Genomic DNA, 111,494 nt, shown 5'->3' on the forward strand with positions numbered 1-111,494 from the left:
GCATGATGTCGGGCTCGTGGTTCCGGATCGCGCCGGAGGACAGCTCGACGCCGTTGCAGACGATGTCGTACTGCCAGCCCAGGATGTCCAGCGGGTCCTGGGTCTCCAGGGCCTCCAGACCACCCTGCGGCATCGAGAACGGGTTGTGCGAGAAGTCGATCTTCCCGGTCTCCTCGTCCTTCTCGTACATCGGGAAGTCGACGATCCAGCAGAAGCGGAAGACGTTCTCTTCGAAGTGACCGGCGCGCTTGGCGGCCTCGACCCGCACCGCGCCCATGATCTTCGAGACCTCTTCGAACTCGCCCGCGCCGAAGAACACCGCGTGGCCGGGGGCCAGCGACAGGCGCTTCGTGAGCTCCGCGACGTTCTCCTCCGTGAGGAACTTCGCGATCGGGCCCGTCAGCGAGCCCTCCTCGGTCACGCGGACCCAGGCCAGGCCCTTCGCGCCGAGCGTGACCGCGAAGTCGCCGAGCTGGTCGAAGAACTTGCGGGGCTGCGCCGATACGTCCGGCACGGGCAGCGCGCGCACGTGCTTGCCGGCGAAGGCCTTGAACTCCGAGCCCTCGAACACGTCGGTGATGTCGGTGAGTTCGAGCTTGGCGCGCAGGTCCGGCTTGTCGGAGCCGTACTTCAGCATCGACTCGCGGAACGGGATGCGCGGGAAGGGGGAGGTGACCTCCTGGCCGCCGCCGAACTCCGTGAACAGCTCCGTCATGAGCTTCTCGATCGGCTGGAAGACGTCTTCCTGCTCTACGAAGCTCATCTCCACGTCGAGCTGGTAGAACTCGCCCGGCGAGCGGTCCGCGCGGGCGTCCTCGTCGCGGAAACAGGGCGCGATCTGGAAGTAGCGGTCGAAGCCGGAGATCATCAGCAGCTGCTTGAACTGCTGCGGCGCCTGCGGCAGGGCGTAGAACTTGCCCGGGTTCAGCCGGGACGGGACCACGAAGTCACGCGCGCCCTCGGGGGAGGTCGCGGAGAGGATCGGGGTGGCCATCTCGTTGAAGCCGAGGGCGACCATCTTCGAGCGGATCGAGGCGATCACGGACGACCGCAGCATGATGTTGCGGTGCATGCGCTCGCGGCGCAGGTCCAGGAAGCGGTACTCCAGGCGCCGCTCCTCGTTGACCCCGTCCTCGGTGTTGATCGTGAAGGGGAGCGGGGCGGCGGCGCCGAGCAGCTCGACCTCGCCGACCTCGACCTCGATCTCACCGGTCGGCAGATCCGGGTTCACGTTGTCCGTGCCCCGGGAGACGACCTTGCCGTCGACGCGGACCGTCGACTCCTTGGTCACCTTGTCGAGAGCCTCGTACGCGGGCGTGCCGGGGCGGGCGACGAGCTGCGTGATGCCGTAGTGATCGCGCAGATCGATGAAGAGGATGCCGCCCAGGTCGCGCCGATTGTGCAGCCAGCCACTCAGCCGGACGTCGGTGCCGACGTCAGAGGCGCGGAGCTCGCCGCAGGTGTGGGACCTGTACCGATGCATCGTCGTTCATCCAGCCTTCGCGGATCGGGGAGTGTTTCACGTGAAACGTCCGGGGCCGGAGCCCGGACGTCCCAAGGGTACCGGCCACCCATTGATCGCCTCCCCACCATTAACTCGGGACTCCATCGGTGGCACTTATCGATCTCCTCTTCTTAGAGTGGGGCAATGCGCACTGGTGAGCCCCTGCCCGCCGTGGGGGAGGTACTCGCCGCCCTCGCGACCGGTCTGTGGCACTGGGACACCGCCTCGGAGCTGGTCACGGTGGACGCCGAGGCCGCACGGCTGCTCGGGCTGCCCCCCGAACAGACCACCCTCACGGAGGCCCAGACCCGGGCCCGACTCCACCCCGTGGACTGGAACGAGATCACGGGGGTCGTCGGGCTGGCCGTCGCCGAGGGCACCCTCGCCGAGGTCCGCATCCGGATCATGGACGAGCGCGGCCGGGTGATCCGCGTCGTCCGCAGCCGCTCCAAGCCGTCGTACGACCCCGAGAAGCGGTCGTTCGAGCTGATCGGCACCCTCCAGGAGGTCACCGAACCCACGCCGGGCACACCGGCCGGGCGAACGGCGGTCACCGGTGACTGGCGGCGATCCCGGGAGGCGTTCCTGCTGGACGCGGGCCGGGCGCTCGCGGAGGCGCGGTCCACGGCGGAGGTGCTGCGGGTCGCGGCGGGCCTGTCGATGCCGGGCTTCTCACCGGACGGCCTCGCGGTGTTCGGCGTATCGGGCGACCGCCTGACGATCGTCGGCCACCACGGGCATCAGCCGGGCGACGAGGACCCGTTCTCGCACATGTCGATGGTGACGGACTACCCGGCCGCCGAGGTCGTACGGACGGGCCGTGCCGTCTATCTGTCCACGCCCGAGCAGTACAAGGAGCGCTACCCGGTCACCTGGCCGCTCGCCCAGCACTTCCACCGGCAGTCCTGGGCGTTCCTGCCGCTGACGGTCGCCGGGCGGACGATGGGCGCCTGGATGGCCGCCTTCACCTACCCGGTCGCCTTCACGCCCGACGAGCGGTCCGTGCTCACCACGGTCGCCCGGATGCTCGCGCAGGCCCTGTCCCGCGCCGGTGTCGCCGAGTCCGAGCGCGAGCTGACCGACGGGCTCCAGCGCTCGATGCTGCCCACGCTGGGCCCGGAGATCCCGGGCATGAGCGTCGCCGCCCGCTACATACCGACCGGCGGCGGGCTCCAGGTCGGCGGCGACTGGTACGACATGATCCCGCTGCCTGGGGGCACCCCCTCCGGGGGAGGACGCATCGCCCTCGTCATCGGCGACGTACAGGGCCATGACGTGCGGGCCGCCGGGCTGATGGGCCAGCTCCGTATCGCCCTGCGTGCCTACGCCTCCGAGGGGCACCGGCCCGACGCGGTGCTGTCCCGCGCCTCCCGCTTCCTGCACGGCATCACCAACGGCGACGCGGAGAAGGCCGACCCTCGCTTCGCGACCTGCCTGTACGTCGAGGCCGACCCGGCGACCGGCGTCCTGGAGATCGCCCGCGCCGGCCATCCCGACCCGGCGATACGCATGGCGGACGGCACGGTGCTGGCGCGGCCCACGGCGGGCGGACTGCCGCTCGGCATCGACCCGGACGCCGACTATCCGACGACCACGCTCGCCCTGGAGCCCGGCGAGACGATGATGATCTGCACCGACGGGCTGATCGAGACCGGCGGCCACGACCTGGAGACGGGCTGGCAGCGCATCCGGACGATCCTGGAGGCGCACAAGGGCGACCTGGAGGAACTCGCCGACGCGCTCGTCCAGGCCGTCCACGGACCCTCCTCGCACCACACCACCGGCCCGCTCGCGGACCGCCGCGAGGACGACATCGCCGTCCTCCTGCTGTCCCGGGAGGGCGAGGCCTGCGGCTGCGGCGACACGGTCACCGACCCGCCGAAGATCCGCCGTACGGTGCTCACGGTCGCGCAGGCCGAGCCCGAGCGGATCGCGGTGGCCCGGCAGCAGCTGCGCGAACTCCTCCACGACTGGACCGGCGCCGACCAGGTCGACTCGGCGGTCCTGCTGGTCTCCGAGATGCTCACCAACGTCCTCGTGCACACCGACGCCGACGCCCTGCTGACCGCCGAGGTGACCGGCGAGGTGGGTGAGCGGCGGATGCGGGTCGAGGTCACGGACGCCGGCGACGACCTCCCGCACAAGCGGCACCCCGGTGAACTGGCTTCCTCCGGGCGGGGGTTGCTCCTCATCGAGCTCCTCGCGGAGACCTGGGGCGTGGATCCGAGGGGCGAGGGCAAGAGCATCTGGTTCGAGCTCTACGAGTCCGACGGCTCGGGCGACGGCGCGGTCACCGGCGACATCTCGGAGTTCGGTTCCTGGGACGCGTAACGCTCCCGCAGTTCGTGGAAGACCCCGAAGACGGCCGCGGTCAGCGGCACCGCGAGCAGCATGCCGAGGATTCCGGCGACGGACGCGCCCGCGGTGATCGCGATCATCACGACCGCCGGGTGCATCTGCACGGTCCGGCTCTGGATCATCGGCTGGAGCACATGCCCCTCCAGCACCTGCACGGCGAGGACGACGCCGAGGGCCCACAGCGCGATGACGAAACCCCGGTCGGCGAGCGCGACCAGCACGGCGACGGCGCCGGAGAGGAACGCGCCGAGGTAGGGGATGTAGGCGCCGACGAAGACGAGCGCGGCCAGGCCGAAGGCCCCCGGCACGTCCAGGACGAGCAGCCCGACGCCGATGCAGAGGGCGTCGATGAGGGCGATGACGGTGGTCCCCCGCATGAAGCCCTCGACGCCCTCGAAGGCACGGCGGGCCATGGCCTCGACGAGGTCGGCGTTGCCGTGCGGGGAGAGCGAGCGCAGCAGCCCGGCGGCCTTGTCGGAGTCACGGAGGAAGAAGAAGACGAGCAGCAGCGCCAGTACGGCCATGGCGATGGTCTCGCCGACGACGCTGACCCCGCTGATGACGTTCGAGGCGGCCGTCCCGCCGAACTTGGTGAGCAGTTCCCTCGCGTTGGAGGCGAGGTCGTCCACCGAGGTGCCCGCGGCCCCGAAGTGGTCGGCGAGGGAGTTCCCCGCGTCCTTGAGCGACGACACGATCTGGTCCCCGGTGTCGATCAGCGCGGCCACCACGATGTACACGGCTCCGCCGACGACGGCGACGACCGCGACACAGGTGATCATGGCGGCGACCGACCGGTTCACGTGCGCCTTCACCAGCCGCCGGTACAACGGCCCGAGCAGCGCGGTGCCGAGCAGCGCGAGCAGCACGGGCGTGACGGCGGTCCTCAACTCGGCGCAGAGCCGGATCCCGACGTAGCCGACCCCGGAGACGAGCAGCAGGACGGCACACCAGGCGGCGAGCCGCCGTACGGGAACGGGGAGTAGCTGCACGCTCCCACCCGATCACGCACCGGGCGGGCCGTCCTGCCAGGACGGCCCGCCCGGGTGACGGGGGAAACACCCCTAGGGAATCAGCAGGTGGGACCCACCGCGTCGATCCTCCTGCCGAAGTTGGTGTCGTAGGCCTGGGCGTAGTCGCCGGAGACGACGGGTCGCTTCTCCTGGGGGTCCCAGTCGATGAAGCACGCGTTGGCGTTGGCCTTGAAGGAGTACACGTGGTCGTGCAGGTTCGACGGCATGTCGCGGTACCCGGAGGCGGGACTCCACCGCCAGGGGGTGCCCGAGTAGTTCCTGTCGTGCCAGAAGCAGATCTCCCCCGCCCCGCAGTTCTCGTCCGCGCGCTGGAGCGCGGCGCTCGCCGCCTGTCCGGTGGAGGCGGAGGGGGTACGGGCCTGGGAGGTGCTTGCCGCGCCCGTCAGGGCGCGACAGGTGGCCGCCATGGCGACGGCCAGACTCATGCGGATACGCACGCGTGACTTCCTTGCACTCGGTGTCCACTTTCAGCCGGACCATTTCCGTGCGCGGCACCTTCATGCCCCGGCCGGCTCCGGGTCACCCGAACGGAGGACCCGCACCGGCGTGGACACCCGACGCCTGAGCAGGCCGAGCCGCGAGCCGAGCCACACGTGCCCGAAGCCCCGTCCGGACAAGGACGGGGCTTCGGGTATTTCCGTTCCGCGAGGGTCTGCTACGAGGGCTTACAGGCCGCCCTCGCCCATCCCGTGGACGGCGGGGATGGTGCCCAGCCGGCCCTTCTGGAAGTCCTCGAACGCCTGCTGGAGTTCCTCGCGGGTGTTCATGACGAACGGGCCGTAGTGCGCCATCGGCTCGCGGATCGGCTGGCCGCCGAGGATCGCGACCTCCAGGTCGGGGGTGTTCCCGTCCTGCTGCTCGTCCGCGCGGACGGTCAGGGACGAACCCGCGCCGAAGACCGCGGTCTGGCCCATGTGGATCGCGCGCCGCTCGGCACCGACCGAGCCCTTGCCCGCCAGGACGTACGCGACGCCGTTGAAGTCCTCGCGCCAGGGCAGGGTGACCTCCGCACCCGGCGCCACCGTCGCGTGGATCATCGTGATCGGCGTGTGCGTGATACCGGGACCCTGGTGACCGTCCAGCTCACCGGCGATGACCCGCAGCAGCGCGCCGCCGTCGGGGGTGGTGAGCAGCTGGACCTGACCGCCGCGGATGTCCTGGTAGCGCGGGGGCATCATCTTGTCCTTGGCCGGCAGGTTGACCCAGAGCTGGAGCCCGTGGAACAGCCCGCCCGACACCACGAGCGACTCCGGCGGCGCCTCGATGTGCAGCAGGCCCGCGCCCGCCGTCATCCACTGCGTGTCTCCGTTGGTGATGGTGCCGCCACCGCCGTTGGAGTCCTGGTGGTCGAAGACGCCGTCGATGATGTAGGTGACGGTCTCGAAGCCGCGGTGCGGGTGCCAGGGGGTGCCCTTGAGTAAATCCAGTTGGGTGCGTAGCCAATGCGACGTACCTTCGGAAACCAAGGGGTGATGACCGTCATGGCAACAGCGATTGCGGAACCTATAGTCACCGAGATTTATGCAGGCGTGTACGGGCGCCAGTCCGAACGCCGACAGAACAAGTCCGAGGCTTCAACCGCCACCCAACACACAGCCGGCATCGCCGAAGCCAAGAGGCGGGGCGCAGTTCGGATCGAGCTGTACGAAGATCTCGGAATCTCTGCCTTCACGGGTGTCGAACGGCCTGACTTCGAGCGCCTGTTGAGCGACTGCCGAGCCGGAAAAATAAATCTCCTGATCGTTTACTACATCAGCCGCCTGTCCCGCATGGACCCGTTGGACGCGATCCCGATCGTAACCGAGTTGCTGAATCTCGGCGTGACAATCGTGAGCGTGACGGAGGGAACCTTCCGTAAGGGCAACCTTATGGATCTCATCCACATGTTTATGCGTCTGGACGCGGCACACAACGACAGCAAAAACAAGAGTGACGCCGTACTCGACGCCAAGAAGACTGCCCGCGAATTGGGCGGTTACCTAGGCGGTAAGCCACCGTACGGATTCAAGCTGGTACCAGAAGCCCGGACAGTGGTCGGAGATGACGGGAAAGAACGCATCATCGTCATTCAGCTTCTTGAGCACGAGATCACCGAGATCACCGTAATCCAAGCCGTATGGGCAACCATCAAACTGTATAGGGACCTTCCCTACACTCCGGGCCCCGGCAAACACCATCCGGGCTCGAAGACTGGAATATGCGTTCAATTGAACGTGGACAGGGTTGCCACGCGAGGGCAGACAGTCGGGAAAGAAGAAGCAGATAGCGAATGGGACCCAAAGACCCTGGACCGCATCCTGAGAGACCCTCGCATTGCCGGGTATGCAGTCGACATCATCTACAAGATCGGGAAGGACGGTAGAAAGACAAGCACAATCGATGAGTACCGAATTAAGCGTGATCCGGAGACGATGGAACCCATTATTATGTGGGAGCCCATCATCCCTCCGGCAGAGTGGCACGAACTTCAGGAATGGCTTAATAGTCGCGGCCGAGGCAAGGGCCTTTCTCGCGGTAAAGCGTTGCTCACCTCACAAGGAATTCTCTTCTGTGAGTGCGGTAAGCCGAAGAAGTCTCATCGAGACGCGAAGCCGTACAAGAGCGCCTATCGGTGTTCTCGTACTCGGGGGCTGCGGAAGCCGGAGCACCACGAAGGCGACTGCACCATTAGCCAGCAGGCCCTAGACGACTACGTGGCACGTCGGATCTTCGCCATTATCCAGACCGCCGAGCACGATCCGGAAACTGCCGACGTGATTGCCGAGGCAACACGACGCTTCGGCAAACGCTCAGAGTCGCCGGAACGAGCGGGCGAGCGTAACGCATTGGTAGCCAGGCGCAACGACGCCGAACAAGCCCTAGAGACCCTGTACGACGACCGCCAGGCCGGAGGTTACAGCGGCGATGTAGGACGCCGTCGATTCCTGCGGGAGGAGCAGTCATTGAACAGCCAGGTTGAGACCACACAGGAGCGCCTAACCGAGCTGGAGGCGGCAGAGACGCCAGCACTTCCTATAGGCCAGTGGCTACCCAAGGACCCGAAATCCGACCCTATTGGAGAAGGTTCCTGGTGGGATAAATCTTCCGTGGCCGAACGACAGGAGTTCGTAACCCTCTTCATTGAAAAGATCACAGTCTTCAAGAGTGAGTCCAAGCGGCGCAACCAGTGGACCGGATCAGAGGTTGCCGAACGCGTAACACTAGAATTCGTCCAACCCAAAAATGTAGCTTCAGAGGTGACCCCGACCTGACACCAAGGAAACAAAAAAAGGACGAGAGCCCCGGACACTATCGCCGGGGCTCTCAAATTTCTTTTAACGAAACGACCTCACAGCAGGTCTAATATAGGTGACCATAAGCCCGCTATTGGCCGGAAAATGCACCACCTCCAGGCACAACCCCAAGAGTTTCCCATTACTTTCCATCATCATGCTAGACCTTGCCGCCCCAGCACTTTCAGCCATATCCCACGAATTAGAATGGAAACTGAACATCCCCAGTTCAGGGCATTCATCCAAGCGGAAATTGATTGATGTACTAGGTTGTGGGCCGACTCCATTTTTGGCATTCACCTTGCGCTCTTCCATACGCGAGGGGCAGCGACAAGAGGAACCGAACATCTCCACCGGAGAGAGGAAGTTCTCGCCGTCACAGTGATGCTGCACCCCACCACGACCCCACAAAATCATTTCCATGATTATCGATTCCGGCCCGTCCACCTGAATCTGAAATCGAGAGACACCCGTGACTAGCTCTACTCCGGCGAAGTCATCCGAATTAATGTCCCGAATCCTGCCGCCAAATATCCCCCTAAGTTCGTCGGCAACACCCACCTTCTCTGCATTAATCCGCCAGAATTGACTAGTTTCGGGACGTTCATTTTGCCGACTGCCGAAGTGAAACCATCCCGCGCAATCGTCACGCAGCATATTTCCACCCCTCGGCGATCAGGTCCCTTCTGGTCTCGCGCAGGTTCGCCAGATCTTCGGCTATGCCGTATGCAATGTCTGTTTCGGCCGGAGAGTGCCCAGAGCCCACATAGCGCCAGGCTGATTCAGTGGCCGTCTCTCGGTCCTCCAGGGCAAGCAGGGCGCCCCTGCCCCGATGCTCGGCCCGGACAGAACGCAATGCCCCGTACGTGGTGGAGTACTGGCGGGATTTGGTGAGGACGTGTCCCCGGAATCCGAGTGTGTGAGCCCAGGAGCGGAGGTTGAGCGCCTCCAGTTCCGGCAGTGCGCCCAGGCGCCAGCAGACGGCCATAAGGGCGCGCAGGTGGGCATTCACGGGGGCTAGACGGATGCTCTCGAAGTCAGTGATGCGGTAGTCGATACCGCCCGCGTCACCAACGCTCTTTGAGACGTATTTCGCGACGTAGGCAGCAACGGCACTGTCGGTGACCGCCGAGGATTCCGTGAATGCGTCGCTGCGAATGGGGTGTACGTCGATCTGTTCACCCCACCTAATAACCCGCTCACCGGTCGCCAGAGAATACGGCGTGTGAACCTCCACCGATTCCGCAGCAGAGAGCACCACACCCGAGAGCAGTTCGGTGGTGGCCCACAAAGGTGGAGGCGAAGAAGGGCCCTGCGGACCGTCGACCCTGATCACCGCATGAAAATGCACGGCACCCCGTCGCTGGTATTCAGAAACTTTCGCGAACGAGACTTTCAGATGTTCACCGAGGCGGGTTTGTGTGATTCCTGCGGCAGTTGCCAGATGCCGCCTGAGCATGTGGCAATAGCGGTTCCACAGTGCGCCGGCACTTGCATGCCACAGGGCGTGTCCGGGGTAGTCGTAGCAGTCCCGGCACAGCGGCTGACCCACGGCAGAATCGTCGTCGGCATGCTTCTGACCGCAGCCGACAGGCCGCCCGTGTTCGCAGACTCCGCCGCCTCGTCGAGGACGGCACACATTCCCGTCAGGGCCGCCCGCACGGTGCACGGGGCCGAACGAGGGGGCGGTGAGGGTGACGAAGAGCCGGGGGTGGTGCCGAACGCCGTCCGTGACCCCTTTGCCGCCGAGCAGGCCGGAGCGGACGAGGTGGAACGTGTCTCCCGCGTGAAGGTAGGAGCACGGCTCACAGCGCGTTTCACGGCGGTTGCGGCAGCGCACCGGCATACGGCCGCCAGGTTCCTCGGTTGTGTCGTAGTGCCGCAGTACTTCACCGGTGAGAGCGTCACGGGTTGTGGTGTGTCCGGCGAGATAGATGGGGTGCGCGCATCCGCCAGTGGATTTGATCTGATCGAGCCAGCGCGAGAATCCTGGTTCGTGTACGAGCCGGATAAGGTCGCGCTCGGTAGAAGAAAGAAGGCGCAGACGCTCAGCCTCATTGAGGACCGAGCGCCGCGCCTTATCCGAAATCGGGAACATGGGGAGGGCCCCTTTCGCGAGGGATGGGCGCGGCGTTCATAAGTCAGCTCCTGATTTGTCTCTGCTTGGCTATAAATTCGACTTGGCTTCGCTTAGCTATGAGAATGCAGTTTGTGTTTAAAGTTGAGGGATGATCTCTTGCGGCCTTAGCATTTATTCCTGCTTCAGCCGAAAAAGATTCCGCCGATTTTCTGCACCATGAACCACACGGGATAAGCGAACGGGGTTCCGGCCAGCAGGAATCCGAACATTGAAATAAGGGTTGCCTGGTACCAGCGGATTTCCCGCGAGCGGGCGACCATGACGACGTACAGGAACAGGAACGAGTCGACAACCCACATGTCCGTCTGATTCATGACCCAGTCCCTCCTTTCTGGAATGTCGCGGAGTCGGGCTGAGTAAGGAACGGATTCACCGGGGGATCAGTCCGGGCGATCTCGGCCGTATCGGCAGGGGTGAGCAGGCGGGACCGGGCGCGCATCCACCGGCCACTCATGGCGACCACGGCAACGCCCTGTTCGTCCTCCGTGATGTTCTGCGCGGTGACCACGGCGTCCGGGTTGATATCCCCGAGGGTCATCTCCGCTGACGCTTCGTCATGTGCTCGGTGGGCAACGCGTCCTCCGAGCTGGGCACGCAGCGCGGTCACGCGGGGGCCGATATCGGAGCCGACCCGCTGGCCGGCCACCACCAGGTGGACGCCGAGGGCCGCGCCGAGTTGGGCGACGCGCAGGAGGAGCGTTCCGCACTGCTCTGCCTCGTCACGCGACTCCCGCGAGCCGTCCGTGAGATACAGCTCTGCCAGCTCGTCGACAATGACGACCAGGGGCACCGGCCGGTCGTAGTCGGGCAGTGCCCAGATGGACCGCTTGCCTGCCGCCCGGCATACCCGCATGCGTGCCTGGACCTCGTCGACCACGCCGGACAACAGACCGAGTGCCTGTGTGCGGTCGATCGCCAGCGCGGACAGGCGCCCGCCGAACAGGCCGAGTTCCATGCCGCCCTTGCAGTCGATGCCCACCAAGGCGACCGGCTGAGGCGCCAGCGCGAGCACCAGGGAGGCCAGCAAGGACGACTTGCCGGACTGCGTGGCCCCCGTGATCAGCCAGTGAGGAACGCGCCGCAGGTCGATCAGCCAGCGCTCGCCGTCCTCGATGCGGCCCACGTCGGCGGACAGGAGCACCGGCAACGGCCCACGGGCAGAAGGGACTTCACCGGTCAGCGGATCAAGGGCCGTGACATGGATGAGGACCTGACCCCGGCGAGGCGAGGTGACCCGCACGCCGTAGACGCGCCAGGCGTGTTCCATGGCTTGGGCCGCCTGGTAGTACGGCGCCGGAGTCTGCCCCGGATGCAGCAACACTCTCAGCCGCAGCCCGGTTTTCGTCGGCACCGGCCAGACCAGCCGAGGCGGCCTAGGCCGCAGAGCCGTCCCCTGCACCACCAGATCGCGGCCGATCACGCGACGGTCTGGCCGCATGCTCACCGACAGCCCGTTCAGGTAGGCCAGCCGCCGCCAGGTCGTGAGGACCCGCAGCGCGGTTTCCGGATAGCCGGTCAGCCACCAGCGCCACGGCCCCCGCCGAAACAGCCCGCCCCGAGCCTCAAGACGCGGTACCCACGACTTCCGAGTCACCACGCCGAGCAGGACGAGCGCGAACAGCACCCACGCGATCACGGAGCCGAGCATCACTCCGCCTCCCCTTCCTGGGTCTGGGCCAGCACGAGCCGGGCGCGCATCATGGCCGCTTCGGCGTGACGGGCCGCCAGGGACAGCAGGAAGCGGATCGTGGGTATGTCGTCGGATGTGGTGAGCAGTGCTTCGGTACCGGCCAGCGTCCGCAGGTCCCGCAGCAGCGAGCCGAAGGGGCCGTCGACACCGAACGGCGAGTCGTCCCCCTGGGGCATGTCCAGGGCCGTTGTGCCCGTCGCCGTCCGCATCTCGCGCGCCATGCGCTCCGCCTCTTCGGCGATGCGTCCAGCGCACGGCTCTTTGCATGCAAAAACCTGAGACTCGTCCGCAGGCGACCGACCGACCGCAATGGACGTGATCCTCTGCATCAGGAAATTCGCGGCGCACACCACGCAGGCCAGGCCGTCAGCCTGCGGGCCGCTCAGGTGCCAGAAGTAGCGCTCCATCACGAATCACCGCCCGCCGACTTGCCACGCAGACCGGCCGGAGCAGGAGCCGGCCCCGCCCCGCCACCCGAGGCCGACACGGGGATGATTGCATCGGCCCGGTAGGTCGTACCGGTCCGGCCGTCGACCGCCCATTCATTGGCCCACAGGTTCGTGACCTGTATTTCACTGCCTTCCGTGACGCCCTGCGGCTGACCGCTGGTGACCACGTGGACGACGTCCGTACGCCGCCCCGCCGCCTGCCTGATGGACAGACCCGTGATCCACAACGGGTTGCCCTCACGGTCGCGGCGCTGGTCACCTTCCAGCGTGGTGCGCGGTTCCGGAGCTATCACACAGCGGATGGCACCCAGCCGCGCTACATCGATCGGCTTGTTATCCATGGAAGTTCACCTCTCCCCTCACTAGGCACCAGGCCCGAACATCCGTCCGGGCGAGGTGGAGCGATCATTTTCACTCGCAAACACTATCGAGGTCAACCACTTATCCGGATGAGTTGGGTCAGGTGTACGGAGGACGGACAACCACTTATCCTCATGAGTGGCGTGGTACGCGCTACCACGCACCACTGACAACCGACCCACGCACCGGCCCGACCACCAACCGCCCGGCACCCGTTGAACGAGTTACCGGCGACCGACAAGGACACCAGACATGGCAGCAGCCCGAGAGCACATCGAACGTGCCCCCTCCATGTACATGCAGGTTGCCCAGCGTGTAGCCGGCGACATCCGGCGAGGCCGCTACCAGTCCGGCGAACTCCTCCCGTCCGAGACCGAGATGGTCAAGATGTACGGGGTCGGCAAGCACACCGTGCGGGCCGCCATTGCTGAGCTGCGCACCATGGGGCTGGTCGAGTCGCAGCAGGGCAAGGGCAGCATCGTTCTTCCCTCCGGCGGAGTCCTGCCAGCGACCCGCGTTGAACGCTCCATCCAGCGCACCACGAAGGGGAGTTGGCGCCTGCCGGAGATGACGCAGACGGAGCCGCCCGCCGTCAGCCGGACCACGCTGGAGGGGCCCCCGGCACTCCTGTTGAACCAGCAGGACCAAGACGCCATCAGTGTTGACCGCATGATCCACGACCCGGTGACCGGCGCCCGCATGGCCCACCGTGTCCTGATCCCCCTGTCCACCGCGGCCGACGTTCCCTCGATCGCCGAGCAGCCCGACGCCGAGATCAGCAACCTGTACCAGCAGCTTGCCGACGCCGGACTCAATCTGACGTTCACCGAGCACGTCACCGCCCGCACCCCCTACCCGGACGAGCGGACAGCACTGGGCATCAGCGACGCCAGCCCCCTCCTGATCACCTACCGCATCACCGGCGACGCCGACCAGGAACACCCGCTGCTGTGCGAGGAGTTGAAGGCGCCCGCTGCCACGTGCCAGCTCACCTTCGCCATGACGCCGGCCAAGACCTCTACCCAGCGCGCCACTCGCCGACGATCAAGTTAAAAGTCCGTACATTTCGCAATTGGAATCAAGGGTGATTTCTCGCCACTTCAGAGATTTCGGTCTAAAGGGGTGGTCAAGGACAAGTTTTCTTCATAAGATCCACAAGGAAGTCACAGGCGATATGCCGCCGTGGCTGAACGACGGGGGTTCTTTGGGGAGGGAACGCACTCAGTGCTGTCTTGCGGTGATTGCAATCCGATAGCAGCAGTTCCCTTTGCTTTGTTTTCCTCACACGGTGCCCTTTCTTCGGTCACGGATGGCGAACCGACCACGAAGGATGACGCATGCGAATCAAGTACGTCTTGCCGGTGATAGCCCTCGCAGCAGGGACCGCATTCACCACGGCCACTCCCGCGAGCGCGGACACAAATTGCAGTATCGGCAACTTCTGTCTCTTCTACAATTCCGGCATGGCCGGGACCCACCTCCACTTCAACAACAGCGTTGCCGACCTCGCCGGCTACACCTTCGACTGCTGCGGTGCTGGCGCTGGCCAGTCAGTAAAGAACAATGCCGCATCGGCCAGGAACGATTTCACCAACTACAACGTTCGGGTCTACTACAACTCGAACTACTCTGGTCCGTCTGACCTCTTTGCACCGGGGACCGCGAAGAACCTGGTGAACACGTACAACGAAGACGCTTCGCTTCGGACGTTCTCCTAAGAATCATAAAGCATCGATTTCGATGCGAACCCTAAAAGGGATCAAGGGAAGGCATCCTGCAACTGCAGGGTGCCTTCCCTTGCAACCCGTCACTTGAAAGTACACCGATGAAATCATTCTCTTCCATTAAAACTGGCTCGGCTGTAGCCATGGCATGTAGCTTCCTACTTCTTTCCGCATGCTCAGAGAGCAGCACCAAGGAAGGAGATAAGGGCTCGGATGAAATGCCTCGTAATGCGTCGACACAGAAGTCTGAGGACAGCACCGACCTGAGGCTTCCCCTAGATAAGTATCTTCTAACAGCAGACGAGCAGAAAATCATCTCTCAAGCGCGTGAAGCTCTAATCAAAAAATGCATGACTAGGCTTGGGGCTCAGTATGAACCTACCGAGCAAGAGGCGTCGCCTGAAATCGGCAACAATGAACGGCGCTACGGATTGAACGATATAGAGCTAGCCAAAGAATCCGGATATCACTTGCCGGGCCTCGATCAGCAGCCGAGCGAGAATTACTCGAAGACAATCTTGAAACTGCTGAGAGGCGGAATTGACACTTACAAAGGGGTGTCGGTGCCAGCGAAAGGCTGCCTAGGGGAGGCGCAAGGCGAGCTAAACGAAGTCAAAACACAAGAGAGCCTACAGGGGGCACAAGATCTAAACGTAAAAAGCTACCAGGAGTCACAAAAAGATCCTGCGGTAATAGCGGCGTTTAAAGAGTGGTCGAAATGCATGAACGCGGCAGGCCATAAATACACTGATCCAATTGCCGCCATAAATGACAAGGAATTCTCAACCTCAAAACCTGGAGAGCATGAAAGAAAAGTTGCGGTCGCCGATGTGTTGTGCAAGGAGAAGGTGAATATCATCAGCATATGGTCATCTGTCGAGAGTACTTATCAGATGTCTCTGATAAAGGAGAATTCTCGCGGGCTAGAGGAGGGCGAAAACGCTAAATTGCGGACGATAGGAGTTGCAAATTTGGCCATCTCAAAGTAAGGCAGTTAAGCGGCAGCCTGGTCAGGCGCGATGCGATCCGGCTTGGGAATCCCGCCGATCTTACGGCCTCCGCTACCATCCTACGTGGCCACAGGTTTTCCATACCGGGACAAAGTGGCTCACTATGCAAGCGATCAAAGACTTGGGTGGCATGGCGCTTGTAGTCTCGGAAGAAGCCACCATATGGCGTCATGTTGTATTAATCCTCCGAGCATGAAGCGGGTACGATTGTGGCTCATACTGACAAAAATTTCGAGGCAAACCTCAGAGATTCCCTGCATGCGACCTCCCAGAACTTCAGAGCGGATTTTTCAGCTCTCCAAGAGGCCGGAAAAGCGCGAGGGCGACACCTTCAGAGGAAACGCCTAATTTTCGTATATGCATCTTTGGCAATCGCGGTCACAATAGTCGCGCTGCTCATCGTCGGAACGCGATGAGCCTCCCAACCTGAGGTGGCAGAGGCGCATTGAGTCATTCCGTGTCCACCATCGCTGCTGACATACAGGGCACACGAATGTCCCCCTAACCGCCCGCCGCCCCGATCGAGCGCACCACGCTGCATCGGCAACGCCGACCAGGAACGCCCGCTATTGTGCGAGGAGTTGAAGGCGCCCGACGTCACATGCCAGCTCACCTACACCATGACGCCGACCAAGGCCCCCGCCGCCAAGCGCCTCGCCCGTCGCCGCTCCGCATCGGAGTAACTTCTCTTTACTTGCTCAAGGGCGCGCCCTGCGGGCGCGCCGGGCGGTCCTGCCGCCCCGGCCGGGCGTGCGGCCTTCGGCCGGTCCCGTCCGGTCGGCAACCGCCCGACACCCCACACGCCCCGACCCAGCAGAAGGCCCCCCGCGTAGTCAGCGCGAGGGGCTTCTGTCGTCTGTCCAATCCGTCCCCAGGGAGGCGAGCCTCACGAGATCGAGGCCCGCCCCCGCCCCCTCATGGGACCCAACTCCGCCCACTCCGCCGTTGGATGCCCTCTGGTCCTACTGTGGCCGGGAACTGGCGCGGAGTCGTGAGATGGCGTGCTGCAAATTGGTGAAGGCACGCTCTTCCTCCCGTGGACTCACGCGGGAGGCGGCAAGAACGCTGTCCCGCGCCCTGCGGATACGGGCGTACGCGTCGAAGCAGTTGAGTACCTCCTGAATCAGGAGCTCAGGCGTGGAGGGAGGCGGAGCGGAGGAAGCGTTGGGGGATGGCATCGCAGACTCTTGTCTCGTTGCAGAACTACGGGTCAGGAAGAAGTGGTGCGTCCATGAGGCGCTGCATACCCAGCTCCCCCAGCACACGCAGACTGCGGGCCGAAGCATGGGTGATCATGAAACGCGTACCGGATCGGTGCGCGACGGCTGCGGCGGCTAGGAGCAACGCGCGGGTCTCCGGGGCGAGATAGGTGACCTTGCCTAGGTCTACTTCCAGGACGCTCGGAGCCCGAGCGAAGGCTCTCAGGAGTTGCCTCCGGACCCGAGGCGCCTTGCCGGAGTTCAGCTCTCCCCGCAGCCGGACCACGGTCCGAGCGTGAAAGCGGAGAAAGAGCGTGAGAGGCACGGGAAGCCTTCCGGGCGCGACGGATGCGTCGCCGACCAGACTTCCCGGCACACCACCCACCCCGTGAAAGCGAGCTGAGCTGTCCTCACAGTACGCGTCACCACGGTCACCAGCACAGTGTGACCAGAGTCAGCTAGAAACCACTTAGAGCGACTACCACGGCCGCTTCTCCGGTTCACCAAGGACGCCAACGCTGCTCAGCGTGGCGCCCAGCGCCGTGACGAGAGTGGTTGCGGGCGGTGGTACCAGGGGTGCTACAGCACACCCCTGGACCCCGCCCACGCGTGACAACCTCAATCGCAGATGCCGGTTTCGTCATGGCCAAGATCCGTGTGCGATTGAGGTCATCCCGCACGTTGACCAGTCACTTTCCCTAGGCATCGGGTCCTCAGAAGACTTCCAGCCATGCGCCGGCCCAGCCTGCCCGAACAGCCGTTTCGCCCTACCGGGTGCAGCTCGCCGTGTGCTGCCGAACGGCGAAGATCGCAGGACCCGCACCCGTGATCTTGATCCGCTTCCGGCACCCCGCGCAGACGATGAACTCTCCGTGCCGATCAGTCTCGACCGTCACCCGAGAGCCCTTCGCAGTCCTCCAGTCATCGCGCGCCATCCCCGCTCCCCTCCCTCTCATCTCCCAGCATGTGTCATCGGGCCCGCCGTAACACCCGAGCTATCAGCCGTGCATCCTCCGGTCTCAGCCACACCACCGGTTCACCGTGCGCCCCCGAGTGAGGCACCGCCCGCACTGCCCCCTCGTCAACGCCCATGTCCCGTAGCGCGCCGTTGACTTCGTCGGCCGCCTCCGCCGCCATGCGCCAGCCCGACACGTAGTCGACGCCCGGCACATACGCGGCGTCCTCAGGTTCGGAGTAATCCCCCGCCGAGCTGTTCACCATCGCACACTCTCCCCTATCCCCTTCGTTGCCGCCCACACCCCCAATGAAGCCCACCACGCCACGAGGAGTAGAGCATTGCTTAGCACGAGCAAATAGATCAACAGAATATGCTCACGCGTCACACGAGGGTCCAGGCACCGGCAGCGCGGTCACGGAACTGAGCCAATCACCACATTCCCTACATGCTTTCTTCACGAACTCTCCACACTTTCGGATTGTGATCACACGGGAACGGCCCTCCCCCGCCGTAGCGGAGAAGGGCCGTCGACCTACAGACTTCCGGCAGTCGATCAGTACAGATACATCTCGGTCACCCAGCCCGTGAAGCCCCGAGGAAGGCCACCCCGCGAAGCCTTCACGAGCCGGACCTTGTCCCAGCGCTGCCCACGACGGTCACGCGCCGACGCGATGGCCTTCACGCGCTGCCCCCGATAGATCAGGCCGAGGATCATCCGGTTCGTGCCCGGACCCGTGCGCACCCGCAACCCGTTCACCGTGGCCGTCTTGTACGGGCCGTCGTTCGCGCTGTTGATCGTCGCCGCCTGACTGGACTGAACGCCCGACCGCTCCAGGTCCGGGCTCAGCGCCGACGCACCCGAGACACCCACCAGGCCGACGCTGGCCACCAACGCAGTCGACACGGCCAGCGACCGCAGTGCATTACGTCCCATGATCAAAACCCCTTCGATTCGGAAGAGGACGAGCAGCCGCCAACCTGCCACCAGGCAGCCACTCATCCGGATGAGTGGCCAGCATCCGCCAGTCGACCTCAAGAGGTCAACCACTTATCCGGATGAGTTGCCTAACCGTCGGGAGCCCCTCGAACCCGCAGGGGTACGCTCGCGCCCATGACTGACTACCTTCAGGTGTCCACGGCGACAGAGACCCGCGAGGCAGCCGTCAAGCTGGCTCAGTCCGCAGTGTCATCGCGGCTGGCCGCAGGCGCCCAGGTCATCGGCCCCGTCATCTCCGCCTTTTGGCATCTCAGCGAGTTCGGGACCGGAGAGGAATGGCAACTATTGCTGAAGACGCGAGCGGACCACTACGACCGCTTGGAGGCTCATCTCCTAAGGAATCATCCGTGGGACAACCCTGAAATCGTAGCCGTGTCGATCATCGCTGGATCAGCCGCTTATCTGCGTTGGCTCGGCAGCAGCCTTTCAGATACATCAACGGACTAAAATTTAGGCGCGTGCCATTTCCAAGACTTCGGCAACAGCAGGAAGATCACGGTGGGCACTCAGCTTCTGAATTATCGACGCCATACGCTCACGCGGTCGAACCGAGGCAACACCGGACAATAGCTCAAAGGCTCGGCCGGTTACACTGGCAGCCTGTTCGACTTCTCCAGAAGTCAAGTAAGAGTCAGCCAACCATGACAAATACAGGCTCTTATCTCGTGCATGCGTGTCGCCATATTTACTCAGCGCATTTTCCAGAACAGGAACTGCGCGTAGAGGGCGCCTTAGCTCCGCCCAACAACGGCCAGCCATAATCTCAAGCTCATTGCTGTCTACCCATGCTACCCAGTCGGGTTGCGGATTCGCCCCTTTCTCACCGAGCGCAGTCTCAGCCGCTTTGAGCGCCCGCTCCATCTCGGTAGCATTTCCTGCCACGGCGTAGGCCCATGCAAGACGTTCGTTTAGCAGCGCACGTACGCCGGCAGGTGCATCCGGACCAGCCGTCCGGCAAGACTGTTCAGCTATTTTAACGCCCGCCAGTCGATCCCCGTTGCTCTCCTGATAGGCAAGAAACGCCAACGCGTTTCCAGCAAGCGCCGAATCCGCCGCTTCCGATGCTGCCGCATAGCTATCTTCGTAGAGGCCACGCGCTACAGCGTGTTTACCACCATCGAAGGCGGCCCATCCCGCTTGCTGCGCTTGTTCGGCGAGAACGGATAGCAACCCCGTTCGGGTCTCTTGCGAGTAACTGCGATCATGGAACAGGCTCTTGGTCGCTTGAAACTCACCGATGTAAACACGGTAAGTGTCACCGCCGCCAAGGACGTCATCCAAGCGACGCAAACGCGCCGTCCTCCGTCGAAGTTGTTCAGGTACCTTCTCACCGATTCGTTGCCCTATTTCTACGGGTTCGAGATCGGGCAGGCCTACAGCCAATCCGACACCCACAGATGACTTAACGAAATTCCTGCGCCGCACTAAATCTCCATCTCTCTGTGTGGAATTGACGCGTGCGGACGCCTTATCAGTAGTAGGTTCCACCGTCTCCCAATAACGCGGGACAATACCAAGCATGCGCCCGGGGATACGTAAGGCATCTGCGATTTGCGTGATCTTGCTGAAGGTACTAACTCTGCCTTCTCCGCGCGCGAGGGCTCCCACCCGCTCCGGTTTCATGTCGCACTCGGCGGCGATCTTCGAATAACTGATGCCCGCCTCGCTCCGTGCGATCCGGAAAACGGCGCCAAAGTCATGGGCCTCGATCGCAGAACGCATGTCTTCTCGGCGCAGCAGGTCACGTGGTAGCGCCGTTGGCGGTTGGTATGCAGTCATCTGGGCCCCGTCGCACCTACTGGTCACAGTGTGTAGCACCGGCTCAACCATCAGCCTACCCATCATGGGGATACCCATGATGGGGAAGTCAGGTCCCTTACTCCGTACGAAGGTTGGGAACCGGAGAGACCCCCTCCCCGGAAAGGCCGGGGCAACACATACGGAGTGGCCATGGCGCAACAGGCCGAGGGACAGACAGCAGCCCCGGAGCGCGGGGCGCTTGTCTACGACCCGGAGACCAGAAAGGTAGGTGAGTACCAAGGCAAAGCAGGGCCCTACGCCATGCTGCGTCCCGTAGGCGGAGGCCGCGAGTGGGAAGCCGATCCCACCTTGATCCACGAACCCACCCAAGAGGAGCGACTGAGCGCCGGACTCAAAGCCGCCAACTCCCGTTCCAAAGGCGCGCTATGACCACACGCGTCTTTCGCTTCGTCCCCTTCACCATCGTGCAGGACCAGGCCGCAGAGCCCGAGTACTTCGCACGCTGCGTATCCGGGGATGAAGCCGAGTGCGGCGCAGAGTCCGGAGCCCTGCCGACCCCGCGCGACGTCGAAGAGTGGCAGCGCCAACACACGCAAGACACCCTCCATGTGCGCTACCGGCGCGTGTTCGCCGACTACGCCGTATTGGAGGCGCCCCCTGAGCTTTCGCCCGCCGATACAGCAGGCCGGCGAGTACAGAACCCCAGTTCAGAGCGCGACCACACCATGGCCAGATTCAGCCCGAAGACAGCCGAGGCACCAGGCCAGTTCTAGACCCCCGCCCCTGCCGGACGAGCCAGTCAAGTGCTCCCCCGCACCACGACGAGCCCCGGCAGGGGCGGGCCCTGCCCTTGTAGCTCAGTCAGGAAGAGCCTGGTAGCACGGCGCCTTTCGCATTCACGCTGCGCGTACCAGTAACCCCGGTTCGAGTCCGGGCGAGGGCACTTCCGCTTGGTTGCCTCACGTCGGTGAGAGGCAACCAAGCGGGCATCAGGGAACGATCCGAGAGAGGAGCGTCACCGTGCTTGAGACCGTGGACACCGCAGATGAAGGCGACGGAGGAGGCAACGGCGACCGACGGCAGCCCCCGCTGATGGACTCTGAGAACCACAGGGTGCGATCCGAGTTGGGCCGTGCCCTTCTCAAGTCGGGGGCGCTGGACTCCGATTGGCTTCCCTCGTTCGCCCTCGTCCAGCGAAGCGCGTTCCTGCCGGACCTCATGTGGCCGTTCGACATGGCCACCGCCCGGACCGTGACCGTGGACAGGACCAAAGACCCGGAACTGTGGCACCGATACGCGGAAGACAACGTCCCGATCGTCACCCAGTGGGACGACGGCAAGCATCAAGGGTCGGAGCCCGGCGAAGTCTCAACTAGCTCCATCTCGATGCCGTCCGTCGTGTTCCCGATGCTGCGGGACCTCGAAGTCCGCCTAGGGGACCGGGTGTTGGAGATCGGCACCGGAACGGGCTACAACGCCGCGTTGCTTGGGGTACGGCTCGGACTTTCCCAAGTCGTGTCGGTGGAGGTCGATCCCGCCATTGCAGCGGCGGCCCGGACAGCGCTCGAACGAGCCCGGTTGCCCGTTACCGTCATCACGGCAGACGGGTTCGAGGGGTACGCGGCAGGCGCCCCCTACGACCGCGTGATCGCCACTGTGGGTGTGCGCGAGGTCCCCTTCGCCTGGGTGGAGCAGACCTCACCGGGCGGGGTGATCGTGGCGCCCTGGGGAACGCACTTCAGCAACCAGGATGCCGTAGCCCGACTGATCGTGTCCGATGACGGTGCCAGTGCCTCAGGGCACTTCACGGACCCCGCCGAGTTCATGAATCTCCGCTCGCAGCGTCTCCCTTTCGCCGGGCACAACGCCTATGCGCCGGCCGGGGTGCAGGGCGCGGAGACGTCGTCGACGACCCTGCCGGAGGAAGTATTCACCGGGGGCGAGTTCGGTGCCCCCGCGTTCGCGATCGGTCTTCGTGTTCCGCAGTGCACCCACACCGTTGCCTTGAAACGCGAGGGCACCCGACGTGTCTGGTTCTACGGACTCGACGACATGTCATGGGCATGCGCGTTCTTCCGCAACGATCACCCCGAAACGACTGTCTACCAATCGGGTCCGCGCCGACTGTGGGACGAAGTGGAGTCGGCCTACGGATGGTGGGAAAGGGCAGGCAGGCCGGGGCATGAGCGGTTCGGGCTCACTGTCGACGCAGAAGGGCAAACCGCATGGCTGGATGAGCCGGGGGCATCCTGGTTCGTCTAGTGCCTGAGAGCCGCCCCAGTTGCCTCCGTAGAAGGTGACGGGGTCGGCCAGGACAACTCAGCAGAGACGAACTGAGCACCGGCCGAACGCCCTGACCTGAGCCACCAAGTCCGAAGCCCCGTCCAGACAAGGACGGGGCTTCGGGCATTTCCGCTCTACAGGCGTCTACAGACCGCCCTCGCCCATCCCGTGGACGGCGGGGATGGTGCCCAGCCGCCCCTTCTGGAAGTCCTCGAAGGCCTGCTGAAGTTCCTCACGGGTGTTCATGACGAACGGGCCGTAGTGCGCCATCGGCTCACGGATCGGCTGACCGCCGAGGATGACGACCTCCAGGTCCGGGGTGTTCCCGTCCTGCTGCTCGTCCGCGCGAACAGTCAGCGAGGAGCCTGCACCGAACACGGCCGTCTGGCCCAGGTGGATCGGACGACGCTCCGCGCCCACCGACCCCTTGCCCGCCATGACGTACACCAGGCCGTTGAAGTCCTCCCGCCAAGGCAGGGTGAGTTCCGCACCCGGCGCAACCGTCGCGTGAACCATCGTGATCGGGGTGTGCGTGATGCCGGGGCCCTGGTGACCGTCCAGCTCACCGGCGATGACCCGCAGCAGCGCGCCGCCGTCCGGAGTCGTCAGCAACTGCACCTGACCACCACGAATGTCCTGGTAGCGCGGGGCCATCATCTTGTCCTTGGCAGGCAGGTTCACCCAGAGCTGGAGCCCGTGGAAGAGACCGCCGGACACGACCAGCGACTCCGGCGGCGCCTCGATGTGCAGCAGGCCCGCACCCGCCGTCATCCACTGCGTGTCGCCGTTGGTGATGGTGCCGCCACCGCCGTTGGAGTCCTGGTGATCAAAGACGCCGTCGATGATGTACGTGACGGTCTCGAAGCCACGGTGCGGATGCCACGGGGTCCCTTTTGGCTCTCCAGGCTGATATTCCACCTCGCCCATCTGGTCCATCATGATGAACGGGTCGAGGTGGCGGTAGTTGATCCCGGCGAACGCGCGGCGCACCGGGAACCCTTCGCCCTCGAAGCCACTCGGCGCCGTCGTGACAGTGAGCACGGGACGAGCGACAGCGTCAGCCGAGGCGGCCACGCGCGGGAGCGTCAGGGGGTTGTCGACAGTTACAGCAGGCATGGTGACTCTCCTTCAGGTGGAAGTATCCGCAGCTCAGCGACCGTGTACCGATGTACGCACCCAACTGGTAGAGTCCTTGGGCTCGCCCGGCGCGTACTCCACCTCGCCCATCTGGTCCATCATGATGAACGGGTCGAGGTGGCGGTAGTTGATCCCGGCGAACGCGCGGCGCACCGGGAAGCCCTCACCCTCGAAACCGCTGGGCGCGGTCGAGACGGCGAGCACGGGACGTGCCACGGCGTCGGCCGGCGCGGCCACGCGGGGCAGGGTCAGCGGGTTCTCTACGGTCACTGCAGGCATGTCGGGACCTCCTTGTGCGTCGAGTTTAGTTGAGCGTTGAACTTTCTGCTACCCCACAACAGAAGAAGCCCGGAGGGCATTCCCTCCGGGCTCACACCGGCATGAAGCGATCGAGATCGAGATCGAGCGATCGACAGGGCTCGCGATCAGCCGTACATCCTCCGCATCGCGAACTCCACCATCTGCTCGACCGCCTTCGCGTCGAACACCATCCGGTGCTCGCCCTCCATGTCGACGACGAAGCCGTAGCCCGTCGGCAGCAGGTCGATGACCTCGGCGCCGGTGATCACGAAGTACTTGGACTCCTTGCCGGCGTAGCGGCGCAGTTCCTTGAGCGAGGTGAACATCGGGATCACCGGCTGCTGGGTGTTGTGGAGTGCGAGGAAGCCCGGGTTGTCGCCGCGCGGGCAGTACACCTTGGAGGTCGCGAAGACCTGCTGGAAGTCCTCGGCCGCCATCTGCCCGGTGGTGAACGCGCGCACCGCGTCCGCGAGCGAAGGCGGGGACGGCTCGGGGTAGAGCGGCGGCTGCTGGCCGTAGCCGGCCGCGCCACCGGCCATCTGCTGCTGGGGCGGGACGTACCCCTGCTGAGCGCCCACGTTCTGGTCGTAGCCGTACATGCCCGCAAGAGTACTGAGTCACAGATGGACGGCTTGGGGTTGCGTCTTATTACCGACGGGTAGCATCATCGTAGCTACTGCTTAGTACAAGTCTCGTCGTACATATCTTTCTACGGAGTCGTCGCCATGGGGCACTACAAGTCGAATCTCCGCGACATCGAGTTCAACCTCTTCGAGGTCCTCGGGCGCGACAAGCTGTACGGGACGGGTCCGTTCGCGGAGATGGACACGGACACCGCGAAGAGCGTCCTGGAGGAGCTGACCCGGCTCGCGGAGAACGAGCTGGCGGAGTCCTTCGCCGACGCCGACCGCAACCCGCCGGTCTTCGACCCGGAGACCAACACCGCGCCCGTACCGGCGTCCTTCAAGAAGAGCTACAAATCCTTCATGGAGGCCGAGTACTGGCGGCTGGGCCTCCCCGAGGCCATCGGCGGTACGACGGCTCCGCCCTCCCTGATCTGGTCGTACGCGGAGCTGATCCTCGGCGCGAACCCGGCCGTGTGGATGTACTGCTCCGGGCCGGCCTTCGCCGGGATCCTCTACGACGAGGGCAACGACGTACAGAAGAAGATCGCGCAGCTGGCCGTGGAGCGGACCTGGGGGTCCACCATGGTGCTGACCGAGCCCGACGCGGGTTCCGATGTCGGCGCGGGCCGTACCAAGGCGGTTCAGCAGGACGACGGGTCCTGGCACATCGAGGGCGTCAAGCGCTTCATCACGTCCGGTGAGCACGACATGGAGGAGAACATCCTCCACTACGTGCTCGCGCGGCCCGAGGGCCACGGGCCGGGCACCAAGGGGCTCTCCCTCTTCCTCGTGCCGAAGTTCCTCTTCGACGTCGAGACCGGCGAGCTGGGCGAGCGCAACGGCGTGTACGCGACGAACGTCGAGCACAAGATGGGCCTCAAGGCGTCCAACACCTGCGAGATGACCTTCGGCGACCGGCACCCGGCCAAGGGCTGGCTGATCGGCGACAAGCACGACGGCATCCGCCAGATGTTCCGGATCATCGAGTTCGCCCGCATGATGGTCGGCACGAAGGCCATCTCGACACTGTCGACCGGCTACCTCAACGCCCTGGAGTACGCCAAGGAGCGCGTCCAGGGCTCCGACCTCGCGGCCTTCGGCGACAAGGCCGCGCCCAAGGTCACCATCACGCACCACCCGGACGTGCGCCGCTCGCTGATCACGCAGAAGGCGTACGCCGAGGGCATGCGCGCCCTGGTGCTGTACACCGCGTCGATCCAGGACGCGATCGCCGTCAAGGAGGCCGAGGGCGAGGACGCGTCCACCGAGCACGCGCTCAACGACCTCCTCCTGCCGATCGTCAAGGGCTACGGCTCCGAGAAGGGCTACGAGCAGCTCGCCCAGTCGCTCCAGACCTTCGGCGGCTCCGGGTTCCTCCAGGAGTACCCGATCGAGCAGTACATCCGGGACGCCAAGATCGACACCCTGTACGAGGGCACCACCGCGATCCAGGGCCAGGACTTCTTCTTCCGGAAGATCGTCCGCAACCAGGGCGCGGCCCTCAACTCCCTCGCCGAGGACATCAAGAAGTTCCTCGCGCTGGGCACGGGCGGCGAGGACCTGGCGGGCGCCCGCGAGCACCTCGCCAAGGCGGCCGTCGAGCTGGAGGCCATCGTCGGCCTGATGCTCACCGACCTCGCGGCGACCGAGCAGGACGTCAAGAACATCTACAAGGTGGGCCTCAACACCACCCGCCTGCTGCTCGCCTCCGGCGACGTCGTCGTCGGCTACCTGCTCCTCAAGGGCGCCGCGATCGCCACGGAGAAGCTGGAGGCCGCCTCCACCAAGGCCGTGTCCGCCAAGGACGTGGCGTTCTACACCGGCAAGATCGCGGCCGCGAAGTTCTTCGCCGCGAACGTTCTGCCCGGCGTGACCCTCGCCCGCAAGGTGGCCGAGGGCGTAGAACTGGACCTGATGGAGCTGGACGAGGCAGCCTTCTAGGCGACCGCGGAACACGTTCCAGGACAACACCGGTACAGCTTCGCGAATCCCCACATCGCCCTTGTGAGGGCCCGTTCCCAGCCCCGGGAGCGGGCCCTCGTACGTCGTTAAGGTGAACCCCATGAGCGCACCCTCCCGCTTCGACCGCGGCCACACCGACGACCTGTTGTCCTTCCTGGCGGCGAGTCCCACGCCGTACCACGCCGTGGCGAACACCGCCGAGCGGCTGGAGAAGGCGGGCTTCAGGCAGGTCGCCGAGACGGACGCCTGGGAGGGGACGACCGGCGGCAAGTACGTGCTGCGCGGTGGCGCGATCGTGGCCTGGTTCGTCCCCGAGGGCGCGGCTCCCCACACCCCCTTCCGCATCGTCGGCGCGCACACCGACTCCCCGAACCTGCGGGTCAAGCCGCGTCCCGACACCGGCGCGCACGGCTTTCGCCAGGTCGCCGTCGAGATCTACGGCGGGCCGCTGCTCAACTCCTGGCTCGACCGCGACCTCGGCCTCGCCGGCCGGCTGACCCTGCGGGACGGTTCGACGCGGCTGGTGAACGTGGACCGGCCGCTGCTCAGGGTGCCCCAACTCGCCATCCACCTGGACCGTTCCGTGTCGGCGGACGGCCTCAAGCTCGACAAGCAGCGCCACCTCCAGCCGATCTGGGGCCTGGGCGACGACGTCCGCGACGGCGACCTGATCGCCTTCCTGGAGGAGGAGTCGGGGCTCGCGCCGGGCGAGGTCACCGGCTGGGACCTGATGACGCACTCGGTGGAAGCACCCTCCTACCTGGGCCGCGACGAGGAGCTGGTCGCCGGTCCGCGCATGGACAACCTGCTGTCCCTGCACGCCGGCGCCGCCGCGCTCGCCTCCGCCGCCGCCCGCGAGAACCTGCCGTACATCCCCGTGCTCGCCGGTTTCGACCACGAGGAGAACGGCTCGCAGTCCGACACGGGCGCGGACGGGCCGCTGCTCGGCGGGGTCCTGGAGCGCTCGGTGTTCGCGCGCGGCGGGTCGTACGAGGACCGGGCGCGGGCCTTCGCCGGCACCGTCTGCCTGTCCTCCGACACAGGTCACGCGGTGCACCCGAACTACGCGGAGCGCCACGACCCGACGCACCACCCGCGGGTCAACGGCGGTCCGATCCTCAAGGTCAACGTCAACAACCGCTACGCCACGGACGGTTCGGGCCGCGCGGTGTTCGCCGCCGCCTGCGAGAAGGCGGGCGTGCCCTTCCAGACCTTCGTCTCCAACAACTCCATGCCGTGCGGCACGACCATCGGCCCGATCACCGCGGCCCGGCACGGCATCAAGACCGTCGACATCGGCGTGGCCATCCTCTCGATGCACAGCGCCCGCGAACTCTGCGGCGACCAGGACCCGTTCCTGCTGGCCAACGCGCTGACGTCGTTCCTGAAGGGTTAGTCAACTCCCGCCCGGCGCATGGGTGTTGCCTTCCCGGGTACCCGGAGGCGGACCGGGCCGACCGGACCGGACAGGGAGGCGACACTCATGGGCCTGGGCGGATGCATCATCCTCATCGCCGTCGGCGCGATCCTCACGTTCGCGACCGACTGGCAGATGCAGGGGGTCAATCTCGACCTGGTCGGCGTCATTCTCATGGTCGTCGGGCTGATCGGGGTCGTGACGTTCAGCAGCATGGCCCGGCGCCGACGCGTGGTGATACCGGGTCAGACGACCGTCGTCGAGGACGACGAGTCGCGCGGCTACCGCGGCGGCTACGGCGCCTGATCACGGGCGGGCAAGGGCGGACACGGGCGAACAGGAGCCTGATCCACGCCAGTTGGGATCTTTCCACGGTGGATACGTGGGCGTAGTCCGCACTCGGGCCGAATCGCCCGCACAGGACATCCACAGACAACCGTGAGCATTCCGTGACGCGGTGCGCATTGTGCGATTGTGTGAACCTCGTGAAGACTCTGTGCAGTTGAGGGCCCGGGGAGAGGCAGCCCCGGGCCCGTCTCACGATCTTCATGGGGGGCCGCTGCCGTGCTCGAACCACGGCTGGTGGTCCTGATCCCGGCCCACAACGAAGCGGACCGCATCGGTGCCGCGATCGAGGGCCTGTGGCGCCAGACCCACAAACCCGACCTCATCGTCGTCGTCACCGACAACTGCACCGACGACACCGCCGCCGTGGCCGCCTCGCACGGCGCCGAGGTCTTCGCCACCCACGGCAACACCCACAAGAAGGCCGGCGCCCTCAACCAGGCCATCGACTGGGTCCTGCCCCACCTCGACGAACGCGACCTCCTCCTCGTCCAGGACGCGGACACCGTCCTCAACCCCTGGTTCAGCGAGACCGCGATGGCCACCTTCAACCGCAAGGTCGGCGCCGTCGGCGGAGTCTTCTACGGCGAACAGGGCGGCGGATTCCTCGGCCTGCTCCAGCGCATGGAGTTCCAGCGCTACGCCTGGGAGCTGGACCGCACCGGCGGCAAGGCCCAGGTCCTCACCGGAACCGGCACGATGTTCCGCGCCCGCGTCCTGCGGGAGGTCCGGGACGCCCGCCACTCCGGACTGATCGGCGGCGGCACCGGCTACTACAGCCTCGCCTCCCTCACCGAGGACGACGAGATGACCAAGGCGGTCAAGACCCTCGGCTACCGCGCCATGTCCCCGGCGGGCTGCGCGGTCACCACCGAGGTCATGACCAGCCTCCCCAAGCTCTGGCACCAACGCCTCCGCTGGCAGCGCGGCGCCCTGGAGAACCTCCGCGACTACGGCTGGACCAAGGTCACCGTCCGCTACTTCCTCCAGCAGTTCCTGATGGGCTTCGGCGCGCTGTCCTTCCTGGTCTACCTGACCTTCATGGCGACCTACACGACGCTCTACGGCTTCCCGGGCATCTCCCCGTTCTGGACCGCCATCGGCCTGATCTTCGTCGTCGAGAAAACCGTCTCGGTCCGCCGCGCAGGACCCCTCGCGGTCCTGGTCGCCGCGCTGATGATCCCCGAGATGCTCTACGACCTCTTCCAGCACGCCGTCTACTTCACCTCGCTGTGGGGACTGGCCCGCCGCAGCGAGGAGAAGTGGGTGGCCACCTAGCCCACCCCTCACACCCTCACGTCCCTCGCACCCCTCAAGGAGAAACGTCTATGTACGGAAGAGTTGTCGGCGCCGGCACGACCGGCGCCGGTGGGGCCACCCTGGCCGCGACGGGCCTGTGGCTGAACAGCATGGCGATGATGGTGGCGGCGACGACGCTGGTGGCGGCCGGGATGGCGCTGTACAAGCTGGCACCGCGGGCGCGGCGCCGCTGATGACTGCGGCTGCTCGCCTGCGGCTCCGCTGATTCCCCGCTACCGGTCCGCTGATCCCCCGTCTCAGGCGTCCTGGTCGTCCTGGTCGTCCCGGTCGTCCATGCCGGCCAGCACGAGGGGGAGACGGTCCGCCCCGCCTTCGGTGAGGCGGACCGGGACGCCCCAGTCCTGCTGGTGGACACGGCAGGCGGGGTACTCGTTGGCTGGGTCGTCATCGCAGGAGGCGGCCATCGCGGAGACGTGCAACACGCCTTCCGCCACGGCCGGGTCGAGGGCCAGGGTGCGGTTCAGGTCCGTACCCGCGCCCTCACCGGCGAGGAGCAGCCCGGGCGGGGTGGCGGAGACGAGCAGCCGGGTCGAGGGGCCGTAGCGCGTGTCGAGTTTCTGCCCGGCCGGGGCCTGGAAGATGACGTCCAACGTCAGCTCGCCGGAGGCGACTTCGGTGGCCGCGCGCTGGGTGCGATGGGCCACGGACTCGACGCGCACCGCCTCCTCCGGCAGCCGCAGCCGGGTCAGCCGGTGCCGGGCCGACTCGACGACCAGGATGTCGTCGCCGACGAGCACGGCGTCGCTGGGCTCCCGCAAGTCCGTTGCCAGCGTGGTGACTTGGCCGGTCGCCGGGTCGTAGCGGCGCAGGGCGTGGTTGTACGTGTCGCTGATCGCGACCGAGCCGTCCGGGAGCGCGGTGACGCCCAACGGGTGCTGGAGCAGCGCCTGTTCGGCGGATCCGTCGCGATGCCCGAAGTCGAAGAGGCCGGTGCCGACTGCGGTGTGCACGGCCCCGTCGAGGTCCACCCAGCGCAGGGCGGACGTCTCGGAGTCGGCCACCCACAGCCGGTCGGCGGTCGCGGCGAGCCCTGAGGGCTGCGCGAGCCAGGCCTCGGCGCCGGGTCCGTCGACGAGACCCTCGTTGGTGGTGCCGGCGGTGACGAAGACGGTGTTGTCCGCCGGGTCGTAGGCCCAGAGCTGGTGGACTCCGGCCATCGCGATCCACACCTTGCCCTGCCACCAGGCCACGTCCCAGGGCGACGAGAGGCTGACCTCGCGGGCGGGGCCCGACGTGGGCTCGCCCTGCATCCACTGACGGCCCGTACCGGCGAGGGTCGTGACGGTGCCGGTGGCGAGATCGAGCCGTCGTAGCGCGTGGTTCACGGTGTCGGCGACGACGACGGAACCGTCGTCGAGGAGGGCGAGGCCCTGCGGCTCGTTGAAGCTCGCCGAGTCGGCCGTACCGTCACCGAACCCGCGCGCGCCGGAACCGATCCGCCGTACGACGCTCTCCCCGTCCGCCGCCACCTCGACCAGTTGGTGCCGGGTGGTGTCGCTGACCAGGAAGGTGCCGGACGGCAGGGCCAGCGCCTTGCCCGGGAAACGCAGGACCGTCGGCTCCGGCTCCGGCGCCACGTACGGCCCGTCCCCGCGCCGGAGCGTGCCCTTCGCCGTGTGCTCGGTCTCCAGCTCCGTGACCAGGCGCTCGATGGCGTGCGCGTGGCCCTCGCCCGCGTGCTGTGCGACGACGTACCCCTCCGGGTCGATGACGACGAGCGTCGGCCACGCGCGCACGGCGTACTGCTTCCAGGTCGCCAACTCCGGGTCGTCGAGCACCGGATGCTCGACGCCGTACCGCTCGACCGCGTCCACGACCGCCTGGTGCTCGGCCTCGTGCACGAACTTCGGCGAGTGCACGCCGATGATCACCACCGTGTCCCGGTGCTTCTCCTCCAGCTCCCGCAGCTCGTCCAGAACATGCAGGCAGTTGATGCAGCAGAAGGTCCAGAAATCCAGGATGACGATGCGTCCCCGCAGGTCGGCGAGGCTGTACTGCTTCTCGCCCGTGTTCAGCCAGCCGCCCCTGCCGGTGAGCTGGGGGGCGCGGACGCGGGCGCGTCGGGAGGTGCGGGGCGAGGGTGCGTCGGTCATGGATCAAGAGTGCCACCGGCCACTGACAGTCACGCCAGCGCGTGCCCCGTCGTAGCGTCCACATGCTCCGGTACGGCCTCGTGGTGGTCGCCGACCGAGAGTGTGCCCGTCGGTTCGAGGACGAGGATCTCGGACGGGACGGGGGCGTAGGGCTTGTGTTCCGTGCCGCGGGGGACCGTGAAGACGGAGCCCTTGGGGAGGACGACCGTGCGCTCCCCCGCCGGTTCGCGGAGCGCGATGTGCAGTTCGCCGTCCAGGACCAGGAAGAACTCGTCGGTGTGGTCGTGGGTGTGCCAGAGGTGTTCGCCCTCGACCTTCGCGACGCGGACGTCGTAGTCGTTGACGGTGGTGACGATGCGGGGGCTCCAGCGGTCGGTGAAGGAGGCGAGGGCGGCGGGGAGGGAGATGGGTTCCGTGGTGGTCATGCAGTCATCGTCGGGGGTGGCCGGGCGGCTCTGCGAGTGCTAGGAATCGCACATGCCGCAAGGATCCTCTCAGCGCTCTCCGTCACGGCCCCACCGGGTCGCCGTGATCGTCGACGAGGGCACCAATCCCTTCGAAGTCGGTGTCGCCACCGAGCTGTTCGGGCTGCCGCGGCCCGAACTCGGGCTGTCCGGGCCGCTGTACGAGGTGTTGGTGTGCACGCCCGCGCGTGAGGTGCGGATGAACCACGGGTTCTTCACCCTCACCGGGGCGCACGGTCTCGACGCGGTGGACACGGCGGACACGCTCGTCGTGCCGGGGCGGCCCGACAACGTCGTACCGCGCGGGGCCGCCGTCCTGGACGCCATCCGGCGCACCCACGCGCGCGGGGCCCGTGTCATGAGCCTGTGCACCGGGAGCTTCGCGCTCGCCGAGGCCGGGCTGCTCGACGGGCGCCGGGCGACCACCCACTGGATGTGGGCCGACCGTTTCCGCACCCTGCACCCGCGCGTGCGGCTCGAACCGGACGTCCTCTTCGTGGACGACGGGGACATCCTCACCGCCTCGGGCAGCGCCGCCGCGCTCGACCTCGGTCTGCATGTCGTACGGCGGGACCACGGCGCCGAGATCGCCAACGCGGTGTCCAGGAGGCTGGTCTTCGCGGCCCACCGGGACGGCGGGCAGCGCCAGTTCGTGGAGCGGCCGTTGCCCGATGTGCCCGACGAGTCGCTCGCGCCGCTGCTCGCGTGGGCGCAGGAGCGGCTGGGGGAGCCGTTGACGGTGGCCGAGCTGGCGGGCCGGGCGGCGGTCAGTCCGGCGACTCTGCACCGACGCTTCCGGGCGCAGCTCGGGACGACGCCGTTGGCCTGGCTGACCGCGGAGCGGGTGGCGCTGGCGTGCCGGTTGATCGAGCGCGGGGAGGAACGGCTGGACGTGGTCGCCGCGCGGTGCGGTCTGGGGACCGGGGCGAACCTGCGGGTGCGGCTGCGGAGGGAGACCGGATTGAGCCCGTCGGCCTATCGGCGGCGTTTCGGACCGGCTGCCGGGGAAGCCGTAATGTCATGAGATTCCTCGTACGCGATCGGATCCTCGGCTTCGGTGAGGATTACTGGATCGAGGACCAGAACGGCAACAAGGTGTTCCTGGTCGACGGCAAGGCCATGCGCATCAGGGACACGTTCGAGTTGAAGGACACGCACGGGCGCGTGCTCATCGACATCCACAAGAAGATGCTCGCCCTGCGCGACACGATGGTCATCGAACGGGACGGTGAGCCCCTGGCGACCATCAGACACAAGCGGTTCTCCCTGCTGCGCAACCACTACAAGGTGTCCCTGGTCGACGGCACCGAACTCGACGTCAGCGGCAAGATCCTGGACCGCGAGTTCGGCGTCGACTACGACGGCGAGCTGCTCGCGCAGATCTCCCGCCGCTGGCTGCACATCCGGGAGACGTACGGCGTCGACATCGTCCGGGAGGACGCGGACGCGGCGCTGCTGATCGCGGTGGCGGTGTGCGTGATCCACCTCGCGGAGAAGGAGCGGGAGGACTAACCCACTTCCTGGTCGGCGGCCGCACGGGCGCGTGCGCGTGCCCGGCGACGCTCTTGCAGGCGGTCCCCGAAGTAGCCGCCCAGGACGGCCAACGCGCCGAAGACCGCGCTGGCCGTCCAGCTGGGAGAGTCGTCGTCCATCCTGCCCACGAGCCAGACGAACACCGTCACGGGGACCCACGCGACGAGCATGGTGGCGAGTACGGCCCGGGGACGGGCCGCCGACCAGGAGTCGCGGGGTGCGGTGTCGTAGCCGATGCGGGTGTAGTGGGCCTGGCGGCGGCGTTCGAGGCGCAGGAAGGACCAGAACAGCAGCCACGCGCACGTGCCGACGAGGACCGCCCAGAGCGTCGCGAAGTCCAGGCCGACGGCTATGGCGACGAGCAGCCCGACAACCGTGGCACAGCCCGCCGGGTGCCGGGCGGCGAACGCCTGGGGTGCGGGCGGGGGGTTCGCTCCGCCCAGGCCGCGGTCCAGGGACAGGAAAGCGCGTTCGAGTGCGGCCAGGGTCCGGCCGGTTCTGCCGCTCACCTCGCGCCCCGCGGACGCTCCAGCCCCAGCATCCGGTCCTTCAGGGCCGGGAACTGGTCCCTCGTCACGGCCACCTTCGCGGGGTCGAACTCCACCGTGAGGATCTCCTCGCCCGCGCCCGCCTCCGCGAGGACCTCGCCCCAGGGATCGACCACGATCGAGTGACCGGCCTGGGGAACTCCGGCGTGCGTACCGGCCGTTCCACATGCGAGGACGAACGACTGGTTCTCGACCGCGCGGGCCTGGGCCAGCAGGGTCCAGTGCGAGCGGCGGCGCTCGGGCCAGCCCGCGGAGAGGACGAGGGTCTCGGCGCCGGCGTCGACGAGGCCACGGAAGAGTTCGGGGAAACGGAGGTCGTAGCAGGTGGCAAGACCGATGACCGTCTCGGGCAGACGGACCGTCACCAGTTCGCCGCCCGCGCCCATCAGCACGGCCTCGCCCTTGTCGAAGCCGAAGCGGTGGATCTTGCGGTAGGCGGCGGCCAGTTCACCGGAGGGGGAGAAGACGAGGGACGTGTTGTAGAGGGGTCCCTCGGGGGCTCGTTCGGGGATCGAGCCCGCGTGCAGCCAGACGCCCGCGTCGCTCGCCGCCTTGGCCATCGCCTCGTACGTCGGCCCTGCCAGCGGCTCGGCCTGGCTGTCGAACTGTTCGTAGGCGAACGCACCCGTGGTCCACAGCTCCGGCAGGACGACCAGATCGGCACCTGCCTGTTCACGGACGAGGGACGCCATCCGACCCCGGCGAGAATCGACCGATTCGTCCTCTTCTACGGCGATCTGGATGAGAGAGGCGCGCACACTACCACCGTCCTGGCATTCGAGCCGTTCACACGGGCCTACGATCGTCACACGAAAGCACTGCCGGGGTGCCTCACAGCAGCGTAACTTAGCGTTCCAAGACACCCGCCGACAGCCACCTCCCGCTGGCAACGCCGCCCGCCACCCGACCTGTACCGACCGCCGAGGGGTCCCGTTCCGTGAGTCTGCATCCCACTCTCCAGCCCTACGCCGACGCCTGGACCCACTCCATCGAAGCGATATCCGAGCTGGTGACCCCGCTCGTGGAGGGAGAGTGGAACCGGCGAACGCCGTGCCCGGGCTGGTCGGTGCGTGACGTGGTCTCCCATGTCATCGGGCTGGACAACGAGATGCTCGGCGACCCCCGCCCCATCCACACCCTCCCCCGCGACCTCTACCACGTCACCAACGAGCACCAGCGGTACATGGAGATGCAGGTCGACGTACGACGTCACCACACGGCGCCGGAGATGACGTCGGAGCTGGAGTACACGATCATCCGCCGCAACCGGCAACTGCGCAACGAGTCGCGGGAACCCGGCCGGAAGGTCCGCGGCCACGTCAGCACCGAGGTCACGCTCGAAGAGTCCATGCGCACCCACGCGTTCAACATCTGGGTGCACGAGCAGGACCTGCGTACCGCCCTCGGCCGCCCCGGCAACCTCGACTCACCCGGCGCGCACGTCGCCCGTGACGTGCTCCTCGCCGCGCTCCCTAAGATCGTCGCCGACGACTCGGGCGCACCGCGCAGTTCGGCGGTCGTCTTCGACGTGCACGGCCCGATCGAGTTCCTCCGTACGATCCGCGTCGACATCCAGGGCCGCGGCACCCTGGAGACGGCCCCCGCGCTCGGCCCCGCCGCGACCCTGATCCTCGACTGGGAGACGTACGTCCGGCTGGCCTGCGGACGGGTCGCCCTCGACACGGTGACGGACCGCGTCAAGGCGGACGGCGATCCGGAGCTGGCGGCTTCGATACTGCGGAACTTCACCGTCACCAAGTAACGGTCACCGAGCAACGGTCACCAAGGAGGAGCGGGAGCAGCAGGGCGGGGCGCGGCGGAAATTCGTTGTCGCCGGCCGACCGTCCGTCGCTAGCCTCCGCCGCATGTCTGACGTGACGTCCGAAACCGAGAAGACCGAGGCCACCGGCATCATCGGGGCCACCGAGAACACCGAGCCCGGCGACGGGCCACCCCGGCTCACCCGGCTCGCCTTCCACAGCCCGCTCTCCGAGGCGCGCGCCGACGGGATCGTACGGCGACTGGCCGGTGCGGGGCCGCGCACGGTGCTCGACCTCGGCTGTGGCTGGGGCGATTTGATGCTCCGGGTCCTGGCCGCCGTACCGGAAGCGCGGGGTGTCGGGGTCGATGTGAACGCGCGGGATCTCGAGCGTGGGCGGCGTGATGCCGGGGCGCGGGGGCTCGCGGGGCGGGTCGAGTTCGTCGAGGAGTCGGCCGTGGGGACGGTGCGCGGGCCGGCCGATCTCGTGCTGTGTGTGGGCTCCAGCCATGTCCTCAGTACCGAGGAGCCTCCCCGGCACACCACTGAAGCCCTGCGGGAGTTGCGGCGGCTCGTCGCCGACGGGGGACGTGTGCTGCTCGGTGAGGGGTTCTGGCAACGCCCGCCCACGACGGCCGAGTTGTCCGGGATGTGGCCGGAGGCGCGTGCCGGCGAGCACTACGACCTGGGGACGCTCGTCGACCTCGCCGTGGCGGCCGGGTTCCGCCCCGAGTGGGTCGAGACGGCGAACGCGGACGAGTGGGAGGAGTTCGAGTCGGCGTACCAGGCGGACGCGGAGGTGTGGCTGGCCGGGCACGGCGACCACCCCCTGGCCGCCGGGACGCGCGAGCGCCTCGACCGGCACCGGGCCCAATGGCTGAGCTACCGGGGCGTATTGGGGCTCGCCTACCTCACGCTCGTACCCGTCGTGTCCGCGTAAGAAAGTCGTGTGAGGGCGGTGTGAAAAGGGGCGGGGGCGACGGGGCGTGTGGGCGGCACCGGCACCGGTCATCTGCACCGGTCACCGGCACCGGTCATCCGCTCCACCCCGGCAGGGTTACGCCGGCACGTGCACCGTCTCCACCCGGCTCGCCACGAGCCGTTCGCTCTCGCGGCGGGCGGCCCGGCGGCGTAGCCGGAGGATCTGGCTGACGCCGATCGCCTGGAGCAGGAAGATCACCGAGAAGGCGATCGAGTAGTTGTCGCCGGTCGCGTCGAGGAGCACGCCGACCAGGAACAGGGTCGTCATCGAGGCCACGAAACCACCCATGTTGGTGATTCCGGAGGCTGTGCCCTGACGTTCCGGCGGGTTGGCCGGGCGGGCGAAGTCGAAGCCGAGCATCGAGGCGGGCCCGCAGGAACCGAGCACCGTGCACAGCACAATCAGCAGCCACATCGGCGCGTGGTCGCCGGGATAGAGGAGCGTGACCGCCCACACCAGGGCCGTGGCGCCGACCGTGCCGAGCGCCAGCGGCAGCCGCGCCGTGTGGTGCCGGGCGACGATCTGGCCGTAGACCAGGCCGACGAGCATGTTGGACAGGACGACGAGGGTGAGGAGTTCGCCGGCGGTGGCGCGGGACAGGCCCTGGGCCTGGACCAGGAACGGCAGGCCCCACAGGAGCAGGAACACCATCGCGGGGAACTGGGTGGTGAAGTGCACCCAGAGGCCGAGGCGGGTGCCGGGTTCGCGCCAGGAGGCGGCGATCTGGCGGCGGACGTAGGCGGCGCCGCGGTGCGGGAAGGGGGCCGGTTCGTGGCCCTCCGGGTGGTCCTTCAGGAACAGAAGGAGCAGGACGAGGACTACGACGCCCGCGAGCGCGCTGCCCGCGAAGGCGGCCGTCCAGCCGATGCCGTGCAGCAGGCGGGCGATCACCAGGGTGGAGACGAGATTTCCGGCCATTCCCGCGAGGCCCGCGAGCTGCGCGACCATCGGGCCGCGCCGCGCCGGGAACCAGCGGGTGCCGAGCCGCAGCACGCTGATGAACGTCATCGCGTCACCGCAGCCGAGCAGCGCGCGGGAGGCGAGGGCGGTGCCGTAGGAGGGCGAGAAGGCGAAGCCGAGTTGCCCGGCGGTGAAGAGGACCACCCCGATGGTCAGCACCTTCTTGGTGCCGAGGCTGTCGACGAGGAGGCCGACGGGTATCTGCATGCCCGCGTAGACCAGCAGTTGGAGGATCGAGAACGTCGACAGGGCCGAGGCGTTGACGTGGAACCGCTCCGCCGCGTCGAGGCCTGCGACACCGAGGGACGTACGGAAGATGACGGCGACGAAGTAGACGGAGACGCCGATGCCCCACACGGCGAGGGCGCGGCGGCCGCCGGGCGGATCACCGGGGAGGGACATCGCGGAACCGCTGCCGCTAGCGCTGCTGCTCATCGGACCTCGCCCCGGGCCAGGTGGGAGAACCAGTCGACGTGCTGGTGCACGATCCCGGCGGCCGCCTCGGCGTCGCCGGTGCGCAGGGCGTCGAGGATCGCCGCGTGCTCGGTGAGCGTCTTGGCGATGCGGTCGGGGTGCGAGTGCATGATGGCGACGCCCATCCGCAGCTGCCGGTCGCGGAGTTGGTCGTAGAGGCGGGAGAGGATCTCGTTGCCGCCGCTGCGGACGATCTCGGCGTGGAAGCAGCGGTCGGTGACGGCGGCGCCGGCCAGGTCGCCCGCGGCGGCCTGTTCCCTCTGCCGGTCGAGGAGTTCCTCGAGCCGGGCGATGAGGGTCGGCGACGCCGGTACGACCTTGCGGACCGCGTGCTGCTCGACCAGCATCCGGGTCTCCACGACGTCCGCGATCTCCTGCGAGGAGACGGGCAGGACCAGGGCGCCCTTCTTCGGGTAGAGCTTGATCAGCCCCTCGGCCTCCAGCCGCAGCAGCGCCTCGCGCACGGGCGTCCGTGACACTCCGACGGCCTCGGCCAACTCGCCCTCGGTGAGCAGGGTTCCGCCTTCGTAACGCCGGTCCAGGACACCTTGTTTGACGTGGGTGTAGACGCGGTCGGCGGCCGGGGGCTGCTTGACGGCGGGCGGTGAGGCGAGGGACGAAGAGGGGGACGGGTACGGCATGAGGACAGCATAGATACAACACGTACGCATGAGGACCCACGTCCAGGATGCGGACGGAACCGAACGGGGTCGGGGGTGCGTCTAGGGAGGTGCATTTCCTCGGCCGGTTCTCGGGGGCGTTTCACACATTCGGGGAACCCGGCCCAGCAACCGCACAACCTTCTGTGCTACTTACGTGTCACACACGTGCGGCCCTTTCTTTCCCCCCTCCAACTGGGCCGCTCCTCAGGGGCATTCAACGTATTCGGGGTACCTCAGTTGATTACTGCCATTACCGGCATCAAGGGCAGCCGCTTCCGCAGAGCCGCCGCGGTCACCGTGACCGCAGGCGCCGTGCTCGCGACCGGCGCCCTGACCGCGGCACCCGCGCAGGCTGTCACGACGCCGTCGATCGTGGCCAAGGGCGGGTTCGTGATGAACAACGCCACCGGCAAGTCGCTCTACACGAAGGCCGCGGACACCAAGCGGTCGACGGGCTCCACCACGAAGATCATGACCGCGAAGGTCGTGCTCTCCCAGTCGAACCTCAACCTCGACGCCAAGGTCACCATCCAGAAGGCGTACAGCGACTACATCGTCGCCAACACCGCCTCCTCCGCCCACCTGATCGTCGGCGACAAGGTCACCGTCCGCCAGCTCCTCTACGGCCTGATGCTCCCGTCCGGCTGCGACGCGGCGTACGCGCTGGCCGACAAGTTCGGCTCGGGCTCGACGCGGGCGGCGCGCGTGAAGTCGTTCATCGCGAAGATGAACTCGACGGCGAAGACGCTCGGCCTGACGAACACGAAGTTCGACTCGTTCGACGGCATCGGCAACGGCAACAACTACTCGACGCCGCGCGACCTGACGAAGCTCGCCAGCAACGTGATGAAGAACGCCACGTTCAAGACGGTCGTCAAGACCAAGTCGTACAAGGCGAAGACGATCACGAAGACCGGCAGCACCCGCACGATGGCTGCCTGGACCAACACGAACACCCTGCTCAGCAGCTACAGCGGCACGATCGGCGTGAAGACCGGCTCCGGCCCCGAGGCCAAGTACTGCCTCGTCTTCGCCGCCACCCGCAACGGCAAGACGGTCATCGGCACGGTCCTCGCGTCGACGTCGGTCGCCCAGCGCGAGTCGGACGCGAAGAAGCTCCTCACCTACGGCTTCGCGAAGATCGGCTGACGTCCAGTCAGCTTGCTTATCGACACCGAGGGGCCTGCCGCATGCCAGCGGCGGGTCCCTTTGTCGTACGACCGTCACGTGGGGAGTTGAGTCGGCGATGTCGGCGAACGACCGGGAGCTGACGCAGCACTTCGCTCTTGAGGGTGCCCGAACTCTGCTGAGGCGGTACGGGGACTACGGCAGACCCGTCCCTGACGACACCGAAGCGTGGCGGCGGGACCTGTTCCCGGTGATCCGGGGACTGTGGAACGCCGGGGAGGACGGCGGCCGGTGCCTGTACGAGATCGCGGCGCAACTCCACCTGGCAGCCGACCTGTTCGCGCACGACCCGGCCGGCGGACACCCCTGACCGCCATGAACTCGCCCTGCGTTTACCCCGGTTGCACCAGTTCCTGGTGAACTACTACGGCCAGGACGGACTCGCCGTCGACGACGACATGCAGGACGCCACGTTGGAGGAAGGCCTCCGCCTGGTCATCTCGGACACCCACCCGTGGTGCCCCTGGCAGTTACCGGGACTGATCGCCGAGTGCGCGGAGGCGCGCGCGGTGTTCCACACCGAGGAGCAGTTGGATGCGTTCTTCGGCGGGGGCGGGATGGGAGGGGGGTCGGCGGGTGAACGGTTCACCGACTTCTTCCCGGTCGTCATCGATGCCTTCACCGGGCACTTGGGGGAGGCGCACTCGCCGATGTGGGAGCGGGGCTAGACGACACCCAGGTGTGCTGTGAACGCGGCCCAGGTGGTGGGGGTCAGCTGGAGCAGGGGGCCGTTCGGTTCCTTGGAGTCGCGGACGGCGATGGTGGTGGGGATGTTGCGGGCGACTTCGACGCACTCGCCGTGCGCGTCGCCGCTGCTGTACGTGGACTTCGTGAACTCGAACTCGGACAAGGGACCTACATCTCCTTACGGACACTGTCTATGAGACTGAGGGAGCCTTGCTGCGTCAGCGCCAACCGCGTGATGCGGCTGAAGACTTCGTTGTGACGCGCGGCGTCAGCCTCGCTCTCCAGCCAGACCTTCGTCGAGAGAGTATCCGCCTGTACGAGGTCCAGGGCGCCTGGCTCCGCGAAGGAGACCACGGTGAAGGCACTGGTCATACCAGGATGAGCGCCTGCGGTGTACGGCACCACCTGGACCCGTACGTTGGGCGACTGGGCCACTCCGAGGAGATGGTCCAACTGGGCCCGCATGATGTCCCGTCCACCGACCAACTGCCGCAACACCCCCTCGTGCAGCACCGCCCAGAGTTGCAGGGGGTGCTCGCCGGTCAGTCGCACCTGACGAGCGATCCTCGCTTCGACGAAGGGCCCGATCTCGTCGGGGTTCTCCCAGGTTCCGTTGCCCACCGCGAGGGCGCGGACGTAGTCCGGTGTCTGCAACAGGCCCGGGATGAAGGTCAATTGCCACATCCGGAGTTCTGTGGCGATGTCCTCCAGAGCCACATACTCCATCTGTTCCTTCAGCTGCGGATACTGATTCCACCAGCCCTGGACCTTGCGACGGTCCCGGTCCGCCTTCGCGAGGGCCAGGAGCTTACGGATCACCGCCTCGTCGGTCTCGCCGTACAGATGACACAGCGCTCTGACATCGGGATCACGCAACGGCACCTGCCCGCGCTCGATCTTGGCCACCTTCGTGACGGACGCCGTCAGCGCCTCGGCAGCGTGCGGCTGGCGCAGATCACACGCCTCCCGCATCCGTAGCAGCTCCCCACCGAGTCGACGCGCCAACACGGTCGTGATCGTCTTCCCCCGGTTGGGGTCCCTGCCTGCCATATCGCGTTCCCTCCCGCTGAGTCGCCCCAGTCTGAGACCCGGAGCCGAGCAACCACAACTCAGGGACAGCAAGCTTTCTGTCCGATTGGGTTGCTGGCTCACCTTTACAGCGGCTACCGTCAGTGCACAGCAAGCCACCCAGCGACACCAGTTGGCGGAAGTGCACCGCGCTGCCCGCACCCGGCACAGCACGGCAGAGCCACCCCACCTGGCCCCCGTCCCCACACCGCACAAGGAGATGCGCCCCGGTGACCGACTCCTGCCCTCCCGGACTCCCCAAGCCCCACGACCGCCGCTACGACCACTACGACGCCGTGACCTACACCCCGTACCCGATCAACATCCCCCGCGCCCGCAGACACGTCGCCCACCTCACCGCCGCCTGGGGACACCCCCACTCCGCCGGTGACGCGGCGCTACTGGCAAGCGAGTTGTGCACGAACGCCTTACTGCACGGGTGCCTGCGGGACCGTCTGTTCCGGGTGGAGACGTCCCTGACCGGCAACGCCCTGCGCGTCGCGGTCACCGACCCGAGGGGCGAGCGGTTCCCGTTCCCTCAAACCTCCACCCCAGATGACCAGTTCGGCCGCGGACTGCTCATCGTCCGTACGCTGGCCGCCCGTTGGGCCGTGGAGAGACTCACGGTGGGCAAGACCGTATGGGCGGAGTTGGACGTCACGGGCCCTGACGCCTCGCTTCAAGGTCACCGCGAACCGTAGGATTATTGCAACAGCAAGTGACGTGTGATGTCGACGCGACGGGGGCGGAGATACGGCATGGCAGTGCCCGGAACCGGCGCGGGCCAGGGTGGCAACCCTGACCTGCACGTGTCGTCCAAGGACCTCACCAAACTCGCCGCCGACCTCGACGACATGCAGGACCACCTCGACAAGCAGGTCAGACGTATGGACGCGATCGTCGACCGAGTCGAGGCCGGCTGGCGCGGCCCCGCGGCGACGGCGTACCGCGAGTTCCACCGCGCGGCGACCGAGGACGCCGTACGCATCCGCGAAGTGATGAAGCTGCTGGAACAGGCCGTACGGATGAGCCGGGACGGCTTCTCCGCGCACGACATCGAGGTGCTGGAGCACATGCGGACGATCCAGGTCGACGTCGGCAGCGAGGTCGACAAGCTGTCCACGCCGAACGTGGGGGCGACAGGGGATACGCCGACACCGCCGCCCCGCAGCAGCCTCGACTCCTTCTGATTCTTCTGATCCTTCCGCCCGCGGGCCGCCAAGTGCCCATCGACCAGCCATAGTTGCCGACCGATATCCAGGGGGATCATGTCGACCGGGGCCTCCGCCGACGACCACATAGCCGTCTCCTTCGCCACACTCCACGACCTCACCGCCGAGCTGGAGGACATCCTCAAACAGCTCAACACCAAACTCGACGACCTCTACGAGCGGGCCGAACCGGTCGTCCTGTCGTGGAAGGGCGAGGCCCGCGAGGTCTTCGTCGGGAAGCTCGACGAGTGGGACCACTCGGCGCAGGACCTACAGGCCGCGCAGAAGTGGCTGCACGCGTATGTCACCACCGGTCACGCCAACTACGCGGCGGCACACCGGGCGGTGCTGCGGGGTTGGGGGGCCGCCTGATGGCAACGCCCTCACCTCAGCCGAGTCCGTCCACCAGCCCCGCCGCCGGTGACACCGAACCGGCTCCCGAACCCAGTGCCGCCCAGCCCGAACCGAGCCCCGGCACCTCTCCGGATCCCCACTACGAGCCGCCGCCCCCGAAGGCCACCGAATCCGACGGCCGCCCTTCGGACGCTCGCCGAGCGTGGGAACGCGAACAGTTGAAGCAGCCCGCGCCCGACAGCGGGAGCGGCTTCGACATCAAACCGGGGCACGTCTACTACACGTCCACGGTGATCCGCGACGAGCAGTTCACCTTCCACAAGACGGCCGGCCGACTCGTACAGGACGTCGACCATCGACAGGCGGCCGGGAACGGCGGTGGCCCCGACGACTTCGCCGGTGCCTACGACGACGTGGCCAAGGAGTTCCTGAAGACGTGGGCGGAGTGCGTGGCCAGTATCGGCGGCGTCTCGCTCGGGCTGACCAACACGGCGAACAACTACATGGCGGCCGACTGGCACTCCCGCGGCATCTACGGGCCACCGCCCCGCAGGGATCCTCCGATCGGCGTCGGCAAAGTCGCATACGGACCCGTCGCCTCCATCAAGTGGACCGGCACCGGCGACGGTTCGGACATCCCCTTCGTGGCAGCCATCGGCAACTTCCCGGATTTTCTGGCCGACTTGATCAAACCGGCGATCGAGGAAGGGCTGCGACTCGGCAGAACCCACGAGATCACTCCCGGCGCCGAAACGGACAACCTCCGCAGCATCGGAAACGCATGGGAAGCGGCCGGCAAAGCGGCACAGTCATCGGCCGACAGCTTCACCCAGGACATCGAGTATCTGACGGACAGCGGCAACAACGACTGGCAGAGCGCGATGAACGCCTTCTGCCAGTCGATCTGGGGCACCACCGCGTGGGGCGGCCGACGTGACGGCGACAACAACGCCATACCGCCGTCCCAGACCGGCGGCCGTGACTGGCGTACCAATCCGGGCACGGCGCCCGCCGACCGGCGCCCCGTCATCGAGGTCCTCAAGAAGACCGGTGACGACATGAAGCAGATCTTCCACGATGTCGCGGACGCCGCCGAGAAATGCCGGAAGACGACCGAGCGCCTGGCCTTGGAGGCCACGAAGGCGACCGTCAACGACATGGTCCCGGACGGTTTCTCCTGGGGCGAGTTCACGAAGCTGAGTGCCTATGCCACTTTCGCCGAGATCGTCCTGAAGTTCCGGTCACACATGGACAAGGGAGGATGCGATGCCGCCGTCGAGACCTACCACAAGGCGTTCCACGACGGCGCCGATCGCCTCCGTAAACTACTTCCCGAACTGACCGAAGCCGCCATGAGCGCTCCGACGTACGAGGCCGAGGAAGCCCGCGCCGAGGCGTTCGGGGCGCGTTCCCTGACCGAATTCAAACCTGGTCATGTGTGGTCAACACCCGGCGACGCGGACAACGGGATCTACAAAGTCGACCTGGCGTCCACGGAGTGGCTGGAGAATTCCCACACCGTCTCGAAGCATGTCGGCCTGACGGACGACCAGTTGGCCCAACGCCTGCGCGACGACCTGAAGGGTCCGCCCAAGCCGGGAACGACATGGCCCTACGGACAGCCCAAGATCGCCCAGGCCTCCACGTTCAAGGATCTGGAATCCGCCCAGAAGTTGACACAGTACACTCTCGATAAACGTTCGGAAGAAATCCAGGCATGGCTCGACGGGCCACCGAAACCGACACCGGGAAAACGCGAAGACTTCACAGTGGACAACACCCCGTACGGCGTGAGCGGAAGGAGCATTCCCAAATCAGCGATACAGTCGAACCCGCTCCCCTCCGATCAGGCCAAGGATGTCACGGGAGTACAGGTACGTCTTGTCTACAACGACAAACTTGACCCTCCTTTCACTGTCCTGACATCCATGCCGGTCGCCACATAGAAGGGTCAGGTGCTCGACCTTGTCATCCAATAAAAAGAATCTGGCCGACTATTTCAGCGTGTCCGGCGCCAGGCTCCTCCTGTCGTGTTATTCGGGATTCCCCGAAGTGATTCCCGATGACGCGAGTACGTGGCGCGCCGACCTGTTCCCGATGATGCGGGGAATCTGGAACTCCCAGGTATCCGGTGGCCGTAGCATCTACGAGATCTCGGCCCAGCTACGACACGCCGCGGACTTGTTCGAGCAATACCCCGACGGGTCGCACCGGTCACTGAAGAACCTACCGAAAGCGGAATCGGGGTCGAATACGCCGACCACCTATCGACAGATCGCCGATTATGTCGAGCAGTGGCTCTCCCCGTTGAGCAACGAAGAATTGTATGCCGTCCCCATGACCTCGCGAGAATTGCATTTGCGCTTCCCTCGCCTCGACCATATCCTGTCGATCTACTTCGGTCAGGATGGCGTGGCGGTCAGTGACGACATGCAGAGCGCCACTGCGGAGGAGGGTATCCGGATGTACATTTCAGAAACTCACCCCCAATGCCCTTGGCAGCTCCCGGGAGCGGTTGCTGAATGCTCGGAGGCGCTCACGCTTTTCCACACCGAGGAACAACTGGACCAATTCTTCAGTTATGTGGTGCACGGCGGATCGGGCAGTGAGGATTTCACTGACTTCTTCCCCCTCTTCATCCGCCTTTGCACAGAACATCTGAAGGAAGCCCATTCACCACTCTGGCAGTGGCAGGAGCGGTAGGGCCGCCGAGCCGGATCAGGAGAACCCGTTCAGCATGCGCACCCGTACCGCCGCCTACCCCGACCGAGAAACCGCCCAATGGGCCACCCAACAGGTCGTCACCGCCAACGAGCAGGCGATCCATCGCTGGCTCGCCCAGTCCACCCGCCCCCGTCTGACCATCGAGGCGACATGGCCGTCCCGCCCCGCACCGGTCGGACGGGTCCTGCTCCAGGCGATGATGCTGGCCGGGCGAGACCCGGTGGACGTCCGCGCGGCCCGCGTGATCCTGAAGCGGGACGAATCCCGGCCGCACGGCTTCGCCGTCCACGCCACGTTCCCGATGTACCTGTGACGACGACCCGTAGAGGCTGATCCCGTGCCCTTGAGCCCCCTCGAACACGACCGCCGCTACGGCGAGTTGGACCAGGTGATCCGCGCCTACGCCGGGCAGCCGGCGGACGACACCCCGGACAAGCCGAGCGAGGCACTGGTCGCCTACCTGCGCCACACCTGGCACAGCCGACCGTGGGCCCTCGCCGTCGCGGAGCGGCAACTGCGGGAGTACGCCGACAATCCGCCGGGCCGACTCCGCCTGCGGCTAGGCGAGTTCTACGCCATCCCGGACGTGGGGCTCCCCGAGAACGAGATCCAGCAGTGGCTGTACTGTCTCGCCGACCACATCAAGCACAGCGTGGAAGAGGGCGAGGTCCCGCCCCCGGCCACCCCCGTCACCCACTGGGAATGGCACGCCCGCTTCCCGGAACTCGGTCAGTTCCTCGGTGGCTGGTTCTCCCAGGACATGCCGGACGAGTTCGACGACCATGACGCGGCGATCGACGACTACCGGGCTTCGACCGATCCGCAGCTGGTCGCCCGCCTCACCGGCGAACTGCACGAACTGCTCGCCCTGGACCTCGACGAGTCCGACTACGCCCTCGCCGTCGCCGAGTTGGGCATGGAGGTCGACCCACCGACGCCGTACTCACCGAGCGGCTGGCTCGCGCTGGTCGCCGACCGGCTGACCGTACCGCGCGCCGACTACGGGCCCCCGGCGGACCGGAGCTGAGCCGCGCACCCCCGCTCGCAGAGATGCGCGGCCCTGATCCCTGGCCCCCTACCCCCAGGTGATCAACCGCCTCGGCTGCTCAAGAACCGCCGCCACATCCGCCAGCACCTTCGACCCCAACTCCCCGTCCACCAACCGGTGATCGAAGGACAGGGCCAGCGTCGTCACCTGACGGGGCTTCACCTTGCCCTTGTGGACCCACGGCTGGAGTTTGATCGTGCCGACCGCGAGGATCGCGGACTCGCCGGGGTTGAGGATCGGTGTGCCGGTGTCGATGCCGAAGACGCCGACGTTGGTGATGGTCACCGTGCCGCCCTGCATCGCCCCCGGGGACGTCTTGCCGTCCCTCGCCGTCGACACCAACTCGCCCAGCGACTGCGCCAGTTGCGGCAGCGTCTTCGCGTGGGCGTCCTTGATGTTCGGCACGATCAGACCGCGCGGGGTCGCCGCCGCGATGCCGAGGTTGACGTAGTGCTTGAGGACGATCTCCTGGGCGGCCTCGTCCCAGGACGCGTTGATGTCCGGGTTGCGCTTGATCGCCACGAGCAGCGCCTTGGCGATCAGCAGGAGCGGGTTGACCCGTAGGCCCTCCATGTCCTTGTCCTGCTTGAGCTCCTCGACCAGCTTCATCGTCCGGGTCACGTCCACCGTCACGAACTCCGTGACGTGCGGCGCCGTGAACGCCGAGCCGACCATCGCCGCGGCCGTCATCTTCCGGACGCCCTTCACCGGGACACGGGTCTCCCGGGTCGAGTCGTACGTCGGCGTCACAACGGGCGGAGCCACCTGGACCTGCGGCGCCGGAGCCGGTGCCACCGCCGCGTGCACGTCCTCGCGCGTGATGACGCCGTCCGGGCCCGACGGCGTCACCGTCGCCAGGTCGACCCCCAGGTCCTTCGCCAGCTTCCGCACCGGCGGCTTGGCGAGGGGGCGGGATTCCACGACTGCTCCCGGCGCGTGGCCGTTCAGCTCCGCCTGGACCGCCGCCGACGCCTCCTGGGCCGGGATCTCCGCGCCCTTGCGGGGGCGGCGCTTCGTGGCGGACGTGGAGACGCCGTAGCCCACCAGGACCGGTGTGCGGGCCGGAGCCGCGGGCTTCGCCTCCTCCTGTACGGGAGCGGGCTCCTCCTGCACGGGAGCGGCCGGGGTCTCCCCGGGAGCCGCGCCCCCGGACACGTCCACCGCGATGATGGACGTGCCCACGTCCACCGTCGTCCCCTCGGGGAACCTCAGCTCGCGCACCACCCCGTCGTACGGGATGGGCAGTTCCACCGCGGCCTTCGCCGTCTCCACCTCGCAGACGACCTGGCCGTCGGTGACGGTGTCGCCGACCTGGACGTACCACTTGAGGATCTCGGCCTCGGTGAGGCCCTCGCCCACGTCCGGCATCTTGAACTCGCGTACGGACGCTTCTGTCATCGTCGTCACGGCCCTCTCCTCAGTACGCCAGAGCGCGGTCGACGGCGTCGAGCACCCGGTCCAGGCTCGGCAGGTACTCCTCCTCCAGGCGGGCCGGCGGGTAGGGGGCGTGGTAGCCGCCCACGCGCAACACCGGGGCCTCCAGGTGGTAGAAGCAGCGCTCCGTGATGCGGGCCGCGATCTCGCCGCCGGAGCCGAAGAACACCGGGGCCTCGTGGACCACGACCAGGCGGCGGGTCTTCTCGACCGACGTCTGGATCGCGTCGAAGTCCAGCGGGGACACCGAGCGCAGGTCGAGGATCTCCAGGGACCTGCCCTCCTCGGCGGCCGCGTCGGCGGCCTCCTGGCAGAGCTTCACCATCGGGCCGTAGGCGGCGAGGGTGAGGTCCGTTCCCTCGCGGACCACGCGGGCCCTGTGGAGGGGGTCGGGGATCGCCTCGGTGTTGACGTCGCCCTTGTCCCAGTAGCGCCGTTTCGGTTCGAAGAAGATCACCGGGTCGTCGCTCAGGATGGCCTGCTGCATCATCCAGTAGGCGTCCGACGAGTTCGAGGGGCTGACGATCTTCAGGCCCGGGACGTGCGCGAACAGGGCTTCCGGGGACTCCGAGTGGTGCTCCACCGCGCCGATGCCGCCGCCGTAGGGGATGCGGACGACGACCGGGAGCTTGACCTTGCCCAGGGAGCGCGCGTGCATCTTGGCGAGCTGGGTGACGATCTGGTCGTAGGCCGGGAAGACGAAGCCGTCGAACTGGATCTCCACGACCGGGCGGTAGCCGCGGAGGGCCAGGCCGATGGCCGTGCCCACGATGCCCGACTCGGCGAGTGGGGTGTCGACGACCCTGCGCTCGCCGAAGTCCTTCTGGAGGCCGTCCGTGACGCGGAAGACGCCGCCGAGCTTGCCGACGTCCTCGCCCATGATGAGGACCTTGGGGTCGGACTCCAGGGCGGCGCGCAGCGATTCGTTGATCGCCTTGGCCAGCGGCAGGTTCTTGAAGATCGCGGTCTCCGCCATGTCACTTACCCCCTTCTGCGTCCGCGAACGACGCCTGGTAGGCGGCGAACTGGGCCCTCTCCTCGTCGACGAGCGCGTGCCCGTCCGCGTACACGTGCTCGAAGATGGCGAACCGGTCCGGGTCCGGCATGGCACGGACCGCTTCGCGCACTCGCCTGCCCAACGCCTCGCTCTCCGTCTCGAGTTCCGCGAAAAATCCCTCATCCGCGTGGTGTGCGGCCTCCAGATACCGGTGCAGGCGCAGGATCGGGTCCTTCGCCTCCCAGGACTCGCGCTCCTCGTCGGCCCGGTACTTGGTCGGGTCGTCGGAGGTGGTGTGCGCGCCCATGCGGTACGTGTACGCCTCGACGAGCGTCGGGCCCTCGCCGTTGCGGGCCCGCTCCAGCGCCCACTTGGTGACCGCGAGACAGGCCAGGACGTCGTTGCCGTCGACCCGGACGCCCGGGAAGCCGTAGCCCTGCGCGCGCTGGTAGAGCGGGACGCGGGTCTGCTTCTCGGTGGGCTCGGAGATGGCCCACTGGTTGTTCTGGCAGAAGAACACGACCGGGGCGTTGTAGACCGCGGAGAAGGTGAACGACTCGGCGACGTCGCCCTGGCTGGAGGCGCCGTCCCCGAAGTACGCGATGACGGCGCTGTCGGCGCCGTCCATGGTCACACCCATCGCATAGCCCGTGGCGTGCAGCGTCTGCGAGCCGATGACGATCGTGTACAGGTGGAAGTTGTTCGTGGTGGGGTCCCAGCCGCCGTGGTTGACGCCCCGGAACATGCCCAGCAGGTTGGTCGGGTCGACCCCTCGGCACCAGGCGACGCCGTGCTCGCGGTAGGTCGGGAAGACGTAGTCGTCCTCCCGGGTGGCCCGCCCGGAGCCGATCTGCGCGGCCTCCTGGCCCAGCAGCGAGGCCCACAGGCCCAGTTCGCCCTGGCGCTGGAGGGCGGTGGCCTCGGCGTCGAAGCGGCGGGTGAGCACCATGTCGCGGTACAGGCCGCGGAGCTCTTCGGGGGTGATGCCGGCGACGTACTTGTCGTACGGGGCGGTCTTGGCGTTCTTGACTCGCTTGCCCTCGGGCGTCAGCAGCTGGACGAGGTCCGGGTCGGCGCCCTTGGCCTTGCTTCCGGCGCTGCGTCGCGGCTTGCGCGGGGCAGTGCTCTCCACGGTCACGTGTGCTCCTCCGTCGGTCCGGCTCCCCGGGTTCGCCGGGTGCCAGTGCGGCTCACCTGCGCCCCACGGACGCACAGGGTGGGTGCGGTTCGTCGGGAACAGGCGTGACAGGTGCCCCGGCGAGCGCCCTGCAACAGGCACGTTACCCAGTGCTCCACAATTCTGTGAAACCCCTCCTGACCTGCGATTTTGCTTGGATTTCCAAGTAAATCGCGAAAGTCGGGAACAAGTCCTGGTCACAGCCTTGCAGGGGGCCGGAACAACGGCACGTTATCCCGCTCACCTCGGGCACGGGAAGAGCCTGTATGTGAGACTTACCGCGTGCCCGGAGACGGAAAAATCAGCGTATTTCTACTCGACGACCATGAAGTGGTCCGGCGTGGCGTCCACGAGATGCTCTCGGTCGAGGACGACATCGAGGTGGTCGGCGAGGCCGGCACGGCGGCCGACGCGCTGGTACGGATCCAGGCCGTGCGCCCCGATGTGGCGATTCTCGACGTGCGCCTCCCCGACGGCAGCGGGGTCGAGGTGTGCCGCGAGATCCGCGCGCGGGACGAGTCCGTGCAGTGCCTGATGCTGACCTCGTACGCGGACGACGAGGCCCTCTTCGACGCGATCATGGCGGGCGCTTCCGGGTACGTCCTGAAGGCCATCCGGGGGCACGAACTGCTGAGTGCCGTACGGGACGTCGCGGCCGGCAGGTCGCTGCTCGACCCGGTGGCGACCGCCCGGGTGCTGGAGCGGCTGCGCAACGGAGGCCCGCAACAGGACGAGAAGTTCGACTCCCTCACCGACCAGGAGCGCAGGATCCTCGATCTGATCGGGGAGGGGCTCACCAACAGGGTGATCGGCGAGCGGCTGCACCTCGCGGAGAAGACCATCAAGAACTACGTGTCGAGTCTGCTTTCCAAACTGGGTATGGAGCGGCGCTCGCAGGCGGCGGCCTACGTGGCACGGAAACAGGCACAGAGACAGGTCGAGCAGCAGCGTCATTAGGGACCAAAGACCCCTCCCCTGGGCATGCGGTCCGGCCGACAGTGTTCCTATGTCCCTCGACACACAGCCCGGCGCCGAACAGCTCGCCGTCGATCTGCTCGCCCGCACCGATCACGGCAGGGTCGCCACCACCCTGCGGGCGCTGCCCTTCCTGGCCTTCGCCAGCCACATCGTCCAGGACGGCCGGCTGCTGCTGCGCATGCCCCGGAGCTACGGCTACCACCACGCGTGCGTGGGCAGCGTCGTCGCCTACGGGGCCGACAACCTGGGCTCGGCCGGGCCGGGCGAGGGCCTGTGGTCCGTGCAGGTCGTGGGCGCGTGCGAGCCCCATGAGCCGACGGCCGACCAGGTCGAACGGTTCGGCCCCGCTCCGGCCACGGTGGACGGGGAGTCGTACGAGCCGGTCTATCTGCGCATCGAGCCGCAGCTGGGCACCGTGCACTCGACGGACGGCGGTCTGGAACGGCGCTTCGGGCACACCTCGTGACCGAAAGCGACCATCGACGACCGAGCGGTGACTTTCTGTGACAAACCGCAGCTCACGGCCCCGTCTCGTGCCCTAGCATCGGCCGCGTGCCGCCCTTACGTGTACCACCCCCCGTGCCCCACGCGCCCCCGCTGGGCGCCCTCCTCCGCCAGTACGCCGCCGGGTCCGCCGTCACCTGCGAACCCGTCGAACAGGGCCTGCTGAACCGCGGCTACCGACTCCGCACGACCCGGGGCAGCTACTTCCTCAAGCACCACTTCGACCCCGAGACCGCGGACCCGGCGGCGATCGCCCGCCAGCACACCGCGACCCGGCGCCTGGCCGACCTCGGCGTCCCCGTGGCACCCCCGCTGCCCGCCCGCGACGGCCGTACGGTCGCCGTCGTCGGCGGTCACGCCTACGCCCTGCACCCCTGGATCGACGGCAGGCACCGCCACGGCGGCCAGTTGACCACCGACCAGTGCGGACGCCTCGGCGCGCTCCTGGGGGTCGTCCACGCGAGCCTGGAACGGGTTATGCCGGGGCGCCGGGAGGAGTGCGCGCCGGGGGCCGACCCCGCCGACACCTTCGCCCTCATCGACGACCTGCTCGGGCACGTCCGCCGGCACCGGCCCGCCGACGCCTTCGACGAACTGGCCCGCCACCGGCTGCTGGAGCGAAGGGAGTTGCTGGAACGGCACGCGGACCGGCGGCCGCCGAGCGGGGCTTCCGTGGGGTGGGTGCACGGGGACTTCCACCCGTTCAACCTGCTCTACAAGGGCGACGCCCCCGCCGCGATCGTCGACTGGGACCGCCTCGGCGTGCAGCCCCGCGCGGAGGAGGCCGTACGCGCCGCCGCGATCTTCTTCGTACGGCCGGACGGAGCCCTGGACCTGCCGAAGGTGCGGGCGTACGCGCACGCGTACCGGCGTTCGGCGCGCGCCGGCCCCGCCGAACTCGCCGCCGCGGTGCACCGGGTGTGGTGGGAGCGCCTCAACGACTTCTGGATGCTGCGCTGGCACTACGAACGCGGCGACACCCGCGCGGACCCCCAGTTCCCGGCGGCCTCGGCGCTCGCCGTGTGGTGGACGCGGGAGTACGACGCGGTGTGCGAGGCGTTCGCGGAGGGCGCCCCCTAGGCACCGGTAAACAGCACGCGCGCGTGGACCCCTGTTACGGGGTGCACGCGCGCGTGAGTGTTTCGGTGCCGGTGATCCGGGCCGGGTCAGCCGCCGCCCAGGGCGCCCGCGACGGTGCCGCCGCTGTCGTCACCGCCGTCGTCACCGGTGCCGCCCGTGTCCGTCGGGTCCGCCGAGGTCGTCGTGGACGGGGTGTCCGACGGCTCGCTGGAGGTCGTCGCGGACGGGGTGCTCGACGGCTTCTCGGTGGCCGTCTCGCTCGGGGTGTACGAGGGCGTGTACGACGGCGTGTAGTTCGAACCCGAACTCGTCCCGCTGTCGTCCGTGTTCGTGTCGCTCGGCGAGGCGGTCGTGTCGTCGCTCGGCGACTCGGTGTCCGTGTCGTCGGTCGCGGACTGGGAGGTGGTCGGCGACTGGGTGGTGCCCGAACCGCCGCTGCCGTTGCCGGTGGTGTTCAGGGCCAGCGCCACGCCCGCCGCGATGGCGATCACCGCGAGCACCGCGAGGATCCACAGCTTGCCGCGGCCGCTGCCGTGGTTGCCGTGCCCCTCGAAGCCGCCGTCGTCGCCGTTGCCGTAGCCGCCGGGCAGGATCGGCTGCGGGATCTGCGTGGTGCCGGAGGCGTCCTGGTGCATCACGGTCGTACCGGCGAAGCCCCCGGGCGGGGTCCCCTGCCCGTTGGCCACGGTCACCGGGCCGGTGTTCCAGGTGCCGCTGTGGCCGCCCTGGTCGTAGAGCATCTGCAGGCCGTACTGGACGAGCCCGCGCATCTCCTCGGCCGTCTGGAAACGGTCGTCCGGGTCCTTGGCCAGCGAGCGCATGACGAGGCCGTCGAGCTCCGGCGGGCAGACGCCGTTCGACGTCTGGGACGGCGGCACCGGGATGTCCTGGACGTGCTGGTAGACCACCGACAGGGGCGTCTCGCCGGTGAACGGGGGCCGCAGCGCGAGGAGTTCGTAGAGGAGGCAGCCCGTCGCGTACAGGTCGGAGCGGTGGTCGACGGCCTTGCCGAGCGCCTGCTCCGGGGAGAGGTACTGGGGCGTGCCCATGACCATGCCGGTCTGCGTCATCGTCGTGGACGCCCCGTGCAGGGCGCGCGCGATGCCGAAGTCCATGACCTTGACGGCGCCGTTGTGCGTGATGATCACGTTCGCGGGCTTGATGTCACGGTGCACGATGCCGTGCTGGTGCGAGTAGGCGAGCGCCTCAAGCACCCCGGAGACGATGATCAGGGCCTGCTCGGGCCCGGGCGCCTCGGCGTTGAGGAGGAGGTCGCGGATCGTGCGGCCCTCGACGATCTCCATGACGATGTACGGCACCGACATGCCGCCCACGTAGTCCTCGCCGGAGTCGTACACGGCGACGATCGCGTGGTGGTTGAGCCCGGCCACCGACTGGGCCTCGCGCGTGAAGCGGGCCTTCGACGTCGGGTCCTCGGCCAGGTCGGAGCGGAGCAGCTTGACCGCGACCGTGCGCCCCAGCCGTACGTCCTCGGCCGCGAAAACCTCGGCCATACCGCCCCGGCCCAGTCTGTGGGTGAGCCGGTAACGGCCGTCGCCGACCAGTCCGCCGTTACCCCACAGCTCCGGTGCGTCCGACATTCCGCCGCCAGCCGCCTCGGGGTCGGACGGGCCCTGAGCGTGCTGCTGTGCCATCAGTCCTCGCCGTCGTTTCTGCCCGCGGTGCGCGCGGTGTTGTTACGGTCTCCGTCGGCCACGCTACAGGCTCGGCGCAAGCCGCCGTTCCGGGATCAGTGCCGGAATCGTCCATAGACGGACCGGTCATCAAATCGGTATCACGGGCCGTCGTGCAAATTCTGTGTACCGCCGGTACAGCACCTGTAACGCTTCCACGACTCTTCTTTCGCGTACGGTCACGGATCGGGCACCGCGCTTGACGTGTCAGTGCCCTCCGGCAGACTTGGCCGGGAATGACACTTTCGATCACCGAGCCGGCGCCGATGGGGGACACGGAACATGAGCCAGGACGGCCCACAGGACCGGTATGCGGGGCGTGCGTTCGCAGGTGGCCGGTACCAACTGCGCGACCTGCTCGGCGAGGGCGGCATGGCCTCGGTGCACCTGGCGTACGACTCGGTGCTCGACCGCCAGGTCGCGATCAAGACACTGCACACCGAGCTCGGCCGGGAACAGGCCTTCCGTGAGCGCTTCCGCCGCGAGGCCCAGGCCGTGGCCAAGCTCACCCACACCAATATCGTCTCCGTCTTCGACACCGGCGAGGACGCGCTGGACGGCACGACGATGCCGTACATCGTCATGGAGTACGTCGAGGGCCGCCCGCTCGGCTCCGTGCTCGACGAGGACGTACGGCAGCTCGGCGCGATGCCCGCCGACAAGGCGCTGAAGATCACCGCGGACGTGCTGGCCGCCCTCGACATCAGCCACGAGATGGGCCTGGTCCACCGGGACATCAAGCCGGGCAACGTGATGATGACCAAGCGCGGCGTCGTCAAGGTCATGGACTTCGGCATCGCCCGCGCCATGCAGTCCGGGGTCACCTCGATGACCCAGACCGGCATGGTCGTCGGCACCCCGCAGTACCTCTCACCGGAGCAGGCGCTCGGCCGGGGCGTGGACGCGCGCAGCGACCTGTACTCGGTCGGCATCATGCTGTTCCAACTGGTCACCGGACGGCTGCCGTTCGACGCGGACTCGCCGCTGGCCATCGCGTACGCGCATGTGCAGGAGGAGCCGGTCGCGCTCTCCTCGATCAACCGTTCCCTGCCGCCGGCGGTGGACGCGCTGGTCGCCCGCGCGCTGAAGAAGAACCCGAACGAGCGCTTTCCCAGCGCCGAGGCCATGCGCGACGAGTGTCTGCGCGTCATGTCCTCGCTGCACGCGGCCGCCCCGAGCATCGTGCCGGGCGCGCCCGCGCAGAGCGGCGCGGGCGTCGGCTCCGCGGTCTTCCCGCCGGTCGACCAGACGGCCCCGGCACCCACCGGCCCCGTACAGACGCCGTACCAGCCGGGTCCCTACGGCGGCACGCCCGCGCCCGCTCCTGCCTACGGCTATCCGCAGCACGCGGGCTACCAGCCGCAGCCCTCGATCGGGTTCGGGCAGCAGGGCATCTCGACCCCGCCGCCGTACAACCTGACCCCGCAGCACCCGACGCCGGCCTCCGGGGGAGGCGGCGGCAGGAGCAGCAAGCCGGTGATCATCGGCTCGGTGGTCGTCGCCCTCGTCGCGGTCGGCGCGCTGATCGTCGCCCTGTCGATGAACGGCGGCGGCGATGACGACGCGAAGGGCAGTGACAGCAGCGCGAGCGCGAGCACCTCGGCGACCGCGGTCGAGGGACACCGCGACGGCGACCAGACGAAGACGATCGCGACGACCGCGTGCAAGGAGCCCGAGGAGTCGTACAACGACCCCAGCAAGATCCAGATCCCGGACTTCCAGTTCAAGTACATCGACTCGGTCAAGACCTGCCTACAGGCCGCGGGCTGGAAGGTCAAGATCAAGTCCGAGGACGAGAACACCTACGGCCAGGGCACGGTCATGGACCAGTTCCCCGCGGCCGGCACAGACGTGGACCCCAAGGACATGCCCCAGATCCAGCTGGGCGTATCGACGGGCAACCCGTCCTGACCCCCGAGAGCGCCCCGTCCCGACCCCGGTGACGGTCATGTGGAAGGGCCCGGCAGCATCGGCTGCCGGGCCCTTTTGACGGTGCGGGTTCGTGCGCGGGTTCGTCTGCGGGTTCGTGTGCAGGTACTACAGGTACGGGCCGCCCACGCGGCCGCCGCCCGGCTGCCCCTCCTCGGCGCCGTCGCCGACACCCGGCGGCAGGGCCCGCCGCATCTGCTCCAGCTGCGCCCGCGCGGCCATCTGCTGGGCGAACAACGTGGTCTGGATCCCGTGGAACAGCCCCTCCAGCCAGCCCACCAACTGGGCCTGCGAGATGCGCAGTTCCGCGTCGCTCGGCGTCACGTCGTCCGTGAACGGCAGCGACAGCCGCTCCAGCTCCTCCACCAGCTCGGGCGCCAGACCGTCCTCCAGCTCCTTCACGGAGCTGCGGTGGATCTCCTTGAGCCGGGCCCGGCTGGCTTCGTCGAGGGGAGCCGCACGCACCTCCTCTAGAAGCTGCTTGATCATGCTGCCGATCCGCATGACCTTGGCCGGCTGCTCCACCATCTCCGTCACCGGGATCTCGCGGGAGTCCTCGTCCCCGGTGCCACCGAGCGCCATCCCGTCCTGTCCCACGACCAGGATCTGAGGCTTCTCCGGTGACCTTTCGTTCCTCGGCATCTCCATCCCGCCATTCTCTCGCACTCGTACTCCTCACCGCCGGGGTGCCCCCCTCGAAGAGTGATCCACCGTTTCCGCTTGGCCGAACCCGGAGTGCCGGAGCGTCCACCCGGTGTGACGCTGGTTGCGTCGATCTTGCCGCCTCGGCTCGGGAGGGGGTCACGGACGTGACTCCATGGCTTCGCACAACGGGACTGCTGCTGGTGCTGGGCACCGGCGCGGTGGTGAATCCGTACGGAGGTGTTCCGGCGTACGGAGGTGTCCTCCTGGCGTACGGAGTGGAGGTGGGGAGCGGTGCGAGCACCGGCGGTGCCGGTGATGCCGGTGATGCCGGTGATGCCGGTGATGCCGGAAGTGCCGGTGATGCCGGAAGTGCCGGGGATGGTCGCGTCGCGGTCACGGCGCCCGCGTCCGGCTCTGCCTCGGCCTCTGCCTCTGGTTCCCCCTCCGCCTCCGCCTTGAGGCCTGCTTCCGGCCCCGACGCCGCCCGTGCGTCCGCTGAGCCGTCCAGGGCCGGAAACCTCGCGGGCGAAGGGCGGGAACGGCCGGGCCGTACCGCGGAGCCGACCGCGGACGAGGACGAGAGCGGAGGTGGGGGCGAGGGCGACGACGATGACACGGCCGGCCTGAAAGCGGACGGTGACGACGACGGGAGCCGCTCGGACAGTTCCGCCGGTCCCGGCAGTCCCGCGCCCGCCGACTCCGCGTCCTCCCAGGAGGCAACACCCGTGCCGACCTCCCCACCGCTCCAGCCCCTGCACCGGACGGTCACCCACGCCGAGGACCCCGCCGAGCCCGTGCTGCGGATCCTGCCGCTGGGCAGCGGCCTGATCCTCATCGGGCTCGGCCTGGGCCTCGCCTTCATCGCCCTCCGGGTGCGCCGTAGCTAGGAGCTGCCGGGCCTACGGCGCGACGAGCAGCACCTTGCCGATGTGCCCGCTGTCCTCCAGCACCTGGTGCGCGCTCCCCGCCTCGCTCATCGGCAGCTCCCGGTCGACGACCGCCCGTACGTGACCGCCCTCGATCAACGGCCACACATGCTCGCGTACGGCCGCGACGATGGCAGCCTTCTCGCCGAGCGGGCGGGCCCGCAGCGAGGTCGCGCTGATCGCGGCCCGCTTGCCGAGGAGGGCGGCGATGTTCAGCTCGGCCTTGATGCCACCCTGCATCCCGATGATCGCGAGCCTGCCGTTGACGGCGAGTGCCTGGACGTTGCGGTCCAGGTACTTGGCGCCCATGTTGTCGAGGATGACGTCGGCGCCCGCACCACCCGTGGCCTGCTGGATCTCGGCGACGAAGTCCTGCTCGCGGTAGTTGATGAGGATGTCGGCGCCCAACTCGGCGCAGTAGTCGAGCTTTTCCTTCGTACCGGCGGTGACGGCGACCTTCGCGCCGACGGCCTTGGCGAGCTGGATCGCCATGGTGCCGATGCCGCTGGAACCGCCGTGCACGAGGAGTGTCTCGGCGGGGCGGAGGTGGGCGACCATGAAGACGTTCGACCAGACCGTGCAGACCACCTCGGGCAGCGCGGCGGCCTGCTTCAGGTCGACGCCGGCGGGCACGGGCAGCAACTGCCCGGCCGGAACGGCCACCTTCTGGGCGTAGCCGCCGCCCGCGAGCAGCGCGCACACCTCGTCGCCGACCGACCAGCCGGACACCCCGGGGCCGATCTCGGTGATCCGGCCGGAGCATTCGAGGCCGGGGTAGCGGGACGCGCCGGGCGGCGGGTCGTAGAAGCCCTGGCGCTGCATGATGTCGGCCCGGTTGACCGCGCTGGCCACCACCTCGACCAGGACCTCGCCCTCGCCGGGCACCGGGTCCGGGACCTCGCCCCACACCAGCGCTTCGGGTCCACCAGGTTCGGGAATCGTGATCGCATACATGAGGCCGACGCTACTCCTCGTCATACGGCCGACCGCCGAAGGTGGGTCACTCCGGCAGTGGCCGAGGTGTGTCACTCGGGCAGCGGCCGGGTGTGCGGCGCGACCTGCGAACCCGGTGAGACCCGCACGATCGTGATGAGCCGGTCCGTCAGCTGAAGGGATCCGATGGCCGGGTCGTCGTAGCCGAGGACCCGGTGTCCGCGTACGACGCTGACCACCAGGTCGTCCGTGTCGCGCGGCGACTTGCCGACCTCGGCCTTTATGACCGGGCGTTCGGTCATGTCGAGGCCGCTGCCCTGCTGGATGAGGTCCTCCATGACCATGCCGGCGGCGGGGCTGAGCACGGACAGGCCGAGCAGGCGGCCGGCCGCGCTGGCGCTGGTGATGACGGCGTCGGCGCCGGACTGCTTGAGCAGCGGCGCGTTCTCCTCCTCGCGGACCGCGGCGACGATCTTCGCGCCGCGGTTGAGCTGCCGGGCCGTGAGGGTCACCAGCACGGCCGTGTCGTCGCGCTGCGTCGCGATGATGATCTGCCGCGCCTTGTGCACCTCGGCGCGTTTGAGGACCTCGCTGCGGGTGGCGTCCCCGACGACCCCGACGTATCCCTCGCTGCTCGCCGCCTCGATCGCCTTCCCGCTGGGGTCGACCACGACGACCTGTTCCTTCTTCAGCCCCGTCGCGCACACGGTCTGGATCGCCGACCGGCCCTTCGTACCGAAGCCGATGACGACGGTGTGATCCCGCAACGTGGACCTCCAGCCTTTCAGAAATCATTGGGCGTTGGCTCACGCACGCGGCCCACGCTCCCAAACTGAGCTCCTGGCCAGGCAAAGACGCGAACCGCCCCCGCAGGATGACCGCACGGATCTTGATCGACAAGCGGATCTGCCCCTTGGGATCACGCCCTTGGACACCCAGCTGGCGCCTCAGCCCCCGCGCGGCCGGGGCAGTTCACTGTCAGTGGGGCCCGATAGACTCGAAACTTTGGGCAGTTGCAGGCGTCAGGCACAACATGTAGTAGCGAACAGATCCTCAATGCCCACAAGTTGTGGTTGGTTCAGGACTTTCGGCAGAGGAACGCGGTACGATCTGACGCAGCGTGAAAGACCCCAGCCCGGAAAGGCCGAGTTGAGGTCTGCACTGTCTGAACTGGGGTCTACATGCGTTGTCGAGGCGCCGTTTGACCCTACATGGAGTCAGCTTCCTCTAGAAGCCCACGGCTCTTCAGGCCTGTGTCCAGCTTGAAGGGCAGGTGATCAAAGATGGCCACAAAGAAGATCAAGCCCGGCACGCCGGCACCCAACTCCGGGCAGTACCGTCCCGTTGGGGGCGGCAGCGAGGTGACCGCCGTCCAGGGCAAACCCCTGCCGCCGACGCCTAAGCCGGGAACGGGCTGGAAGCTGGTCGATAAGACCAAGCACAAGCCCAAGGGCAAGTAAGTAGCGAGGGGGGGCAGGCCCATTGGGTGTGCCCCCCCTCGTCGTTTCAGTCCGCCAGGGGCAAGTACACCCGGTTCCCGCTCGCCGCGAACTCCTTCGACTTCTGCAGCATCCCCTCAGCGACCTCCTCAGCCGTTGCCCCCGCAGCCGCCGTACCGCCGAACTGCGCTGTGATGCTTTGGCTGATCTTCATCGAGCAGAACTTCGGCCCGCATACAGGGCAGGATCTCCAGAGGACGGGGTGTCGCCCTCAGCGATCCATGACGGATTCAGCGGCATCAGGGATCATGATGCTGAGTACCTGGATCACCAGCGCTGGGGGCACGCGATGAGGAACGACGAGCGACCATCGCTCAAGAGCGGGAAGTTCTCAATCCTTCGGTCCCTCTGGTACCGCTCGCATGCCGAGGCCCGAGACGACGCCGAAGCAGGTCGCTCCATCACGATGCCGGCGCAGAGTGCCGTGCCTCCACTTCAACAGGTGCTGCGGCGCCTGGCTTTGGGTCTCCTGGTGCTCGCCGTAACCACGTTGATCGTCTACGTCGACCGCGACGGCTACAACGACAACTCCGACGGCTCGGTCGACCTCCTCGACTCGGCGTACTACGCCACCGTCACTCTCTCCACCACCGGCTACGGCGACATCACCCCGGTCAGTGACCCCGCCCGGCTCACGAACATCCTCGTCATCACACCGCTGCGAGTGGTCTTCCTGATCATCTTGGTCGGCACCACGCTCGAAGTGCTCACCGAGCGCACCCGGCAGCACGTTCGTGTGCACAGGTGGCGTTCCCGAATCCGAGATCACGTCGTCGTTGTCGGCTACGGCACCAAGGGGCGCCACGCTGTTCAATCGCTCCTGGGCCAGGGCGTACCCAAAGAGCGGATCATCGTCGTGGACCCGGTGCGGAAGGCCGTGGACGCCGCCAACAGTGACGGACTCGTGTCCGTGTGCGGAGACGCGACCCGTGCCGACACGTTGCGGAAAGCCGAGACGCAAAACGCGGCCCGAGTCATCATCGCTCCCCAGCGTGACGACACCGCCGCCCTGGTCACCCTCACAACCCGCCAACTCAACAGACGTGCATCCATCGCTGTCGCAATCCGCGAGGACGAGAACGTACCGCTGCTGAAGCAGAGCGGCGCCGACACGGTGATCACCAGCTCCAGCGCCGCCGGCCGCTTGCTCGGTGTGGCTACAGCCAGCCCGCACTCAGCCAACACCCTGGAAGAACTCATGACCTACGGCTCTGGCCTTGATCTCATCGAGCGCCCCGCATCCAAAGATGAGGTAGGACGTTCTCCGCGTGAGAGCAAGGACTTGGTCGTGGCCGTCGTCCGCCGTAAAGAGGTTCTGGCCTACTCCGAGCCAGAGGCACAAATCCTCAAGGCCGGAGACCGCCTGATCACAGTCGAGCGGTCCGTACCGAGCATCTGATCAGGCAAAACTCGCTGGAGATTGGTGGCACATTCACCAAACCATTGGCTCCGGCGGTTTAAGGCACCCGTAAATCCACGACATGCATGCGTGCAGTGTTTCTGGCCGAACTCGATGTCAGCCAGAAGCACTGCACGCCTAAAACGGGAGCGAGGGATCGGCGCAGCCAACCGTAATGCTCCTGGTGAACTATTTAGTTCCCGGATGGTTGGGTGATGACGATCCGCCAGATCACCGAATTGGCTGCTGAGAACTTCCACGCCAGTTCGTGCATCTTGGCGTGCGGTATCTCGGCAGTGAACACGCCGCTCCCGTCACCGCACTGAGACCCGATGAGGGACTTTCCAGCTGCGATTACGTTGAACTTGGAGGGACCGGCGCATGTCCACATCACCGTGACGGATGAGGCTTTCCCCGCTGATGCCGGAAGCGTGACGCCGCCCGCACCATGCCCCGACCTCGTGTACAGCGTCTTCGACCCGACAGGGAGTGACGACTGGACCGGATTGGGAAGGCGGTCCGGGCTCGTCGGGGTCTGCGCCGGAGAAGGGGTCGCGTCGGATCCCGTCGTCGGTTTGGCCGGTGACGACGTCGACCCGTGGGTGGCGGTCGCATGGGAGTGAGAGCCGCCGGAACAGGCCGATACCAGGGCCAGGGCCGACAGGGATGCGGCCAGCAGGGAGCGCTTCATCAGGTCGTCCTCAGCTCACGAGTGGGCGATGTAGGGCGAGAGCGCCGGGAGCTTGGCGGTCCCGTGGTTCGAGACGATCCACTTGCAGCCACCGTTGTAAGAACCGCGCTCCCAGTTGAAGGAGTAGCCCTTCGAACCAAGGGCAAGCCATCCATCCGCCTGGTTCGCCGGAACTTTCCACGCCCCACCGAGGGTGACGGTGGTGGTCTTGGCGTAGGAGATCGAGGCGCTGATGGTCTCCTCGGCGGACGCGAAGAGGACTCCCTCGCTGAACTTGGCCGCATACGTGACGGTGCCGGTCCACGTGTGGCCCTGAGCCACCGAGACCGAAAGAAGGATGCCGGACTGTCCATGGACGGTCTTGGTCTTGTCACCGACGAACGTGCTCTTGACTTTGGAGAAGGAGAAGCCCGGGTCGGCCGGGCAGCCGTCCGGGTGGACCGTACTGTCGACGTCGGCGTCGGCCGGCGCCTGAGGGATGGGGTTCCCGTCCTGGTCTGCATTGTCAGGATTGGCCGTCGTCGGGGTGTCCACCGCAAAGGCAGTGCCCGCCCCTCCCCCTCCTACAGCCAGAAAGGCGGTCAGTACAGCGGCTGTGCATGCGCGAGTCAGCGTGGCGTTCATTGGTTCCCTCCGTTTCGCCCCCTCCGGGAGCGACATGAACAGAACAATCATCGAATGCCTGGGTGATCGTCAAGAAAAATCGAACATTCTGAGCGAGACTTGAGCTTGGCGATTGACTCGGGGCTACTTTTCACGGCACGCCCCCTTGCGGGTAAGTAAGAAAAATCCCCCACACCTTCGGCACAAATCGACCACGCACGCGTGGGGATATTGCCTTTTCTATTCCCTCTTTACCTGATCAAGGAAATCCAAGGATTGATTCTTGGTTATCTGATGATGGCTACACACTCGATCGTGGCCTAGGCCGCGTCCCCAAACTCCGGGAGATACCCGAGGTGGTCGTAGCCCATGTGCGCGATCGGGCGGGGCTCGCTGCGGGGACGGTGCCACAGGCAGACTCCGAGCGGAGTGAGGAGCGCTACCGGACGGCCGTACGTGAACGCTTGGAGCTGAGGCACAGACCGGGCGAGGCCCGCGCAGTCGCGGAGGCGGCAATGCGGGCGGCGGCGCCGGTGAAGGCCCATACCGCTGACCTGGTGAACATGGCGCTGGACAACGTGCTGCGCTTCGGCGACTACGACAACGCCACCCTCCACATCCCGCCCGGCCCGCATGACAGCGCGCTTCGCCGAGGCGGGCCTTTCAGGCTGCGTAGGGGCGCAGGCGTGCGGCACTGCGTCCCAGTCGGATAGCTCCGGCCAGCGGGATCACCATGGCGATCAGGAATATGCCGATGAGTTCCTCGGCACCGAGGCCGCCGGCGAGAACGAACAGTGCGGCAGCCGCGGGGATCACCAGTAGGGGTGAGAAGGCGCAGAGGATGCCCAGGCGCTTGTCCCGCCTGGTCCATGCTGGAGAGCGCCAGATCCGCACGGCGGCAAGGACGGCCACTACGAGGCCGATGCCGAGGACCTCGAAGAACGGGGCAGCCAAAACCATCATGCCCAGGGTCAGAGTGGTGCGCGCGCTGCTTTGCGGCTGCAGCGGGGTGACGCCGGGTTCTTCGGCGATCGCGGCGGCGGCAATCTCCCGCGGGGTGCCGAGCTGGTCCAGAGCCTGCTGGACCGCCGCGTCATCGGCACCCTGCGGCAGCACAGACTCGATGTGTTCGCGCAGGTCCGCCAACAGGTCACGGCGCCGGTCGTCGGACAGCACTGCTGCCTCCCTGTCAACCGCGGCCAGGTAAGCGCGAACCAGCGGGTGGGTCAGGGCGTCGCTCATGATTCAGCTCCAGAAACGAGAAAACGGTCAACAGCATCACGGAAACCGGGCCAGTGCCCGGAGAACTCCGCCAGGGCTTGTCGGCCCTCGTCGGTCAGTTCGTAGTACCTGCGGGACGGACCGCTGGCCGACTCCACCAGGTACGTGGCCGCCAGGCCACTTCTGCGCAGACGAGACAGCAGCGGATACAACGTCCCCTGGCTGGTCGCCATGACCGGCGTATCCCCAAGAGCCTCCAGCAGCTCCACCCCGTAGCGTGGCTTGTCAGACAGCAACGCCAGGACGCAGTACTCCAGCACGCCCTTGCGCAGCTGGCTCACACCGCGGGCCTCCACGTGATTGCTTGCTTTGCCAGCTACCATGCAATGCATACTACGTGTGCGTGTCAACCCCGGTCCAGAACTGGCGACCTCGCGTAATCCGACCTCGGTCAACTGGCGGACCTGGGGCGGTGGTGTCCTTGTGGCCGCCGAGCATGCCCGGCGGCCGAGGAACAGCCAGCGGGCGTCGGCGTTGGTGGCGGTCATGGTGTTCGGGTGCTGGCCGAGGTGGGCCAGCAGCAGCGAGGCAAGGGGCTCAGGGGCGGGTGAGGGCGGGTCACTGAGGCAGACGAGGGCCTCGCCGTCTTCCTGGAGGACATCGCCGTTGGTGAGCCGGGTGATCCGAGTGAACGGCTACGCGGCCCATAGTTGCCCACGGTGACAGACCACGAGTATCTGATCCTCGTCGCCCTGCGAAACAGAACCGCCTACGTGACGCACGACCCTGGCCCTTCAACTTTGTTTCGGTCGAAACGAAGTTGGGCGACCTTGGTTCGGTCGAACCAAGGTCATAAGCCGGGCACTTCGCCACGATGCGCCCCCGGGCACGTCTTCCCGTCGGTCGCGGCGGGGAGGACTCTGGGCAGATGGCGGGCATGGAAGACGGCACACCGGTCCCGGTATTGCACACGGATCAGATCCACGGATGCCTGCGGGCCCTGGGGGCGCCCGAGCCGGAAGGGCTGCCCCGGGCAGTGGCGTTGGAGATGCTGCTGATGTTGGTGGAAGCCTTGGCAGCCATCGCCGACCGCTTCGACCAGGAGCAGGTGTACGAGGGCTACACCCAGAGCCTGCACAGTGCGCTCGGCCTGCCCGATGACTGCCCGGACATGGAGGCAGAGCCCTGCCCGGCCGCGATGCCGTGGCTGTGGCTGATGCGCTCTCGCATCACCCGCACGCTGCTCGACATGGACTCCGCCCCGCTATTCGAGGACGCTGCCGGACCCGTCCCCATCCCGTCAGCCCACCACCTGCTCGCCGCGGCGGAGGTGGTGCTAACGATCACGGTGGAGCCGCCCGACCCGTCCCAGCCGCTGGACCAGGCCGCCCGCACCGCACGCGACCGCCTGCGGAGCCTCGTCACCGACAGAACCTAGGAGTGCACTGCTTCCCGCACCATGGCGGCGAAGTCGTGGCAAGGCTCGGGGTCGTCACCGTCGCCGGGCCACCACTCATACGCGGTCCACTCGCCGTTTTCCCCGATGCTGTCGGCGTGCAGCAGCCAGTAGCAGCCGCTGCCGCCGTTGTCGTCGCCGATCAGCAGACAGCGCTTGAGTATGGCGAGATGGTCCACGAAGGAGTCGATGTCCGACCACGCTTCGATGAGGTCGGCGCACAGGTCGGCGAACCAACCGATGTCCCCGACCTGGAACAGGTCGACGAACCCGATATCCTCCCAGCCGTCGCTGACCCGGAGGAAGTTTCGGTACGAGGGAGGAAGCCTCACCCCGAGCCGCTCCTCGGCGGCCACGATCGCTTCCTCGCCAGCCGGTTCGGCACCGGCCCACCCGGCCTCCAGCCGCTCCTCACTGATGACCTGCCGATGCTCCTCGATGGCCTCACGGACCTCGTCCGAGTTGATGTGCCTGGCGTTGTAGTCGCTGAGGAACGCGCGCCATTCCGCGACCGTCACGGGCGAAGGGGTCGTCATACCTGAACTCCGGTGATTCATACGGTGGGTCTCGGACAGCCTCACACGCCCCACTGACAATCGAGGCGTGTGCTGACCCGGCGGCGACCTGGCCCTTGAAACCGCCGCTCGGGACCCGGCACGGCCTCGGCGGATCCTGCGGCGGGTACGGCTTGGCTTGCAGCGATCCCCCCGCACGGGCGCGGCCTTAGCGAACGCCGCAGCCTTGAGCAGCAGTCCCGCAGAATCTTCTATGCAGCGTGGATCACCGCATCGGCCCGGACCATGCCCCTCCGGCCAGGCGCCTTGTGGTACATCCACCAAACCATTGACTCCAGCGGTTGAGACGCTATTCCTCCCGCGTGCGTTCGGTGAGGACTTCGAGGGTGGTGCCGACCAGGACGATCAGGAACAGCACGCGCAGCGGCGTGACGACGAGGATGTTGGTGAGCCGGGCGCCGTCGCTGACCGGGGTGATGTCGCCGTAGCCGGTGGTCGAGAGCGTGACCGTGGCGTAGTAGAAGGCGTCGAGGAGGTCGACCGAACCGTCCGAGTTGTCGTTGTACCCCTCGTGATCGGCATAGACGATCAACGCGGTCGCGACGAGCAGGAACAGCGCGATGGACAGCCGTTTCGCGACCTGCTGGAAAGGGTGCTCGACCACTTTCCTCGGGAGTTCCACCCGATGGGTCACGAGATGCTCGTCCGCCTGGCGGGCGATCGCATCATGGCCCGACTGTTTCACGTGAAACACACCCCGATCCCGGAGGCCGCCCAGGGCAGATCGATGAGTTCCGCCTGCTGTCCCTGCCGCGCACCACCCGGCGGTACGACCGCGAGCGCGTCGGCCCCCGCGATCCCGCGGAGCATGGCCGGGCCGTTGAAGTGCAGCGGCACGGCACGGTCGCCGCGCAGAACGGCGGGGACGAGCCGGGTGTCGTACGGATGCCCGTGCACCGCGTCCTGGAGGGGCAGCTCGTACGGCTCCGGGGCGGGGTGTGCCGACAGGGTCCGCAGCAGTGGTTCGGCGAGGGTGAGCAGGCCGGAGATCGCTGCAAGGGGGTTGCCGGGCAGGCCGACGAGGTGCTGGTCGTCCTTGATGCGGGCCAGCAGCATGGGGTGGCCCGGGCGTACCTTCACGCCGTCCACGAGAAGCTCGGCGCCGATGCGGCGCAGGGTGGGGTGGACGTGGTCGACCGGGCCGGAGGCGGTGCCGCCCGTGGTGACGATGACGTCGGCGGTGCTGCCCGTGATCGCCTTGTGCAGCACCTTCTCGTCGTCGCCGAGCCGCCGGACCGCGGTGACCTCGGCGCCGAGCGCGCGCAGCCAGGACGGCAGCATCGGCCCGAGCGCGTCCCGGATGAGCCCCTGCCGGGGCAGCCCCTCGGTGAGCAACTCGTCGCCCAGGATGAGGACTTCGACCCGGGGGCGGGGTACGACGGTGAGCGTGTCGTAGCCGGCGGCCGCGGCGAGGCCGAGTACCGCCGGGGTCACCAGGGTGCCGCCGGGCAGCAGTTGGTCGCCGCTGCGGCACTCCTGCCCGCGCGGGCGGATGTCCTGGCCGTGTCCGACGTCCCGGGCCGCGTGGAGGCGGCCCTTGTCGTCGGTACGGCCGTGCTCGCTGCGGATGACGGCGGTGGCGTCGGCGGGGACCCGGGCACCAGTCGCGATTCGCACGGCCTCACCGTCGCTCAGCGGCTCGGCCTGCGCGTGCCCGGCGAGCACCCCGTCCTCGCGTACGGCCCAGGGGCCGGGGCCCGCGACCGCCCAGCCGTCCATCGCCGAGGTGTCGAACGAGGGCAGGTCGCTGAGCGCGACGAGCGGGGCGGCCAGGACGAGGCCGAGCGCGGAGTCGAGGGTCACGGAGACGGGGGCGCGGCGGGAACCGGTGCGTGCGGCACGGCCGGCGATCGCGCGGGCCTCGGGCCAGGGGGTGGCCCGGTGCTGGTCCGTGTCGGGCTTGCGGGGAGGGCCCTGCGGTGAGGGGGAGGTTGCGGGTGCGGGCATGGCGGAGTCGCCGGTGCTGCCTTCGTTCACGAGGGCGAGCACCTCCTCGACGTCGAGGTCCTCGGCGTCCTGGGCGTGCTCGCCGGCGTGAATACCGCGCGCGGTCATCCGGCGACGTCCGGACCCGGGGCGGACGCGGGGGCATCGGGCTCGGCACCGGATGTGGTGTCGGCCTCGGCGTCCGGCGTGGCGTCAGGCTTGGAGTCGGACGGGGCTTCCGAGGTCTCCTCGTCCGCCCAGCTCAGCGCGAGGGCGACGGCCTTGCGGGCCGCCTCGGCCACGGCCTCGGGACCGCCCTTGCCCTGCGCCGCCGCATAACCGACCAGGAAGGTGGTCAGCGGTGCGGCGGGCCTGGCCACCCCGTGGGCGGCGTCGCGGGCGAGGTCGAGCAGGATGCCGGTGTCGACGTCCAGGTCGATGCCCAGTTCGTCCTTGACTGCGGAAATCCATTCATCCAACACGTGCCCATGCTCCCTGATGCGTGCCCTGGCGGTGGCGAGGTCGTCCCAGGTGTCGCAGTCGAAGGACGCGACGGGGTCGGGGACGCGGGTGAGATCGAGCGCGGCGGTCAGCCGGCGCAGGGGCAGCCCGGTGAGGCTGCCGTGCTCGTCGGTGAGTGCGCTCAGTTCCCGGCGGAGCGCCGACGCGCGGTACGCGGCCACGAGCGGCTGGTCGCGCCCGTCGGCGTCGGTGAGCAGCACCCCTTCGGCGCCACCGCTCCGCAGAGCGGTCAACAGCCGCCGTACGGTGGCCACTTCGAGGAACGGCAGGTCGGCCGAGAGGACCACGACGGCCTCGGCGGTGGTGTGCCGCAGACCGGCGTCGAGCGCGGCGACCGGGCCCGCGCCGGGCGGTTCCTCACGCGCCCAGCGCACCGGCCGGGCGGTGGGCCTCGGGTCGGCTACGACGACCGTGGTCCCGGCGTCGGCACAGGCACCGAGCCCCCGGTCGAGCAACGCGCGACCGCCCACCCGTAGGCCCGGCTTGTCGGCACCGCCGAGTCGCCGGGCGGCACCACCGGCGAGCACGACGGCGTCGTACGCGTCGCCGGGCACGGCGTCGGGGGGCTCGTACGCGGTCACCCCCCGAGTATGCGTCCCGCCCTGATCACAGGGAACTTGTCCGCGCCGCCGTGATCACACGTTGCGCAACAGCACCGCCGGCTGTTCCACGCAGTCCGCCACATACCGCAGGAAACCGCCCGCCGCACCGCCGTCGCACACCCGGTGGTCGAAGGTGAGCGAGAGCTGCACGACCTGCCGTACCGCCAACTCGCCCTCGTGCACCCACGGTTTGGGGACGATACGGCCGACGCCGAGCATGGCCGCCTCGGGGTGGTTGATGATCGGCGTGGAACCGTCGACGCCGAACACCCCGTAGTTGTTCAGCGTGAAGGTCCCGCCGGTGAGATCCCCTGGCGTGAGTGTCCCTGTCCGTGCCGCCTCGGTGAGCCGCGCGAACTCCGTGCTCAGCGCCTCCGCGTCCCGTGTCTGCGCGTTCCGTACGACGGGTACGACCAGCCCGCGTTCGGTCTGCGCGGCGAAGCCGAGGTGGATCCGGTCGAAGCGGACGATCTCCCTCGCCTCCATGTCCACGCTGGAGTTGAGCTCCGGGAACCGGGTCAGCGCGGCCGTGCAGATCCTGGCGAGGAGCGCGAGCACGGAGATCTTGGGCCCACCGGCGGCGTTCATGGCCGCGCGGGCGCGCATCAGCTCCGTCGCATCGGCGTCCACCCAGCAGGTCGCGTCGGGGATCTCCCGGCGACTGCGGGAGAGCTTGTCGGCCACGGCGCCTCGGATGCCGCGGAGGGGGGTGCGGGTGACTCGGTCAGAGGTGGCTGCCGGGGTGGGGAGCGTGGCCGGGGGGAGGAGGGTCGCTTCCTGTGTGGTCGCCTCAAGGGTCGCCGCCGCGCGGAGCGCCTTCTCGACGTCCGCCCGCAGGATGAGCCCGTCCCGTCCGGAGCCCGTCAACTCCCGCAGTTCCAGGCCGTTCTCGCGCGCGAGTCGTCGTACGAGGGGGGAGATCACGGGTACGGGACCGTCGTCGCGACCGCCGGTCCCGGCGGCGGGGGCAGGAGCAGGGGCGTCCGCCACGGACGTCACGACATCCGCCGCCAGCCGCCGTACTCTCCGCCGCCGCGCCGGAGGCGCCCCCGTGCCGTAGCCGACCAGCACGTTCCCCGAACCTTCGGTCTCGGCGCCGGTCTCGGTCTCGATGTCGGAGGCCGGTGCTCCCACGGCGACCGTCAACAGCGGGGAACCGACGGGCAGTTCCGTGCCCTCCTCGCCGAAGCGGGCTGTGACGACACCGCCGTAGGGACACGGCACCTCGACCATCGCCTTGGCCGTCTCTACCTCGACGACCGGCTGGTCGATGGCGACGACGTCGCCGACCTGGACCAGCCAGCGCACGATCTCCGCCTCGGTGAGGCCCTCGCCGAGGTCGGGGAGCTTGAACTCCAGCACCTGTGCCATCAGTTCCCCGCCTCCCACTGGAGCCGGCCCACGGCGTCCAGGATCCGGTCGACGCCGGGCAGATGGTGCCGCTCCAGCATCGGCGGCGGATACGGGATGTCGAATCCGGCGACGCGCAGCACCGGTGCCTCCAGGTGGTGGAAGCAGCGCTCGGTGACGCGGGCCGCGATCTCGCCGCCCGGGCCGCCGTAACCGCCCGACTCGTGGACGACTAGCGCGCGGCCGGTCCGCCGTACGGACGCGCACACCGTCTCGTCGTCGAACGGGACCAGGGAGCGCAGGTCGACGACTTCGAGGTCCCAGCCCTCGGCCCGGGCCGCCTCGGCGGCTTCGAGGCAGACGGGGAGGGACGGGCCGTAGGTGATGAGCGTGGCGCTGCGGCCGGGGCGGCGTACGACCGCGCGGCCGATCGGGTCGACGGGGGTCGGCTCGTCGGGGTTCCAGGTGTCCTTCGACCAGTACAGGCGCTTGGGCTCCAGAAAGACGACCGGGTCGTCGGAGGCGATGGAGGCGCGCAGCAGGCCGTAGGCGTCGGCGACCGTGGCGGGGGTGACGACGTGGAGGCCCGGGGTCGCCATGTAGTACGCCTCGGAGGAGTCGCTGTGGTGCTCGACACCGCCGATGCCGCCGCCGTAGGGGACGCGGATGGTGATCGGGAGGGGCATGGCGCCGCGGGTGCGGTTGCGCATGCGGGAGACGTGGCTGATCAGCTGCTCGAACGCCGGGTAGGCGAAGGCGTCGAACTGCATCTCCACGACCGGGCGCAGGCCGTACATCGCCATGCCGACGGCCGTGCCGAGGATGCCGGCCTCGGCGAGGGGGGTGTCCGTGCAGCGGTCCTCGCCGAACTCCTTGGCGAGGCCGTCGGTGACCCGGAAGACTCCGCCGAGGGTGCCGACGTCCTCGCCCATGACGTGCACCGCGGGGTCGGCGGCCATGGCGTCGCGCAACGCGCGCGTGAGGGCCTGCGCCATGGTGGCGGGTTTGAGGGCGACGGTGGTCATCAGTGCGTCCCCTCGCGCTCGGCCGCCAGCTCCGCCGCCAACTGTTCGCGCTGCTCGCGCAGCTGGGGAGTGGGCTCGGCGTACACGTCGGCGAACAGGTCCATGGGGTCGAGCACCGGGTCCTGGTTCATGTGCGCGCGCAGCTCGGCCGCCATGGTCTCGGCGGCGTCGCGCGCGGCCTTGATGCCGTCCTCGTCGATGAGCCCGCGCTCGGTGAGTTCGTGCTCCAGGAGGGCGATCGGGTCGTGGGCGCGCCAGGCCTCGACCTCGGTGTCGCCGCGGTAGCGGGTCGCGTCGTCGGCGTTGGTGTGGGCCTCGATGCGGTAGGTGATGGCCTCGACGAGCGTGGGACCACCGCCCTCGCGCGCGTGCCGTACGGCGTCGCTGAGGACCTCGTGCACGGCGACCGCGTCGTTGCCGTCGACGAGGCGGCCGGGCATGCCGTAGCCGACGGCCTTGTGGGCCAGGGAGGGGGCCGCGGTCTGCTTGGCGAGGGGGACGGAGATCGCGAAGCCGTTGTTCTGGACGAGGAAGACGACCGGGGCCTGCCAGACGGCGGCGAAGTTCAGCGCCTCGTGGAAGTCGCCCTCGCTGGTGCCGCCGTCGCCGACCATGGCGAGGGCGACCACGTCGTCGCCCTTGAGGCGGGCCGCGTGGGCGAGGCCGACGGCGTGCGGGAGCTGGGTGGCGAGCGGGGTGCTCAGGGGGGCGATGCGGTGCTCGCGCGGGTCGTAGCCGGTGTGCCAGTCGCCGCGCAGCAGGGTGAGGGCCTGCACGGGGTCGAGGCCGCGGGCGACGGCGGCGAGGGTGTCGCGGTAGCTGGGGAAGAGCCAGTCCTGCTCCTGGAGGACCAGCGCGGCGGCGACCTCGCAGGCCTCCTGGCCGGTGGTGGAGGGGTACACGGCGAGCCGCCCCTGCTTGGTGAGGGCGGTGGCCTGCGCGTTGTACCGGCGGCCGCGCACCAGCTCGGCGTACAGCCGGCGCAGCAGCCCGGGGTCGGCCTGCGCGGCCGCCTCGGTGCCGAGCACGCGGTACGGCGCGGCGTCGGGCAGCAGCGGCGCGGGGTCCGTGCGCGGCTGCCAGGCGGGCGGCGGTGTGGGCCGGTACGCGCCCCGCTGCTCCATGACCGTCATGACGGCACCTCCTCGTGGGAGTGGCTCGGAGAGACGCGTCGGACGTGCCGCGCCTCCCTACCGATTGTTCGGTCGTCGGCACATTTTGGCTACAGGCACCTCCAGGCTGTGGACAAACGGTTCTCCACAACCTGAAATGAACGCAGTACGTCCATGGTAGGGAGGCGGGGGGACATGGCACCTGAACAAATGGCCGAAGGCCCGGAGGCGGGGAACACCTTGCCGCCCCCGCGCCCGCTCGACGCCATTGATCAGGACATCCTGCAGATGCTCCAGGCGGACGGCCGCGCGTCGATAAGGTCGGTCGCCGAACGGGTGCACGTCTCGCGCGCCAACGCCTACGCGCGTATCAACCGGCTCATCGAGGACGGCGTCATCCGCGGCTTCGGCGCCCGGGTCGACCACGAGCGTGCCGGTCAGGGCACGTCCGCGTACATCACCCTGAAGATCGTGCAGAACTCCTGGCGCACGGTCCGCGAGCAGCTGAGACTGCTCCCGGGGGCCTCGCACATCGCGCTGGTGGGCGGCGATTTCGACGTCCTGCTGCTGGTGCACACGCCGGACAACAGGGCGCTGCGCGAGCTGGTCCTGACCCGGCTCCAGGCGATCCCCGAGGTGCTCAGCTCGCGCACGCTGCTGGTGTTCGAGGAGGAGGACCTGGAGCCCCAGAGCTGACCTACTGGGCCGGGTTGCGCAGCCCGGAGAAGACCAACTGGGCCACCGCGTCGGTCACTTCGCGCTCGCCCATGCCCCGCCCGTCGGGCCGGTACCACTCCACGATGGAGTTGATCATCCCGAAGACGAGCCGGGTCGCGAGGCGTACCTCCACGTCACCGCGCAGATCGCCGTCGGCCGCCGCGGCCTTCAGCAGGTCGGCCACCCGGTGGTCGAAGTCGCGCCGCCGCTCCAGGGCCCACCGCTCGGTGTCGGTGTTGCCGCGCACCCGCAGCAGCAGCGTCACGTACGGCAGCTCGGAGGTCAGCACCTCGACCATCCGCCGTACGACGTACTCCAGCCGCTCGACGGCGCGCCCCACGCATGCGTGCTCCTCGTCGAGGATCCCGAAGAGGCCGTCCAGGGCGCGGCTGACCGCGCGGCGGAGCAGTTCCTCCTTGCCGGTGACGTGGTGGTAGATCGACGACTTGGAGATACCGGCCGCCTTGGCGAGGTGCTCCATGGAGGTGCCGTCGTAGCCGCGCTCGATGAAGACCTGGGCGGCGACGGAGAGCAGGGTCTCCGGGGTGTACGTGTCGCGCTTGGCGGTGGTCATGGGGTGCCCTCCCGCTTCTCGGTGGCGTACGCGTGGCGGTAGAGCGCGAGGGACGGCGCGTACCGTCCCGACGGGTCACGCAGGTGCAGGTCGTCCAGGAGGTCGTAGGCCCAGCTGCGGCCGAGCCTGCGGCTCCATTCGAACGGACCCAGAGGGTAGTTGACACCCAGGCGCATCGCGGTGTCGATGTCCTCCTCGGTGGCGACGCCCTTGGCGACGGCGTCGTGCGCCAGGTCGACGATCCGGGCCACCGTGCGGGCGACGATCATCCCGGGGGCGTCCCCGATGATGCTGACGTTCTTGCCGAGCGCCTGGAAGAGGCCGGTCGCCTCGGTGAGGGTCTGTGAGGCGGTGTCCTGGGATGCGGACAGGGCGATGCGGCCGGCCCTGCGGTAGTCGAGGGCGAGGTCGAAGTAGACGACGTCGCGGAACTCCACGGCGGTCTGTCCGTCGGCGAGCGCCAACTGGCCGCCGCCCGGCAGCACCATCCGAGTGCCGTGGTCCTCTTCCTCCTCGCGGACGACGATGCCCGCCTCGCGGATCAGCGCGATCAGCTCGGCCGCAGGGCCCAGGTCACCCTCGACGACGACGTACGCGGGCGCCTGGGCCGGTTCCGCGGTGTGCGGCTCGGGCTGCTCGGCGTCGTCCCCGTGGTCGTACCAGCCGTGCCCGGTCTTGCGGCCGAGGCGGCCGGACTCGACCAGGCGGCGCTGCGCGAGGGAGGGCGTGAAGCGCACGTCCTGGAAGAAGGACTGCCACACGGAGTGGGTGACGGACTCGTTGACGTCCTGCCCGATGAGGTCGGTCAGTTCGAAGGCGCCCATCTTGAAGCCGCCCGACTCGCGCAGGACGGCGTCGATGGTCGCCGGGTCGGCGGCCTGTGCCTCGTAGACCGCGAAGGCCTCGGCGTAGAAGGGCCGGGCGATGCGGTTGACGATGAACCCGGGGGTGTCCGCGCAGGCCACCGGAGTCTTGCCCCAGGCGCGGGACATCTCGTACGCGCGCGTGGCCGACGTGACGTCGGTGGCGAACCCGGAGACGACCTCGACGAGGGGCAGCAGCGGGGCCGGGTTGAAGAAGTGCAGCCCGACGAAGCGGCCGGGGTTGCGCAGGGCGCCGCCGATGGCCGTCACCGACAGGGACGAGGTGTTGGTGGCGAGCAGACAGTCCTCGCCGACGATGTCCTCCAGGTCGCGCATCAACTGCTGCTTGACGTCCAGCTGCTCCAGGACGGCCTCGACGACGAGGGTGCAGTCCGCGAGGTCGGCGAGGGTCTCGGCGGGCAGCAGACGGGTGCGTGCGGCGTCCCGGTCGGCGGCGGTGAGCCGGTCCTTCTCGACGAGCCGGTCGAGCCGGGCGCCGATCGCGGCGGTCGCTTCCCGAGCCCGCCCCGGGACGGCGTCGTACAGCCGTACGACGTGGCCCGCGGTCAGCGCGACCTGGGCGATGCCCTGGCCCATGGTGCCGGTGCCGACGACGGCCACGGGGCTGCTGAGGTCGAGTGCTGTCATGTGCGCGATCCTCCCGCACGGGGTTTTCCACAGATGCGGCGGACCCCCTTGTCCCGACCGATCGTTCGGTTACTCTAACTCTGACCGCCTGTTTCCGCCCCTGATCCTTTCCCTGTTCCTGCCCAGGTCATGAGCTCGCAGACGAGTTCTTGAAACGAGGAGTTGGTCCCGCATGGCCGCCGTACTGACCGCGCACGAGCTGATCGCCCGGCACCGGCCGACACTCGACCAGGCGCTGGAAGCGATCCGCACGCGCGCGTACTGGTCCCCGCACCCCGAACACCCCAAGGCGTACGGCGAGCACGGCAGCCTGGACGCGGCGGCGGGCAAGGCCGCCTTCGACGCCCTCCTGGGCACCCGCCTCGACCTCGGCCAGCCCGGCACGGACGACTGGGTGGGCGGCGAAGTCTCGCCGTACGGCGTCGAGTTGGGCGTGACCTACCCGCACGCCGACCTCGACGTCCTGCTGCCGGCCATGCGCGCCGGGCAGCGGGCGTGGCGGGACGCGGGCGCGGAGGCGCGTGCCGTGGTCTCCATCGAGATCCTCAAGCGGATCAGCGACCGGACGCACGAGTTCGCGCACGCGGTCATGCACACCAGCGGCCAGGCCTTCATGATGGCGTTCCAGGCGGGCGGCCCGCACGCCCAGGACCGCGGCCTGGAGGCGGTGGCGTACGCGTACGTGGAGCAGGTCCGCACCCCCGACACCGCGGAGTGGACCAAGCCGCAGGGCAAGCGCGACCCCCTGGTGATGAACAAGCGGTTCACGCCCGTGCCGCGCGGCACCGCCCTGGTCATCGGCTGCAACACCTTCCCGACGTGGAACGGCTATCCGGGCCTGTTCGCCTCCCTCGCCACCGGCAACGCGGTCGTGGTGAAGCCCCACCCGCGCGCGGTGCTGCCGCTCGCGCTCACCGTGCGGATCGCGCGCGAGGTGCTCACCGAGGCGGGCTTCGATCCGAACCTGGTGGCGCTGGCCGCCGAACGTCCCGGCGAGGGCATCGCCAAGACGCTCGCCACCCGCCCCGAGATCCGGATCATCGACTACACCGGGTCGACCGGCTTCGGCGACTGGCTGGAGGCCAACGCCCGCCAGGCGCAGGTCTACACGGAGAAGGCCGGCGTCAACACGGTGGTCGTGGAGTCGACCGACGACTACAAGGGGATGCTGTCCAATCTGGCGTTCTCCCTGTCGCTGTACAGCGGCCAGATGTGCACGACCCCGCAGAACCTGCTGATCCCCCGTGACGGCATCCGCACCGAGGAGGGCCCCCGGTCCTACGACGAGGTCGTCGCCGACCTCGCACGGTCCGTGGACGGCCTCCTGGGCGACGACGCGCGCGCGAACGGCCTGCTGGGCGCGCTGGTCAACCCGGACGTGAAGGCCCGCCTGGAGGCGGCTTCCGGGCTCGGTGAAGTCGCCCTCGCCTCACGGGAGATCGCCAACCCGGACTTCCCGGACGCGGTCGTCCGCACCCCGGTGATCGTGAAGCTGGACGGTGCCAAGCCGGACGACGAGGCCGCGTACATGAGCGAGTGCTTCGGGCCGGTCTCCTTCGCCGTCGCGGTCGACTCGGCGGGTGACGCGGTGGAGCTGCTGCGGCGGACGGTGCGGGAGAAGGGGGCGATGACTGTCGGGGCGTACACCACCGACGAGGAGGTCGAGAAGGCCGTCGAGGAGGTCTGCCTGGAAGAGGCCGCCCAGTTGTCGCTGAACCTGACGGGTGGGGTGTTCGTCAATCAGACTGCCGCGTTCTCCGACTTCCACGGGTCTGGGGGCAACCCTGCGGCCAACGCGGCGCTGTGTGACGGGGCGTTTGTCGCGAACCGGTTCCGGGTTGTCGAGGTTCGTCGGGACGCCTAAGAACTCGGGGGGTGCGGTTGCTGTGCGGCTGACGGTTCGTTGTGGCTGGTCGCGCAGTTCCTCGCACCCCTAAAGGGCGCTCCAGTGGTACAGGGTCATCGCCACGCTCGTCGCCAGGTTGTAGCTGGAGACCTGGGGGCGCATCGGGAGGGACACCAAGTGGTCGGTGCGGGCGCGTAGTTCGGTCGACAGGCCGCTGCGCTCCGAACCGAAGGCGAGGACGGCGTCGTCCGGGAGCTTCAGGGACCGGATGTCGTCGCCCTCCGGGTCGAGGGCGAACAGCGGGCCGGGCGGCAGTTCGTCGACCGGCAGCCGCTCCACGGCGGTCGCGTAGTGCAGGCCCGCCCCGGCGCGCACGACCGTCGGATGCCAGGGGTCGAGCGTCCCGGTGGTGACCACCCCGGTCGCTCCGAAACCGGCGGCGAGCCGGATCACGGCCCCGGCGTTGCCCAGGTTGCGCGGGTTGTCGAGGACGATCACAGGCGCGGTGCGGGGCGTGTGCGCGAGCGTCTGGAGGTTGGCCTCGCGCGCGGGGCGTACGGCCAGGGCCACCACCGCCGTGGGATGCGGGCGTGGCACGAAGGACCGGTACGTGTCCTCCGGGACCTCCGTCAGCAGCGCGTCCAGGGTGTCCCGTACGTCGGGGGCCAGGTCGTCGGCGAGAGCGAGGGCCGCCCGCCGGTCCGTGGTGACCGCCAGCGGCACCTCCGCCCCGAAGCGCAGCGCGTGCTTGAGGGCGTGGAATCCGTCGAGCAGCACGGAGGTGTCGGCGAGCCGGTGCCAGGCGGCTGCGGCGGGGTCGGTCATGCCGGAAAGCCTACGTGGCTGTGCTCGGGGTTCTCCGGGGCACGAGGCTCCCCCGGATCCCCGTCTGGCGCCGTAGCGCCGCCCCGCGCGAACACCCGCCCACGCGCGCGTGCCACCCACCCTCCCAGCCGCCGCAGGAACGACGTCGGCAGGAAGACCGCGTCCGTCGCGATCATCGCCAGGGAGAAGAACGGCAGCCCCAGGAGTACGGCGATCGCAGCGTGCTCGGCCATCATCAGGGCCAGCAGGACGTTCTTGACGCGCCGGTTGAAGAGCGTGAACGGGAAGGCGACCTGCACGATCACGGTCCCGTAGGTCACGAGCATGACCATCGTGCCGCTGCCGGCCAGCAGGTCGGCGAGGGCGGGCCAGGGCGAGAAGTAGTCGAGGTGGAGCGGGTAGTAGACGGCCGTGCCGTCCTGCCAGCGGGAACCTTGGATCTTGTACCACCCGGCCGTCGCGTAGATCAGACAGGCCTCGCTCGCGATCACGAACAGCGCGCCGTTGTGGATCACGTTCGCGACGACGTCGAGCAGCACCCGGGGCTCGTACGACTTCGCGTACCGCCCGGTCACCCACCACAGGGCCTGCGCCAGCCAGACGCCCCACAGAAGCGCGGGCACGAACCAGTCGCTGTCGAACCGGCCCCCCGCGGTCACCGCGACGAGCGCCGCGCCGAGCACGACCCACAGGACGGGCCCGACCCGGTCGGGAATCCACTCCCCACGCGCGCGTGCCTCCCGCGTACGGGCCGCCAGGCGCGCGTCGAGGGACCAGACGCGGCCGCAGCGGGTGAACACCAGGTACAGGGACATCAGGTGCAGGACGTTGTCGCCGCCGTCGCCCATGAAGACGCTGCGGTTCTGCAGCGAGAGCACGCCGACCATGAACAGCACGGACATCGTGCGGGTGCGCCAGCCCAGGAGCAGCAGGACGCTCGCCAGCACGGCCAGCGCGTACACCGTCTCGAACCAGAACTGTCCGTTCCACCACATCAGGGCGGTGAACGCGCCGTTGTCCGCGATCAGCTGCCGGGCGAGGTCCCAGCTCCAGGGGCCATCGGGGCCGTAGAGCTCCTGGCGGTGGGGCAGTTCGCGGAGGAGGAACAGCAGCCAGGTGCCGGCGAAGCCGATGCGGATCACGGCGCTCTGGTAGGGGCCCAGGGCCGACTCGGTGACGCGGGCGATGCCTCGGGACACCGACAGGGCGAAACCGTTCACCGGACGCCTCCCGCGGCCTCGTCCGCCGGGACCGCCCACCAGGGCAGCAGGCGGTACTGGGGGGTCGTCGACACCTGCTCGTCACTCCACTCGGGCGGGGGCACGTTGGTGGTGCGGGAGCGGACCTGGACGCGCTGGACGGCGCCGCCCTTTCCGGCCGCGTCGTCCCGGTCCAGGCGCAGCACGACGATGCGCCGCAGATACGTCTCCGCGAGCGTGCCGCGCAGGCCGATCGGACGGTTGGAGTTGTCGTGCGTGGCGGTGAGGAAGTCCCAGGCCCGGCGCAGCTCGTTCTGCTCGGTGTGGCTCGGCAGCAGATTGCCGTCGATGGCCGCGCCGTCCTCGGCCGACAGGTCGTACCAGCCGGTCGTACGGGTCGTGCCGTCCGCGGTGCGGACATCGGCGCGTACCTGGACCTCGATGTTCTGCTGCAACGGGTTCGGGGCGAAGAGCTTCCAGTTCTGCTCGAACTCCGGGTAGATCCACTCGTCGATCGCCTTGCCGTGCTGCTTCGTCACCGTGTTCGACGGCGCGACGTGCAGGAACACCATCCCGAGATGGACGAGCGCGGCCACCGCGACGACCGCGACCGCCAGCGCGGCACCGACCTGATAGCGCAGGGACAGCGCGGCGACTCCGATACGGGCGTCGGGGTACGCGGGGACGGCGGTGGGGGCGTCCGCGGGATCGTACGACGGCTGTGCCTGCGCCTGCGGCTCGGGCGGGGGCGGGTGAGGAGGCTGCTGGGCGGGCACGTGCGGCCACCCGGAGGTGGCGAGCGTCCGCGGGGCCTCCGGGGTTGCGGGCGTCGGGCCCTCCGGGGGAGCGGGCGGGTGCGGCCCGTCTGAGGAGGCAGGCGGGCGTGGCCCCTCGGAAGGGGCAGGCGTCCGCTCGCCGTCCTCGGAGGAGACAGGCGTCAGCTCGCCCTCCTCGGGGGCGTTCGACCCTCCGTCGTTCGCGTCCATTCCGCCCCGTTTCCGAGTCCCGTCCGTCCATCGGCCACCGTCCACCGCGCCCGCCCGGCCGGCCGCGGGGCCCGGTGGCGCTCCACGCCTACCACTCCCCGGCGCCGCACGGAACGGTACTCAGGCGCACGCCCCGGGCACAGTCCCCCGCCTCACAGGCCACACAGGTTGTCCACAGCGGCTGCCCGCAGGTTATCCACAGCCGTTGACACCTCTCCTCGGCGCATCCCACCATTGAATTCCCGAACCGAACGATCGGTCGTCCAGTGACCCATGGCCGGATGCCGAACGACCTCTCGACCGCAAGTACATACCCCGGAGGTGCGCCCGTTCCCTTCTTCTAGAACCTGTTCTATCTTGACGCTCCGTCAGATCTGGTCGGACGCCCGGCCGTTGGCCGGTGCGTGCGGGAGGGCAGGGACCGTGGACTTCACCTTCAGCGAGGAGCAGCAGGCGGCGGCCGAGGCGGCGGCGGGGGTGTTCGCCGATGTCGCGCCGGACGGTGTACCCAGTCCGGCCGACACCACGGGCGCCGTGGCCGACGACTTCGACCGTGCGCTGTGGGCGAGGCTAGCCGAGGCGGACCTGCTGAGCCTGCTGCTCGACGAGGCGCACGGCGGCGCGGGCCTGGACGCGATCGCCCTGTGCCTGGTGCTCCGGGAGTCGGCGAAGGTACTGGCCAGGGTGCCGCTCCTGGAGAGCAGCGCGGCCGCCGCGACCGTACAGGCCTACGGCGGCGAGGAGTTGAGGTCCGCGCTGCTCACCCGGGCCGGCCGCGGCGACCTCGTGCTGACCGTCGCCGCGCACGGCCGCACCGGCCACGATCCGGCCGAACTCGCCGTGACGGCACGGCGGGACGGTGACCGGTGGGTCTTGGACGGGGTGCAGACAGCCGTGTCCTGGGCGCACACCGCGGACCTGGTCGTCATACCGGCGCACACGGACACCGGCCGGACCGTCCTCGCGCTGGTCGCCCCGGACCGCGAGGGCGTCGTCCTCGCCGAGCAGATCTCCACCACGGGCGAGCGGCTCGCCGAACTGCGCCTGGAATCCGTGCCGATCGCGAGGGTCGACGTCATCGACGCCGACGGCGCCTGGGAGTGGCTGCGCGACCTGCTGACCGCCGGCACCTGCGCGCTGGCCCTCGGACTCGGCACCGCCGTCCTGCGCATGACCGGCGAATACACCAGCAGGCGCGAGCAGTTCGGGTTCCCGGTCGCGACCTTCCAGGCCGTCGCCGTACAGGCCGCCGACCGCTACATCGACCTGCGCGCGATGGAGGCGACCCTGTGGCAGGCCGCGTGGCGGATCGCCTCGGGGGCATCGGGCCCGCTGCCCGCCGCCGCGGACCTGGCCGTGGCCAAGATCTGGGCGGCGGAGGGGGTACGACGGGTCGTGCAGACCGCACAGCATCTGCACGGAGGGTTCGGCGCCGACACCGAATATCCCCTGCACCGGTACCACGCCTGGGCCAAGCACCTGGAGCTGTCGCTCGGCCCGGCGGCGGCACACGAGGAGGCGCTGGGGGACCTGCTGGCGGCCCACCCACTGGGCTAGATCCGACCACAGGCGGTGACTGTGGCCGTGAAGGCCCCAGAGCGCTGAACGTCTGAAGCCCTGAACTCCTGAAGCCCTGAAGGCCGAACTTCTGAAGGCCGAACTTCTGAGGCCCCGAACTCCTAGAGCACGAAGCCCGGTTGGCCCTCGTCCGTGACGACGGGCCGGCCCGCGGCCGCCCACACCTGCATGCCGCCGTCGACGTTCACGGCGTCGATGCCCTGCTGGGCCAGGTACATCGTGACCTGTGCCGAGCGCCCGCCGGAGCGGCAGATCACATGGACCCTGCCGTCCTGCGGCGCCGCCTCGGTCAACTCGCCGTACCGGGCCACGAATTCACTGATGGGGATGTGCAGCGCCCCCGTGGCGTGACCCGCCTGCCACTCGTCGTCCTCGCGGACGTCCAGCAGGAAGTCGCCGTCCTTGAGGTCGCCGACCTCGACCGTGGGCACACCAGTTCCGAAACTCATGGCCCGACGCTACCCGACGGACCTTCCGACGCGTGCGGCTGCGCGAGCAGGTCCGCCAGCGCGGTCTCCCGCTCGGCGACCTGGGCGAGCAACTGGTCGGCGATCTCGTCGAGAAGACGGTCCGGGTCGTCCGGGGCGATCCGGAGCATGGAGCCGATGGCACCCTCCTCCAGTTCGCGGGCGACGAGCGTGAGCAGCTCCTTGCGCTGGGCGAGCCACTCGAGGCGGGCGTAGAGCTCCTCGCTGGGGCTCGGGCCGCGCTCCGCGGGGGCCGGTCCCGCCGCCCACTCCTCGGCCAGCTCGCGCAGCAGCGGTGCGTCACCGCGGCTGTAGGCGGCGTTGACCCGCGTGATGAACTCCTCACGCACCTTGCGCTCGTCCTCGTCCTGCGCCAGGTCGGGGTGTGCCTTGCGGGCCAGCTCGCGGTAGAGCTTGCGGGCCTCCTCGCTGGGCCGCACCCGCTGCGGGGGCCGGACCGGCTGGTCCGTGAGCATCGCCGCGGCCTCGGGGAACAGGCCGTCGCCGTCCATCCAGCCGTGGAACAACTCCTCGACCGCGGGCATCGGCATCACCCGGGCCCGCGCCTCGTCCGCCTTGCGGATGTCCTCGGGGTTGCCGGTGCGTGCGGCCAGGGCCTCGGCGATCCGGGCGTCCAGCTCGTCGAGGCGGGTGTACATCGGGCCGAGCTTCTGGTGGTGCAGCCGGGAGAAGTTCTCGACCTCGATGCGGAAGGTGTCCACCGCGATCTCGTACTCGATCAACGCCTGCTCGGCAGCCCGTACGGCCCGCTCCAGCCGCTCCTCGGGCCGGGGCGCCGCAACGTCCGCGGGGTGGGAGTCGTCCGGTCGGGCGTCGGCCTCAGGGGAGGCGGCCGTACCGCTCCCGGTGCCCTCGCTCACCGAACCGTCACCCGCCGCGGCTCCGGCGGCAGACGGCACCTCGGCACCCGTCTGCTCCGGCACCGGTTCACCAACGGGCGCGGACTGGGACTGCTCAGCTTCCGGGGTCGTCACCCGCCCAGCGTAGGCCACGGCCCGACGGGCCATGGGGCATCGGCTGTGCGGATGCCTCGTGGACGACGGATGACCTCACCGACGGTGGGGCACCGGCTGCGCGAGCGCCGTGTGGACCACGGGTCATGTCGCCGCGGGTGCGGGTCTCGCCCCGGACTGGACGGTCGGAGATCCTCGCCCTGATCAGCTCCTCCGTCCGCGATCACAGCGGGCGTCCGCATCCGTACCGGCGCCGCCTCCCCGCCTGCTGCCGCGCCGCTGCCCGCCTGCCGACTCCCCGCTGCCCGCTCCCGGCTCCCGGCTCCCGGCTCCCGACCGCCTACACCCCCATCTCCGCCGCGATCCGCCCCGCCCGCACCGCCCCCACCAGCTCCGCGTGGTCCGCCTCGGTCCGGTCCGCGTAGGCCACGGCGAACGTCGCTATCGCCTCGTCCAGTTCGTCCTTCTTGCCGCAGTACCCGGCGACCAGGCGCGGGTCGGCGCTGTGGGCGTGGGCTCGGGCAAGCAGGGCTCCGGTCATACGGCCGTAGTCGTCGATCTGGTCGGCGGCGAGGGCGGCCGGGTCGACGCTGCCCTTGCGGTTGCGGAACTGCCGTACCTGGAACGGGAATCCGTCGACCGTCGTCCAGCCCAGCAGGATGTCGCTGACGACCTGCATCCGCTTCTGCCCGAGCACCACGCGCCGGCCCTCGTGCGCGACGGGCGGTGCGTCGAACCCGGCGCTCAGCAGATGCGGCACCAGCGCCGAGGGCCGGGCCTCCTTCACCTGGAGGACGAGCGGTTCGCCGCGGTGGTCCAGGAGCAGGACGACGTACGACCGCGTGCCCACGCTGCCCGTGCCGACGACGCGGAAGGCGACGTCGTGCACCGTGTGCCGGGCGAGCAGCGGGAGGCGGTCCTCGGAGAGCGTGTCCAGATACGCCTCCAAGGACGCCGCCACCGCCGCGGCCTCCGCGTCCGGGATCCGACGCAGCACCGGGGAGGCGTCGACGAAGCGGCGCCCGCCGTCCTCGGCCGCCTCGGTCGACCTGGCCGCGAACCGCCCACTCGTGTTGCCCCGCGCCTTCTCGGAGACCCGCTCCAGCGTGCCGAGCAGGTCACGGGCGTCGGCGTGGGAGACGAGCTCCTCGTCCGCGATCGCGTTCCACGCGTCCAGCACCGGGAGCTTGGCCAGCAGCCGCATGGTGCGGCGGTAGGAACCCACCGCGCCGTGCGCCGCCGTACGGCAGGTGTCCTCGTCGGCGCCGGCCTCCCGGCCCGCGAGCACCAGCGAGGCGGCGAGCCGCTTGAGGTCCCACTCCCAGGGGCCGTGCACGGTCTCGTCGAAGTCGTTCAGGTCGATGACCAGGCCGCCGCGGGCGTCGCCGTAGAGGCCGAAGTTGGCCGCGTGGGCGTCGCCGCAGATCTGGGCGGCGATCCGGGTCATGGGGGTGCGGGCGAGGTCGTGGGCCATGAGGCCGGCCGAACCGCGCAGGAACGCGAAGGGCGTGGCCGCCATCCTGCCCACCCGTATCGGAGTGAGCCCGGGGATACGGCCGCGGCCGGACTCCTCGACCGCGGTCACCGCGTCGGGGCGGGAACCGTCCAGGTCGAGAGCAGCGTGCGCGCTGTGCGGAACGCTCGCCCGCAGCGCCTTGCCCTCTTCCTTGGGCGACCCCTCCACGGGCCACGTGGCGAAGCCCCGCACCCCGGGCAGCCTGCGCCCCACACCGATACCGGCCTCGGTCATCCCGACCGCCTCCCCCGTGCACACACGCACTCGCACGTGCCCTCGCCCGAACATCAACTCGCGAAGACCGTACAGCCGGTGGCGAAAACACGTCAGACCCTGTGGACAACTCCACGGCTGTGGAAAACCGGTGCCGGTCGATGCCTCGTCGATCGAGCCGTGCCGATCGTGCCGTGCCGTGCCGATCGAGCCTCACTGATCAAAGCCCCAGCGATCGGCCCCGGCCCACCCGACCTGCCTACCCAGCCACCTCGACCTGCCCACCGGCCTCAGCCTGCCTACCCACCGACCTTGGCCTGCCCACCGACCTCGGCCTGAGCACCCGACCTCGGCCTAAGCAGCCAGCTCCGGCCTGAGCACCCGACCCCGGCCTAACACCCGCCCGACTGCCACCCCTCGCGCAGATGCACCTGCGCCCACGCACCGAGTTCCCGAAGTGCCGGTCCCAGCGCCTTCCCCGACTCCGTCAGCCGGTACGAGACGCGCAGCGGCGGTCCCTCGTCGACCTCGCGGACGAGCAGGCCCGCGGCGCCGAGTTCCGTGAGGCGGTCGGAGAGCATGCGTTCGCTGATGCCCGGGATCGCCCGGCGCAGGTCGGCGAAGTGGACGGGCTGCGCCATCAGAACGGCCACGATCGGCCCGGTCCAGCGCTTTCCGAACAGCTGGAAGACACGGGTGATGCCGTCGTCGACCTTCTTGCACTGCCCCGTGTCGTGACTCTGCTCGACCGCCATGCCCTCAGGGTACTGCCCTCCCGTACGGGGATGAAAAAAAGTAAGTACCTGTGTTATTCATAGTCGAGTACGAAACTTCAGCTACTGAGCGGCGTGCGACAGGGCTTCCGTGCCCGGAGCGCACTCGCCCCCTCTTGGAGACCCCCATGGCCACGCTCCTGCACATCGACTCCTCCGTGTTCCCCAGCGGCGCCTCCGCCTCCCGCGCCGTGGCCGACGCCTTCCGCACGTCCTGGGAGGAACAGCACCCGGAGGGCACGGTGATCCACCGCGACCTCGCCGCGAACCCCGTCCCGCACATCACCGTCGACGCCCACACCGCCGGTTTCGCCGACCCGGCCACGCACACGCCCGCGCAGGCGGCGGCCTTCGCCGAGCGCGTGAAGCTGATAGAGGAACTGGAGCAGGCGGACGCGGTGCTGATCGGCGCCCCGATGTACAACGCCACGATCCCCTCGACCCTGAAGGCCTGGCTGGACAACGTGATCCTGATGGGCCGCACCGCGGGCACCGAGGACTCGAAGGTGAAGGGCATCCCGACCGTCGTGATCGCCAGTCGCGGCGGCGCCTACGGGCCGGGCACCCCGCGCGAGGGCTACGACTACGTCCAGAACTACCTGAAGGCGATCCTCGTCGACGCCCTCGGCCTGGACGCCGAGTTCATCGTCCCGGAGCTGACCATGGCCCCGCAGAACCCGGCGATGGCCGACCTGGTCCCGCTCTACGAGGCGTCCCGCGAGCGCGCCCTCGGCGACGCGGCCACCAAGGCGAAGACCCTGGCGGACCGCCTCGCCGCCTGACCCCACGACTGACCCCACACCCGGCCTCCGTCTCGACCTCAGGTGAGAACAGCGTGTGATTGTCCTCACCTGAGACGGGATCACCGAAGCATCATCGAAGCCAGCGCCCAGATCACTTCCCCCAGTGCTCGCTTACCCCAGTGCCGAGGCACCGAGCCCGAGCTCACTCACCCACCTTGTCCCCCGTGTCCCCCTTGCCCCGCTTCCCCATCCAGGACCGGCAGATCCATCGGGCGAGGGCTCCTACAAGGACGGCAACGACGATCGCGCCCCAGTCGATGACGTGCGGAAGCCCGGGAAAGAAGGCGAAGAAGACGAGCGCGACCACAAGCCCGCCACAAACGCGGCGATCCCCGCCGACCGCCGTCGCGCCTCCCTGGACTGTTCCCGCCCTTGCTGCTGATCGATCTTGCACTCCGGGTACGTTCGCCCGCGGGACGTCCGATAGGTCCTGTTGTCGGTATCGGCGTAACTGAAGTCGATACGCAAGGAGTCGACGGCGGCGGCCCGAGCCACCGCGGAACTCGCCCGGCGGCGGGGCCGCCCGGTCGCGGAACCACGCCCCTGCCACCCGCCCCGTCCGACCGCTGCGCCACCCCGCGCCCGCCGACATTTCACGCCTCCGGCGGACCCCCGCCGGCGTGTGATTGTCCTCACCAGACCTGGCGCTCGCCGAAGCTCGTGCCGCACACGAAGAAGCCCCCCAGGTCTAGGACCTGGGGGGCTTCTGTCTGTGGGCAACCGACGGAATGGGCTGGTCAGGCACTACACCCACTTCCCGAAGATCATTTCCCACGATCATCAAGATCATTTCCCACGGCCCAGGTGGGAGATAAGGCGCGCGGAGCGCGGGCAGTCTCGTCACAAATCCGCGAGCCGATGGAACCGGCGAGCTGGCGTGCACGTGATCCCACGTGCTGCTCAATCGCCTGCCAAATGAGCAACAGCCTCCACTACGGGCCGGACGGTGTGGTCCCACAAGGCGTGGACCCTCCGCGACCGCTGCGGCGTCTGGCCAAGCTCGACGATGATGTAGTCACGGACTGCGGACTTGCTGAGTCCGGCTGTCCTCTTCATGTCCAGGATGCTTCTCAGGCTGGGACCACCCTCCTCCTGAAGGCCCTCGATGATCTCCAGGTCCTCGACATCGACGACCTCCAGGGGACGAACATCATCCCCTTCGAGAAGACCCTGAGCCTTCACCCGCTCCCGCAGAACTGTCAGCGTCACGGGGTTGACCGGAAAGCCTTCAGCCATCACCAATAGCGGAAAGAAGATCTTCCTGATTCCCGTAGGCGTATCCGTTAGTCGGGCTTCTCCCTCCCTGAGAGACCGGATAGTTGCATCGATCTGCTCGACCTCCCCGACAAGCTTGTCGAGATCTTCGATCTGCGCCTGCTCGGAGATAGCCTTGACCGACTCGCGTTTTAGAGTCGTAGTGGTGATTTCGATGACGACCCACGCGTCACCGTAGTCAATTGCGACATCAGCGATTCGCCGCCCTTTTTGACGGAAAGCTGCCTGTAGTTGTGGATCGTCGTAGACGCGTCGAGCCGCACCGCCGTCGGCAATACTGTGCAGGATCTCCGTGACGTAAATCTCCTCCACGTGTCGCAAACACTGATCCGCCGTCGCGACGAGCCTCCGATGCCCGGAAGGTTTCGAATCAAGGGGAGGGAATTTGATGTCAAAGAATGGCAGCCAACCAAAAATTCTCTTGACAAGAAGCTCTTGGTCGAGCACAAGTAGACTGTCATCATGGAGGCGAATTACTGGCCACCGACCGAAAGCATCAAAAGACCACTCTGATCGTTCTTCCTCCCGTTCGCCTCCAATCACCTCCCGAAATCCTGGGATGTCGCACACAATCAGCTTCAACACTTCTTCCAGACGAGATTCCTCCCATCCGAGCGCGGCAAGATAGCTCGGTGCCACATGCGGACCTCCATTGAAAGCAGCGGCCCACAAGACCGAACCGACCACGGTGAGATCTGCGAGGGAAACACCGGTTGCCGCCTGATACGCACCTGCGAGATCGCAGATTCCCGGTTCCCCCTTCCTCTCCGCTGGAATTTGATACCAACAGCGAGTAAAACGTGCCATCAGCTTCGCCGGGTCGTTGGAACTGTTGAAGTATTGATTTGCGATGAGCTCACGACCCAGCGACCCTGGAGCGTCACCAATTACCGTTCCTGTACCGTCCTCTGGGCGCTGACCAAGGTACTGAGTCAAGGTGATGAGCGCAGCCACTATATTTCCTGGCCGAACACCCGGAAGCAATACATCACCACTGTGGACAAGCGAGAGTTTCGCAAGCAAGAAGAGCGCCTGCGGAACGATCAGCCCGCGTTCAGGATTCCTCAGAAGATTTAGAGCTCGGGCCTTGCTGTCCCCGTTGAACCATTTCTCGACGTGTCGGCGGTCAACCTCACGCCGCGAGACACCAGGCATCCGCACCTCGTTCAAGACCTGTGACACGAACAGAAGAACGTCAGCGACAGGGATTCTCTGGAGCTGTGAGATAACATAACCGGGCGGTGGACAGAATCCGAAGATTTCTTCCGCAGTCAGGTAGGCGAGGCACAGGTCCAGGGGTTGAGGTGTCGCCAGATTTTGGGGAACGATGATCCCGCTCGCTCTTTGCTTCCAGAGAGGAACGATGGCAGGAATGGTGGACCCCTCCAGAGTGAGTTGCCCATCCCGAAGAGTGGCCACATATGCATCCCTCAGCTCGGCAGGTTCTCGACCAGCAACCTGGGAGAACAACCTTTCCATTTGAATACGAAATTCGTTACTCGTGTCCATTTTCCCTCTGTGAGTACTTTCATTCTTGGCTACGGATCGCCGACTTCAGTCCACCAAGGTCCATTCCTGCAAAATATCCGACTCGGGTCCGAGAAAAACCATGATCATCGGAACCGGGCGAACAGGTCTTCCAGGGCTCGCTGGAGTCGTACCGGCCACCTGCGTACAGCGCGACGGCGTGCGCTGCGTGCCTGTTCGGCTGCGTGGTGGCGGCCAATGACAATCACGGGTGCGTGGTCACCGAGGGCGCGAAGATGGCCGTCGTAGGGGCACCCCGAGGTGCAGCCTTCCAGGCGGCGGTCGATGGTGCCGGTCGTCAGGTGGTACAGCTGGGCACCTGTGTCGGCGACACCGCCCGGTGCGGTGGTCATGGTGAGGAACTGGTTGAGCTGCGCGGCCGCGGCGCTCGCGGAGAAGATGAAGACGTTCTCCTTCCGACGCAGCGGATGGTCGGCCGCCAGACCTTTGATGTAGACGGGGTCGTCGAGCAGCCCGTCGCGCTCCGCGGCAACGTGGGCGGGGTCGTACTGGCCGAGGCATTCCATACAGGCACGACCGGGTGCGGCGACGTGGGCGCGCCATTCGGCGCCGTTCATGTGGCCGCCGCGGGTATCGACCGCGATGCCGCCGTCCACGACGGGGATGAGGTGGGCGTAGGCAAGGAGGTTAAGGGCGGCGCGGGGCCAGGGCCGGTCTACGCAGGAGAAGAGCACGTCGCAGTCCGTGGCGGCGGCGAATCCGTCCGGCTCCACCACGCTCGTCTCGTACGGCGTGACCAGGAGTTCGGCGGCGGTGGCGGCCCGACGTGCAGCGCGTGCGGCGATGTCCGCCTTGGCCCGGAGTAGACGCACGTCGCGGGGAGTGGCGTGCAGGAGCCGGTCGAGGTTGACGTCCTCGACGGTGTCGAAGTCGAACAGGCTCAGATGCTGGATGCCGGTACGGGCCAGCGCTTCGACGACGAGCATGCCGACGGAGCCGGTACCGACCACTCCGACATGGAGCCGTGCCAGATCGTTCTGGGCGTCCTGCCCCCACGCGGAGACGGTACGCACCTGCCGGTTCGTGGCCCTGGGCACGGGGACGAGGCGGTCGTTGAAGGTCACCTCGAAGCGGCCGCCGACGACGCGGACGTTCTCCGCCTCGGTGGGGACGTAGGTGCGCGGCGCGTGCTGCTGCCAGACGCGGGCGCCGTATCCGGCGTCCGCGCCGGCGAAGGTCAGGCCGACCAGCGGGAGGCCGGTGATGACCAGGGTCTGGGCGGCAAAGGATTCCTCGGCCGTGTGGTCGATGTCGTTCAGGCGCTGCCAGCGGCGGCCCCGTGGGTGGGCGTGAATGAACCCGAGTCCGCAGCCGCGCTCGGTCGCGATGCCGGCGGCGCGCAGGAAGAAGGCGCTGGTGAAGTCCACGGTGCCGTGCACGATCCGCTCGCCGTTCGCGGGTAGGACGAGGTCGACGATCAACGCGGTGGTACGGCGGGATCCGGTGCTCGGCCGCCAGAGGACGAAACAGCAGTCCTCCTGACCGTCCGCGCGGCGCAGATGTTCCGTGAGGCGCAGCGCGATGTCGGTGGTCATGGCGACCGAGAAGCGGGTGATCATGCCGGTGACTCCAGTTGCGAGAACAGGGTGCGCAGGTGTCGCAGGTAGCCCCGCACGGTCCGGTCGGCCGCCCAGTTGACGGCCGGGCGGCTCCAGTACTCCCATGCCTCTCCCTCTCTTTCGAGAGGGGAGGCGTGTACGGCGCCCTTCGGGTGGCCCAGGCGCGGGCTGACGTGCGGGCCGGGCGGCGGGGACAAGGGCCAGTCCGGCACCATCGCCAGGCCGATCCGTACGGTCTCTCCGGCGCGCGGACCGACCTCGATCGTGTAGTCGAAGACGGCGAACTGGTCACGCTGGTGGACGGTGTAACCGGCTGCGGCCAGGCCTGCGAGCATGCCCGCAGGCCCGGCTTCCGGCAGGGTCGTGGTCACGAGGTCTGGGTCGGACCGGTCGACACCGACACGAACGTCTCGCGCTCGTGCACGGCGATCTCCTTGTCGCCCTCGCCGTTGAACGGCTCCTGGTGGCGGCCGTTGATACGGACCAGGTAGTGCGTGGCCGGGTCGATGCCAGCCAGGCGGAGGATCTCGTTCGGGGTGGTGCGCCTGGGCACACCCGCGACCGACTCACCATCCACGGTGACTGTCACCGTCTTGTGTACGGGGTCCTTGTGCTCCGTGTCCGTCGTCATGACGGCCACCTCCTTCCCGGCCCGTGGGACGGGCCGGTATCGGTCTCAACAGGCTGTTGCCCTGCTCGGAACTACTTCTTCTTCTTGGCCTTCGCGGAGGCCTGCTCGTTCACGGTCGTGGCCGGGTTGCGGCGCACCGTGGACTGCTTCACGAAGCGGCCCGTGATCGCGCTGCGGCCACGCTTACTGCCGCCGGAGCTGCTGGAGGTACTGCGCTTGGCCGTCATATGAGGCCTCCTTACCGGGATACAGATCCCATTGACCTGCGGGAACGCACTACAAGATCCAAAAAAGAATGCACCCGACAGGTTAAGCAAACTATCCTTGATCCAGAGAGTAGCATGGAGCCAGTAGGTATACGCAAGTGGATTCTGGGGCTGCTGGTGGACATCGTCTTCGACGACACAGAGCTGGCCCGCGTCTGTAACAGCGACGCGGCGCGCAGGGCCCGTTTCGGGCCGGAGGCCGCCGCCACGCTGCACAGACGTCTCAGCCAGATAGCCGCCGCCGCCCATCTGGCCGACCTTCGCCATCTCGCGGCTGCCCGTCTGCGCCCCGGTCCGCCCGGCGACCGCTTCGCTCGGTTGATCTCCGTCGGGGCTCACGGCGACCTTCTCGTGCACCCCCGCGACGCGCCGTCCGCGCTGGACCGTGACGGCATGCTGGACGAGCACTCCGTACGGGCCCTGATAATCACCGCGATCACCATCAGCCGCTGATCACCCTGCCGCCCCTCAGCCTCGCCGACCTCAGAGAGGCCCTCGTGACTTCGCCGCCCACCCCGTACATCGCCTACAACCCCGACTCCGCCAGACCACCCGGCGAAACCCTCAAGGAGCAGCTCGACGCCCTTGGCATCCCGCAGGCCGACCTGGCCCGGCGCACCGGCCTGTCGACCAAGCACATCAACCAGATCGTCCAAGGCACCGCAGTCCTCACCCCGGAAACCGCACTCTTGCTCGAACGCACCACGAAGATCCCGGCCTCGATGTGGAACCAACTCGAAGCCGCGTGGCGCACCCACATCACTCGCGACCAAGAACTTCGGCAGTTGGGCAGGCGCGTCGACTGGCTGAACAACTTCTCACTGTCCGAACTCGTTAAGCGCAGGATCCTGCCGAACAAGGACAAGACCGCGGAAAACCTCGAGCGCCTGCTGGCATTCTTCGGCGTGGCCGATCCTGAAGTCGCCGAAGATCTATGGCGCGGCTACCGCACCGCGTTCCGCCGCTCCACCGTCCTGGAAGTAAACGACTACGCCACCGTGATCTGGCTGCGCCAGGCAGAACTACAGGCTCGTGATCTGCCCTGCGAACCGTTTGATCGCGCGGTACTCACCGCTCTCCTGCCGCGTCTGCGCGCACTCACATTGGAAAAGCCGGAGACCTGGCCTGGGCAGATCTCCCGCCTGTGCGCCCAGGCCGGCGTGGCCGTCGTCTTCATCCCCGCCCCACCTCACTCGCACGTATCCGGTGTCACCCGCTGGCTCACACCTGACAAAGTCGGGGTGGCCCTCAGCGACAGATTCAAGAAGGACGACCACTTCTGGTTCACCGTGTTCCACGAGATCGGCCACATCCTTCTGCACGGCAAACGGCTGACTTTCCTGGACAACACCGACCGCGAGGACGAGCGGACATCGGAAGGCGACCGTAGCGAGGAAGAAGCCGACGCCTTCGCAGCAGAGACACTGATCCCGCCCGAGCACAGCGCGGCCTACCGCCGCCTTGCCAGCAGGCCCATGCCCTTCACCAATATCGAAGTCTTCGCCCGGCAGGCAGGCCTTGCTCCCGGCATCGTCGTGGGACGACTCCAACACGACGGAGCCCTCGACTGGACGCACGGCAACAAGTACAAGCGCACCGTCCGACTCGATCTGACCGACGGTGGAGCCTCGTGACGATGCCCTCGCCTCCCGTGAGTCGCTGCGCGTGGACCCCGGCTCTGCGCTGGTGTGATGCGTGCGGCTGGTCAGTCGGGCGAGTACAAGTGCCGCATTGACACAGGCCGCCCAACAACATGCGACGGGCCCGGGGATACAGACACAGGAGCAGCGGTCGCAGAAATCATTTCCTGATTCGTCGCGCCGCCACCTCGGTGATCTCCTCCGGACCGTATGTACGCATCAGCACGTTCAGCGAACACTTCAGTTGTGCCCGGCGTGTGGATCGGTCACGGGCCAGTGCCTCTGCGATCGCATCCTGCAGGTACTTCTCCGGAGTCTTCCGCTCGGCGGCGGCACACTTCCGGATCCGCTCCTGGAGCTCCGCACTCATGGGGATGCTCATCAGGTACTTGCCGTCGGTTCCCGGAAACAGACTGCAGAGCACGTCGATGGGAAGCGAGTCCTCCAACCGCTTCCAGATCTTCCGCATGGCCCGCCGTTCATCCTTGGCGGACACCAGGACCACGAGGCGTCTGCGGTCGTCAGCGGCCGCCATAGGCAGGGAACTTGCCTGCTGCGCTGCCTTTACTTCGACGGCTTCAACCGTACGGGTCAGGGTGATCTCGATGGCGTGCAAGGTCATTTCTTGCCCTCCTGCTCCTACGAGTTCGGTGTCGGTGTCGGTGTCGGTGTCGGTGTCGGTGTACGAGATTCGACGCAGTCGTCATTCGAGCGAGATCTCTCCGTCCGGCAGCCACCCGTCCCAATAGCCGTCCATGAAGTCGAGCAGCTCAGCGGGCTCGACCAGTTCTCCGGACGACCGCAGTTCGGCCGTCGTCCACCAACGGGCTTCCGGGGCGAGCGCAAAGCGGACGGCCGACGGCCAGCTCTCAGCTGCAGGCCGCACCACGACGACGTACTGAATGCCCTGTGGTGCGTCCCTGCGGGAGAGCCGGCCGATGAGCGGCGGGATGCGAAGCGCGGGGAGATGAGCATCGCGACGCAGATGCCGGGTTGCCGCGCGGCGGATGGTCTCGCCGGGGCGCATGAGGAGTGTCGGCACGGTCCAGCAGCAGGGTTCGGTGTCAAGTTCTGCCGGCATCAGGAGGAGTCGGCGTTTCGGGGAATCGATGAGGACTGGACGTACTACGTCGCGGCCGTCCGAGTGGGCATCGTCCATGCCCCAACTCTTCCTTGATGTTATTCGAATAGCACACCCAAACGCCCTAACGGGTGATGTGCGGTCGACCGAGATCCCGTAAACGAGGACGTTCCCTGATCACCCACATCGGTGGTCTGCTCACAAGCCACGGTTCGGCAGAGTGCACCTGCCACAGGATTCCCGTCGTGAGTACTGCCAAGAAGACGGCGCAGAAGCGTCGCCCACCGCGCCGCACCCTGACCGAACCCGTGGTGCAGCCAATCCCCGGGGAGTCACTGACCAGCTGGATCGGCGCACTCGCCCATCAACAGGATTTCGAGATGAAGCCGCTCCTTCGGGAACTTCACCTCGACAGAGTCGGCGGACTTTCCGGGGCAGAACTGCGGTTGTCCGATCCTGTGGTTCGGCGGATGGAGAAGCTGACCGGGATCGACGCCGAGCGCCTGCGCGCTATGACCCTGGCGCGCTATGCCGGCAACGCGCTACCGCATCTGCCACCGGTCTCGTCTGACGGTGTGGCGGTCCAGCAGTGGCACAAGGGTGCGTGGTTCCACCGGTCACAGGCACGCTGGTGCACCAAGTGCCTACGCGGCAACGACAGTCGCTGGCTCCTGCGCTGGAAACTTCCCTGGTCGTTCGCGTGCGTTGACCACGCCGTGTACATGGTGACCGAGTGCCAGGCATGCTGGGGCACCGTCGATTTCCGGCACAACGCCCCGCCTGAGCGAACCTGCGACAACATGACCGACGAGGGCGAGTGGGCTTACGACCTCAGAGAACCATGCGGCTTCTCGCTGAAGATGTGTCAGCCGGTGCCGGTGAGCGACGACTCCGTTCTGGCCTTGCAGGCGCGTGTCAACGCATGGCTCGATGGGATTCCCACGCATGAGGACAGGCAACTCGTGGCCTTGGCGGCCGTGCTGATCCCACTCCTGTCACCGTCGATGGTGCGGCGCGGTGACCCCCTCCTGCGCTATGCGGTGCGCTCCCCCAGGGGTACCTCGCAGCAACAGAGGAAAGGCAGAAGACCCTGGACCGACTCACTTCGGGTGGCGGCCGCCGTGTATGCCGCGGATTCGATTCTCCGCCGCAGGCATTCCGCCGACCAGGTCGCAGACTGGATCGGCGATCTTCGGCTCATCGATCACCGGCGCAGGCCATGGCACATGGACGTGGCGGAGTTGGCGTACGGCCCCTCGCTCCGGCCGAATCCCTTCGTCGAACCGCTGGTGCACCGCGGGTTGATCACTCTGGGCGGGTGGCTCTGACGACGCCTCGATTTTCAGGTGGGGAATCGGGGGCTGCCATCACCGGGCCGTGCGATCCCGCCCAGGGAACTGGGCGACACCAGGAGGGAGAGGACGACCAGCACGCCGAACACCAGGAGTATCCGCCCAGAGGCAGGGCGGCGGGGCTCCGGCGAACAGGTCAGTCCTGGAGAGCACCGATACGCCGCAGCCAGGACCGGACCTCGGCGTCGGCCTTGTCGACTTCCTCGCCGCGCACCGCGAGCCCTTCCCCGATGGTCGCGCCTGGGCAGAGCGCCGCGTAGTCGCGCTCGGTCGTGCCCAGTCCGCTCATCGCATACGTCGTGACGGGATGGACCGTCCTGCCGCGGAAGTCGTAGCTCTCGGCGAAGGTCGACATGATCATGGGCGCTCGGACGTTCCAGATGGGACTGCCCAGCAGCACCACGTCGTAACGGTCGATCAAGGACAGGGGGTTGGCGATGGCCGGGCGGGCGTCGGCGTCCTGTTCGCGGACGTTGCGGGCGACCGTCGCGTCGTAGTCGTCGGAGTAGGCATCAGCGGCTTCGATGCGGTGCACGTCGCACTCGATGTGCTCGCTGATCATGCGGGCGAGAACCTCGGTGTTTCCGGTCTTGAGGTCGGTACGTCCGCCGTTGTAGTAGTTCTCGCCCGCCCGGGAGAAGTAGGCCAGCAGTACCCGTTTCCCGGACGGGGACGTCGCCCCAGTTCTCTCACTGACCTCCGGCGTCGCCTCGCTCGGCTGCGACGGGGAACAGCCCGTGATCTGGACACCGGTCATGACGGTGGCTCCTCCCAGAAGTGCTCCACGGAGGAGCGTGCGTCGTCCCGGCGCAGCGGGTCTGTTCTTCGCGGTGCCGAATCCGCGCGCTGTCATCCACTGCTTCCGTTCAGGGAACGGACCGCGTCGAGATCCGCGCGCACTGCCCGCGGTTCGGCTTCGACGGGGAGGTCGGCCGGGTCCAGCACGCCGTCCACGGAGCCGGATTCGTCGCTCTTCAGGGCGCCGAAGAGTCCGGCCCAGTCGGACGGCTCCTTGCCCTCTTCGGCGATGAGCTCGAACGTCTTGCCCAACGCGGTGTCCATCAGCAGGCTTCGGACGAGCGTCTCGGCGATCTGGTCGCGGGCGATTCCGCCGTCGGCCGTGCCGCCCTGCTCCAGGACGAGGCGCCGCTGGGTGGGGCCGGCCTGGTCGAACCAGCCTGGTCGGACGATGGTGTAGGGCAGGCCGCTGGCCCGCAGAAGGCGCTCGGAGCGCCGCTTCCAGGGGGAGTTGCCCGGGATGTCGCTGCGGGTGGCGTAGATGGAGGTCATCAGTGCCACACGCGGCTGGGCGCCGTCGAAAGCTTGCAGGAGGTTGCGTACGCCGCCGTAGTCGACACGGCGGCGGGTCTCGGGATCACCGCCGGAGCCGTGGGTGAGGACGATGGCATCAGCTCCGCCGACCGCGTTCCGCAGGGAGGCGGGATCCTCAAGGTCGCCCCGCACCAGTTCAACGCCGAGAAGCAGTCGCTCGGCGCGGCGCACGTCGCGTACCAGTGCCCGCGGACGCAGGCCGTGCCGCTGTGCGGCCTCCACCGCGAGCCGCCCGATGCTGCCGGTCGCGCCGACCATGAGGACGTCGGTGATGTGCTGCTTCTGGGACATGGTGAGGTCCTGGTCCGTGAGATGGGTGCCGTCTGAGGGCGTCAAGGGGTACCCCTCCCGGGCGGGTGCTCGGGGCCGTACGGGAGGAGTGCTCGCGCGAGAGTTTGTCCGGTGCGGTGGAGCTGCCGCCTGTCGGCTCAGGCCTCCAGGCGCCGTGCGCTGAGCCAGCTGACCATCGCCGGGTCGTGGTGGTCGAAGAACAGCGTCGCCCCGGTCTCCAAGGTGGCGACGGCCGCCATCTGGTCGTCGGTGAGCTCGAAGTCGAAGATGTCGAAGTTCTCCGCCATGCGGTCGGCACGGACCGACTTGGGGATCGCGACGACGCCGCGCTGGGTCAGCCAGCGGAGTACGACCTGCGCGACGGACTTGCCGTGCTTCGCGCCGATCTCGCTCAGAACGGGGTGGGTGAAGATCTCGTTCTTGCCCTCGGCGAACCCGCCCCACGACTGGATCTGGACCCCGTGCTCGCGCATCAGCTCCTGGTCGGCCGTGCGCTGGAAGAACGGATGGGTCTCGATCTGGTTCACCGCGGGCGTGACCTCGTTGTTGAGGACGAGGTCGAGGAGCCGGTCGGGGTAGAAGTTGGCGACGCCGATCGCCTTGGCGCGGCCCTCGCGGTTGAGTGCCTCCATGACGCGCCACTGGCCGTACACGTCACCGAACGGCTGGTGCATCAGGTACAGGTCGATATGGTCCAGGCCGAGCTTGGTCAGCGACGTCTCGAAGGCGCGCTTGGTGTTCTCCTCGGCGGGCGCGTCCTGGACCCACAGCTTGGTGGTGACGAACACGTCCTCGCGCGGAATGCCGCTGTTCTTGATCGCGCGGCCGACGGCCTCCTCGTTGCCGTAGGCGGCAGCGGTGTCGAGCAGCCGGTAGCCCGCGGCGAGGGCATCGCTGACGGCCTGCTCGGTCTGCTCCGGCGGGATCTGGTAGACGCCGAAACCGAGGATGGGCATCTCGACGCCGTTGTTGAGGGTGACGGTCTGCATGGGGCGTTCCTTACCTTTCGCGGGTTCTTCGAGCATCCCGCCTTCGCGCCCCCGGTGGCAGGTCGAGCTGTGCCGGGGAGCGGCGTTCGGGGTAATGACAGGGCCCCCCACGCGCCTGCCACCCAGGTCAGCGCGGTGTGACACTGGCGGCATGGCACCCGAGCAGAGCACCGACAGGGGCGACGGCGGAGAGCTGGGCCGCTTCCTGCGCGCGCGACGCACTCAGACGAGCCCCGACCGGGTCGGCCTCACCGTGGGCACCGGCCTGCGCCGCACCCCCGGTCTGCGCCGCGAGGAGCTGGCCACGCTCTCCGGCATCAGCATCGACTACTACGTCCGCCTGGAGCGCGGCAGGGAGACCCGCCCCAGCCCGGCCGTACTCGACGCTCTCGCCCGTGCCCTGCATCTCGACGACGCCGAACACCAGCACCTGCGCGAACTGGCAACACGCGCTGCCCAGTACGCCCCCGAACCCCCGCCACCGCCGAGCCGTACCGTGCGCCCGCATCTGAAACTGGTCCTGGAGACGCTGCGGCCGAGCCCCGCCTACGTCATCAGCCGCAGCATGGACCTGCTCGCCTGGAACCCCGGCGGCCTCGTCCTGTTCGCGGGCCTCGCCGACTGGCCCGCCAGTCAACGCAACATCGCCCGCTACCTCTTCCTGCACCCGACCGCGCCGACCCTTTTCCCCGACTGGGACTACCAGGTCCGCGGCTGCGTCGCCCGGCTGCGTGCCCAGTCCGGCATCGACCCGGACGCCCCCGACCTCACCCACCTGGTGGGCGAACTCCTGCTCAAGAGCCCCGACTTCGCCAAGCTGTGGGAGCGCTACGACGTCGTCGGCCGCAAGAAGATCCAGAAGACGTTCCACCACCCCGAGGTCGGCGTCCTCACCCTCAGCGGCCAGAGCATGCACCTTGAGGGCACCCCCGGCCAGCGCCTCGGCGTCTACACCGCCGAACCCGGCACCGCCGACCACGACGCCATGCTTCTCCTCGACCTGACCTCATCCCGACCCGCCGCGCATGCGGACAGGACGACCGACGAGCGACGGCATACACGATCCTGACCGACACACCTTCCGGCTCCCTGGTCTTGGTGGCCGAGGGCAGCCTCGGCGCCGTCGGCGTGGTGGAAGGTCTTGTGGCCGTCGGCGGTGCCCTTGAGGTTGCAGCGCGCCCAAATGCACGCCAACTCAGGTCTCTGCGAGAGCAGTTCGCCGAAGACACCTCACATCACGAGGGTGCCGAATATGGGCACCCGAAAGGACATCCCTCATGAGCAAGGTCATTCTCGTCACCGGTGCCGGACGGGGTCTGGGCACGGACATCGCCCGCGAGGCCCTCGCCGCCGGCCACCAGGTCGTCGCCACCGGCCGCCGCCCCGAAGAGGTCGAGAAGACTCTGGGCGGGCCGCAGGACAACCTCCTGGTCACCAAGCTGGACGTCACCAGCATCGAGGACGCCGAGACGGCCGCGCAGGCCGCCGTCGACCGCTTCGGCCGCATCGACGTCCTGGTCAACAACGCCGGGAACTTCTTCGCCGGCTACTTCGAGGAGATCACGCCCGCGCAGATGCGCCAGCAGATCGAGACCAACCTCTTCGGCCCGATGAACGTCACCCGCGCCATCCTGCCGATCATGCGCAAACAGCGCGCCGGCCACGTCATCACCCTGTCCTCCTCCGCAGGCATCATCGGGCAGGAGTTCTGTGTCGCCTACGCCGCCTCCAAGTTCGGTGTCGAGGGCTGGATGGAGTCGCTGCGCTTCGACGTGGCGCCGTACAACATCCACACGACGGTCGTGGAGCCCGGGTTCTTCCGCACCGAGCTGCTCGTGGACGCCTCCACCACCTGGCCCGAGCCGACCATCGACGACTACGCCGAGCGCACCACCGCGACGATCGCGGGCTGGAAGAGCATGAACGGCCAGCAGTCGGGCGACCCCGCCAAGCTCGCCCGCGCCCTCCTGACGATCACCGACCAGCAGGAGCCGCCGCTGCGCTTCGTCGCCGGTGCCGACGCCATCGAGGGTGTGAAGGCCAAGGCCCAGGAACTGCTGGCGCAGGCCGAGGCGTCGCGCGAACTCGGGGGCGACCTGGACTGCGAGGAGTCGAACGCCTGAACACCTGCGCGTTCGTGCCGTCGGCGCTACCGGTTGGCCATGGGGGCACCGGTGGCCAACCCGGTCCCGGTCTGGGGCTGGTCCATGTCGAGGAGCACCATCACGTCGAAGGCGGGGGTGCCTGGTTCGGCGTAGTAGAAAATCACTCGGTGACCGTCGGTGCCGTCCAGGTCAAGGGCTTGAAAGCCAAGCGTGAAGACGCCGAACTCCGGGTGGTGGAAGGTCTTTGTGCCTGTGGTGTGGCCCTGGACGTCATAGTGCTCCCACAACTCGGCGAAGTCCGCGCTCTTGTCACGCAGTTCAGCGATGAGGCGGCCGAGCCCCGGGGTGTCGGGGGCGGTGCCGGCGAGTGAGCGCAGCCGGGCTACACAGCCGCGGATCTGGTTCTCCCAGTCGTCCGGATACAGGGCACGGGCCCGCGGATGCAGGGCGAGCCACCGTACGACGTTGCGTTCCTCGGGCGGGGTGTCCTTCATACCGGGCAGCAGGCGCAGGCCGCCGGGGGTGGCGGCGAGCAGTTCGTAGGTGCGGCTGACGACGTGGACGGGGTGGGGCCGCAGTGTCCGGAGGAGCAGTTCGACGCCCCGGTCCACGGCCGGACGCTGCCCGGCGCGATCCGGCTGTCCGCCTCCGTTACCGCCACGGGCCGTCCTGGCTGCCAGGTCGCGCAGGTAGGCGCGCTCCGTCTCGCCCAGCCGCAGAGCGGAGGCGAGGGCCTCGACGACGGACGGGCTGGGCCGGGTCTCCTTGCCGCGTTCGAGCCGGGTGTAGTAGTCGATGCTCACCCCGGCGAGCGTGGCGAGCTCCTCGCGGCGAAGGCCTGGTGTCCGGCGCGGCCCCGGACCAATGGACAGGCCAACGTCCGCAGGCTTGACCTGGGTTCGACGGGCCCGTAGGAAACAACCCAGCTCACTGTCGGCGCTCCGGCCGAGGGTCTGTCGCTCGGGATCCATTCGTTCAGTCTGGCACTTCTGTGAGTCCTGCGTTCGGTGGCAACGGTCGGACGCACATCCGCGCTGCGCCCCGGGAAGGACACTTCCGCCCTCCGACTCCCTGCCGCGATCATGCTGCCGCCGCCGATCCCGCCGGCGGACTCCAAGAACTGCCTCAGCCCGCCGTGTCTTCCGCGGGCGGAGCCGAGCCGGTGCCGTTCGCGCGCTGGTGGGCGACGATGCCGGGCAGTTGCTCGTAGATGGCGTCGATCAGGTCGCAGACACGCTCGGCGATTGGGCGGCCGAGACCGGTGAGTTCGTAGTCGACGCGCCTGGCGACCGTCGGGTGCGGTGTGCGCGCGACGAGGCCGTCGTCCTCCAGCCGCTGGAGGGTCTGCCACAGCATCCGGTCGGAGACCCCGGACACGTTACGACGTACCTCGGCGAACCGCAGAGGGCCTTCGACCAGGGCGGCGAGGGTCAGGGCGCCCCACCGGCCCGTCGCGTGCTCCAGGACCTCCCGCGACGTGCACTGCGGATCGAACACGCTCATCCCGGCCACGCGGTCCGTCCCTCGGCTCATGCGTTCATGCTAAACGGGCAACGTACTTATTCTGAGTAAGTACTGTATTTTCGTAAGCATGAGCCGCTACGGGCTCCTGAAGGGAGACCTTGTCCGATGAAATCCCTCCTCCTTGGTGCTACCGGCGCCACCGGCACCCTGTTCGTGGAGCGTGCCACCGCGGCCGGACACGAGGTCGTCGCCTTCGTCCGCGACGCCTCCAAGATCACCCCGGCCGACCGGCTGACCGTGGTCGAGGGGGACGTCCGCGACGCCCGTGCGCTCACCGAGGCGATGCGCGGCATCGACGCGGTGGTCAGCACGCTCGGTCTCAGCAAGGTCAAGGACCCGGGCAACCTGATCGCCGACACCACACGCGCACTGGTCCGGGCCGCCGAGAACAGCGGAACCAAACGCGTACTGATCATGTCGGCGTTCGGCGTCGGCGACTCCCTGGCCAAGGCCTCCGCCTTCGCCCGGTTCCTCTACAACTCGGGCGGCAAGGCCGTGTTCGCCGACAAGGCCGCAGGGGAGCGGATCCTCACCGCCTCCGACCTGGACTGGACGCTGGCCTACCCGGTGTTGCTGACCAACAAGCCCGCCACCGGCGACGTCCACGCGGTCGACCTGACCGCGCTCGACCGTCTGCCCGGCCTGCCCAGGATCTCCCGAGCCGACGTCGCCGCCTTCCTGCTGGAGGCCGCCGTCGACGGCTCGTGGTCCCAGCGCACCGCCGTGCTCACCGCCGGCCGCTGACCATCTCGCCCTGCCATCCCACCCGCCCCACAAGGAGATCGCCCCATGACCAAGACCCTCGGCCTCATCGGCGCCGGCAACATCGGCAGCGCGCTGGCCCGCCTGGCGGTCGCCGCCGGCCTGAATGTCGTAGTCAGCAACTCCCGCGGCCCCGAGACCCTCGCCGACCTCGTCGCCGAACTCGGCGAACAGGCGCGCGCTGCCTCACCCGCCGAGGCCACGCAGGCCAGTGATCTGGTGGTGGCGACCGTCCCGCTGAACACCTACGAGCAGCTGCCCGCCGCCGCCCTGGCAGGCAAGACCGTCATCGACACCATGAACTACTACCCCGAGCGCGACGGCAGGATCGCCGAGCTCGACTCCGGCGAGCAGACCTCCAGCGCCTTGGTCCAGCGGCACCTGTCCGACTCCCAGGTGGTGAAGGCGTTCAACAGCATCGACTTCGTACGCCTGTTCAGCGCCGCCCGGCCCGCCGGTGCCGACGACCGCAGCGCCCTGCCCATCGCCGGTGACGACCCGGCGGCCAAGGCACAGGTGGCCGGGCTGCTGGACACGCTGGGCTTCGACGCCGTGGACATCGGCACGCTCGCCGACAGCTGGCGCAGCGAGCCGGGCACCCCTGTCTACGTCCAGCCGTACTTGCCGGCACGGCCCGACGGGCTGACCGACCAGGAGATGGGGCGCTGGTTCTTCGAGGTCCCGGGCGTCCTGGTACCCGCCGACAAGGTGCGGGAACTGACCGACACCACCGTCCGGCGCGCCGCGGGCGACGCCAGCGCGACCCTCGGCTAGGGCCGCAGCGCCTGTTCGGCGGGTGGGGGGCCGTGCCACAGCCTGGAACACCGCTCCCCCGTACAGCCCGGCCTGTCACCCACCAGGCCGGGCGCCTAACTTGGCACTGGGCCAAGGAGCCACGCGCGACACCGCGGATCGAGGGCACCGGACACATCGCGTGTGCTCGCACAACGCCGGCGCGGGGACATCGCATCGAACGCCGCCGACTTGGCCGTGCCCGACTAGCTGCCCACCCTCGTGGACAGCCGCCAACGGTTCCGCTTGGTGGGTTCGTCGAGTCCCGCGACGCGAAACTGCAGTAGGGGGAAGATCGACTTCTCCGCTCTGTTCGCCGCTTCCGCGTCCTGACCGGATCCACTGCGCCTGCGACGAGCAGCCGGCCGGTCCGTGCGCCCTGTCCCGGGCACCCGAACCCACCCCGAGAACATGGAATCAAGGAGCCGAAACATGAGCACGGACAACAGGCCCGCCAAGGAGATCGTCGTCGTCATCGGCCCCGGCAGCATCGGCCTGGCCATCGCACGCCGCGTCGGCACCGGACGCACCCTGCTGCTGGCCGCCCACGATGAGAAGGCCTCGCAGGTCGCAGCCGAGCAACTGCGCGGCGAGGGCTACGACGTGGCCGTCCAGACCACCGACATCTCCGACCTGGCCCAGGTCGAGGCGCTGACCGCCACGGCCGCCGGGATGGGCGCGGTCACCCAGGTGATCCAGGCCGCAGGCGTCTCACCCACCCAGGCGACCATCGAGCGGCTGCTGCACGTCGACCTGCTCGGCACGGCGTATGTCCTGGACGCCTTCGCCCAGGTGATCGCGCCCGGCGGGGCCGGCATCGTGGTCGCCAGCATGGCCGGGCACCGGGAGAGCCCCTACGCACCCGAGATCGAGCACGCGCTCGCGACCACCCAGACCTCACAGTTGCTCGCGCTGCCGTTCCTGCAGCCGGAGCAGCTCGGCTCGTCCGTCCACGCCTACGCCATGTCCAAGCGGGCCAACTCGCTGCGTGTGCAGACCGCCGCCGCGGCGTGGGGCAAGCGCGGCGCCCGCGTCAACGCCGTCAGCCCCGGCGTGATCATCACCCCACTGGCTCTCGACGAGCTCTCCGGCCCGCGCCGCGAGTGGTTCGACAAGGTGCGCGAGACCTCGGCGGCCAAGCGGTTCGGCACCTCCGAGGAGGTCGCCGCGGCCGCCGCCTTCCTGCTCGGCCGTGACGCCGGTTTCATCACCGGAGCCGACCTCCTGATGGACGGCGGCGTGACCGCGGCCCTGCGCGCCGGTGAGCTGACGACGCCATAGCGAGCTGAGAGCCACGGCCGCCGATCCGCCCTGATCCGGGCCCGCAGTCCGGGTGGGGCGGTTCGGCCTGTACGGTCCCGGCGCATGAGCCGTCGATCGAGAGTGCCGCGCAGGGAGAACTGAGGCGGCGGCGTGGCGGTCTTGGCGACTGCTGTGCCGCGCCCGGTTGGGGCCGTGGTTGTTGAGGTGCCGAGGACGTTGCGGCTCTCGATGAGGCCTCCGCCGTCGACGACGCTCACATCGTCGTCCTCGTCCGGCCGGAGTCGGACACAGCGCGGTGCGGCGGTTTCCGGCGCGCGAAGGATGGCCGATCGGCCGGGGCGCGGGGCGGGCGTCATGGCCGTAGAACTCGTCGTCGGGCCCGTGAGCGTCCGAAGCGGAGCGGGTGGCAACAGGACCACCAGCGTTCGACTGTCAGGGCGAGGCGGGGTGCCCCGCCTCAGTCGTCGACCGGTCGTCGCCTGCCGACGTCCCCTTGGCGGGCTGTTCCAACCCCAGCAGGTCGAGCAGTGCCATCGCGTCGTGATCGGTGCTGCCCGGCTCGGCGTAGTACGTCACCAGGCGGTGGCCGGGGGTGCCTTCCAGCTCCATGGACTGGTAGCCGAGGGTGAGGTCGCCGACCTCGGGGTGGTGGAAGGTCTTGCGGCCGTGGGAGTGGCCCTTGACGTCGTAGCGCTCCCACAGGCGGGCGAACTCCGGGCTTTTGAGGAGGAGTTCACCGGCGAGCCGGGTCAGGTCCGGGGCGTCGGGATCGGTGCCGGCCAGAGCGCGCAGCCGCGCCACGCAGCCGCGGACCTGGATGTTCCAGTCGTGGAACAGGTCACGCGAGGCGGGGTGGAGGAAGAGATAGCGGGCGATGTTGCGCTCTCTGGCCGGCCAGTCCTGGATACCGGGAAGGAGTCGCATTCCGCCGGGGTTGGCGGCGAGCAGGTCGTTGGTACGGCTGACGACGTGCGCGGGGTGGGGGCGCAGGCTCTCCAGGAGCAGTTTCACGCCGGGCCGGACGGTGCGGCTGGGGGCGGCGGGCGGCTCGGGGGCACTGCGCGCGGCGCGGGCGGCCAGGCTGCGCAGGTGCTCGTGCTCGTCGTCCTCCAGCAGGAGGGCGCGGGCGAGGGAATCGACCACGGACGCGCTGGGCCGGGTCTCCTTGCCGCGCTCCAGGCGGACGTAGTAGTCGATGCTGATCCCGGCCAGGGTGGCCAGTTCCTCGCGCCGCAGCCCGGGCGTACGGCGCAGGCCGGAACCGGCCGTCAGGCCGACCTCTTCCGGGGTCACGCGGGCCCGGCGGGCGCGTAGAAAGCTCCCCAGCTCGTTGCCCCCGCCGTTCCGCTGCTCGCTGTTCATGTCTTCCAGTCTGCGGGCCCCCACCGCCTCCTCGGCATATGCGTGGGGGGCCCTGTCACACCCCTGAATACCGCTCCCCTGCACAGCCCGCCCTGCCACGCCGCGGGTGATGGGGGAAGGGTCGATGTCATCGGAGATTTCCGTTCGGCGTCCTACGCCGGGCGGCTCGACGCCATGAGCGCGATCGTGCAACTCAAGGACATCGTCGAGGACAGCAAGGAGCAGAGCGTTGGAAATCCTGAAGAAGCAGCCCACCGTCAAAGCACCCGCCGACTGGTTCACCGGGGACGTCTGGTTCGACGTGATCCACGCCGGCGAGGAGCCCTCACGGATGCGCGCCAACATGGTGCGCTTCTCGCCCTGCGCGCGCACCGACTGGCACTCGCACGTGATGGGCCAGACCCTGCACATCGTCTCCGGCACCGCCCTGATCGGTACGCGCAACGGCACCGTCATCGAGGCTCACCCCGGCGACACGATCCACACGCCGCCGGGCGAGGAGCACTGGCACGGTGCGACCTCCGACCACTTCATGACTCACCTCGCGATGTGGGAGGGCGCGGGCGACGGCGGCCCGGAGACGACCTGGCTGGAGAAGGTCGACGACGCCGAGTACAACGCGCCGCGCAGCAGTACCCGCTGAACGGCGAATCCGAAGGACGAACCGGAGGAAGGGCACATGCGCACCACCACTCTCGGCCCCGACGGACCTGAGGTCGGCGTCATCGGCCTGGGCTGCATGGGCATGAGCTTCAGCTACGACCAGGCCACCCCGCGCGACGAGGCCACGCTGATTTCGGTGATCCATCAGGCCCTGGACCTGGGCATGACCTTGCTTGACACGGCCGACGTCTACGGCCCGTTCACCAACGAGGAACTCCTCGGCCGGGCGCTGAGGAACCGTCGTGACCAGGCGGTGCTGGCGACCAAGGTCGGCGCTCTCACCCGTGATGCCCAGGGCAACCCCGTGATGGGCCTCAACAACCGCCCTGAGCACATCCGCCGCTCGATCGACGAGAGCCTCGGCCGGCTCGGCACCGACCACGTCGACCTCTATTACCTGCACCGCACCGACCCGCAGGTGCCGATCGAGGAGAGCGTGGGCGCCCTGGCCGAGACCGTCGCGGCGGGCAAGGCCCGCGCCATCGGCCTGTCCGAGGTGAGCGTCGAGCAGATCAAGCGGGCGCAGTCCGTCCACCCGATCACGGCGGTGCAGTCCGAACTGTCGCTGTGGACTCGGGACTGGATGACGGAGGTGCTGCCCTACTGCCAGGAACAGGGCATCGCGTTCGTGCCGTACTCGCCCCTCGGCAAGGGGTTCCTCACCGGCCGGTTCTCGTCCCACGACGACCTGCCCGAGGACGACTTCCGGCGAGGCCTGGCCCGTTTCCAGCAGGAGGCGCTGCACACCAACCTGGCTATCGCCGAACGGGTGGGGGAGATCGCCGAGCGCATGAGGGCGACTCCGGCGCAGGTGGCGCTGGCGTGGGTGCTGGCACAGGGGGAGTACGTCATCCCCATCCCCGGAACCAAGACGCCGAAGTACCTGGCGGACAACGCCGGGGCGGCGGATGTCGAGCTGGGCGCCGCGGACCTCGCCGAACTAAATGCGCTTCCCGTGCCTACCGGAGGCCGCTATTTCTGATCAGCACCATCACACCCTGGGAGAAGGCTCATGCGAGCAACAGTGATGTACGGCGCCGGCGATGTCCGCGTCGAGAACGTACCCGACCCCAAGATCCAGAACTCAACGGACGCCGTCGTACGCGTCGTTCGCTCCTGCGTCTGCGGCAGCGACCTGTGGCCGTACGGCTCGATGCCCGCCTCCGAGGAGGGCCGGCGCATGGGACACGAGTTCCTCGGTGTAGTCGAGGACGTCGGCTCCGACGTGTCCGGGCTGACGAGCGGTGACCTGGTGGTCGCACCCTTCGTCTGGGCGGACAACACCTGCGACTTCTGCCGCGAAGGCCTGCAGACCTCCTGCCGTCACGGCGGCCAGTGGGGCCCGAACGGTGTGGACGGCGGCCAGGGCGAGGCCGTCCGCGTGCCGCAGGCGCAGGGCACGCTGGTGAAGCTGCCGGTGGCCGAGGACTCGGCTCTGCTGCCGTCCCTGCTGACCCTGTCGGACGTGTACTGCACCGGCCACCACGGAGTCGTGACGTCCCGGGTGGCCCCCGGCAAGTCCGTCACTGTTATTGGTGACGGTGCGGTCGGACTGTGCGCGGTGCTGGCCGCCAAGCGGCTCGGTGCCGAGCGAATCATTCTCATGGGGCGGCACACGGACCGTACCGACCTGGGCCGCGACTTCGGCGCCACCGACATCGTGCCCGAGCGCGGCGAGGAAGGCGTCGAGCGGGTGCGGGAGTTGACTGGTGGCGACGGCACGCACGCGGTGATCGAGGCCGTCGGTGCCACGGAGGCGATGGACACGGCGCTGAGCATCGTCCGTCATGGTGGTGTGATCAGTCGGCTCGGTGTCGCGCAGTACACCGAGATCCCGCTCGGGTTCGAATCGATGATGGGCAACATCACGGTCACGGGCGGTGCCGCCCCGGCGCGTGCCTACATCGAGGAACTGCTGCCCGACATCCTCGACGGCACGGTCGATCCCGGCCGAGTCTTCGATCACACCGTCGGCTTCGACGGCGTACCGGACGGCTACCGGGCCATGGCCGACCGGACCGCTCTGAAGGTCCTGATCCAGCCCTGACCCGGTCGAGAGCCCCCGTCGGTCGTCAGTTCCGCTGCTCTTCGGCGGGTTTGGCGTCCGGCCCGTCCGACCCGGTGGCGACCATGTCCAGCAGGACCATCTTGTCGTGGTCGGGGGTGCCGGGCTCGGCGTAGTGGGCGACCAGCCGGTGGCCCGGGAAGCCTTCCAACTGCATGGACTGGTAGTCGAGGGTGAGGGTACCGACGTCCGGGATGTGGAAGGTCTTGGTGCCGTGGGTGTGCGCCCGTACGTCGTAGCGGTCCCAGAGCTGTACGAACTCCGGGCTCTCGGCCAGGAGTTCGTCGACGAGCCCGACGAGGTCGGGGGCATCCGGGTCGGTGCCGGCCAGGGCTCGCAGGCGCCCCACGCACGCGCGGATCTGCTCGTCCCAGTGGTCGAACACGGTGCGGGCGCCGGGGCTGAGGAACACCCAGCGTGCGACGTTCCGCTTCTCGACCGGCCACTGCTCCATGCCCACGAACAGCCGTAGCCCGCCCGGGTTCCACGCGAGCAGGTCCATCGTGCGGCTGACCACGACCGCGGGGTGGGGCCGCAGGCTTTCCAGCAGCAGCCCGACCCCGGGCCCCACCGAAGAAGTGGGCGCCGTCGGTGGCTCGGCCGTGGTGGGGCGGGCGGCGCACACCGCGAGGTCCCGCAGGTGCTCGTGGGCGTGTTCGTCCAACAAGAGGACACGGGCGAGCGCGTCGACGACGGAGGGGCTGGGGTGGGACTCCTTGCCCCGTTCCAGGCGCGTGTAGTAGTCGATGCTCACCCCGGCGAGGGTGGCCAGCTCCTCACGACGCAGCCCCGGCGTGCGCCGCAGGCCGGGGCCGGCCTTGAGACCGGCCTGCTCGGGTGTCACGCGGGTGCGGTGGGCGCGCAGGAAGCGCCCCAGTTCGGTGCCGTCGCTGCCGTTGCGCTGCTCACGTGCCATGCGGCCAGTGTGTCAGGGCGGTCAGGACGGATCCATGGGCTGGACCTGGGGGGCCCTGTCACACCCCCGAACAGCGCTCCCCGGCACAGCTCGGCCTGCCACGCGAGACGTCCGGCGAGCAGGCTGGATGACGGTTCGAAGAACCCATTCCGCTACCACCCCATCGTTTCCTCATCAGGAGATCCACCCGTGTCCAGTTCTGTCGCATCGGACAAGCCGT

At 68.1% G+C, this 111,494-nt stretch carries 116 protein-coding genes, 1 tRNA gene and 3 pseudogenes (2 of these 120 cut by a window edge); 53 read left to right on the plus strand and 67 right to left on the minus strand.

Annotated elements, in window-relative coordinates:
- Nucleotides 1–1,483, minus strand: partial view of an aspartate--tRNA ligase gene (gene aspS, locus OG714_RS25055; RefSeq protein WP_406124220.1) — the 5' portion only. 281 nt of this gene lie to the left of the window's left edge; 1,483 of the gene's 1,764 nt are visible here — the first part of the coding sequence; its start codon is at nt 1,481–1,483; its stop codon lies beyond the left edge, outside the window.
- 165 nt (nt 1,484–1,648) lie between these two features.
- On the opposite strand from aspS, the gene OG714_RS25060 reads away from it, so the two are divergent.
- Nucleotides 1,649–3,835, plus strand: a complete 2,187-nt coding sequence (locus OG714_RS25060) for a SpoIIE family protein phosphatase (RefSeq protein WP_406124222.1) — start codon at nt 1,649–1,651, stop codon at nt 3,833–3,835.
- On the opposite strand, the gene OG714_RS25065 is transcribed toward OG714_RS25060, so the two are convergent.
- The 3 genes and pseudogenes from OG714_RS25065 to OG714_RS25075 all read right to left on the minus strand — a co-directional run.
- Nucleotides 3,763–4,851, minus strand: coding sequence for an AI-2E family transporter (locus OG714_RS25065; protein WP_406124224.1), 1,089 nt, complete (start codon nt 4,849–4,851; stop codon nt 3,763–3,765). The two genes, OG714_RS25060 and OG714_RS25065, sit on opposite strands and share 73 nt — an antisense overlap.
- An 80-nt stretch (nt 4,852–4,931) precedes the next feature.
- The gene (locus OG714_RS25070; protein ID WP_406124225.1) at nt 4,932–5,330 is read right to left on the minus strand and encodes a peptidase inhibitor family I36 protein; all 399 of its coding nucleotides are present in this window, start codon (nt 5,328–5,330) and stop codon (nt 4,932–4,934) included.
- A gap of 228 nt (nt 5,331–5,558) precedes the next feature.
- Nucleotides 5,559–6,308, minus strand: a pseudogene (locus OG714_RS25075) (pirin family protein); the annotation flags it as partial.
- A 57-nt stretch (nt 6,309–6,365) separates the two neighbouring features.
- On the opposite strand from OG714_RS25075, the gene OG714_RS25080 reads away from it, so the two are divergent.
- Nucleotides 6,366–8,144, plus strand: a complete 1,779-nt coding sequence (locus tag OG714_RS25080) for a recombinase family protein (RefSeq protein WP_406124227.1) — start codon at nt 6,366–6,368, stop codon at nt 8,142–8,144.
- A 63-nt stretch (nt 8,145–8,207) separates the two neighbouring features.
- Here OG714_RS25080 and OG714_RS25085 read toward each other — a convergent pair whose 3' ends face one another.
- The 6 genes from OG714_RS25085 to OG714_RS25110 form a co-directional block, all read right to left on the minus strand.
- A complete protein-coding gene (locus tag OG714_RS25085; RefSeq protein ID WP_406124229.1) occupies nt 8,208–8,822 on the minus strand; it encodes a hypothetical protein in 615 nt (204 codons plus the stop codon).
- Nucleotides 8,812–10,263 carry a replication initiator gene (locus OG714_RS25090; RefSeq protein ID WP_406124231.1) on the minus strand — a complete coding sequence of 484 codons (1,452 nt, stop codon included), beginning with the start codon at nt 10,261–10,263 and terminating at the stop codon, nt 8,812–8,814. Before OG714_RS25090 ends, OG714_RS25085 begins: the two co-directional genes overlap by 11 nt.
- A gap of 164 nt (nt 10,264–10,427) precedes the next feature.
- Nucleotides 10,428–10,619 (minus strand): hypothetical protein, encoded by a 192-nt coding sequence (locus OG714_RS25095; RefSeq protein ID WP_406124233.1) that lies wholly within the window; start codon nt 10,617–10,619, stop codon nt 10,428–10,430.
- Nucleotides 10,616–11,953, minus strand: a complete 1,338-nt coding sequence (locus OG714_RS25100; RefSeq protein ID WP_406124235.1) for an FtsK/SpoIIIE domain-containing protein — start codon at nt 11,951–11,953, stop codon at nt 10,616–10,618. Before OG714_RS25100 ends, OG714_RS25095 begins: the two co-directional genes overlap by 4 nt.
- On the minus strand, nt 11,953–12,402 hold the full coding sequence (locus tag OG714_RS25105; protein ID WP_406124237.1) for a hypothetical protein: 450 nt from the start codon (nt 12,400–12,402) through the stop codon (nt 11,953–11,955). The genes OG714_RS25100 and OG714_RS25105 overlap by 1 nt, the downstream gene beginning before the upstream one ends.
- A complete protein-coding gene (locus tag OG714_RS25110; protein ID WP_406124238.1) occupies nt 12,402–12,785 on the minus strand; it encodes a hypothetical protein in 384 nt (127 codons plus the stop codon). Before OG714_RS25110 ends, OG714_RS25105 begins: the two co-directional genes overlap by 1 nt.
- A gap of 271 nt (nt 12,786–13,056) precedes the next feature.
- Between OG714_RS25110 and OG714_RS25115 the strand changes: the two genes are divergently transcribed.
- From OG714_RS25115 to OG714_RS25125, 3 genes are all read left to right on the plus strand, one after another.
- The gene (locus OG714_RS25115) at nt 13,057–13,857 is read left to right on the plus strand and encodes a GntR family transcriptional regulator (protein WP_406124240.1); all 801 of its coding nucleotides are present in this window, start codon (nt 13,057–13,059) and stop codon (nt 13,855–13,857) included.
- Between the two features lie 284 nt (nt 13,858–14,141).
- Complete coding sequence (locus tag OG714_RS25120) at nt 14,142–14,522, plus strand: peptidase inhibitor family I36 protein (protein ID WP_406124242.1); 381 nt, start codon at nt 14,142–14,144, stop codon at nt 14,520–14,522.
- A 107-nt stretch (nt 14,523–14,629) separates the two neighbouring features.
- Nucleotides 14,630–15,517: a hypothetical protein gene (locus tag OG714_RS25125; protein ID WP_406124244.1), complete on the plus strand. Its 888-nt coding sequence runs from the start codon at nt 14,630–14,632 to the stop codon at nt 15,515–15,517.
- Between the two features lie 1,224 nt (nt 15,518–16,741).
- Here the strand turns inward: OG714_RS25125 and OG714_RS25130 are convergent.
- The 3 genes from OG714_RS25130 to OG714_RS25140 form a co-directional block, all read right to left on the minus strand.
- A complete protein-coding gene (locus OG714_RS25130) occupies nt 16,742–17,122 on the minus strand; it encodes an STAS domain-containing protein (protein WP_406124246.1) in 381 nt (126 codons plus the stop codon).
- 584 nt (nt 17,123–17,706) lie between these two features.
- Entirely contained in the window at nt 17,707–17,958 is a 252-nt protein-coding gene (locus OG714_RS25135) for a hypothetical protein (RefSeq protein ID WP_406124247.1), read from the minus strand.
- Nucleotides 17,959–18,248: 290 nt separating this feature from the next.
- The gene (locus OG714_RS25140; protein ID WP_406124249.1) at nt 18,249–18,629 is read right to left on the minus strand and encodes an SH3 domain-containing protein; all 381 of its coding nucleotides are present in this window, start codon (nt 18,627–18,629) and stop codon (nt 18,249–18,251) included.
- Between the two features lie 177 nt (nt 18,630–18,806).
- On the opposite strand from OG714_RS25140, the gene cutA reads away from it, so the two are divergent.
- A complete protein-coding gene (gene cutA, locus OG714_RS25145; RefSeq protein ID WP_406124251.1) occupies nt 18,807–19,139 on the plus strand; it encodes a divalent-cation tolerance protein CutA in 333 nt (110 codons plus the stop codon).
- A gap of 3 nt (nt 19,140–19,142) precedes the next feature.
- Here the strand turns inward: cutA and OG714_RS25150 are convergent, their stop codons facing one another.
- Complete coding sequence (locus tag OG714_RS25150; RefSeq protein WP_406124253.1) at nt 19,143–20,414, minus strand: XRE family transcriptional regulator; 1,272 nt, start codon at nt 20,412–20,414, stop codon at nt 19,143–19,145.
- Nucleotides 20,415–20,878: 464 nt separating this feature from the next.
- Between OG714_RS25150 and OG714_RS25155 the strand changes: the two genes are divergently transcribed.
- The 3 genes from OG714_RS25155 (at nt 20,879) to OG714_RS25165 (ending at nt 22,715) form a co-directional block, all read left to right on the plus strand.
- A complete protein-coding gene (locus OG714_RS25155; RefSeq protein ID WP_406124255.1) occupies nt 20,879–21,226 on the plus strand; it encodes a hypothetical protein in 348 nt (115 codons plus the stop codon).
- A 73-nt stretch (nt 21,227–21,299) separates the two neighbouring features.
- Nucleotides 21,300–21,396, plus strand: a tRNA-OTHER gene (locus OG714_RS25160).
- Between the two features lie 149 nt (nt 21,397–21,545).
- On the plus strand, nt 21,546–22,715 hold the full coding sequence (locus tag OG714_RS25165) for a methyltransferase domain-containing protein (RefSeq protein WP_406131941.1): 1,170 nt from the start codon (nt 21,546–21,548) through the stop codon (nt 22,713–22,715).
- Between the two features lie 165 nt (nt 22,716–22,880).
- On the opposite strand, the gene OG714_RS25170 is transcribed toward OG714_RS25165, so the two are convergent.
- The 3 genes from OG714_RS25170 to OG714_RS25180 all read right to left on the minus strand — a co-directional run bounded on the left by OG714_RS25170 (nt 22,881) and on the right by OG714_RS25180 (nt 24,772).
- Nucleotides 22,881–23,852 (minus strand): pirin family protein, encoded by a 972-nt coding sequence (locus tag OG714_RS25170; protein WP_406124257.1) that lies wholly within the window; start codon nt 23,850–23,852, stop codon nt 22,881–22,883.
- 33 nt (nt 23,853–23,885) lie between these two features.
- The gene (locus OG714_RS25175; RefSeq protein ID WP_406124258.1) at nt 23,886–24,152 is read right to left on the minus strand and encodes a hypothetical protein; all 267 of its coding nucleotides are present in this window, start codon (nt 24,150–24,152) and stop codon (nt 23,886–23,888) included.
- Nucleotides 24,153–24,298: 146 nt separating this feature from the next.
- Nucleotides 24,299–24,772, minus strand: a complete 474-nt coding sequence (locus OG714_RS25180) for an SseB family protein (protein ID WP_406124260.1) — start codon at nt 24,770–24,772, stop codon at nt 24,299–24,301.
- Between the two features lie 126 nt (nt 24,773–24,898).
- Between OG714_RS25180 and OG714_RS25185 the strand changes: the two genes are divergently transcribed.
- The 5 genes from OG714_RS25185 to OG714_RS25205 all read left to right on the plus strand — a co-directional run bounded on the left by OG714_RS25185 (nt 24,899) and on the right by OG714_RS25205 (nt 30,016).
- Complete coding sequence (locus tag OG714_RS25185) at nt 24,899–26,740, plus strand: acyl-CoA dehydrogenase (RefSeq protein WP_406124262.1); 1,842 nt, start codon at nt 24,899–24,901, stop codon at nt 26,738–26,740.
- 121 nt (nt 26,741–26,861) lie between these two features.
- Entirely contained in the window at nt 26,862–28,157 is a 1,296-nt protein-coding gene (locus OG714_RS25190) for a M18 family aminopeptidase (protein WP_406124264.1), read from the plus strand.
- A gap of 87 nt (nt 28,158–28,244) precedes the next feature.
- Nucleotides 28,245–28,484 carry a DUF6458 family protein gene (locus OG714_RS25195; protein WP_366095948.1) on the plus strand — a complete coding sequence of 80 codons (240 nt, stop codon included), beginning with the start codon at nt 28,245–28,247 and terminating at the stop codon, nt 28,482–28,484.
- Nucleotides 28,485–28,742: 258 nt separating this feature from the next.
- Entirely contained in the window at nt 28,743–29,801 is a 1,059-nt protein-coding gene (locus tag OG714_RS25200) for a glycosyltransferase family 2 protein (RefSeq protein ID WP_406124266.1), read from the plus strand.
- Nucleotides 29,802–29,851: 50 nt separating this feature from the next.
- Nucleotides 29,852–30,016 carry a hypothetical protein gene (locus OG714_RS25205; protein ID WP_019055237.1) on the plus strand — a complete coding sequence of 55 codons (165 nt, stop codon included), beginning with the start codon at nt 29,852–29,854 and terminating at the stop codon, nt 30,014–30,016.
- A 63-nt stretch (nt 30,017–30,079) separates the two neighbouring features.
- Here OG714_RS25205 and OG714_RS25210 read toward each other — a convergent pair whose 3' ends face one another.
- Together OG714_RS25210 and OG714_RS25215 are read right to left on the minus strand one after the other, a co-directional pair.
- On the minus strand, nt 30,080–31,936 hold the full coding sequence (locus tag OG714_RS25210; protein WP_406124268.1) for a thioredoxin-like domain-containing protein: 1,857 nt from the start codon (nt 31,934–31,936) through the stop codon (nt 30,080–30,082).
- Between the two features lie 29 nt (nt 31,937–31,965).
- A complete protein-coding gene (locus tag OG714_RS25215) occupies nt 31,966–32,361 on the minus strand; it encodes a cupin domain-containing protein (protein WP_406124270.1) in 396 nt (131 codons plus the stop codon).
- 52 nt (nt 32,362–32,413) lie between these two features.
- Between OG714_RS25215 and OG714_RS25220 the strand changes: the two genes are divergently transcribed.
- A complete protein-coding gene (locus OG714_RS25220; protein WP_406124271.1) occupies nt 32,414–33,424 on the plus strand; it encodes a GlxA family transcriptional regulator in 1,011 nt (336 codons plus the stop codon).
- Nucleotides 33,421–33,912, plus strand: coding sequence for an LURP-one-related family protein (locus tag OG714_RS25225; protein ID WP_327402723.1), 492 nt, complete (start codon nt 33,421–33,423; stop codon nt 33,910–33,912). Before OG714_RS25220 ends, OG714_RS25225 begins: the two co-directional genes overlap by 4 nt.
- On the opposite strand, the gene OG714_RS25230 is transcribed toward OG714_RS25225, so the two are convergent.
- A complete protein-coding gene (locus tag OG714_RS25230) occupies nt 33,909–34,442 on the minus strand; it encodes a hypothetical protein (protein ID WP_406124273.1) in 534 nt (177 codons plus the stop codon). The two genes, OG714_RS25225 and OG714_RS25230, sit on opposite strands and share 4 nt — an antisense overlap.
- The gene (locus tag OG714_RS25235; RefSeq protein ID WP_406124275.1) at nt 34,439–35,239 is read right to left on the minus strand and encodes a carbon-nitrogen family hydrolase; all 801 of its coding nucleotides are present in this window, start codon (nt 35,237–35,239) and stop codon (nt 34,439–34,441) included. Before OG714_RS25235 ends, OG714_RS25230 begins: the two co-directional genes overlap by 4 nt.
- Nucleotides 35,240–35,418: 179 nt before the next feature.
- Between OG714_RS25235 and OG714_RS25240 the strand changes: the two genes are divergently transcribed.
- Together OG714_RS25240 and OG714_RS25245 are read left to right on the plus strand one after the other, a co-directional pair.
- Nucleotides 35,419–36,243: a maleylpyruvate isomerase family mycothiol-dependent enzyme gene (locus OG714_RS25240; RefSeq protein ID WP_406124277.1), complete on the plus strand. Its 825-nt coding sequence runs from the start codon at nt 35,419–35,421 to the stop codon at nt 36,241–36,243.
- Between the two features lie 112 nt (nt 36,244–36,355).
- A complete protein-coding gene (locus OG714_RS25245) occupies nt 36,356–37,180 on the plus strand; it encodes an SAM-dependent methyltransferase (RefSeq protein WP_406131942.1) in 825 nt (274 codons plus the stop codon).
- A 117-nt stretch (nt 37,181–37,297) separates the two neighbouring features.
- Here OG714_RS25245 and OG714_RS25250 read toward each other — a convergent pair whose 3' ends face one another.
- Together OG714_RS25250 and OG714_RS25255 are read right to left on the minus strand one after the other, a co-directional pair.
- On the minus strand, nt 37,298–38,617 hold the full coding sequence (locus tag OG714_RS25250; protein ID WP_406124279.1) for a nitrate/nitrite transporter: 1,320 nt from the start codon (nt 38,615–38,617) through the stop codon (nt 37,298–37,300).
- The gene (locus tag OG714_RS25255) at nt 38,614–39,297 is read right to left on the minus strand and encodes a GntR family transcriptional regulator (protein ID WP_406124281.1); all 684 of its coding nucleotides are present in this window, start codon (nt 39,295–39,297) and stop codon (nt 38,614–38,616) included. The genes OG714_RS25250 and OG714_RS25255 overlap by 4 nt, the downstream gene beginning before the upstream one ends.
- Nucleotides 39,298–39,555: 258 nt before the next feature.
- Between OG714_RS25255 and OG714_RS25260 the strand changes: the two genes are divergently transcribed.
- The 3 genes from OG714_RS25260 to OG714_RS25270 all read left to right on the plus strand — a co-directional run bounded on the left by OG714_RS25260 (nt 39,556) and on the right by OG714_RS25270 (nt 41,174).
- Nucleotides 39,556–40,467, plus strand: coding sequence for a D-alanyl-D-alanine carboxypeptidase family protein (locus OG714_RS25260; protein WP_406124283.1), 912 nt, complete (start codon nt 39,556–39,558; stop codon nt 40,465–40,467).
- A gap of 97 nt (nt 40,468–40,564) precedes the next feature.
- Nucleotides 40,565–40,816, plus strand: a complete 252-nt coding sequence (locus OG714_RS25265; protein WP_406124284.1) for a hypothetical protein — start codon at nt 40,565–40,567, stop codon at nt 40,814–40,816.
- Between the two features lie 31 nt (nt 40,817–40,847).
- Nucleotides 40,848–41,174 carry a hypothetical protein gene (locus OG714_RS25270; protein ID WP_406124285.1) on the plus strand — a complete coding sequence of 109 codons (327 nt, stop codon included), beginning with the start codon at nt 40,848–40,850 and terminating at the stop codon, nt 41,172–41,174.
- Here the strand turns inward: OG714_RS25270 and OG714_RS25275 are convergent.
- Both OG714_RS25275 and OG714_RS25280 read right to left on the minus strand, forming a co-directional pair.
- Entirely contained in the window at nt 41,171–41,356 is a 186-nt protein-coding gene (locus tag OG714_RS25275; RefSeq protein ID WP_406124287.1) for a DUF397 domain-containing protein, read from the minus strand. The two genes, OG714_RS25270 and OG714_RS25275, sit on opposite strands and share 4 nt — an antisense overlap.
- A gap of 5 nt (nt 41,357–41,361) precedes the next feature.
- Nucleotides 41,362–42,243, minus strand: coding sequence for a helix-turn-helix domain-containing protein (locus OG714_RS25280; RefSeq protein WP_406124289.1), 882 nt, complete (start codon nt 42,241–42,243; stop codon nt 41,362–41,364).
- A gap of 248 nt (nt 42,244–42,491) precedes the next feature.
- On the opposite strand from OG714_RS25280, the gene OG714_RS25285 reads away from it, so the two are divergent.
- From OG714_RS25285 to OG714_RS25315, 7 genes are all read left to right on the plus strand, one after another.
- Nucleotides 42,492–42,962: an ATP-binding protein gene (locus OG714_RS25285; protein WP_406124291.1), complete on the plus strand. Its 471-nt coding sequence runs from the start codon at nt 42,492–42,494 to the stop codon at nt 42,960–42,962.
- Between the two features lie 57 nt (nt 42,963–43,019).
- The gene (locus OG714_RS25290; protein WP_406124293.1) at nt 43,020–43,451 is read left to right on the plus strand and encodes a WXG100 family type VII secretion target; all 432 of its coding nucleotides are present in this window, start codon (nt 43,020–43,022) and stop codon (nt 43,449–43,451) included.
- A gap of 78 nt (nt 43,452–43,529) precedes the next feature.
- The gene (locus tag OG714_RS25295) at nt 43,530–43,844 is read left to right on the plus strand and encodes a WXG100 family type VII secretion target (protein WP_406124294.1); all 315 of its coding nucleotides are present in this window, start codon (nt 43,530–43,532) and stop codon (nt 43,842–43,844) included.
- Nucleotides 43,845–44,044: 200 nt separating this feature from the next.
- Nucleotides 44,045–45,772: an RNase A-like domain-containing protein gene (locus OG714_RS25300; RefSeq protein ID WP_406124296.1), complete on the plus strand. Its 1,728-nt coding sequence runs from the start codon at nt 44,045–44,047 to the stop codon at nt 45,770–45,772.
- A 19-nt stretch (nt 45,773–45,791) separates the two neighbouring features.
- A complete protein-coding gene (locus OG714_RS25305; protein WP_406124298.1) occupies nt 45,792–46,529 on the plus strand; it encodes a hypothetical protein in 738 nt (245 codons plus the stop codon).
- A 34-nt stretch (nt 46,530–46,563) separates the two neighbouring features.
- Nucleotides 46,564–46,863 carry an RNase A-like domain-containing protein gene (locus OG714_RS25310; protein ID WP_406124300.1) on the plus strand — a complete coding sequence of 100 codons (300 nt, stop codon included), beginning with the start codon at nt 46,564–46,566 and terminating at the stop codon, nt 46,861–46,863.
- 24 nt (nt 46,864–46,887) lie between these two features.
- The gene (locus OG714_RS25315; protein ID WP_406124301.1) at nt 46,888–47,577 is read left to right on the plus strand and encodes a contact-dependent growth inhibition system immunity protein; all 690 of its coding nucleotides are present in this window, start codon (nt 46,888–46,890) and stop codon (nt 47,575–47,577) included.
- A gap of 48 nt (nt 47,578–47,625) precedes the next feature.
- Here OG714_RS25315 and OG714_RS25320 read toward each other — a convergent pair whose 3' ends face one another.
- The 3 genes from OG714_RS25320 to pdhA (OG714_RS25330) are packed head-to-tail and all read right to left on the minus strand — an operon-like array spanning nt 47,626 to nt 51,167.
- Nucleotides 47,626–49,005, minus strand: a complete 1,380-nt coding sequence (locus OG714_RS25320) for a dihydrolipoamide acetyltransferase family protein (protein WP_406124302.1) — start codon at nt 49,003–49,005, stop codon at nt 47,626–47,628.
- Between the two features lie 10 nt (nt 49,006–49,015).
- The gene (locus OG714_RS25325; RefSeq protein ID WP_406124303.1) at nt 49,016–50,008 is read right to left on the minus strand and encodes an alpha-ketoacid dehydrogenase subunit beta; all 993 of its coding nucleotides are present in this window, start codon (nt 50,006–50,008) and stop codon (nt 49,016–49,018) included.
- 1 nt (nt 50,009) lies between these two features.
- Entirely contained in the window at nt 50,010–51,167 is a 1,158-nt protein-coding gene (pdhA, locus tag OG714_RS25330; RefSeq protein WP_406124305.1) for a pyruvate dehydrogenase (acetyl-transferring) E1 component subunit alpha, read from the minus strand.
- A gap of 321 nt (nt 51,168–51,488) precedes the next feature.
- On the opposite strand from pdhA (OG714_RS25330), the gene OG714_RS25335 reads away from it, so the two are divergent.
- The 3 genes from OG714_RS25335 (at nt 51,489) to OG714_RS25345 (ending at nt 53,768) form a co-directional block, all read left to right on the plus strand.
- Nucleotides 51,489–52,163 (plus strand): response regulator, encoded by a 675-nt coding sequence (locus OG714_RS25335; RefSeq protein WP_406124306.1) that lies wholly within the window; start codon nt 51,489–51,491, stop codon nt 52,161–52,163.
- Between the two features lie 49 nt (nt 52,164–52,212).
- The gene (locus OG714_RS25340; RefSeq protein WP_406124307.1) at nt 52,213–52,650 is read left to right on the plus strand and encodes a pyridoxamine 5'-phosphate oxidase family protein; all 438 of its coding nucleotides are present in this window, start codon (nt 52,213–52,215) and stop codon (nt 52,648–52,650) included.
- A 113-nt stretch (nt 52,651–52,763) separates the two neighbouring features.
- Nucleotides 52,764–53,768: a phosphotransferase gene (locus tag OG714_RS25345; protein WP_406124309.1), complete on the plus strand. Its 1,005-nt coding sequence runs from the start codon at nt 52,764–52,766 to the stop codon at nt 53,766–53,768.
- 86 nt (nt 53,769–53,854) lie between these two features.
- Here OG714_RS25345 and OG714_RS25350 read toward each other — a convergent pair whose 3' ends face one another.
- The gene (locus OG714_RS25350; protein ID WP_406131943.1) at nt 53,855–55,369 is read right to left on the minus strand and encodes a protein kinase domain-containing protein; all 1,515 of its coding nucleotides are present in this window, start codon (nt 55,367–55,369) and stop codon (nt 53,855–53,857) included.
- 375 nt (nt 55,370–55,744) lie between these two features.
- Here OG714_RS25350 and OG714_RS25355 point away from each other — a divergent pair, with 375 nt between their 5' ends.
- Nucleotides 55,745–57,373, plus strand: a complete 1,629-nt coding sequence (locus OG714_RS25355; protein ID WP_406124310.1) for a protein kinase domain-containing protein — start codon at nt 55,745–55,747, stop codon at nt 57,371–57,373.
- Nucleotides 57,374–57,499: 126 nt separating this feature from the next.
- Here OG714_RS25355 and OG714_RS25360 read toward each other — a convergent pair whose 3' ends face one another.
- Entirely contained in the window at nt 57,500–58,039 is a 540-nt protein-coding gene (locus tag OG714_RS25360; RefSeq protein WP_033285359.1) for a bacterial proteasome activator family protein, read from the minus strand.
- 452 nt (nt 58,040–58,491) lie between these two features.
- Between OG714_RS25360 and OG714_RS25365 the strand changes: the two genes are divergently transcribed.
- Complete coding sequence (locus OG714_RS25365; protein WP_406124311.1) at nt 58,492–58,923, plus strand: hypothetical protein; 432 nt, start codon at nt 58,492–58,494, stop codon at nt 58,921–58,923.
- 12 nt (nt 58,924–58,935) lie between these two features.
- On the opposite strand, the gene OG714_RS25370 is transcribed toward OG714_RS25365, so the two are convergent.
- Both OG714_RS25370 and OG714_RS25375 read right to left on the minus strand, forming a co-directional pair.
- Nucleotides 58,936–59,916, minus strand: a complete 981-nt coding sequence (locus OG714_RS25370) for an NAD(P)H-quinone oxidoreductase (protein ID WP_406124312.1) — start codon at nt 59,914–59,916, stop codon at nt 58,936–58,938.
- Between the two features lie 71 nt (nt 59,917–59,987).
- Nucleotides 59,988–60,683: pseudogene (locus OG714_RS25375) on the minus strand (potassium channel family protein); the annotation flags it as partial.
- 495 nt (nt 60,684–61,178) lie between these two features.
- On the opposite strand from OG714_RS25375, the gene OG714_RS25380 reads away from it, so the two are divergent.
- A complete protein-coding gene (locus tag OG714_RS25380) occupies nt 61,179–61,355 on the plus strand; it encodes a hypothetical protein (RefSeq protein ID WP_406124313.1) in 177 nt (58 codons plus the stop codon).
- A gap of 46 nt (nt 61,356–61,401) precedes the next feature.
- Here OG714_RS25380 and OG714_RS25385 read toward each other — a convergent pair whose 3' ends face one another.
- Nucleotides 61,402–61,548: a hypothetical protein gene (locus OG714_RS25385; RefSeq protein WP_406124315.1), complete on the minus strand. Its 147-nt coding sequence runs from the start codon at nt 61,546–61,548 to the stop codon at nt 61,402–61,404.
- 135 nt (nt 61,549–61,683) lie between these two features.
- Between OG714_RS25385 and OG714_RS25390 the strand changes: the two genes are divergently transcribed.
- A complete protein-coding gene (locus OG714_RS25390) occupies nt 61,684–62,793 on the plus strand; it encodes a potassium channel family protein (RefSeq protein WP_406124317.1) in 1,110 nt (369 codons plus the stop codon).
- 193 nt (nt 62,794–62,986) lie between these two features.
- Here OG714_RS25390 and OG714_RS25395 read toward each other — a convergent pair whose 3' ends face one another.
- Both OG714_RS25395 and OG714_RS25400 read right to left on the minus strand, forming a co-directional pair.
- Nucleotides 62,987–63,484 carry a hypothetical protein gene (locus OG714_RS25395; RefSeq protein WP_406124319.1) on the minus strand — a complete coding sequence of 166 codons (498 nt, stop codon included), beginning with the start codon at nt 63,482–63,484 and terminating at the stop codon, nt 62,987–62,989.
- Between the two features lie 15 nt (nt 63,485–63,499).
- Nucleotides 63,500–64,108 carry a hypothetical protein gene (locus tag OG714_RS25400; protein WP_405861706.1) on the minus strand — a complete coding sequence of 203 codons (609 nt, stop codon included), beginning with the start codon at nt 64,106–64,108 and terminating at the stop codon, nt 63,500–63,502.
- Between the two features lie 254 nt (nt 64,109–64,362).
- Between OG714_RS25400 and OG714_RS25405 the strand changes: the two genes are divergently transcribed.
- A complete protein-coding gene (locus OG714_RS25405; RefSeq protein WP_406131944.1) occupies nt 64,363–64,800 on the plus strand; it encodes a DUF4158 domain-containing protein in 438 nt (145 codons plus the stop codon).
- Here OG714_RS25405 and OG714_RS25410 read toward each other — a convergent pair.
- The gene (locus OG714_RS25410; protein WP_406124320.1) at nt 64,751–65,329 is read right to left on the minus strand and encodes an HAAS signaling domain-containing protein; all 579 of its coding nucleotides are present in this window, start codon (nt 65,327–65,329) and stop codon (nt 64,751–64,753) included. The two genes, OG714_RS25405 and OG714_RS25410, sit on opposite strands and share 50 nt — an antisense overlap.
- Nucleotides 65,326–65,691 carry a PadR family transcriptional regulator gene (locus OG714_RS25415; RefSeq protein ID WP_406131945.1) on the minus strand — a complete coding sequence of 122 codons (366 nt, stop codon included), beginning with the start codon at nt 65,689–65,691 and terminating at the stop codon, nt 65,326–65,328. The genes OG714_RS25410 and OG714_RS25415 overlap by 4 nt, the downstream gene beginning before the upstream one ends.
- 545 nt (nt 65,692–66,236) lie before the next feature.
- Between OG714_RS25415 and OG714_RS25420 the strand changes: the two genes are divergently transcribed.
- Entirely contained in the window at nt 66,237–66,746 is a 510-nt protein-coding gene (locus OG714_RS25420) for a hypothetical protein (protein WP_406124321.1), read from the plus strand.
- Here the strand turns inward: OG714_RS25420 and OG714_RS25425 are convergent.
- The 7 genes and pseudogenes from OG714_RS25425 to pdhA (OG714_RS25455) all read right to left on the minus strand — a co-directional run bounded on the left by OG714_RS25425 (nt 66,743) and on the right by pdhA (OG714_RS25455) (nt 73,897).
- Complete coding sequence (locus OG714_RS25425) at nt 66,743–67,300, minus strand: SMI1/KNR4 family protein (protein WP_405861711.1); 558 nt, start codon at nt 67,298–67,300, stop codon at nt 66,743–66,745. The two genes, OG714_RS25420 and OG714_RS25425, sit on opposite strands and share 4 nt — an antisense overlap.
- A 331-nt stretch (nt 67,301–67,631) precedes the next feature.
- Nucleotides 67,632–68,024 (minus strand): annotated as a pseudogene (locus OG714_RS25430) (potassium channel family protein); the annotation flags it as partial.
- Nucleotides 68,021–69,394, minus strand: coding sequence for a molybdopterin molybdotransferase MoeA (locus OG714_RS25435; protein ID WP_406124323.1), 1,374 nt, complete (start codon nt 69,392–69,394; stop codon nt 68,021–68,023). The pseudogene OG714_RS25430 and the gene OG714_RS25435, both read right to left, overlap by 4 nt.
- A complete protein-coding gene (locus tag OG714_RS25440) occupies nt 69,391–70,368 on the minus strand; it encodes an NTP transferase domain-containing protein (protein ID WP_406124325.1) in 978 nt (325 codons plus the stop codon). Before OG714_RS25440 ends, OG714_RS25435 begins: the two co-directional genes overlap by 4 nt.
- 54 nt (nt 70,369–70,422) lie before the next feature.
- Nucleotides 70,423–71,760: a dihydrolipoamide acetyltransferase family protein gene (locus OG714_RS25445; RefSeq protein ID WP_406124327.1), complete on the minus strand. Its 1,338-nt coding sequence runs from the start codon at nt 71,758–71,760 to the stop codon at nt 70,423–70,425.
- Entirely contained in the window at nt 71,760–72,764 is a 1,005-nt protein-coding gene (locus OG714_RS25450; RefSeq protein ID WP_406124329.1) for an alpha-ketoacid dehydrogenase subunit beta, read from the minus strand. The genes OG714_RS25445 and OG714_RS25450 overlap by 1 nt, the downstream gene beginning before the upstream one ends.
- Nucleotides 72,764–73,897 carry a pyruvate dehydrogenase (acetyl-transferring) E1 component subunit alpha gene (gene pdhA, locus OG714_RS25455; RefSeq protein WP_405972993.1) on the minus strand — a complete coding sequence of 378 codons (1,134 nt, stop codon included), beginning with the start codon at nt 73,895–73,897 and terminating at the stop codon, nt 72,764–72,766. The genes OG714_RS25450 and pdhA (OG714_RS25455) overlap by 1 nt, the downstream gene beginning before the upstream one ends.
- Nucleotides 73,898–74,071: 174 nt before the next feature.
- Between pdhA (OG714_RS25455) and OG714_RS25460 the strand changes: the two genes are divergently transcribed.
- Complete coding sequence (locus OG714_RS25460; protein WP_384160329.1) at nt 74,072–74,572, plus strand: Lrp/AsnC family transcriptional regulator; 501 nt, start codon at nt 74,072–74,074, stop codon at nt 74,570–74,572.
- Between the two features lies 1 nt (nt 74,573).
- Here OG714_RS25460 and OG714_RS25465 read toward each other — a convergent pair whose 3' ends face one another.
- Both OG714_RS25465 and OG714_RS25470 read right to left on the minus strand, forming a co-directional pair.
- Complete coding sequence (locus OG714_RS25465; RefSeq protein ID WP_406124332.1) at nt 74,574–75,167, minus strand: TetR/AcrR family transcriptional regulator; 594 nt, start codon at nt 75,165–75,167, stop codon at nt 74,574–74,576.
- Complete coding sequence (locus OG714_RS25470; RefSeq protein WP_406124334.1) at nt 75,164–76,678, minus strand: 3-hydroxyacyl-CoA dehydrogenase; 1,515 nt, start codon at nt 76,676–76,678, stop codon at nt 75,164–75,166. Before OG714_RS25470 ends, OG714_RS25465 begins: the two co-directional genes overlap by 4 nt.
- A 172-nt stretch (nt 76,679–76,850) precedes the next feature.
- On the opposite strand from OG714_RS25470, the gene paaN reads away from it, so the two are divergent.
- Entirely contained in the window at nt 76,851–78,542 is a 1,692-nt protein-coding gene (paaN, locus tag OG714_RS25475) for a phenylacetic acid degradation protein PaaN (protein WP_406124336.1), read from the plus strand.
- Between the two features lie 69 nt (nt 78,543–78,611).
- Here paaN and OG714_RS25480 read toward each other — a convergent pair whose 3' ends face one another.
- Genes OG714_RS25480 through OG714_RS25490 form a run of 3 tightly spaced genes read right to left on the minus strand, consistent with a single transcriptional unit; the run spans nt 78,612 to nt 81,534 of the window.
- Nucleotides 78,612–79,349, minus strand: a complete 738-nt coding sequence (locus tag OG714_RS25480) for a TrmH family RNA methyltransferase (protein WP_406124338.1) — start codon at nt 79,347–79,349, stop codon at nt 78,612–78,614.
- Entirely contained in the window at nt 79,346–80,569 is a 1,224-nt protein-coding gene (locus tag OG714_RS25485) for an HTTM domain-containing protein (protein WP_406124339.1), read from the minus strand. Before OG714_RS25485 ends, OG714_RS25480 begins: the two co-directional genes overlap by 4 nt.
- Complete coding sequence (locus OG714_RS25490; protein WP_406124340.1) at nt 80,566–81,534, minus strand: DUF5819 family protein; 969 nt, start codon at nt 81,532–81,534, stop codon at nt 80,566–80,568. The genes OG714_RS25485 and OG714_RS25490 overlap by 4 nt, the downstream gene beginning before the upstream one ends.
- A 423-nt stretch (nt 81,535–81,957) precedes the next feature.
- Here OG714_RS25490 and OG714_RS25495 point away from each other — a divergent pair, with 423 nt between their 5' ends.
- Entirely contained in the window at nt 81,958–83,091 is a 1,134-nt protein-coding gene (locus tag OG714_RS25495) for an acyl-CoA dehydrogenase family protein (protein WP_406124342.1), read from the plus strand.
- Nucleotides 83,092–83,213: 122 nt separating this feature from the next.
- Here OG714_RS25495 and OG714_RS25500 read toward each other — a convergent pair whose 3' ends face one another.
- From OG714_RS25500 to OG714_RS25515, 4 genes are all read right to left on the minus strand, one after another.
- Entirely contained in the window at nt 83,214–83,543 is a 330-nt protein-coding gene (locus tag OG714_RS25500; RefSeq protein WP_043675918.1) for a rhodanese-like domain-containing protein, read from the minus strand.
- Between the two features lie 14 nt (nt 83,544–83,557).
- Nucleotides 83,558–84,574 carry a J domain-containing protein gene (locus OG714_RS25505; protein ID WP_406124343.1) on the minus strand — a complete coding sequence of 339 codons (1,017 nt, stop codon included), beginning with the start codon at nt 84,572–84,574 and terminating at the stop codon, nt 83,558–83,560.
- A gap of 319 nt (nt 84,575–84,893) precedes the next feature.
- A complete protein-coding gene (locus OG714_RS25510; protein WP_406124345.1) occupies nt 84,894–86,303 on the minus strand; it encodes a DUF2252 domain-containing protein in 1,410 nt (469 codons plus the stop codon).
- A gap of 371 nt (nt 86,304–86,674) precedes the next feature.
- The gene (locus OG714_RS25515) at nt 86,675–87,037 is read right to left on the minus strand and encodes a helix-turn-helix domain-containing protein (RefSeq protein ID WP_363094657.1); all 363 of its coding nucleotides are present in this window, start codon (nt 87,035–87,037) and stop codon (nt 86,675–86,677) included.
- Between the two features lie 146 nt (nt 87,038–87,183).
- Between OG714_RS25515 and OG714_RS25520 the strand changes: the two genes are divergently transcribed.
- On the plus strand, nt 87,184–87,837 hold the full coding sequence (locus tag OG714_RS25520; protein WP_406124347.1) for an FMN-dependent NADH-azoreductase: 654 nt from the start codon (nt 87,184–87,186) through the stop codon (nt 87,835–87,837).
- A gap of 921 nt (nt 87,838–88,758) precedes the next feature.
- On the opposite strand, the gene OG714_RS25525 is transcribed toward OG714_RS25520, so the two are convergent.
- From OG714_RS25525 to OG714_RS25545, 5 genes are all read right to left on the minus strand, one after another.
- Complete coding sequence (locus OG714_RS25525; protein WP_406124348.1) at nt 88,759–90,642, minus strand: hypothetical protein; 1,884 nt, start codon at nt 90,640–90,642, stop codon at nt 88,759–88,761.
- A 104-nt stretch (nt 90,643–90,746) separates the two neighbouring features.
- Nucleotides 90,747–92,240 (minus strand): ThiF family adenylyltransferase, encoded by a 1,494-nt coding sequence (locus tag OG714_RS25530; RefSeq protein ID WP_406124350.1) that lies wholly within the window; start codon nt 92,238–92,240, stop codon nt 90,747–90,749.
- A complete protein-coding gene (locus tag OG714_RS25535) occupies nt 92,237–92,611 on the minus strand; it encodes a hypothetical protein (RefSeq protein WP_406124352.1) in 375 nt (124 codons plus the stop codon). Before OG714_RS25535 ends, OG714_RS25530 begins: the two co-directional genes overlap by 4 nt.
- Nucleotides 92,608–92,871, minus strand: coding sequence for a hypothetical protein (locus tag OG714_RS25540; RefSeq protein WP_406124354.1), 264 nt, complete (start codon nt 92,869–92,871; stop codon nt 92,608–92,610). The genes OG714_RS25535 and OG714_RS25540 overlap by 4 nt, the downstream gene beginning before the upstream one ends.
- A 71-nt stretch (nt 92,872–92,942) precedes the next feature.
- A complete protein-coding gene (locus tag OG714_RS25545; RefSeq protein WP_406124355.1) occupies nt 92,943–93,098 on the minus strand; it encodes a hypothetical protein in 156 nt (51 codons plus the stop codon).
- Nucleotides 93,099–93,212: 114 nt separating this feature from the next.
- On the opposite strand from OG714_RS25545, the gene OG714_RS25550 reads away from it, so the two are divergent.
- Nucleotides 93,213–93,590: a hypothetical protein gene (locus tag OG714_RS25550; RefSeq protein WP_406124357.1), complete on the plus strand. Its 378-nt coding sequence runs from the start codon at nt 93,213–93,215 to the stop codon at nt 93,588–93,590.
- A 44-nt stretch (nt 93,591–93,634) separates the two neighbouring features.
- On the plus strand, nt 93,635–94,771 hold the full coding sequence (locus OG714_RS25555) for an ImmA/IrrE family metallo-endopeptidase (protein ID WP_406124359.1): 1,137 nt from the start codon (nt 93,635–93,637) through the stop codon (nt 94,769–94,771).
- A gap of 166 nt (nt 94,772–94,937) precedes the next feature.
- Here the strand turns inward: OG714_RS25555 and OG714_RS25560 are convergent, their stop codons facing one another.
- Together OG714_RS25560 and OG714_RS25565 are read right to left on the minus strand one after the other, a co-directional pair.
- A complete protein-coding gene (locus OG714_RS25560) occupies nt 94,938–95,399 on the minus strand; it encodes a hypothetical protein (RefSeq protein WP_406124361.1) in 462 nt (153 codons plus the stop codon).
- A gap of 81 nt (nt 95,400–95,480) precedes the next feature.
- The gene (locus OG714_RS25565; protein WP_406124363.1) at nt 95,481–95,858 is read right to left on the minus strand and encodes a hypothetical protein; all 378 of its coding nucleotides are present in this window, start codon (nt 95,856–95,858) and stop codon (nt 95,481–95,483) included.
- 245 nt (nt 95,859–96,103) lie between these two features.
- Between OG714_RS25565 and OG714_RS25570 the strand changes: the two genes are divergently transcribed.
- Nucleotides 96,104–97,186 (plus strand): TniQ family protein, encoded by a 1,083-nt coding sequence (locus OG714_RS25570; protein WP_406124365.1) that lies wholly within the window; start codon nt 96,104–96,106, stop codon nt 97,184–97,186.
- A gap of 160 nt (nt 97,187–97,346) precedes the next feature.
- Here the strand turns inward: OG714_RS25570 and OG714_RS25575 are convergent, their stop codons facing one another.
- The 3 genes from OG714_RS25575 to OG714_RS25585 all read right to left on the minus strand — a co-directional run bounded on the left by OG714_RS25575 (nt 97,347) and on the right by OG714_RS25585 (nt 99,822).
- Nucleotides 97,347–97,967, minus strand: coding sequence for a flavodoxin (locus tag OG714_RS25575; RefSeq protein WP_406124367.1), 621 nt, complete (start codon nt 97,965–97,967; stop codon nt 97,347–97,349).
- Between the two features lie 92 nt (nt 97,968–98,059).
- Nucleotides 98,060–98,878 carry an SDR family oxidoreductase gene (locus OG714_RS25580; protein ID WP_406124368.1) on the minus strand — a complete coding sequence of 273 codons (819 nt, stop codon included), beginning with the start codon at nt 98,876–98,878 and terminating at the stop codon, nt 98,060–98,062.
- Between the two features lie 92 nt (nt 98,879–98,970).
- Nucleotides 98,971–99,822, minus strand: a complete 852-nt coding sequence (locus tag OG714_RS25585; protein WP_406124370.1) for an aldo/keto reductase — start codon at nt 99,820–99,822, stop codon at nt 98,971–98,973.
- A gap of 151 nt (nt 99,823–99,973) precedes the next feature.
- Between OG714_RS25585 and OG714_RS25590 the strand changes: the two genes are divergently transcribed.
- Together OG714_RS25590 and OG714_RS25595 are read left to right on the plus strand one after the other, a co-directional pair.
- Nucleotides 99,974–100,891, plus strand: a complete 918-nt coding sequence (locus OG714_RS25590) for a helix-turn-helix transcriptional regulator (RefSeq protein WP_406124372.1) — start codon at nt 99,974–99,976, stop codon at nt 100,889–100,891.
- A gap of 208 nt (nt 100,892–101,099) precedes the next feature.
- Nucleotides 101,100–101,945, plus strand: a complete 846-nt coding sequence (locus tag OG714_RS25595) for an SDR family oxidoreductase (protein WP_406124374.1) — start codon at nt 101,100–101,102, stop codon at nt 101,943–101,945.
- Nucleotides 101,946–101,971: 26 nt separating this feature from the next.
- On the opposite strand, the gene OG714_RS25600 is transcribed toward OG714_RS25595, so the two are convergent.
- Both OG714_RS25600 and OG714_RS25605 read right to left on the minus strand, forming a co-directional pair.
- A complete protein-coding gene (locus tag OG714_RS25600) occupies nt 101,972–102,898 on the minus strand; it encodes a helix-turn-helix transcriptional regulator (protein WP_406124376.1) in 927 nt (308 codons plus the stop codon).
- A gap of 154 nt (nt 102,899–103,052) precedes the next feature.
- Nucleotides 103,053–103,460: a winged helix-turn-helix transcriptional regulator gene (locus tag OG714_RS25605; protein WP_405996172.1), complete on the minus strand. Its 408-nt coding sequence runs from the start codon at nt 103,458–103,460 to the stop codon at nt 103,053–103,055.
- Between the two features lie 96 nt (nt 103,461–103,556).
- Between OG714_RS25605 and OG714_RS25610 the strand changes: the two genes are divergently transcribed.
- The 3 genes from OG714_RS25610 (at nt 103,557) to OG714_RS25620 (ending at nt 106,286) form a co-directional block, all read left to right on the plus strand.
- On the plus strand, nt 103,557–104,195 hold the full coding sequence (locus tag OG714_RS25610; protein ID WP_406124377.1) for an NAD(P)-dependent oxidoreductase: 639 nt from the start codon (nt 103,557–103,559) through the stop codon (nt 104,193–104,195).
- Nucleotides 104,196–104,210: 15 nt separating this feature from the next.
- On the plus strand, nt 104,211–104,987 hold the full coding sequence (locus tag OG714_RS25615) for an NADPH-dependent F420 reductase (RefSeq protein WP_406131946.1): 777 nt from the start codon (nt 104,211–104,213) through the stop codon (nt 104,985–104,987).
- Between the two features lie 450 nt (nt 104,988–105,437).
- Nucleotides 105,438–106,286 carry an SDR family oxidoreductase gene (locus tag OG714_RS25620; protein WP_406124378.1) on the plus strand — a complete coding sequence of 283 codons (849 nt, stop codon included), beginning with the start codon at nt 105,438–105,440 and terminating at the stop codon, nt 106,284–106,286.
- A gap of 414 nt (nt 106,287–106,700) precedes the next feature.
- Here the strand turns inward: OG714_RS25620 and OG714_RS25625 are convergent, their stop codons facing one another.
- Nucleotides 106,701–107,630, minus strand: a complete 930-nt coding sequence (locus tag OG714_RS25625) for a helix-turn-helix transcriptional regulator (protein ID WP_406124380.1) — start codon at nt 107,628–107,630, stop codon at nt 106,701–106,703.
- A gap of 229 nt (nt 107,631–107,859) precedes the next feature.
- On the opposite strand from OG714_RS25625, the gene OG714_RS25630 reads away from it, so the two are divergent.
- Genes OG714_RS25630 through OG714_RS25640 form a run of 3 tightly spaced genes read left to right on the plus strand, consistent with a single transcriptional unit; the run spans nt 107,860 to nt 110,340 of the window.
- On the plus strand, nt 107,860–108,273 hold the full coding sequence (locus OG714_RS25630) for a cupin domain-containing protein (protein ID WP_406124382.1): 414 nt from the start codon (nt 107,860–107,862) through the stop codon (nt 108,271–108,273).
- A gap of 36 nt (nt 108,274–108,309) precedes the next feature.
- Complete coding sequence (locus OG714_RS25635; RefSeq protein WP_406124384.1) at nt 108,310–109,275, plus strand: aldo/keto reductase; 966 nt, start codon at nt 108,310–108,312, stop codon at nt 109,273–109,275.
- Between the two features lie 30 nt (nt 109,276–109,305).
- Nucleotides 109,306–110,340 carry a zinc-binding dehydrogenase gene (locus tag OG714_RS25640; RefSeq protein WP_406124386.1) on the plus strand — a complete coding sequence of 345 codons (1,035 nt, stop codon included), beginning with the start codon at nt 109,306–109,308 and terminating at the stop codon, nt 110,338–110,340.
- A gap of 25 nt (nt 110,341–110,365) precedes the next feature.
- Here OG714_RS25640 and OG714_RS25645 read toward each other — a convergent pair whose 3' ends face one another.
- A complete protein-coding gene (locus tag OG714_RS25645) occupies nt 110,366–111,274 on the minus strand; it encodes a helix-turn-helix transcriptional regulator (protein WP_406124388.1) in 909 nt (302 codons plus the stop codon).
- 189 nt (nt 111,275–111,463) lie between these two features.
- On the opposite strand from OG714_RS25645, the gene OG714_RS25650 reads away from it, so the two are divergent.
- On the plus strand, nt 111,464–111,494 hold the 5' end (the start) of the coding sequence (locus OG714_RS25650) for an MFS transporter (protein WP_406124389.1). 1,376 nt of this gene lie beyond the right edge of the window; 31 of the gene's 1,407 nt are visible here — the first part of the coding sequence; its start codon is at nt 111,464–111,466; its stop codon lies beyond the right edge, outside the window.

It is taken from the genome of Streptomyces sp. NBC_00989 (genome assembly GCF_045162655.1).
GTDB lineage: Bacteria > Actinomycetota > Actinomycetes > Streptomycetales > Streptomycetaceae > Streptomyces.

Coding starts and splice junctions, on each gene's coding strand:
- OG714_RS25215 (WP_406124270.1), bottom strand. CDS start 32,361: ATGACCACCACGGAACCCATCTCCCTCCCCGCCGCCCTCGCCTCCTTC.
- OG714_RS25410 (WP_406124320.1), bottom strand. CDS start 65,329: ATGAGCGACGCCCTGACCCACCCGCTGGTTCGCGCTTACCTGGCCGCG.
- OG714_RS25445 (WP_406124327.1), bottom strand. CDS start 71,760: ATGGCACAGGTGCTGGAGTTCAAGCTCCCCGACCTCGGCGAGGGCCTC.
- OG714_RS25325 (WP_406124303.1), bottom strand. CDS start 50,008: ATGGCGGAGACCGCGATCTTCAAGAACCTGCCGCTGGCCAAGGCGATC.
- OG714_RS25280 (WP_406124289.1), bottom strand. CDS start 42,243: ATGGCAGGCAGGGACCCCAACCGGGGGAAGACGATCACGACCGTGTTG.
- OG714_RS25420 (WP_406124321.1), top strand. CDS start 66,237: ATGGCGGGCATGGAAGACGGCACACCGGTCCCGGTATTGCACACGGAT.
- OG714_RS25645 (WP_406124388.1), bottom strand. CDS start 111,274: ATGGCACGTGAGCAGCGCAACGGCAGCGACGGCACCGAACTGGGGCGC.
- OG714_RS25550 (WP_406124357.1), top strand. CDS start 93,213: ATGGAGCCAGTAGGTATACGCAAGTGGATTCTGGGGCTGCTGGTGGAC.
- OG714_RS25470 (WP_406124334.1), bottom strand. CDS start 76,678: ATGACAGCACTCGACCTCAGCAGCCCCGTGGCCGTCGTCGGCACCGGC.
- OG714_RS25105 (WP_406124237.1), bottom strand. CDS start 12,402: ATGGAGCGCTACTTCTGGCACCTGAGCGGCCCGCAGGCTGACGGCCTG.
- OG714_RS25515 (WP_363094657.1), bottom strand. CDS start 87,037: ATGGCGGTCGAGCAGAGTCACGACACGGGGCAGTGCAAGAAGGTCGAC.
- OG714_RS25185 (WP_406124262.1), top strand. CDS start 24,899: ATGGGGCACTACAAGTCGAATCTCCGCGACATCGAGTTCAACCTCTTC.
- OG714_RS25585 (WP_406124370.1), bottom strand. CDS start 99,822: ATGCAGACCGTCACCCTCAACAACGGCGTCGAGATGCCCATCCTCGGT.
- OG714_RS25180 (WP_406124260.1), bottom strand. CDS start 24,772: ATGTACGGCTACGACCAGAACGTGGGCGCTCAGCAGGGGTACGTCCCG.
- pdhA (WP_405972993.1), bottom strand. CDS start 73,897: ATGACGGTCATGGAGCAGCGGGGCGCGTACCGGCCCACACCGCCGCCC.
- OG714_RS25170 (WP_406124257.1), bottom strand. CDS start 23,852: ATGCCTGCTGTAACTGTCGACAACCCCCTGACGCTCCCGCGCGTGGCC.
- OG714_RS25390 (WP_406124317.1), top strand. CDS start 61,684: ATGAGGAACGACGAGCGACCATCGCTCAAGAGCGGGAAGTTCTCAATC.
- OG714_RS25530 (WP_406124350.1), bottom strand. CDS start 92,240: ATGATCACCCGCTTCTCGGTCGCCATGACCACCGACATCGCGCTGCGC.
- OG714_RS25290 (WP_406124293.1), top strand. CDS start 43,020: ATGGCAGTGCCCGGAACCGGCGCGGGCCAGGGTGGCAACCCTGACCTG.
- OG714_RS25190 (WP_406124264.1), top strand. CDS start 26,862: ATGAGCGCACCCTCCCGCTTCGACCGCGGCCACACCGACGACCTGTTG.
- OG714_RS25595 (WP_406124374.1), top strand. CDS start 101,100: ATGAGCAAGGTCATTCTCGTCACCGGTGCCGGACGGGGTCTGGGCACG.
- OG714_RS25255 (WP_406124281.1), bottom strand. CDS start 39,297: ATGCCGTACCCGTCCCCCTCTTCGTCCCTCGCCTCACCGCCCGCCGTC.
- OG714_RS25635 (WP_406124384.1), top strand. CDS start 108,310: ATGCGCACCACCACTCTCGGCCCCGACGGACCTGAGGTCGGCGTCATC.
- OG714_RS25480 (WP_406124338.1), bottom strand. CDS start 79,349: ATGACCGACCCCGCCGCAGCCGCCTGGCACCGGCTCGCCGACACCTCC.
- OG714_RS25250 (WP_406124279.1), bottom strand. CDS start 38,617: ATGAGCAGCAGCGCTAGCGGCAGCGGTTCCGCGATGTCCCTCCCCGGT.
- OG714_RS25510 (WP_406124345.1), bottom strand. CDS start 86,303: ATGACCGAGGCCGGTATCGGTGTGGGGCGCAGGCTGCCCGGGGTGCGG.
- OG714_RS25465 (WP_406124332.1), bottom strand. CDS start 75,167: ATGACCACCGCCAAGCGCGACACGTACACCCCGGAGACCCTGCTCTCC.
- OG714_RS25355 (WP_406124310.1), top strand. CDS start 55,745: ATGAGCCAGGACGGCCCACAGGACCGGTATGCGGGGCGTGCGTTCGCA.
- OG714_RS25540 (WP_406124354.1), bottom strand. CDS start 92,871: ATGACGACGGACACGGAGCACAAGGACCCCGTACACAAGACGGTGACA.
- OG714_RS25340 (WP_406124307.1), top strand. CDS start 52,213: ATGTCCCTCGACACACAGCCCGGCGCCGAACAGCTCGCCGTCGATCTG.
- OG714_RS25125 (WP_406124244.1), top strand. CDS start 14,630: ATGAAATCATTCTCTTCCATTAAAACTGGCTCGGCTGTAGCCATGGCA.
- OG714_RS25080 (WP_406124227.1), top strand. CDS start 6,366: ATGACCGTCATGGCAACAGCGATTGCGGAACCTATAGTCACCGAGATT.
- OG714_RS25150 (WP_406124253.1), bottom strand. CDS start 20,414: ATGCGTTCTGCGATCGAGGCCCATGACTTTGGCGCCGTTTTCCGGATC.
- OG714_RS25210 (WP_406124268.1), bottom strand. CDS start 31,936: ATGACCGACGCACCCTCGCCCCGCACCTCCCGACGCGCCCGCGTCCGC.
- OG714_RS25605 (WP_405996172.1), bottom strand. CDS start 103,460: ATGAGCCGAGGGACGGACCGCGTGGCCGGGATGAGCGTGTTCGATCCG.
- OG714_RS25380 (WP_406124313.1), top strand. CDS start 61,179: ATGGCCACAAAGAAGATCAAGCCCGGCACGCCGGCACCCAACTCCGGG.
- OG714_RS25205 (WP_019055237.1), top strand. CDS start 29,852: ATGTACGGAAGAGTTGTCGGCGCCGGCACGACCGGCGCCGGTGGGGCC.
- OG714_RS25425 (WP_405861711.1), bottom strand. CDS start 67,300: ATGACGACCCCTTCGCCCGTGACGGTCGCGGAATGGCGCGCGTTCCTC.
- paaN (WP_406124336.1), top strand. CDS start 76,851: ATGGCCGCCGTACTGACCGCGCACGAGCTGATCGCCCGGCACCGGCCG.
- OG714_RS25350 (WP_406131943.1), bottom strand. CDS start 55,369: ATGTCGGACGCACCGGAGCTGTGGGGTAACGGCGGACTGGTCGGCGAC.
- OG714_RS25265 (WP_406124284.1), top strand. CDS start 40,565: ATGTCGGCGAACGACCGGGAGCTGACGCAGCACTTCGCTCTTGAGGGT.
- OG714_RS25575 (WP_406124367.1), bottom strand. CDS start 97,967: ATGACCGGTGTCCAGATCACGGGCTGTTCCCCGTCGCAGCCGAGCGAG.
- OG714_RS25435 (WP_406124323.1), bottom strand. CDS start 69,394: ATGACCGCGCGCGGTATTCACGCCGGCGAGCACGCCCAGGACGCCGAG.
- OG714_RS25520 (WP_406124347.1), top strand. CDS start 87,184: ATGGCCACGCTCCTGCACATCGACTCCTCCGTGTTCCCCAGCGGCGCC.
- OG714_RS25095 (WP_406124233.1), bottom strand. CDS start 10,619: ATGAATCAGACGGACATGTGGGTTGTCGACTCGTTCCTGTTCCTGTAC.
- OG714_RS25165 (WP_406131941.1), top strand. CDS start 21,546: ATGGACTCTGAGAACCACAGGGTGCGATCCGAGTTGGGCCGTGCCCTT.
- OG714_RS25100 (WP_406124235.1), bottom strand. CDS start 11,953: ATGCTCGGCTCCGTGATCGCGTGGGTGCTGTTCGCGCTCGTCCTGCTC.
- OG714_RS25360 (WP_033285359.1), bottom strand. CDS start 58,039: ATGGAGATGCCGAGGAACGAAAGGTCACCGGAGAAGCCTCAGATCCTG.
- OG714_RS25155 (WP_406124255.1), top strand. CDS start 20,879: ATGACCACACGCGTCTTTCGCTTCGTCCCCTTCACCATCGTGCAGGAC.
- OG714_RS25395 (WP_406124319.1), bottom strand. CDS start 63,484: ATGAAGCGCTCCCTGCTGGCCGCATCCCTGTCGGCCCTGGCCCTGGTA.
- OG714_RS25135 (WP_406124247.1), bottom strand. CDS start 17,958: ATGGTGAACAGCTCGGCGGGGGATTACTCCGAACCTGAGGACGCCGCG.
- OG714_RS25600 (WP_406124376.1), bottom strand. CDS start 102,898: ATGGATCCCGAGCGACAGACCCTCGGCCGGAGCGCCGACAGTGAGCTG.
- OG714_RS25085 (WP_406124229.1), bottom strand. CDS start 8,822: ATGCTGCGTGACGATTGCGCGGGATGGTTTCACTTCGGCAGTCGGCAA.
- OG714_RS25490 (WP_406124340.1), bottom strand. CDS start 81,534: ATGGACGCGAACGACGGAGGGTCGAACGCCCCCGAGGAGGGCGAGCTG.
- OG714_RS25220 (WP_406124271.1), top strand. CDS start 32,414: ATGCCGCAAGGATCCTCTCAGCGCTCTCCGTCACGGCCCCACCGGGTC.
- OG714_RS25060 (WP_406124222.1), top strand. CDS start 1,649: ATGCGCACTGGTGAGCCCCTGCCCGCCGTGGGGGAGGTACTCGCCGCC.
- OG714_RS25400 (WP_405861706.1), bottom strand. CDS start 64,108: ATGAACGCCACGCTGACTCGCGCATGCACAGCCGCTGTACTGACCGCC.
- OG714_RS25590 (WP_406124372.1), top strand. CDS start 99,974: ATGGCACCCGAGCAGAGCACCGACAGGGGCGACGGCGGAGAGCTGGGC.
- OG714_RS25120 (WP_406124242.1), top strand. CDS start 14,142: ATGCGAATCAAGTACGTCTTGCCGGTGATAGCCCTCGCAGCAGGGACC.
- OG714_RS25525 (WP_406124348.1), bottom strand. CDS start 90,642: ATGGACACGAGTAACGAATTTCGTATTCAAATGGAAAGGTTGTTCTCC.
- OG714_RS25620 (WP_406124378.1), top strand. CDS start 105,438: ATGAGCACGGACAACAGGCCCGCCAAGGAGATCGTCGTCGTCATCGGC.
- OG714_RS25640 (WP_406124386.1), top strand. CDS start 109,306: ATGCGAGCAACAGTGATGTACGGCGCCGGCGATGTCCGCGTCGAGAAC.
- OG714_RS25115 (WP_406124240.1), top strand. CDS start 13,057: ATGGCAGCAGCCCGAGAGCACATCGAACGTGCCCCCTCCATGTACATG.
- OG714_RS25610 (WP_406124377.1), top strand. CDS start 103,557: ATGAAATCCCTCCTCCTTGGTGCTACCGGCGCCACCGGCACCCTGTTC.
- OG714_RS25565 (WP_406124363.1), bottom strand. CDS start 95,858: ATGCCGGCAGAACTTGACACCGAACCCTGCTGCTGGACCGTGCCGACA.
- OG714_RS25560 (WP_406124361.1), bottom strand. CDS start 95,399: ATGACCTTGCACGCCATCGAGATCACCCTGACCCGTACGGTTGAAGCC.
- OG714_RS25415 (WP_406131945.1), bottom strand. CDS start 65,691: ATGGTAGCTGGCAAAGCAAGCAATCACGTGGAGGCCCGCGGTGTGAGC.
- cutA (WP_406124251.1), top strand. CDS start 18,807: ATGACTGACTACCTTCAGGTGTCCACGGCGACAGAGACCCGCGAGGCA.
- OG714_RS25195 (WP_366095948.1), top strand. CDS start 28,245: ATGGGCCTGGGCGGATGCATCATCCTCATCGCCGTCGGCGCGATCCTC.
- OG714_RS25225 (WP_327402723.1), top strand. CDS start 33,421: ATGAGATTCCTCGTACGCGATCGGATCCTCGGCTTCGGTGAGGATTAC.
- OG714_RS25175 (WP_406124258.1), bottom strand. CDS start 24,152: ATGCCTGCAGTGACCGTAGAGAACCCGCTGACCCTGCCCCGCGTGGCC.
- OG714_RS25370 (WP_406124312.1), bottom strand. CDS start 59,916: ATGTATGCGATCACGATTCCCGAACCTGGTGGACCCGAAGCGCTGGTG.
- OG714_RS25460 (WP_384160329.1), top strand. CDS start 74,072: ATGGCACCTGAACAAATGGCCGAAGGCCCGGAGGCGGGGAACACCTTG.
- OG714_RS25450 (WP_406124329.1), bottom strand. CDS start 72,764: ATGACCACCGTCGCCCTCAAACCCGCCACCATGGCGCAGGCCCTCACG.
- OG714_RS25625 (WP_406124380.1), bottom strand. CDS start 107,630: ATGAACAGCGAGCAGCGGAACGGCGGGGGCAACGAGCTGGGGAGCTTT.
- OG714_RS25310 (WP_406124300.1), top strand. CDS start 46,564: ATGCGCACCCGTACCGCCGCCTACCCCGACCGAGAAACCGCCCAATGG.
- OG714_RS25385 (WP_406124315.1), bottom strand. CDS start 61,548: ATGAAGATCAGCCAAAGCATCACAGCGCAGTTCGGCGGTACGGCGGCT.
- OG714_RS25295 (WP_406124294.1), top strand. CDS start 43,530: ATGTCGACCGGGGCCTCCGCCGACGACCACATAGCCGTCTCCTTCGCC.
- OG714_RS25090 (WP_406124231.1), bottom strand. CDS start 10,263: ATGTTCCCGATTTCGGATAAGGCGCGGCGCTCGGTCCTCAATGAGGCT.
- OG714_RS25545 (WP_406124355.1), bottom strand. CDS start 93,098: ATGACGGCCAAGCGCAGTACCTCCAGCAGCTCCGGCGGCAGTAAGCGT.
- OG714_RS25110 (WP_406124238.1), bottom strand. CDS start 12,785: ATGGATAACAAGCCGATCGATGTAGCGCGGCTGGGTGCCATCCGCTGT.
- OG714_RS25140 (WP_406124249.1), bottom strand. CDS start 18,629: ATGGGACGTAATGCACTGCGGTCGCTGGCCGTGTCGACTGCGTTGGTG.